This window comes from Micromonospora sp. NBRC 110009, from assembly GCF_030518795.1.
Classification (GTDB): domain Bacteria; phylum Actinomycetota; class Actinomycetes; order Mycobacteriales; family Micromonosporaceae; genus Micromonospora.
In genome coordinates, this window is the sequence record NZ_CP130427.1 from 5,594,192 (window position 1) to 5,709,534 (window position 115,343).

Genomic DNA, 115,343 nt, shown 5'->3' on the forward strand with positions numbered 1-115,343 from the left:
GCTCGATGCGGCCGTCGGACCGGCGCAGGACGACGACGGTCGCCGATGGACTGATCGGGTTGGCGACGTCGCAGGTGTCCCGGTGGTCGTCCGTCACCTGCTCGATGGCCTCGGCGAGCAGCGCCGACGGGCTGCGGCCCGGCACGAGTGACAAGAGGCTGAGGAGTCGGCCTCCCAGGCGGCTGGCGTACCAGGCCACGCCGTGCCGGCAGATCGATTCGGTGCCGGGGATGCCGGCGCCGTCGATCAGCACCGCCGCCGTCGGTGTGGCGCCGGTGAAGTCCTCGTTCGCGTGGCCGCTCCGTGCCGCGGCGCTCGTCATCGTCACCCGCATGTCCTGCCGCCCCCTCACCGATCCGCCGGCTCAGGCGAAGTCGCGGTGCTTCAACTTCGCCCTCCGCCCGTCCGGATGGTGCCAGACGATGCCCTCGTACCGGGGGTGCGCCAGCAGCCAGTCACGCAGGCCGTCCAGGTCGCGCGGCACGTCCAGCTTCTCCGCGTCGCCATGCCGTACGAGCTCGTGGCCCCGTACGCCCTCGGGGTTTCCGTTGATCTTCGGGCCGATCAGCTCGTAGGTGCCGGGGCGGTGCCGCTCGGGCGAGTCGGCGAGGGCCTCGGCGTGGTACCGCGCGTACGGCGACTGCTCGATCGGTTCCCAGCCCACGGTCTTGCCGGTGACGTCGTCCGTCATCACCGGCTGGTAGCCGGGCGGCCGCGTCCGGCCCGGCCGCACCTCGCGCCGGGCCCACCAGGTGCCGTCCTCGTCGAGCATCACGCAGGTGCCGTCGTACTTGCGCGTCGGCCTTCCCTCGCCGTCGAGGACCCACTGGCAGGCGGGGTGGGCCTCGGGCAGGACGCGCTTGCGGTCGTCCGGGTCGCGGCGGAACAGCGTGGGGATCTTGTGCACGCACGCATGGTCTCAGCAGTGCCAAACGGATATCGGCCCGCGCGCGCCGGGACCGCCACCGGTCAGGTGCTCACGCCAGCGGGAGCACCGGGTGCGACGTAGTGTCGGATCATGGATCTACCCGAGAACCTGATCGCGCTGCTGCGTGCGCCCAGCATCTGCTTCATCACGACACTCATGCCGGACGGGTCACCGCAGATCACCGAGACCTGGGTGGACACCGACGGCAAGCACATCATCATCAACACCGTTCAGGGCTTTCAAAAGGTACGCAACGTCGCACGCGATCCCAGGGTGGCGGTGGCGATCGCCGACCCGGAGAACCCGAGCCGCTACATCGCGGTCCGCGGCCGGGTCCTCGACCTGACCGAGCACGGCGCCACCGAGCACATCGACCAGTTGTCGCAGAAGTACCTCGGCCGCCCCTATCCGTGGTTCGGTGGCCGCGACCAGACCCGCGTGATCATGAAGATCGAGGCGGAGCGGATCAGTTCTCCGGGCTGACCGGCCGGGACCGCGGTCACCGGGACACGACGAGTGTCACGGGACCAGCTGATCCCGGCGGTGGCTCCGGCACCCAGTGGATGCCGGAGCCGTCAGCCGTTTCAGCGCCTGGCTTCCTGCTTGGCCATCTCGGGGCGCTCGCCCTTGCTGACCCTGCGCATCGCGTCACGTAGCTGTTGCTCGGTCATCTTGGAGTTGCCCTCGATGCCCGCGTTGTGCGCCTGCTGTCGCAACTCGTGCAGCTTTGCCCGGTCGCCCATGTCGACCTCCCGGTGATCCTGGTGGCGCGGGCGGCTCCACGCGCCACTCTGCTCGTCGCGTTCCCGGGTGAGTCGGGGGCAAACGACGCTCGGTCGACGATGCGGATGCCGTGGACGCTGCCCTCATTCGGGCCGGCCACCTCCTGCCTGAACGGATTGCTCGCCGTCTTGCATGGCAGTGCGAATCTCCTCGTTCGCCGACGTCGGATCGCAGCCGGTGGCTCGGAGCAGGTCGCTCGCGGCGGTGCGCAGCTGGGTCACCACCGCATCGCCGAAGTCGTTGACCCCCAGCGCTCGGGCTCGGCCGGCGTGGTGCACGGCGTCGCGGATCTTCTGGTGGGTGCGTTCGGTGGGGCGTCCGGCACGGTGTTCGCTGCGCAGGAGCCCGACCGCGTCGGCGAGGTGCTCGACGCCGGCGGAGAGGTCGGGGGGAATCCGCTCGTGATACTGCAGCGCCATCGCTGACCGGCGGGCCAGCCCTCGGCTGTGTTCGATGACTCGTTCCAGGTACACGGTCGCGTGGGCGAAGCGTTCCACGTCCTGGCGGCGCCGCCATCGGGCCGGCGCCAGGCTCACCACCTCTTCGGCGCCGCTGAGCGCCTGGTGCATCCGGTCGAGCTCAGGTCCCATGCTGCGCAGCGTGTCCAGCGTCCGGACCGCCCGCTGCTGATCATGCGTGGCCAGTGCCGCGGAGATCTCTCTCAACTGAGCGGCGAGGGATTGGTAGATGGGGGCCGCGTCGCGGTCGAGGATCCGCATCGGGTTGATCGGTAGGAGCAACGCGACCACCACGAGGCCGACGAGGCCGCCGACCGTCGCCTCGACGATCCGCGGCCACTCGAGGTCCTTCTGGGCCGGAGCCAGGGTCGCGAGCAGCACCGCCGTACCGCCGGCCTGCCCGACGGCTGCCCCGCTGCGCCCGAACAGCACGAGCGTGGCCAGGACGGCGCATCCGACGATGAAGCCGGTCTGCCAGAACCCCGTGCCCAGGAGGGTCAGCAGGAAGTCGGTGGTGGCGATACCCAGTCCGACCCCGAGGAGCAGTTCGGCGGTGCGGCGGGCCCGCTGGCCGAGCGCGGCGACGATCGTGCCCACTGCGGCGGAGGGCGCGAAGACCGGCGAGGGATTGCCCAGCACGTTGTGTCCGATCGACCAGGCCAGGGCCGCGGCAAGCCCAGCCTGCAGGGAGATCACCACCGCGACTTCCAGCTGATGCAGGCGCAGTCGACCCGCCCGGCCGCTGCGACCTCGAATCCTGGCCGCACCGGCCTTCACGTTCTCCGCCGCGCGATCACGCCGGGACCGGTTGCCGCCTGGCCGGTGCTCATCACCCCGCACTGAGCACTCGTATCACGCCCACGGCCAAGGATCCGGCCAATCAGGAAGAGGCGGTCCGATTCCACCCAACGGTGCCGATACCTGACCGGCGGGGACAGCGGGGCCGAACCCGGCTCAGAGCAGTGGTCGGAGGAGCCGGTGCGGGCGCTGGCGCAGCGCGACGCTGGCCGGGTCCTGGCGCGGCTGCGCCGGGACGCCCGGCCCGGGGTGGGCCTCGACGTCGCCGGGCGCCACGTCGGCGTGGCCGCAGGTCGGGCAGCGGCTGGCCGCGTCCAGTTCGGTGCCGCACGCGGCGTGCCGGAAGGTCCGCAGCGGCTCGCCGGTGGCGAAGTGCCGCTCGCCCCAGCGCATCAGCGGGTAGATCACGGACCAGAGCTCGCTGCCCCGCTCGGTGAGCAGGTATTCGTCCCGTGGTGGCGAGTCCTGGTAGCGGTGGCGCCGGAGGATGCCCGCCTCGACGAGGGTGTTCAGCCGGTCGGCGAGCACGGCCCGGGGGACGTCCAGGTGGCTGAGGAAGTCGCCGTAGCGGCGTACGCCGTAGAAGGCGTCGCGGACGACGAGCAGTGTCCATCGCTCACCGACCAGTTCCAGCGCCCTGGCCAGGGAGCAGTTCTGCCCCTCGTAGTTCTTGCCCAGTGCCATGGAATCGATCCTACACCCGCATGGTTCATTCAACGAACCGACTCTGGTAATGTCGGTTCAGCCACCGAACCGAGAGGTCCTCCCCATGTCGACACCCGCCGGCGTCACCGCGCCGTCCGTAGCCCCGGTCCCGGACGCGACGCGCTCCGGCTCCCGGGCCCTGTTCGCGGTGTGCGCCGCGACCCTGCTCGTCCTCATGAACTTCAGCGCCCCGGTGGCCGTACTGCCGCAGACCGCGCGGAGCCTCGGGGCCGGCCTCACCGCCCAGACCTGGCTGATCAACGCGATCACCCTCGGGCTCGCGGCCGCCCTGCTGGTGGCCGGCAGCCTCGGTGACGATTTCGGACGGCGTAGGATATTCCGGGCAGGGCTCGCGCTGCTCGCCGTCAGTATCCTCGGCGCCGCCGTCGCCCCCAACGCCGGCACCTTCGTCGCCGCCCGGGTGCTGCAGGGCGTGGCCAGCGCCGCGATCCTCGCCAACGGGCTCGGCCTGCTCGCGCACGCCTTCCACACCAACCACGGACGGTCCCATGCCACGGCCCGGTGGGCGTCGATGCTGGGCGCCGGCATCGCCCTCGGACCGCTTGCCTCGGCCGCGCTGACCGCGCTGGGCAGCTGGCGCTGGTCCCACCTGATTCTCGCGGCGCTGACCGCAGTCCTGGCGGCGGTCGGCGGCCGGCTGCTCGCCGAGTCCCGCGCCGCGCGGGCGGCCCGCATCGACGTACCCGGAGTGCTGACCCTCGGCGCGGGCCTGTCGCTGCTGCTCGTCGCCATCACCGCCGGACGCACCGGTTGGGTGCGGCCCGCGGTGCTGATCCCCCTGGCGCTCGGGGCGCTGCTGCTCGCCGCCTTCGTGGCGATCGAGGCTCGCGGGCGGGCACCGATGCTCGACCTCGCCCTCTTCCGCCGGTCGGACTTCCGGATCGCCACGATCGGCGCGTTCTTCACCGGCCTCGCCGCGTTCGGCCCGAGCACCGTCCTGCCCACCCTGGTGCAGCGGTTGATCGGCGTCAGCGCGCTGGGCGCCGCCGGCCTGGCCTTCCTCTGGGCCGGGGCCGCGTTCGTGGTCAGCAACCAGATGCGCCACCACGGCACGCGCCTCGCGCCCGCCCGGCAACTCGCCCTCGGCTTCGCCCTGACCGCCGTCGGCTACCTGACCATGCTCGGCTACCCCGATGCGCACTCCTGGGCACGCACCATCCCCGGGCTGCTCATCTCCGGGGCGGGCGCCGGCCTGCTCAACGCGGCCCTCGCCCGGCTCGCCGTCGCCAGCGTCCCGCCGGACCGGGTTGCGATGGGCTCCGGCGCCAACAACACCGCCCGCTACGTCGGCTCCGCCCTCGGCGTCGCCGCCAGCATCACCGTGGCGTCCAGCCTGCTGCCGGCCGGTCAGACCGCCGGTTTCTCGGCCCACGGCGCCGACGCGGTCCTGGTGCTCGGCGCGGGCGTGGCCGCGCTCGGCGGGGCGGCGGCCCTGATCCGCCGCCGGGTCACCGCCCCGGTCCCGGTCGCGGGCTGACCCGGGAACAGGCTGCGGGCCCCATCCTCTGACCGGAGCCGGGCAGGCGCTCTGCGCCCGCCCGGCTCCGGTTTCAGGGCTTGACGGCGAGGACGGGCCGGTCGGCGTCGAGCAGAATGCGCTGCGCGGCGCTGCCCAGGAACAGCTTGCCGACCGGCGAGCGGCGGCGCAGCCCGATCACGATCACCGAGGCGTCCACCTGGTCGGCGACCCGCACCACCTCCTCGGCGGTGTCCCCGGCATGCGCGTCCTGCCGGACCTCGACCTCCACACCGGCCGCCGTCGCCCGCTGAACGAGCGTCTCGACCGCGGCCTCGCCGGCGACGACGGTGCTGACCGGTGCCCCCTCACGGGGCGTGTTGAGGACCACCAGCCGTTCGCTGCGGCGTCCGGCCTCCTCGACGGCGGCCGCGAACGCCGCGTCTCCCTCGGCCGTCCGGATGTAGGCGACGAGAACGGTCACACGAGCTCCTTGGTGTCGTGGGAGGCGGTGGCGGGTTCGGACGTGGCCCGCCGGCGGGCGAGGGCGGCCCGGATCGGCGGCAACAGGGCCACGAGCAGGAACACCACGAACAGGGTTCCGGAGATCGGCCTGGTGACGAAGCCGGTCGCGTCGCCGTTGAAGATCAGCAGCGAGCGGCGCAGCGAGTCCTCCAACAGCGAGCCGAGGACGAAGGCCAGCACCAGCGGGCCGGGTTCGAACCCCAGCTTCTTCATCAGGTAGCCGAGGGCGCCGAAGACGATGACCAGCACGATGTCGAAGACATCGTTGTTCACGGTGTAGACGCCGACCAACGTGATCAGCACCGTGATGGGCGCGAGGATCGTGGCCCGGACCCGCAGGATCTTCACGAACAGTCCGACCAGCGGGATGCTCATGATCAGCAACAGGATGTTGCCGATGTACATCGAGTTGACCACGCCCCAGAACAGCTCCGGCTCCTGGCTGACCAGCTGCGGTCCGGGGCTCACGCCCTGGATCAGCAGCGCGCCGAAGATGACCGCCATCGTGGCGTTGGCCGGGATGCCGAGGGTCAGCAGCGGGATGAACGACGACGTGGCGGCGGCGTTGTTCGCCGTCTCCGGCGCAGCCACCCCTTCGACGGCGCCCCTGCCGAAGCGCTCGGGGCGCTTGGCGCGGCGCTTCTCCAGCGCGTAGGCGGCCAGCGAGGAGAGCGTGGCGCCGCCGCCGGGCAGGATGCCCAGCACGAAGCCCAGTACGGAGCCGCGGCCGATGGCCCCGGCCGACTGGCGCAGGTCGGCCCGCGACGGCCACACGTTCGCCACCGCGATCGGCGCCTGCACGGCCCGGTGGCGTTCCTCCAGGTTGTACAGGATCTCGCCGAGGCCGAAGAGCCCCATGGCGATGGGCACGAAGTCCAGGCCGTCGGCCAGCGACAGGTTGTCGAAGGTGAACCGCTCGGCGCCGGTGAAGCTGTCCCGGCCGACTGTGGCGAGCAGCAGGCCCAGACACGCGGCCGTCACCGCCTTGACGCGTCCGCCGCTGCTGACCGTGGCGACCAGGAGAATGCCGAGCAGGGCCAGAGCCGTGTACTCGGGTGGGCCGAAGTCGAGGGCGAAGCCCGCCACCACGGGGGCGACGAGCGTCAGCGCGATGATCGAGACGGTGCCGCCGATGAAGGACCCGACGGCGGCGATGCCGAGGGCGGTGCCGGCCCGGCCCTGGCGGGCCAGCGCGTAGCCGTCGAAGACCGTCACCACCGAGGACGCCTCGCCGGGGAGCCGGAGCAGGACCGAGGTGATCGTGCCGCCGTACTGGGCGCCGTAGAAGATGCCGGCGAGCATGATCACGGCGGTCACCGGCTCGATGCCGAAGGTGACCGGCAGCAGGATCGCGATGGTCGCCGCGGGACCGAGCCCGGGCAGGACGCCGATCAGCATGCCGATGACGACGCCGATCAGGCAGTAGAGCAGGTTGGTCGGTTCCAGTACGACACCGAAGCCGTCGAGCACCGGGGCGAAGTCCACGGACCCTCCTAGAACAGGTGCGGGATGGGGACCGAGAGGGCCGCCACGAACAGGAGATAGAAGGCGACCACCACTGCCACGCTCGTGACGATCGACGTGCGCCAGCCCTCCCGGCCGAGGAACCGCAGCCAGACGAAGGCGAGCAGGGCGGCCGGGATCTCGAAGCCGATGACCTCGATGACCGCGACGAAGACGACCATGGTGGCCAAGCCGCCGAGCACCAGCCAGCTGGCGGGGGAGAACCGCTCGGCGTCCGTGGTCCGTCGGGCCGTGGCGAGCAGGCCGAGGCCCAACAGGACGAGTGCGCCGCTGATCAGCAGCGGCCAGGTGCCGGACTCGGGGCTGCGGGCGGTGCCGAGCCCGAGCCCGGTGGAGCCGACCAGCGCGGCGACACCGAGCGCCACGACGGCGACCGCGGTCAGCGCGTTGCTCAGCGCCCCGGCGGCCGGCGGTCGTCCCTCGTGCTCGGCCTCTTCGACCTGGTGGATGGCCTCTTCGAGGCTGAGCTGCTCGCCGTCGGACTCGTTGCCCAGGGGGGTGGCCCCGGCGGCGGTGTCACCGCCGGGGCTTCCCGGATTGCGCGTCCCGTGGTGGGCGGAGGTCACTTCTTGCCGCCGAGCTGGATGTTGTACTTCTGCACGACAGCCCGGTACTTGTCCAGGTTCGCGGTCCACTGCTTGCGCAGCTCCTCACCGTCCACCTCGTTGGGCGTGAGCTGGTTGTCCGCGTTGAACTTCTGGTACGCCTCGGTCTGGAACGACTTCTGGAACGAGGCGCGGAGGGCGTCGAGGACCTCCTTCGGCGTACCCTTCGGGGCGAAGATCGCCCGCGACTGCTGCACGGGCACGTCGTGGCCGGCCTCCACCGCGGTCGGGGTGTCGGGCAGGTACGTCGGCCGCTTCTCGGCGAAGGTCACGATCGGGGTGAGCTTGCCGGCGGTGATCTGCTCGATGGCCTCGCCCAGCTGGATCGAGCCGACGTCCACCTGGCCGCCGAGCACCGCGCTGAGGGTGGGCGATCCGCCGTCGAAGGGAACCGCCTTGGCCGGGATGTTCGCCTGGCGGAACAGCAACTCCTGCGACAGCTGGCTGCCCGTGCCGACGCCGGTGGTGCCGAAGGTGATCTGCCGTCCGGCCTTGGCCAGGTCGTCGACGGTCTTGAAGCCGGACTTCGGTGCCGTGACCAGCACGTAGTCATCCTGGCTGATGCCGGTCACGATCTCGTAGTCGGCCATGTCGGGTGCCTGGCCCGCGGCGACGGCCAGCGGCGTGATGTACGCGAGGCTGCCGTTGTAGACCATGAGCGTGTGCCCGTCGGCCTTCTTGCCGGCCAGTTCCTTGGCCGCCAGGCCACCGTTGGCGCCGGGCTTGTTCTCGACGGTCACCGGGACACCGAGGTCGTCGGAGACCTTGTCGGCGAGCGCCCGGGCGATCAGGTCGGTGCTACCGCCCGGGTCCTGGCCGACGAGGATGGTGATCGGGGCCTTGCCGGGAAACGTGCCGTCGGCGGCGGATCCGCCGCCGACGTTGCCGCCGCAGGCGGCGAGCGAGAGCGCCAGAGCGATGCCGGCGCCCGCCGTCGCCCAGCGGCGCATGCGGTGGTGGAGGGTCATCTCGTTCTCCTCACGGAAAAGGCAATGTTGTGGCCGAGGACGGGGGAGCAGGATTCCGGCCGAGTGTGCTGTGAGTCGGGTCACTGACCCTGACGTCGCAGCGTAGGAAGCTCCCCTCATGCCTGTCCAAATCCAATCCAGCATTGATTGATACCTTCCCGGCATGACGTTCACCCTCGAGCAGCTTCGTGGCTTCGTGGCGGTCGCCGACGAGCTGCACTTCGGTCGCGCCGCCGCGCGGCTGCAGATGACCCAGCCCCCGTTGAGCCGGCAGATCCAGAAGCTGGAACGCGCGATCGGCGCACAACTGCTGGAGCGCGACAACCGGCGCGTCACCCTGACCGCCGCCGGTGAGGTGTTCCTCGGCGAGGCCCGCCGGCTGCTCACCCTCGCCGACTCCGCGCCGGAGCTCGCCCGCCGGGTGTCCTCCGGGGCCGCCGGCGTGGTGCGCATCGGCTTCACCGCTGCCTCGGCGTACGGAGTGCTCGGCACGTTGCTGAACGAACTGGCCCGGGCGCTGCCCGAGGTCGACGTCGAACTGGCCGAGATGGTGACCCGCGAGCAGGTCGCCGGCCTGCTCAACGAGGAGGTCGACCTGGGCCTGGCCCGCCCGCCCTTCGACGAGCAGGCGTTCGGCTCCCGGCTGCTGCACCGGGAGGCGCTGCTCGTCGCCGCCCCGCTGGGCCACCGGCTGCTGGCGTCGGGCCGACCCGCGGTCGCCGCGGACCTGTCGGCCGAACCGGTGATCATGCATTCGCCGGTCAAGGCCAAGTACTTCTACGACCTGGTCGCCGGCGTGGTCCCGATCGCCGCCGAGAACACCGTGCACGCGGTGAGTCAGGTGCTGACCATGCTCTGGCTGGTGGCGGCCGGCCGGGGCATCGCGTTCGTGCCCGAGTCGGCCGCCCGGCTGCCGATCGAGGGCGTCGGGTTCGTCCGGCTGGAGACGCCCGTGCCGCAGCCGGTCGAGCTGCATCTGCTCTGGGCGAGGAACTCGAAGAATCCCGCGCTGTGGCGGACCCTCGCGGCGCTGGAACAGCCCGACATCGACCATTGATACCGCCCAGGCATCGCTCGATGCGGAACCGCTCTTGGACATGCATCGTTCGTCGTTCCTACGGTGACACCGACCACCCGCCCGTACGGCTGGACGAACCACCCGCGGGCCTCGGACCCAAGGACACGATCTCCGTGACGCTGCTGCCCCCGGACGTTCTCGCTGACCGGCTGAAGTCTGGCCTGCTCTCCTTCCCCGTCACCCACTTCGACGCCGAACTGCAGTTCGACGAGGCCCGGTACCGGGAGCACCTGAGCTGGCAGGCCAGCTTCGACGTCGCCGGGCTCTTCGCCGCCGGCGGCACGGGGGAGGGCTTCTCGCTGACCTCGGCGGAGCTGGACCGCGTGGTCCGCGTCGCCGTCGACGAGGTCGCCGGCAAGGTGCCCGTGCTCGCGCCGGCCACCGGCGGCACCGCCGTCTCCATCGCCCAGGCGCGGGCGGCGCAGGCCGCTGGCGCCTCCGGGCTCCTGCTGTTCCCGCCCTACCTCACCGAGGCCGGTCAGAAGGGGCTCATCGAGCACATCAGCGCCGTCTGCCGCGCCGTCGACCTCGGCGTCATCGTGTACAGCCGGGCCAACGCCGTGCTCAACGACGTCACCGTGGCCGAGCTCGCCGACCGTAACCCCAACCTGATCGGCCTCAAGGACGGCGTCGGCGACATCGAGCAGATGACCCGCACCTACGCCCGGGTCGGCGACCGGCTGATCTACATCGGCGGGCTGCCCACCGCCGAGACGTTCGCGCTGCCGCTGCTGCAGCTCGGGGTGAACACCTACTCCTCGGCGCTGTACAACTTCCTGCCCGAGTTCGCGCTCCGGTTCTACGCGGCCGTCCGCGCCCAGGACCGGGCGTCGGTCTACCAGATGATCACCGACTTCCTGCTCCCGTACCTGGACATCCGGGACCGGGCCCGGGGGTATGCGGTCTCCATCGTCAAGGCCGGCCTGACCGCGGTCGGACGGGACGGCGGCCCGGTGCGGCCCCCGCTGTCGGACCTGACCGCGACCGAGCTCGCCGAGCTGACCGCCCTGATCGAGAAGATCTCCTGACCGAGCCCACCGAGACCGAGAGGACGGCGATGACCGGCCGCACCCCGACCGTGGCCCGTGTCGAGGCGGTGCCCGTAGCCGGGCACGACAGCATGCTGCTCAACCTCAGCGGCGCGCACGGCCCCTTCTTCACCCGCAACATCGCCATCGTCACCGACAGCGAGGGGCGGGTGGGCGTCGGTGAGGTGCCCGGCGGCGAGGCGATCCGGCGCACCATCTGCGACGCCGGCGAGCTGCTCACCGGGCAGCCGGTCGCCGAGTTCGGCCGGCTGCTGCGTACGGTGGCCGACACATTCGCCGACCGCGACGCGGGTGGGCGCGGCCTGCAGACCTTCGACCTGCGCACGACGGTCCACGCGGTGACGGCGCTGGAGTCGGCGCTGCTGGACCTGCTGGGTCAGCACCTCGGCGTGCCGGTGGCCGAACTCCTCGGCGACGGGAAGCAGCGCGACAGCGTCCCGATGCTCGGCTACCTCTTCTACATCGGCGACCGCCGCCGCACCGGCCTGCCCTACCTTGCCGAGGCCGACCCGGTCGACGACTGGGCGCGGCGGCGCCGGGAAGCGGCGCTGACCCCGGAGGCGATCGTCGCGTTGGCCGAGGCGGCGCAGGCCCGCTACGGGTTCACCGACTTCAAGCTCAAGGGCGGCGTGCTGGCCGGCGAGGAGGAGGTCGCGGCGGTCCGCGCGCTCGCCGAGCGGTTCCCCGACGCCCGCGTCACGCTCGACCCCAACGGCGGCTGGCTGCTCGCCGAGGCCGTCGAGCTCTGCCGCGACCTGCACGGGGTGCTCGCCTACGCCGAGGACCCGGTCGGCGCGGAGGGCGGCTACTCGGGCCGCGAGATGATGGCGGAGTTCCGGCGGGCCACCGGGCTGCCGACGGCCACCAACATGATCGCGACCGACTGGCGGCAACTGGCCCACGCGGTCCGCTCCGACGCCGTCGACATCCCGCTCGCCGACCCGCACTTCTGGACCATGCGCGGCTCGGTGCGGGTCGCCCAGCTCTGCCACGACTTCGGCCTCACCTGGGGTTCGCACTCGAACAACCACTTCGACATCTCATTGGCGATGTTCACCCACGTGGGCGCCGCCGCCCCCGGGGAGATCACCGCCCTGGACACGCACTGGATCTGGCAGGACGGGCAGGCCCTCACCCGTACGCCGATGCAGATCCGGGACGGGCGCATCGCCGTCCCCACCGCGCCCGGGCTGGGCGTCGAGCTCGACCGCGACGCCCTCGCGGCGGCGCACGAGCTGTACCGGGAGCACGGCCTCGGCGCCCGCGACGACGCCGTGGCGATGCAGTACCTCGTCCCCGGCTGGGTGTTCGACCCCAAGCGTCCCTGCCTGGTCCGCTGACCGCCGTCCTGGCGCCCCTGAAGGAGAGACATGACCACCGCCAGCGCCCCCGCCGTCCTCGACCGGATCGAGTCGGTGACCCTCTCGTCGGTCACCCTTCCGCTGCCCACCGGGATCAGCGACGCGAAGGTGCTCACCGGCCGGCAGCGGCCGATGACCGAGGTGGCGTTCCTCTTCGCCGAGATCCGCACCGAGGCCGGCTTCGAGGGTGTCGGCTTCAGCTACTCGAAGCGGGCCGGCGGGCCGGCGCAGTTCGCGCATGCCCGGGAGGTCGCCCCCGACCTGATCGGCGAGGATCCCAGCGATATCGGTCGGCTGTGGACCAAGCTCGTCTGGTCCGGCGCCTCCGTCGGGCGCAGCGGCGCGTCGACCCAGGCGCTCGCCGCGATCGACGTGGCGCTGTGGGACCTCAAGGCCAAGCGTGCCGGGCTGCCGCTGGCCAAACTGCTCGGCGCCTACCGTGACTCGGTGCGCTGCTACAACACCTCCGGTGGCTTCCTGCACGAGTCCATCGAGCAGGTGCTGGACAACGCCACCCGCACCCTCGAATCCGGCGTCGGCGGGATCAAGATCAAGGTGGGTCAGCCGGACTGGGCGGAGGACCTGCGCCGGGTCCGCGCCGTGCGCGAGCACATCGGGGACGCGGTGCCGCTCATGGTGGACGCGAACCAGCAGTGGGACCGGCCCACCGCGATGCGTGTCGGCCGGGCGCTGGAGGAGTTCGGCCTGGTGTGGATCGAGGAGCCGCTGGACGCGTACGACGCCGAGGGACACGCCCAGCTCGCCCGGTCGCTGGACACCGCGGTAGCGACGGGGGAGATGCTCACCAGCGTCGCGGAGCACTACGAGCTCATCCGCGCCGGCGCGGTGGACATCCTCCAGCCGGACGCCCCGCGCATCGGCGGCATCACCCAGTTCCTCAAGCTGGCCACGCTGGCCGACCACAGCAACCTGCAGCTGGCTCCCCACTTCGCGATGGAGATCCACGTGCACCTGGCCGCCGCCTACCCGCACGAGCCGTGGGTCGAGCACTTCGACTGGCTGTACCCGCTGTTCAACGAGCGCCTGGAGACGCGCGGCGGGCGGATGTACCTCTCAAACCGTCCCGGGCTGGGCATCACGCTGAGCGAGCAGGCCCGCGCCTGGACCGTGGGCCGGGCCCACGTGGGCGCCTCGCACTGAACCACCCCACCGCAGCATTGGAGGAACCCCTCATGGGCACAGTCGTCAGCATCGACCCCCGCACCGGCCGGGCGGTCGAGGAGGTGGCGCCGGAGACCACCACCGCGGAGGTGGACCGCCGCTGCGCCGCCGCCCTCGCCGCGGCCCCCGGCCTGGAGGCGCTCGGCCGGGCCGGGCGGGCCGCGCTGCTGCGTGGCCTCGCGGACGGCCTGGAGGACCGGCGGGCCGACATCGTCGCCGTCGCCGACCGGGAGACGGCGCTCGGACCGGCCCGGCTGACCGGCGAACTCACCCGCACCTGTTACCAGCTGCGGCTCTTCGCCGAGGTGCTCGAGGAGGGCAGCTACCTCGAGGCGGCGATCGACCACCCGGGCGAGACCCCGATGGGTCCCCGTCCCGACCTGCGCCGGATGCTCATCCCGATCGGCCCGGTCGCGGTGTTCGGGGCGAGCAACTTCCCGCTGGCCTTCTCCGTACCCGGCGGCGACACCGCCTCGGCGCTCGCGGCCGGCTGCCCGGTGGTCGTCAAGGCACACGGGTCCCACCCCGCGACGTCGCAGCTGGTCTTCGACATCCTCGTGTCCGCAGCGCACCAGGCGGGCGCCCCGGACGGCACGCTGAGCCTGATCCACGGCGTCCAGGCCGGCGCGGACCTCGTCGCCCACCCGGCGATCCGGGCCGTCGGCTTCACCGGCTCGGTCACCGGCGGGCGCGCGCTGCTGCAGATCATCGAGCAGCGCCGCGACCCCGTGCCGTTCTTCGGGGAGCTCAGCAGCCTCAACCCGGTCGTCGTGACGCCGCGGGCCGCCGCCGAGCGCGGGCCGGCGATCGGCACCGAGCTCGTCGGGTCGTTCACCCTCGGCGCCGGCCAGTTCTGCACCAAGCCCGGCCTGGTGTTCGTACCGGTCGGCTCCGACGGCGACGCCGTGGTCGCCGCCATGGCGGAGGCGGTTCGGGGCGCGGACGCCCCGGTCCTGCTCAACGAGGGCATCGCCGCCGCGTACGGCCACCTCGCCGGCGGCCTCGCCGAGGCACCCGGCGTCCAGGTGCTGGCCCGCGGCGCCGAGCCGGCGGGGGACGGCTTCCGGGCCGCGCCGCTGCTCCTGGCGACGTCAGCGGGCCGGCTGCCGCGGCAGGTCACCGAGGAGTGCTTCGGGCCCGTGTCGGTCGTGGCCCGCTACGACGGTGCCGCCGAGCTGTTCGCCGCGCTGGCGGCGATGCCCTCGTCGCTGACCGCGACCGTGCTGCGCGGCCGACGCGAGACGGAGCTGCCGCTGGCGGTCTCCGAGCAGCTGCGCCCACGCGCCGGCCGGCTGATCTACGACGCCTACCCCACGGGCGTGGCCGTCTCCTGGGCGCAGCACCACGGCGGGCCGTGGCCGTCGACCAACTCGCAGCACACGTCCGTCGGCACCACGGCGATCCGGCGGTTCCTGCGCCCGATCACCTGGCAGGGCGCGCCCGCCGACCTGCTCCCGCTCGAACTGACCGACGACTACCACGGCGTCCCGCGGCGGGTCGACGGGGTCCTCGAGTTGCCTCGATGACCACGTCGGCAGCCACCTTCCCGGTGCCGGCGGACGGCGCGTCCGACCCGCTCGGGTGAGCGGCGCGGCCGGGTGAGCGCGGTCATCGGCGGCATCGCCGCCCTGGTCGCGGTGATCGCCGTGGGCTGGGTCGTCGGCCGGACCGGCGTGCTGGGCGCCGAGGCCGGTGGGGTGCTGTCGCGGTTGTCGTACTTCGTGGCGACGCCCGCCCTGCTGCTGCTCACGCTTGCGGACGCCGACCCGACCGCGCTGCTGTCGGCCGCCCTTCTGGCGACCGCGGGCAGCGCGGTGCTCAGCGCGCTGCTGTACGCGACGCTGGCCCGGTGGCGTTGGCGGCTGTCGCCGGCCCGGCTGGCGGTCGGTGGCCTCGCCTCGTCCTACGTCAACGCCGGCAACCTGGGCATACCCATCGCCGCCTACGTCCTCGGCGACGCCTCCTTCGTGGCCCCGGTGCTGCTGTTCCAGGTGCTCGTCCTGGCCCCGGTCGGGCTGGCCGTGCTGGCCGGCTCGCACCCGGCCGGCGACGCGGCGCCCCGCTGGCGGCCGCTCACCCAGCCCCTGCGTACGCCGGTCGTGGTCGGCTGCGGCCTGGGTGTGCTGGTGGCGGCCACCGGCGTGGACCTGCCGTCGCTCGTGCGGTCGCCGATCGAGCTGACCGCCGCGCTCGCGGTGCCCGCGGCGCTGCTCGCCTACGGGATGAGCCTGCACGGCGCACCCCGCCCCGCGTCCGGCGACGGAGCGTCCCAGGTCTGGCTGGCCGTGGCGCTCAAGACCCTCGCCCAGCCGGCGCTGGCGTACGCGCTCGGCCGGTGGGTCGCCGGGCTGGCGGGGGTGGCGTTGCTGGCGGTCACCGTCACCTCGGCCCTGCCGACGGCGCAGAACGTCTTCGTCTACGCCTCGTCCTACGACCGCGGCACCCTGCTGGCCCGGGACACCGTGCTGCTCACCACGGTGCTGTCCGTCCCCCTGCTCGTCGGGATCGCCCTGCTGCTCGGCTGATCGTCATGCCACGGAGGTATCCCGCCATGCCGGGCCGGACTTGGACAGGCATCGTCAGCGGCTTCTAGCGTGACGATGTGATCATGTCGACCCCGCAGCGTCCCAACGGCACGGTGGACGCTTCGTGACCGCGGGACTCATGGGCCGGTTGCGGCAGGTGGTCGGGCCCGCCGGGCTGATCGACGACCCGGGCGAGATGGCCGGGTACGCGAGCGACTGGCGAAACGCCTACTCGGGAACACCCGCGGCCGTCGTGCGGCCGGGCGGCACGGAGGAGGTGGCCGCGGTCGTCGCGCTCTGCGCCGAGGCGGGTGTCGCGATGGTGCCGCAGGGCGGCAACACCGGGTTGTGCGGCGCAGCGGTCCCGGACCACACCGGCGGCCAGGTGGTGCTCTCGCTGACCCGGATGCGGCGGATCCGCGACGTCGACCTCGCCAACCAGACGATCACCGTGGAAGCCGGCGCGGTGCTGAAGTCGGTGCAGGCGGCCGCGGCGGCCGCCGGCCGGCTCTTCCCGCTCTCCCTCGGCGCGGAGGGAAGTTGCACCATCGGCGGCAACCTCGCGACCAACGCCGGCGGGACCGGAGTGCTCCGCTACGGCACGATGCGGGACCTGACCCTCGGGCTGGAGGTGGTGCTCCCCGACGGGCGGATCTGGAACGGGCTCCGGGGGCTGCGGAAGGACAACACCGGCTACGACCTCAAGCAGCTGTTCATCGGCGCGGAAGGCACCCTCGGGGTGATCACCGCCGCCGTCCTGAAGCTCTTCCCCGCCGTGCGGAACCGCGCGACGGCCTGGATCGCCCTGCCGGGCCCGCAGGCGGGGATCGACCTGATCGGCATCCTCCGCGAACAGGCCGGCGACCGGCTGACCGGCTTCGAGATCATGTCCCGGCAGAGCCTGGGGTTCGTGCTGCGCCACGCGTCCGGCGCCCGGGACCCCTTCGGCGAGCGGCATCCCTGGTACGCCCTGGTGGAGCTGAACGACACGCTGCCCGCCGCCGGCCTCGACGGCGTACTCGAGTCGGCGCTGGGCGACGCGATCGGGACGGGGGTGGTGTCGGACGCGGTCATCGCCTCCAGCCCGGCACAGGCCGCTGCCCTCTGGGCGCTGCGCGAAGGCATCTCGGAAGCGCAGAACCATGAAGGCCCCAGCCTCAAGCACGACGTCAGCGTGCCGGTCAGCCGCATCCCGACGTTCCTGGCCCGCACCGACCGGGCACTCCGGGAGCTGGTCCCGGGCATCCGGATCGTGACGTACGGCCACGTCGGCGACGGCAACCTGCACTACAACCTCAGCAAACCCGAGCGCAGCGGCGACGCCGAATTCCAGGCGCGCGCGGCTGACCTCGCTCGGGTCATCTACGACGCCACCAGCGCCTGCGACGGCAGCATCAGCGCCGAGCACGGGCTGGGGCAGTCGAAGCGGGGGATCGTCGCCGACTACAAGGGCCGCCACGAGCTGGACCTCATGCGCGGGCTCAAGCAGCTGTTCGACCCGCGGGGCCTGATGAACCCCGGAAAGCTGCTGCCGGATTAGGTGGCAGCCGCCGGGCCGCCCAGGGAGAGCCAGAAGAAGCCGTGACCGGCCACGCCGAGGTCGTACTCGCCGGACTCCCGCACCATCGGGGACTCGGCGCCGCCCATCAGCTCCCTCGGCCGACGGCCGGCGTGGGCGGACAGGCGTCTGCGGGTAGCGCGAGAAGTTGAACAGGCACAGCACCTCGTCGCCACGCTCGCCCCGGAGGAAGGCGAGCACCGCCGGGTTGGTCGACCGGACGATCCGGCAGCCGGGGCGGGCGAACGCCGTCCAGGCGTGGCGGGTCTCCAGCAGCTTCTCGACCACGTGCAGCAGGGAGGACCGGGCGCGGAGCTGGTTCTCCACGTTGACCGCCATGTAGCCGTAGATCGACTCGTGGATCAGCGGCGCCGGCAGGTTCTCCGGCTGTGCCACGGAGAATCCGCCGTTGCGGTCCGGTGCCCACTGCATCGGCGTGTTGACCGCCCGATTGCCCGACAGCGACAGGTTCTCGCCCATGCCGATCTCGTCGCCGTAGTACAGGACCGGCACACCGGGCATGGACAGCAACAACGCGAAGGCGAGTTCGAGCTGACCCCGATCGTCGTTGAGCAGGCTGGCCGTGCGCCGGCGGATGCCGGTCACGCCCCGCATGCGGGCCATCGGCGCGTAGGTGTGCAGCAGTTCCTGGCGCTCCCGCTCGTGCAGCAGACCCAGCGACAGCTCGTCCCCGTTGCGCAGGAACACCGCCCAGTGGCGGTCACCCGGCTGCTCGCGCATCTGCGACAGCACCCGGGACACCGGCCGGTGCGTCTCGCGGCGCATGGCCAGCAGCAGACTCGGCATGAGCGAGGCGTACATCACCAGGTGGCACTCGGGATGCTCGGCGATGCCGAAGTAGGAGCCGGCACCTTCCGGCCAGTCCTCACTCCACGCGATGAAGATCCGGTTCGGGTACGTGGAGTCCAGCCAGGACCGTAGCTCCCGCAGGTAGGTGTGCGTCTCGTCGAGCCCCTTGCTCGACGTGCCGGTGCGCTCGAACAGGTAGGGGACGGTGAGCAGACGCAGACCGTCGACCCCCTGCCGGAGCCAGAAGTCCATCACGTCCCGCATCGCCGCCCGCACCTCGGGCGCGTCATAGTTCAGGTCCGGCTCGTGCCGGCTGTAGCGGTGCAGGTAGTACTGTCGCCGCTTGCCGTCGTAGGTCCACCCCGCGCCACGGCTGCTGAGCGGATCGTCGGCCTCGGCGTACGCGTCGCCCGTGTCACGCCACACGTAGAAGTTCCCGTACGGGCCGTCCGGGTCGCTCCGGGAGGCCTGGAACCACGGATGCTCGTCGCTGGTGTGGTTGAGCACCAGGTCCAGCACCACCCGCAGGCCCTGCCGGTGGGCGAGGGTGAGCAGCTCCAGCAGGTGCGACGGCTGCCCGAGACCGGAGTCGATGGCCGCGAAGTCGGACGCCGCGCGCCCGTCCGCCGACGACGGCGCCGCCATGATGGGGTTCAGCAACAGGCAGTCCACCCCCAGCCGGCGCAGGTAGTCCAGCTTCTCGGTGATGCCGCGCAGGTCGCCGTGGCCGTCGCCGTCGGAGTCGTAGAAGAACCGCACGTTCACCTCGTAGAACGTGCTGCCGGCCGCCCAGTTCGGGTCGTCCGGCTGCTCCGGATCCGGTTCCTCCTCGACCTCGGTGCGGGTGATCCGGAGCCGTCCGGACAGGGCTTGGCGGGCCCGCGCGGCGACCCGCTCCGCCGGGTCCCGCTCCAGGGCCTCCAGCGTCTCGAACGTGGCCACCAGCTGCTCGCGCGTCCGGTGGTTGCCGTGCGCCCAGTTGCTCAGCTCGTCCACGGCGAGCAGCCGCGTCGACGCGAGCCCGCTGCGGGTGAGCGCCAGGAGGTCGTCCGGAATCAGCTCGGGCCGCCGGGGCGCGTTGCTGAGGATCAGGTCCCCGACGCCGGCGGCCCGCATCTGCGGGGTCTGCCGGCGTTCCCGGTCGACCATCCGCACCGCCGCGTACTCGAAGGCCTCCCGGACGCTGACGATCCCGTTGCCGTCCCGGTCGGCGGCGCCGGTCCGCAGCCCTTCGAGAAACGGGCCGGAGAACGCGGACGGCAGCCCGATCCGCCCCGAACGCCGGCGCGTGGCGGCCGCCGGTGTGACGTGCATCCGACAGACCACGGCGAGGTGACTGTCGGCCATCTTGCCGTTCGGTCGCCGCGCAACTCCCCCCTGACACACTCCGCTCATTGGCTTGAGTGATGGAGGATCCATGTTTTCCTCGTTCCGCGGCGCCGCGCTCGTATCCTCCATCGTTCTGCTGAATGCGACGATCCTGGTTCCCGCCCAGCCGGTGTTCGCGGCCGGCCCACCGGCGTTCGTGCAACAGGTGACCGGGCACGGCGTGGGCGTGACGCGGGCCGTCACCACTCCGAACCCGACGACGGCGGGCAATCGGCTGGTCGTCGAGGTCGGCGTGTGGAACTCGGGATCGGCCACGGTCAGCGCGGTGACCGACAACGCGGGTGACACCTTCGTCAAGATCCTCAGCTTCGCGGCGTCCGATCACACCGAGATGAGCGTCTGGACCGCCGTCGTCGCGACCGGTGGGACCAAGCCGACCATCACCGCACGGGCCACGTCCTCGGCTGACCTGGGGATCGCGGCGCTGGAGTACTCCGGCCTGTCCACGGCCTCGGTGGTCGACCAGGAAAGGCACGCTGCGGGTACCACCGGCTCCACCGCCGCGACCGTCAGCTCGGGCGCCACCGCCCCGACGACCGCCGGCGGTGAACTGGCACTCGGTCTCTACGCGGACTCCGGCTTCGGCGCCACCCTGACCCCCGGTAGCGGCTTCACCCAGCGCGCCAACCTTTCCCCGACCGGCGACATGGAGCTGCTCGTCGAGGACCAGATCGTGGCCGCGGGTGCGACGCCCAATGCGGGCGCCGGCACGGCGGCGCGCACGACCTGGCTGATGGCCACCGTCGTGCTGCGGGCCGGGTCGCCGTCGGCCCCGACCGCGCCGCAGGCCCCCACCGGGGTGGCCGCCACGGCCGGCGACGGCAGCGCCACCGTGACCTGGACCGCACCCGGCGACGGCGGCAGCCAGCTCACCAGCTACGCCATCACGCCGTACGCGGGCGGTGTCGCGCAGGCCCCGACCACCGTGGCCGGCTCGCCGCCGTCGACGACCGCGACCGTGAACGGGCTGACCAACGGCACGGAATACACCTTCACGGTGACCGCCACCAACGGGGTCGGGACCGGCCCGGCCTCGACCGCATCGGCCCCGGTCACGCCGGGCCCTCAGGCCGGTGGATCGTGGTCGGGCCTGCAGACCTGGCCCATCGTGGCGTTGAGCAACACCCTGCTCTACAACGGCAGCGTGGTGGCGTGGGACGGCTGGCAGCAGCCGCAGCCCACCGTCGTGTGGAACCCGGCGTCGCCGCAGGCGTTCAACACGTTCAACGCCCCGACCAGCGTCTTCTGCGACGGCGCCGCGAGCCTGCCGGACGGGCGGCTGCTGGTCGTCGGTGGCTACGGCGGGCTGACCACCGGGCAGCTCGGAATTGTCGACACCAACATCTTCGACCCGGCGACCAACACCTGGAGCCGCGTCGCGGACATGCACAAGCCACGGTGGTACCCGACCGTCACCGAACTGGCCGACGGTCGCTACGTCGCCGTCAGCGGCAACGACACCGACGCCTCGCACTGGGCGGACACGCCCGAGGTGTACGACCCGGCCACCAACACCTGGACCCTGCTGTCCGGGGTGTCCACCCCCCAGGTCCACGAGACCGAGTACCCGTTCTCGTACCTGCTGCCCAGCGGCAAGGTCTTCACCATCGGCCCCAACGAGGACAACTCCTTCCTGCTCGACGTGAACAACCAGACCTGGACCTCGGTCGGCGGCGCGAGCGGTGTCCACAACGGGTCCTCCGTGATGTACCGGCCGGGCAAGGTGCTCTACAGCGGCGGCGGCGTCGACGTCAACCGTCCCGGATCGGCCTTCAAGACGACAGCGGTCATCGACCTCAACGCGGCCACCCCGACCTGGCAGCAGACAGCGCCGATGAACAACGCCCGGGTGTACCACACACTCACCATGCTCCCGGACGGCAAGGTTCTCGCCGTCGGCGGCAACACCAACACCGACCAGGGCATCGTCACCACCGGGGTGCTGCCGGCCGAGATCTGGGACCCCACCACCCAGACCTGGACGGCGGCGGCCCCGATGGCCGCGGCCCGCAACTATCACTCGACCGCGCTGCTGATGCCCGACGCGCGGGTGCTGGTGGCGGGCGGTGGCCACCCGTTCGGCAGCAGCGGCACCGCCCAGTACTCGGCGCAGTACTACTCGCCCGCCTACCTCTCCAACGGTCCCCGGCCCACCATCACGTCGACCTCCGGAGGCGGCTCGTACGGCGGCACGATCTCGGTGTCCACCCCGGACGCGGCGTCCATCACCGCCGTCAACCTGGTGTCGCTCGGCGCGGATACCCACCAGATGGACATGAACCAGCACTTCGTGCCGCTCAGCTTCACCAAGGACGGCAGCGGACTTACCGTGCAGGCGCCCGCCGGGCCGGAACTGGCGCCCCCGGGCTACTACATGCTGTTCATCCTCAACGGCAACGGAGTGCCATCGGTCGCTTCGATGGTGCAGATCGGCGCCAAACCCGCCGCACCCGCCGCGCCGACCGCCGTGACGGCGACACCCGCGGACCGGAGCGCGAACGTGTCGTGGAAGGCGCCGCCGGGCAGCGGCAGCCCGATCACCAGCTACACGGTCACCCCGTACGTCGGCACGACCGCACAGCCGCCGACCACGGTCACGGGGAATCCACCGGCGACCAGCGCCACGATCCCCAACCTCACCAACGGGACCGCCTACACGTTCAAGGTCACCGCCACCAACGCGATCGGTACCTCGCCGCCGTCAGCAGCCTCGGCCGCGGTCACCCCCGGCATCGCGCCGCCACCGACCTTCGTCCAACACACCGGTACCCAGTCCGCGGGCACCGACAGCCTGTCGGCGACCCTGCCGGCGGTCCTCGGCTCCGGCAACCGCCTGATCGTCGAGGTCGGCACCTGGAGCGGGGCCGGCGCCGCCACCACCGGCGTCACCGACGCGGCCGGCGACCAGTTCGTCGAGGTGGCGCGCTGGAAGGCGTCCGACAACACCGAGCTGAGCGTGTGGACCGCGCCGGTCACCGCCGGCGCCGGTCAGTCCCCGGCGGTCACCGCGCAGGTGTCCGGGCCGGCCGACATCGGCGTCGACGTGCTGGAGTACGCGGGCCTGTCCGCCGTCGCGGACGCCAGCGTGGTCGACCAGCAGGCCACGGCGTCGGGCACCACCAGCGCCGCCGCCACGGTCCGGTCCGGAGCGACGCCACCCACGACGGGGGGCAACGAGTTGGCCGTCGGCTTCTATGCCGACTCCGGCTTCGGCAAGAGCCTCACCGGGGGCGCCGGCTGGACCGTGCGCGGCAACGTCTCACCCAACGGCAACATGGACCTGCTCACCGAGGACCAGGTGGTGGCCGCGGGCGCGACCCCGAACGCGGCGGTGGGTGCCGGCTCCAACACCACCTGGCTGCTCGGCACACTGGTGTTCAAGGCCGCCTCGACCGCACCGCCGACCGTCCCGTCGGCACCGACCGGCGTCGCCGCCGCTGCCGCCGACGGCGCCGCGAGGGTGACCTGGACCGCGCCCGGCAACGGCGGCAGCGCGATCAACTCCTACACCGTCACGCCGTACGTGGGCGCGACGGCCCAGGCCCCGACCACGGTCAGCGGGTCACCACCGGCGACCACCGCCACGATCGGCGGGCTGACCAACGGCACCGCGTACACCTTCACCGTGAGCGCCACCAACACCATTGGCGACGGGCCGCAGTCCGCGCCCTCGGCGCCCGTCACCCCGGGCGTCAGCCCGCCGACACCGACGTTCGTGCAGCAGGTGTCGGCGAACGGTGCCGGGCGGACGAGCCTCGCGGTGACCACACCGCAGACCACCACCGGCAACAACCGGCTCATCGTGCAGGTGGGCGTGTGGAGCGCGGGATCGGCCACCGTGAACACCGTCACCGACAACGCCGGCGACACGTTCACCAAAGTCACCTCCTTCACCGCCTCCGACCACACCCAGATGAGCGTGTGGACCGCCGTGGTGAGCAACGGTGGGACGAAGCCGACGATCACCGCGTCGGTGTCCGGCGCCGCCGACGTGGGCGTCGCCGTCCTGGAGTACGCCGGGCTGTCGACCGCTGCGGGCGCTGCCGCCGTGGATCAGCAGGCCACGGCGACGGGTACCACGAGCGGAGCGCAGGCCGTGCAGTCGGCCGCGACCAACCCGGTCACTGCCGACGGTGAACTCGCGCTCGGCTTCTACGCCGACTCCGGGTTCGGCACGCTGCTCGTGCCCGACCCCGCATATACCGCCCGCACGAACCTGTCACCCAACGGCAACATGGACCTACTGGTGGAGGACCTTCCGCTGAATGCCGGCGCTCGCCCGGCGGCGAGTGCCACCACCGGCGCGTCCACCGTGTGGCTGATGGCCACGGTGGTGTTCCACCATGCGTAGTCGGAGACAGCTGCGATACTTCGCCGTCATCGAAGCGTGCCTCGCCGTCGCGGCGGTCGTCGTCGGCCTGGCGCTCGGGCCGCCTCAGGGCTCATCCGCCGCACCTGTCCAGGCCAGCGTCACCCGCTGCGACCTGAGCACCCCGGGCGCGGCGCAGGTCACCTACACGGTGAGCAATGCCGACCGCGTCACCCACGGCTACCGGGTAGAACTGTCCGTCGCGACCGACACCGCGCCGCTGGGGTGGGGAATCAGCCTGGTCAACCGAGTCGAACCGGGAGCCACCGCGACCGCCCACGCGATGCTGCCGGTGATCGGCAGCCAGGCCGAGGCGCGGTGCACGGCCCGCGCCAGGACGAACGACGGGAGGTCCGGCCACCACGGGTAGTACCGTCGGCCGCACCGCTGTTACCTCCTGCGTTGGTTCGGAGAGTCGTGGCGGCCGGGAGCGAGTGGTCAGCCCGCCGACGGGTGGTGCGCGTCGACCGCCTGCCCCATGCGGGTGACGGCGTCGGTGAGGATCGCGGGTGAGGTGGCGAAGTTGAGCCGGACGAAGCCCGCCCCGCCGGTGCCGAAGACGTGCCCCGAGCTGAGGGCGACCCGCGCGCGGTCGAGGAACATCCGCGCGGGCCCGGCGACGTCGCTGGCCACGCCGGGCTCGCCGGCCGGCTGCTCGGTGGGGACGCCCAGCGCCGTGCAGTCCAGCCAGGCGAGGTAGGTGCCCTCGGGGCGGTGGTAGGTCACGGACGGGAGGTGCTTGGCCAGCAGCGTCTCCAGGAGCGTCCGGTTGGCGTCGAGGCCGTCGAGGAGCAGGTCGAGCCACCGCCCGCCGGCGCGGAACGCGGCGGTGTGCGCGAGGACGCCCAGGTGGCTGGGTCCGTGGCTGACCTCTTCGGGCATGCGGTTGAGGTCGGCGGCGGCCTGCGGCCCGGCGACCGCCAGCGCCGCCTTGAGTCCGGCGAGGTTCCACGCCTTCGAGGCGGAGGTCAGGGCGAACGCGTTCTCGGCGCCGGCCACCGTGAGGTACGGGGTGAAGCGCGCCCCGGGCAGCACCAGCGGGGCGTGGATCTCGTCGGAGATTACCCGTAGGCCGTGCCGGTCGGCCAGTGCGGCGACGGCCTCGAGTTCGTCGCGGCGGTGCACGACACCGGTCGGGTTGTGCGGGTTGCACAGCAGGAACGCCGGCCGGTGGCCGCAGGCCCGGGCCCGCCGGAAGGCCTCGTCGAGCGCTGCGGGGTCCATCCGCAGGTCAGGCCCGAGCGGGGCCTCGATCACCTGCCGTCCGGCGTGGCTGACGAAGGCGTAGAAGGGTGGGTAGACGGGGGAGCAGAGCACGACCGCGTCGCCGGGGTCGGTCACCAGCCGCAGTACCTCGACGATGCCCATCATCACGTCGGGTACGACGGTGGTGTGGTCGACGCGGAAGTCGGGCCAGCCCCAGCGCCCGGCGGCGAAGTCGCCGAGCGCCTCGGCGTACGCCGTCCCGTACGCGTAACCGGTGTCACCGAGGTCGATCGCGCGGCGGAGCGCGTCGGCCACCGGAGGTGCGAGGGGCACGTCCTGTTCCGCGACCCAGAGGGGGAGCACGTCGGGCGGGTGCATGCGCCACTTCACGCTGGTGCGCTGCCGGAGTTCGTTCAGCGTGAGCAGGGTGAGCGGGTTCTGGGCCGCGGAGCCGTCGGCGGAGGGGGCAGGGCTGGCCATGCCGCCCACCCTAGGCCGTAGGTCGAGTGGTCGTCGTCCTCGGCGCCGGAGTTTGCTCCTGACCGGGCCGTTGGCCGCCGTGTGCAACGATCGTCGGGCGTGCAGTCGACCGGCCCGCCGGCCGCCCCGCCGGCGTGCCGGTGGTCGGCCGGCGTGCGCGACGACAACCACCTCGTACCCCTAGGAGAGCACGATGTCCCTCTCTCCGGCTCGGGTCTTCGCCGCGCTCAACGCGGTGCGACCGCCCGAGCGCTCGGCTCCGGTCATGGGCAGGGCCGTCGTGGTCGGCGGCAGTGTCGCCGGTCTGCTGGCCGCCCGGGTGCTGTCTGACCACGCGGAGAGTGTCGTCATCATCGACCGGGACGAGGCGCAGGCGCCCGGCGAGCGGCCCGGCGTGCCGCAGGGCACGCAACTGCACGCGCTGCTGCCCGGCGGCTTTCTCCAGCTCGAGCAGCTGTTCCCGGGATTCCGTGAGCAGGCCCTGGCCCAAGGCGCGATCGAGGCGCCACCGGCGGCCCGGCGGAACTACCTTGATGGTCGCCTGAAGGTGGTCGTGCCCGACGACGCCGACAGCCTGGCGGGTAGCCGACCCCTGCTGGAAGCCCTGATCCGCCAGCAGGTGCTCCGACTGCCCAACGTCAAGACCGTCACCGCCCGCGCCACCGGTCTCGTGTTCGACGGCGCCGTGACCACCGGGGTCCGCTACGACGTCGGCGGTGCGCCCGGCGTCGAGAGCGCTGACTTCGTGGTGGACGCCATGGGGCGGTCGAGCAGGCTGTCCGACTGGCTGGAGCAGGCCGGCTGGGACCGCCCGGCCATGCGACGGATGACCGTCAACCTCAACTACGCGACCGCGCTGTTCCGCCGCCGCGAGACGAACCCGGAGTTCACGGTCGTCCTGGCGCTGCACACGCCGAGGCTGTCGTCGGACGTGGCCGGTGCCGCCTTCTTCGCGGTCGAGGACGGCCGGTGGATGGCCATGATGGCCGGCTACGGGGAGAACCGGCCGGGGCGTACCGCGGCGGACTTCGTGCGCCGGCTGCGGGACCAGTTCCCACCGGAGTTCGGCGCGGTCGCCGGGAACGAGATGCTCGGCGACGTCCGGACCTACCACCACGCCGACAGCCGGCGGCGGGACTTCCACGCGCTGAAGCGGTTCCCGGCCGGTCTGGTCAGCGTCGGTGACGCCGTCGCGTCGTTCAACCCCGTCTACGGGCAGGGCATGACGGCGGCGGCCCTGCACGCGGCCTGCCTGTCGGCGTACCTGCGGTCGGGCCCGGACCTGGGCGCCACCGCGCGTCGGTTCTTCGCCCTGCAGAAGGTGGTGGTCGACGCCGCCTGGTCGACGTCGACCTCCGCCGACCTGGCGCTGCCGCACGTCGAGGGGCCGTATCCGCGCGGGTACCGGTTCTCCAGCTGGGTCAGCGGTCAGATCGTCACGGCGACCGTCACGGACGTGGCCGTCGCCCGGCGGTTCAACGAGGTCGTGTCCATGCGGGAACACCCGAGGTCGCTGGCCGCGCCGGGCGTGATCCTGGGCGCCCTGCTCGCCAACCGCCGGAGTCGCCGGCCGGCCACCGCGCGCTGACGCGCCCAACGCGCACCGTGCCGCTTGGTCAGGCGCCGAACTGCCAGGTCAGGCCGTGTCGGCTGAGCCGGCTGATCAGCAGGACGGCCAGGATCGCAAGGTCGAGTACGCCGAGGAAGGCGCCGAGCCGACCGCCGAGGCGACCGAAGCGGCCACCGCGCGGGTCCCGGGCGGCACGCAGGCCCAGCACGATGGCGAGTGGACCGAAGAGGATGTTGAACACGAACATCCCGGCGCCGCCGAGCATCAGTGCGGCCGCGGCCCGTCCGTCCAACCGGGCCGCGGCGGGGGAGTCCGGCGCAGTGGCGGCGGGACCGACAGCCGTGCCGCAGTCGGCCGCGTCGGGTCGTTCCTGGGGCAACGCGGCCCGCCGGTCCTGCGGGAAGCCGGCCGAGCGGGGCGGCGTGGGGACGGACATGGTTGCTCCCTTCGGGGTTGAGGGGTCAGCCTTCGCGGGCGCGGCGGCGGGCCAGCAACCCGGTGCCGCGGGTCAGGAACAGGACCACCCCGGCTACCAGCGCGGCGGCGGCGATGCAGAGGAAGGGCTGGTCGGCGAAGGCGGCGGTGCCGAGGATCAGGACCGCGAGCCAGAGCGTGACGATCAGTCCGAGCATGCTGTCCTCCGTGCGGGAAGGGCCGGACGGCTTCGGTGAACATGTGTTCACCCAGCCCTCAGGGTACGACAGACGGGCGTCGGTGCACAGGTGTTTACTGGTGACATGGTCCATACCGGAGTCGGCAGCGCCGCCCCCAGCCGCGCCCAGCGCAAGGAACGCACCCGCCAGGCGCTGCTGGACGCCGCGGTGCGCCTCCTGGCCGACCAGGGCCTGAGCAGCCTCAGCCTGCGCGAGGTGAGCCGCGCGGCCGGCATCGTGCCGGCCGCCTTCTACCGTCACTTCGCCGACATGGGCCAGCTCGGAGTGGCACTGGCCGAGCAGTCGCTCGGCGGGATGCGCACCGCCGAGCGGATGGTCCGGGTCGGACTGACCGGCGGTGACGAGCTGATCGAGCAGTCCATGGCGGTGCTCGTCGACGAAGTCCGCCGCCACCCGGAGCGCTACCGCTTCCTCGCCCGGGAGCGGTTCGGCGGGGTGGCCGTGGTCCGCCGTGCCATCGAGGACCAGCTCCAGCGCGGGGCCGACGAACTCGCCGCCGACCTGATGCGCGCCGATCTCCACGCCACCGCCGGCTACCTACGCGACTGGCCGGAGGCGGACGTCCGGATGGCGACCACCCTCATCGCGGACCACATGTGGCAGACCGCCGCCGCGCTGCTCGACGTCGTCGAGCACCCGGTCGCGCTGGCGGCCCTGCGCGAGCGGGCAACCCAGCAGCTTCGGCTCATCGTCGTCGGCTGCCGGAACTGGCCCGGCTGACGATCACCTGCCGGCGGCTGATCGCCCGGCTACGGCGTGGTGAGCCCGAGGCTGATCGTCTTGGTGAGGGTGGCGTTGTCGTCGTCTCCGTCCAGCGACCACACCATGGCCCCGGCCAGGCCGGCGCGCCGGATGTACAGCGTCTTCTGCAGCACGACCGCCGGATCGTCGTACGTCCAGAAGGTCGTGCCGTCGAACAGCCAGGCGTGCCCGGCGCGGAGGTCGCGGTGGACGGTGAAGCCGTTGCCAGCCAGGGTCTTGAGCTTGCGGTAGTCCTCGGACCCGGCTTCGAAGGTGGCCGGGGCCGGCCCGGCCGCGGGCTGGAACAGGCCGTCGCCGCCCCCGGTGACGCCGGTCCAGCCGCGTCCGTAGTAGGGGATGCCCAGCACCAGCTTGTCGCGGGGCGCGCCGCGGGCGATCCAGCCGTCGATCGCCACCTCGGCGGAGAAGTCCGGGTTGTCCGGTGCCCCGGCCGGTACCCGCAGCGCCGACTGCTGGTTGGTCACCGCCTCCCAGGTGCCGTGGAAGTCGTACCCCTGCACCGTGGCGAAGTCCAGGTACCGGAAGATCTTGCGCCCCTCGTATCCGGCGTCCATGGTCGCCGGGGCGGCCGGCAGGAAGGTGGTCAGCGCGAACCGCCGGTGGGTCTCGCGGCCGTACGCGTCGAGCTGCCGGCGGAACTCGGCGAGCAGCTTGGTGAAGTTCTCCCGGTCCTCCGGGCGGATCACGTTGCCGGGCTCGCCCGGCCAGTTCGGCCACTCCCAGTCCAGGTCGATGCCGTCGAAGACGCCGGCGGCGGCGCCCGGGCCCCCGCTGCCGCCGTCGAGGATCGGGAGGTTCCCCTTGAGGTAGAGGTCGATGCAGGAGGAGACGAAGGCCCTGCGGGAGGCGTCGGTGCGGGCGGCGTTCGAGAAGTACGTGGACCAGCTCCAGCCGCCCAGCGAGATCAGCACCCGCAGATCGGGGTGCTTGGCCTTGAGCTTGGCCAGTTGGCCGAAATTGCCGTTGAGCGGCTCGCCCCACGCGTCGGCGACCCCGTCGACGCTCTCCTCGGCCGGGACCGGACGCTGGTAGTCGGCCCAGGCGTCACCCTCGCCCGGCCCACCGTCCACATAGCAGCGCCCGTCCTCGCTCACGTTGCCGAAGGCGTAGTTGACGTGGGTGAGGCGACCCGCCGCCCCGGAGGTGTCGAGTTTCTTGACCGGGAAGGCCCGGCCGTAGATGCCCCACTGGGTGAAGTAGCCGACCCGGTGGTAGCCGCCGCGGCCGGTCGGGCTGCCCGCGGCGTTCGCGACGGTCGGCGGGGCGACGGTGACCAGCATCGCCGTCAGGGCGACAAGGGCGGTGCGGCGGCGGGGACGGAAGGGTCGCATCGGCACTCCCACGGACGGGCGGGATTAGTAAAGAGACCTTTCTGATCGATGACGCTAGGCCGCGCAGGTTCCGCGGGTCAAGAGCGGATCGGGAGCGTATGCCGATCGTGGCCGAGCAGCGGCGCGCCGCCGCTCCGTCTGCGGGGATATTTTGTTAGGTAGCTTGCCTTACCAAATGAAGGTCGCTAATTTGACTGCTAGCGACGAAGGTCGATGCGCGGTGAGCGTCCGGCTTCCTGCGGCATCGCCAGGCTCCGGAGGCAGTCATGACCATCGGCGGCGTACGTCTGCTCACCACCACCGCGATCCTCGCCCTCGCCGGCGCCTGGGCCGCGCCCACCGCTCCCGTCGCCGCCCAGGCGGCCCCCGTCTCGTTCACGTCCGTCGTTCCGGCGCCGGTCGTCACCGCGCCGGCGAGCGGCGTCACCTACCAGATCACCGCGACGACGACGATCTACACGGAGCCCGGCTCGTCCGCGGCCGCGGCGATCGCCGGGCAGTTCGCCGCCGTACTTCGTCGCTCAACCGGCTATGCCCTGCCGGTCGTCGACGCGCCCGGCACCACCCCGGCGGACGGCATCGCCCTGTTGTTGTCCGGGGCGCCGACGGCCGTCGGCGACGAGGGCTACCAGCTGGACGTCACCGCCGCCTCGATCGCGGTGCGCGCCGCCCAACCGGCGGGACTGTTCGCCGGCGTCCAGACCGTGCGTCAACTGCTGCCACCCGCCGTGGAGAGCGCGACGGTCCAGCCCGGGCCCTGGGAGGTCGCGGCCGGTCGCATCGTCGACTATCCGCGGTTCACGCATCGGGGCGCGATGCTCGACGTCGCACGGCACTTCCTGCCGGTCCCGGTCGTCGAGCGGTACATCGACGAGATCGCGCTCTACAAGGTCAACCGCCTGCACCTGCACCTCTCCGACGACCAGGGCTGGCGGATCGCCATCAACAGCTGGCCCAACCTCGCCGTGTACGGCGGGAGCACCCAGGTGGGCGGCGGCACCGGCGGGTACTACACCCAGGACGAATACCGGCAGATCGTCGCCTACGCCGCGGCCCGGTACGTCATGATCATCCCGGAGATCGACATGCCGGGCCACACCAACGCGGCACTCGCCTCGTACGCGGACCTCAACTGCGACGGCGTGGCCCCGAAGCTCTACACCGGCACCAAGGTCGGGTTCAGCTCGCTCTGCGTCAGCAAGGAGATCACCTACACCTTCCTCGACCAGGTCCTGGGCGAGATCGCCGGGCTGACCCCCGGGCCCTATCTGCACATCGGCGGCGACGAGGCCAGCTCCACCACCGCCACCGACTACAACACCTTCATGAACCGCGTTCAGCAGATCGTCGCGGCCCGGGGGAAGACCGTGGTGGGCTGGCACGACGTCGTCAATGCCCCGGTCCTGCCGTCGACCGTCGCGCAGTACTGGGGAACCACCACCACCAACGCCGCGGTGGCCACCGCCGCCCAGCACGGCACCAAGATCGTCATGTCTCCGGCCAACCGCGCCTACCTGGACATGAAGTACAACTCCCGCACGAGACTGGGCCAGCGCTGGGCCGGCTTCATCGACGTGCAGGACGCGTACGGCTGGGACCCGGGCAACTACCTCTCGGGCGTCGGCGAGACGTCGGTGCTCGGGGTCGAGGCGCCGCTGTGGACGGAGACGATCCAGTCGCTGGCCGACGTCGAGTACATGGCTTTCCCGCGTCTGCCGGCGATCGCCGAGCTGGGGTGGTCACCGGCGAGCACCCATGACTGGACGTCGTTCAACCAGCGGCTCGGTGCTCAGGGCCCGCGCTGGCGGGTCATGGGGATCAACTACTACCACTCCGCCCAGGTGGCCTGGCCCACCGGTTCCTGACCGCCGCGCAGCACGCGGCCCACCGCCTTGATCACATCGAGGAGGCCAACCATGTCATCGCGCCTCATCATCGACCGAACGCAGCGTCGGCACCTGTTGACCCGTCGACTGATCACGATGCTGTTCGCGACCCTGACGCTCGTGGCGAGCGTCGGACTCGTACACGTGCCGCGCGCGAGCGCCGCCACCGTCGGCTCGACCGAGCTGACGACGGGCTGGGCGTTGAGATCGGCCAACCAGGTTGCCGATCCGGGTGCGACCATCTCCCAGGTCGGCTACAACACCGCCGGCTGGAACCCGGTCTCGCTCCCGTCGACCGTGCTGGCCGGCCTGGTCGCGAACAACGTCTACCAGAACATCTACGTCGGCACGAACCTGCAGTCCGTGCCCGACCTGACCGGCCAGAACTGGTGGTTCCGGGGCCAGTTCACCGCCTCGGCCACCACCGCCGACCAGGCGTACTGGCTGCGCTTCAAGGGGATCAGCTACCGCGCCCAGATCTGGCTCAACGGCGTCCAGCTCGACGCCAACGCGGTCGGCACCATGGTGGTGCACGAGTACAACGTGACGAACCTGATCCGGCCCGGTGCGCTCAACGCGCTGGCGATCCTCGTCACCCCGCCCGCCCACGACTGCAAGGACCTCTCCTTCTGCACCGTGGACTGGAACCCGGAGGCTCCGGACATGAACGCCGGCCTCTGGGGCAGGACCCTGCTGGACACGACGGGGCCGGTCGCCCTTCGCGACCCGTACGTGAAGACCGTGCTGCCGCTGCCGGCAACCAACGCGGCCGACCTCACCGTCTACGTCGACGCCGTCAACGCCACGAGCGCCCCGGTCACCGCGACGGTCAGCGCCACCATCACCAAGGCCGGCTATCCCACCGTCTCCGTCAGCCAGCCGGTCACCCTGGCCGCCAACGAGCGCCGCGAAGTCACCTTCGACCCAGCCGGCTACCCGCAGCTGCACGTCAGCAGCCCGGCCCTGTGGTGGCCCTACCAGTACGGCAGCCCGGAGCTCTACCAGCTCGCCACCTCGGCGACCGTGGCCGGCGCCACCTCGGACACCAAGTCGATCAACTTCGGCGTCCGCCAGTTCACCGACTACCGGACCACGGTCAACGGCACGTCGTTCGTCGGCTACCAGGTCAACGGGCAGAACATCTTCTTCCGCGGCGGCGGCTACATGTGGGATCTGCTCCAGCGTTGGGACACGAAGACCAACGCCACCCACGTCCAGTACGTCAAGGACATGGGCCTCAACACCATCCGGCTGGAAGGGACCCTGGGCAACGAGGAGCTCTACGACCTGGCAGACAAGGCCGGCGTCATGATCATGCCCGGCTTCGTCTGCTGCAGCGCGTGGGAGAACGACAACACCTGGACCGCCGAACAGGAGCAGGTCGCCAACGCCTCGCTGGAGAGCCAGCTCCGCGCGCTGCGCGCCCACGCCAGCCCGTTCATGTGGAACTACGGCAGCGACCAGCCGCCGACCGCCGCTCACCTGGCCACGTACAAGAACACCGCGGCAAAGCTGCACTGGCAGAACCCGACCGTCGACAACGTGGCGACCTGGTCGAACGCCAACGCCGGGATGAAGATGGACGGCCCGTACAAGTGGGAACCGCCGCTGCTGTGGTGGGACAGCCCGGCCCAGTCGGGTAGCGCCTTCGGCACCACCGGCGAGGAGGGCACGGAGGCCCCGCCGCCGCTGGAGAGCCTGCAGAAGTTCATCCCCGCCGCAAACCTGTGGCCGATCGGGGCCACGTGGAACTACCACGCGGGCAAGCCGCGCAGCGTGTTCGACAACATCCAGGTCTACACCGACGGCGTGAACAAGCGCTACGGCGCCACCACCAGCGCCGAGGACTACTCCCGCAAGTCGGAGTTGCAGAACTACGAGAACACCCGCTCGTTCTTCGAGGCCTGGAACTCCCACGAGTACACCCAGTCGTTCGGGGTCATCTTCTGGATGCTCAACAACGCCTGGCCTTCGGTGCACTGGAACCTGTATGACTACTACCTCAAGCCCGGCGGCGGCTACTTCGGCAGCAAGAAGGCCAACGAGCCGCTGCACATCGCCTACGACTACAAGACCCGGAACGTGTACGCCGTCAACTCGACCCTGACCGGGCGGAGCGGGTTGACCGCCACGGCGACCGTGTACAACATCCCGAACCTGGGCCAGGCGTACACGACGACCGTGCCGGTCACCGCGGCCGCCAACGCCGCCACGCAGGTCCTCACCCTCCCGGCACTGACCGGCCTGTCTGCGACCTACTTCATCCGGCTGCAGCTCAAGGACTCGGCCGGCGCCGTGCTCAGCAACAACCTCTACTGGTACTCCAGCCAGCCCGACGCGCTGGGCAACAAGAAGAACTGGTACATGACGGCGGTCAAGACGTACGCCAACCTGACCGGGCTCAACAGCCTGCCGGCCAATCCCAACGTCGCGGCCAGCGTGACCCGGACCGTCGCGGGCGGGCAGGAGACCGCCACCGTCCGGCTGACCAACAACAGCCCGACGAACATCGCCTTCTTCCTGCGCCCGGAGATCACGGCCGGCAACGGGGGCAACGAGGTACTGCCGGTCACCTACACCGACAACTACGTCTCCCTGTGGCCGGGGGAGTCGACCACCATCACGGCCACCTACCAGACCAGCGACCTCGGGGGGCAGGCGCCGTACCTGCGCACCCGCGGCTACAACATCCCGACCACATCGATCCCGGTGCCGTAGCGCCGAGGGCCGGCGGGGGCGGCGCCAGCCGCCCCCGCTCCCGTCCTGCCTACAGCTTCGTGTCGGCCGGCATGTGGCGCAGCTCGATCGGCCGGCCGGCGTGCTGGGCCAGGGCGTGCGCGGCGAGCTGCACCGGGAGAATGTCGAGCACACAACCACCGAGCCCGCCGAGTCGCGGCAGCCGCACCACCAGCAGAGCACCCGACGCCGGCACGTCGGCGTCGGAGTCGGTCACCAGGACGACGTCCGCCCCGTACCGAGCGAGGTCGAGGGCGAGCGGGACCTCGCGGGCCGCGCCGAAGAGCACGACCGACCGCCCGGGGCCCGCCGTTTCCAGCGGACCGTGCAGGTATTCACGCGTGGTGAAGCTCGCGGTCGGCAGGTGCGCGGCCTCCCGCAGGAGCAGGGCGGCGGCGCCGGCCGTCGCCAGCCTTGTCCCGGCCGCCACCACGTCGACGCAGGCGGCGCCGGCGAGCGCGACCACCAGCGGCTCGGCATCGCGGCGGAGCACCTGCGTCGCCAGGTCCGGCAGCAGTCTCCAGTCGGTACGGGGCTGACCGCTCATCCGCTCGGCGAGCAGGCCGAGCGCCTGGAGCGTCGCGGTGTAGCTGAGCGTGGTCACCGCGGTGTCCTCGGCGCAGCCGAGGGCGAGGACGGTGTCGGCTGCCGCGCCCAACGGACCGTCCGGATGGTTGGTCAGGGCGAGCCGGGCGGCCGGCGCGGCGGCCAGCGCCTCGACGGTCTCGCGGCTGCGACCGGACTGGCTGATGCCGAGGAACGCGGCGGCCAGTCCGTGCGGCACGCCGTCGTGCAGGTCGGCGGCGCTCACCGCGGTCGCGGGCAGGCCGTCCGCGCGGAGGGCGGCGGCGAAGCCGGCCGCGGCGTGGGCGCTGGCCCCCATGCCGAACGCCACCAGGCTGCCCCATCGGGCCACCGCGGCGGCCTGGGCGCCCACCGGGCCGGCCAGCGCCGTCCGGACCGCCTCGGCCGATCGGCGCAGGTTGTCCGGCTGCGCGAGCACCCCGTCCAGGTAGGGCAGGGTCATCCCTTGACCGCCCCGGTGGCGAGGCCGCTGATCAGGTAACGCTGGAACAGCACGGCCAGCACCACCGGCGGGAGGGCGGCCAGCACACCGCCGGCGGCGATGAGCCCGAAGTCCACGGCGTTTCGACCGGTGAACTCGGCGATCGCCACGGGAACCGTCTTGGCCTGCGCGGTGGACGTGAAGATCAGCGCGTAGAGGAACTCGTCCCAGCACAGCAGGAACGCGTACAGGCCGGTGGCCAGGATGCCCGGCTTGGACAACGGCAGCATGACCCGCACGAGGGCGCCCAGCCGGCCGCACCCGTCGACCCGGGCCGCCTCCTCCAGTTCCACCGGCAGCGAGGCGAAGAACGTGCTCATGTTCCACAGCGTGAACGGCGTGGCGAGCGAGCAGTAGACGATGATCAGCCCGGTGCGGGTGTCGAGCAATCCGAAGCGCGACATGAGCAGGTACAGCGGGATGATCAGGGTGATCGGCGGCAGCATGTAGGTGACCAGGAACGACAACAGCGTCACCCGCCGCAGCGGAAATCTCAGCCGCGCCAGGGCGTAGCCGCCGAGCACCCCGACGGCGAGCGAAATGACCACGGTCCCGGCGGCTACCAGGAAGCTGTTGACCATCGCGGCGCGGAACGCCGCGCCGGCGCTCGCGCCGCCGCCGGCGAAGATCTCGCGATAACGGTCGAGCGTCACATGTTCGGGCAGCCAGCGTATCGGCCGGGCGACCAGGTCGGTCTGGCCCACCAACGACGAATAGAGCAGCCACCCGAACGGCGCGAGGATCACCACGCAGGTGGCGAGGGCGGCCAGGTGGATGAAGATCCGGTACCGCAGACTGGCTCTCATGGCGACCTCAGCTCGCTCTGCCGCAGCAGCCGAAGGTAGATCAGCGCCAGCAGGAGGACGGCCACGACGGTCAGGTAGGCCAGCGACGCTCCCGTGCTGAACCGCTGGGCGGAGAACGCCTGCAGGTAGGTGAAGAAGGTGATGGTCTGCGTGCCACTGGCGGGACCGCCACCGGTCATCACGTAGACGATGTCGAAGACCTTGAACGCCTCGATGGTGCGCAACACCAGCACCAGCGCGATGTTGGGCACCAGCAGGGGCAACGTGATGCGGAAGAACGAGCGGACGGGTCCCGCCCCGTCCACCCGCGCTGCCTCGTAGAGCCCCGGCGGGATCGTCTGCAGCCCGGCGAGCAGGAAGAACGCCACGAGCGAGGTGTTCTTCCAGACGTCGGCCACGATCACCATGTTCAGCGCGAGGAACGGGTCGTTGCCCAGCCACGACCGGTAGCCGTCCTGCAGGTGCAGTTCGGTCAGCAGTGCGTTGGCCATCCCGTACTGGGCGTTGAGGATCCAGCGCCACATGGCGCCGTTGACGATGGTCGGCAGCGCCCACGGCAGGATCACGATCGCCCGGAACAGCCAGCGCAGGCGGAGCGGCGCGGCGAGCAGTTGCGCGAGGCCCAGGCCGAGGACGAGCTCGAGCATCGTGGAGATCACCGTGAAGTAGGCGGTGTGTCCCACCGCCGCCCACAGGCGGGGGTCGGCGAGGACCTCGGTGTAGTTGCGTAGGCCGACGAACGGGTACCGGCCGGGGAACGGGCTGTCGACGTCGTAGAACGAGATGACGAGCGCGCGCCCGGCCGGGTACAGCACCACGCCGAAGACGACGAGCGCCGCGGGCAACAGCAGGACCAACGCCAGTCGCAGCTGCCCGCCGCCCGCGCGGCGGGCGAGCGGCCACCGGCGCGACGGTCGGGCGTCGCGGCCGGTCGGTGGCGCCGGCGCCGCACGCGCGGGGGGCGCCGCCGTCACGACAGCAAGGTACGCGCCTGCTCGGCGGCGTCGTCAAGGGCCTTCTTCGGCGGTTTCCGGTTCAGCAGCGCGTTCTGCAGCTCGGCCTGCAGGATCTGGCTGATCTCGTTGTAGCGGGGCACCTGCGGGCGGGCGATGAGGTCGGCAAGTTGCTTCTTGGCCACCGGCACCACCTTCGGCAGGGCGGACGCCACCGCCGGGTCGTCGTACGACTTCGTCCAGCACGGCAGCGAGCTCTTGGCGTACTTGTTCTGCACTTCGGCGCTGGTGATGTAGCTGATGTAGGTCCACGCGGCCTTCCGGTTCTTGCTGCCCGCGCTGACCGACAGGGCCATCGAGCCGTTGACACCGGGGGCGCTCGCGGACCCGGACGGTGTCGGCGCCACGCCGACCTTGCCAGCGATCTTCGACTGCCCCGGGTCGTTGGCGGCGTTGAACATGTAGGTCCAGTTGAGCGCCATGGCCGCCTGGCCGTCGGAGAAGATCTTGCGGACGTCCTCCTCCAGCGACTCCACCGAGTTGGGGTTGGTGAGCTTGGAGTCCAGGGTCCGCTTCATGAACTCCAGCGCCTGCAGGCCACCACCGGTGTTGAAGGCGATCGACTTTCCGTCGTCGGACAGGAACTTGCCGCCGAAGGCGCCGACCAGCTGGGTGTAGTCGCACACCAGCGCCTCGGCCTGCTTCCAGCTCCAGATCAGCGGATGCTCGGCCACCTTCCTGGCCCTGAGGGTCTCCGCGGCGGTGAGCACGCCGTCCCAGGTGGACAGGCTGGCCGGGTCGACGCCCGCCCTGGTCAGCATGTCGGTGTTGTAGAAGAGGTACTTCGTGTCGAGGATCCACGGCACGCCGTAGTAGCGGTCCCGATAGGCGGCCGTGGCGAGCGCGCCGCCGAGCATGTCGTTCTTCCAGTTCGCCGGGAACTGGTCGGTCACATCGGTCACGATGCGCTTGCTGCCGAACTCCGCCGGCCAGATCACGTCGATGAGCACCACATCGAAGGTGCTGGCCGGGGCGGCCGCCACGATCTTGTCGTGCAACGCCTCGTAGGCGACGAAGGACGGCTCGACGGTGATCTTCGGATACTTCTGCTGGAACTCGGCGGTCATCGCGCGGATGTCGTCTTCGGAATAGCCGGCCTGCTTCATGAACAGGGCGGTGATGTGGCCCTCGCCGGTGCCGGCCGCGCCGCTGTTCGCGCCGGTGTCGTTGCCTCCGCCGACGTCGCAGGCCGCGAGGAAGAGGCCCGCGCCGGCGACCGCTGACAACTGGAGAAGTCTTCGCCTGGACAGCTCACTCATGTGCTCGGACATGATCGCCCTCCTGGGCATTAGGTAGGCTGCTTAACAAAAACTTGTACTCGGTTCGCGATCACCGGTCAAGACCGGCGCGCAGCGTTCCGGACCCGCAGGCGAAGGAGTGAATCCGCCTTGGTCTCCGTCGATCCGTCCGGTCGGGCGGTGCTGGCCGCGCTGCTCGACAGCGTGCCCATGACCCGACCGGAGCTCGCCCGCCACACCAGCCTGTCGCGACCGACCATCTCCGAGGTCGTCCGCCGGCTCATCGACAGCGGTCTGATCGTCGACGCCGGCGTACGCCGTGGCCGGCCCGGCCGGATTCCCACCTACTACCGACTGTCCCCGGCAGCCGGCTACGTCGTGGCGGTCGACGTCGGCGGCGACAACCTTCGAGTCGCGGCGGCCGACATGAGCGGAGCCCTCTGCTATGAGCAGCGACAGGCCACGAGGGCCACCGGCGCGAGCCGGGTCGCCGCGCAGGTCGGCCGGATGATCACCGCTGCGACGAGGGCGGTGGGTGAGCAGTTCGGTCCGCTCCGTCGGGTCGGCGTGTCGGCCCCGGGGGTCGTGCACGCCGACGGCCGCACCATGTCGGTTGCCCGCAACCTCGGGGAGGAAGGGCTGTTCGACCTGCTCACGCCCCTCGAGTCCCGGATCGACGCACCCATCGTGCTGGAGAACAACGTCAACCTCGCGGCGCTCGGCGAGAGTTGGCGGGGACACGCCCGCGACGTCGCGACCTTCGCGTTTCTGGCCGTCGGCGCCGGCATCGGGATGGGGCTGGTGCACCACGGCGAACTCGTCCGCGGGGCGCACGGTGCGGCCGGCGAGGTGGCCTATCTGCCGCTGCCCGGATCCGTGCCGTCGGAGCAGCGGCGCGGGCGGGGCAGGGAGCAACTGGCCGACGAGGCCGGAGCGTACGGCGTCCTCGCGGCGCTCGACGCCCATCCGTCCTGGCCGGGCCGGCGGCCGATGTCGGTGGAGGAACTGTTCGCCCAGGCTGCCACCGGGGTTCCGGCGGCACGAGACCTGGTGGAGGCGGAGGCCCGGCAACTCGGCCTGACCATCGCCAGCGCGTGTGCCGTCTTCGACCCGGAACTCGTGGTCCTGGGCGGGGGAGTGGGGCGAAATCCCCTGTTGCTGCCGACGGTCCGCGAGACGGTCAACGCGTATGTGCCGTTTCCGCCGCGGATCGAGACCAGCGCCCTCGGTGAGGCGGCGTCGCTCACGGGGGCACTGTTCGTTGCGCTGGAGGCCGCCCGGGCCGAACTCCTGGGAACGGTCGGCGGCCCCGACGGCGGCTGATCCGAGGCGTGCGACGGCGACCTCCGGCCGCCGAAGGAGTGGGTCCCTCCGTCAACCGTCGATCCGGGTGATGTTGCGCATCTTGTTGGACGCGTCCAGCGCGGCCACCTTGTATGCCTCGGCCAGCGTGGGGTAGTTGAACACCGCGTCGATCAGGTAGTCGACCGTGCCGCCGCAGCCCATCACCGCCTGTCCGACGTGGACGATCTCGGTGGCGGCGGTCCCGAAGACGTGTACGCCGAGCAGCCGGCCGTCGTCCGGCGACACGAGCAGCTTCAGCATCCCGTAGGAGTCACCGACGATCTGGCCGCGGGCCAGCTCGCGGTAGCGCGCGATGCCCACCTCGAACGGCGTCGAGCTGTCGGTCAGCTCCTCCTCGGTCTTCCCGACGAAGCTGATCTCCGGGATCGTGTAGATGCCGATCGGTTGCAACTCGTGCATCGCGCGCACGGGCTCGCCGCAGGCGTGCTGCGCGGCCAGCCGGCCCTGCTCCATCGAGGTCGACGCCAGTGCCGGGAAGCCGATCACGTCACCGACCGCGTAGATGTTGTCCACCGCGGTGCGGTAGTTCGCGTCGACCTGGATCCGGCCGCGCTTGTCCGCCGCCAGCCCGGCCGCGTCCAGCGCCAGGTCGTCGGTCTGGCCCTGGCGGCCGGCCGAGTACATGACCGTGTCCGCGACGATCTTCTTGCCGCTCTTCAGGACGCAGAGCGCCGCGGTCTGGTGCTTCTCCACGGCGGCCACCTCCTCACCGAAGCGGAACGTGACGGACAGGTCCCGCAGGTGATACTTGAGCGACTCGACGACCTCCTCGTCGCAGAACTCCAGCATCCGGTCCCGGCGTTCCACCACGGTCACCTTGGTGCCGAGCGCGGCGAACATGGAGGCGTACTCCATCCCGATCACGCCGGCACCGACCACGACCATGCTGCGGGGCACCGCCTGGAGGTTGATGACCCCGTCGGAGTCCACGATCGTCCGGTCGTCGAAGTCGACGCTGTCCGGGCGGGCCGGGCGCGTGCCGGCGGCGATGATGACCTTGTCGAAGGTGACCTTGGATTCGCGCCCGGAGCCGCCGTCGACCCAGACCGCGTGGGCGTCCGCGAACCGTCCGGTGCCGGTGATCATCGCGACCCGGTTGCGGGCCAGTTGATTGCGGATGACGTCTGTCTGCCGGCTGATCACGTGCTGGGTCCGGGCGGCCAGGTCGCTGACGGTGATCTCGTCCTTCACCCGGTAGCTGCTGCCGTACAGGTCCCGCTGGCTCAGGCCGGTCAGGTAGAGCACGGCCTCGCGCAGCGTCTTGGACGGCACCGTACCGGTGTTGATGCAGACGCCACCGATCATGTCGCGTCGGTCCACGATGCCGACCCGCTTGCCGAGCTTGGCCGCGGCGATCGCGGCCTTCTGACCGCTGGGACCGGAGCCCAGCACCAGCACGTCGTAGTCATACACAACCATTAGCGTGGCAAGATGTCGCCGCCGGCGCCAGGTGCGCCGGCTGTCCTGATCGGGGCAGCCGCCGCGATCCCGCGAAGGCGGCACCCGCCAGGTGCCCAAGCAGTACGGTGACAACCGGGAGCCGGCGCGGCCTCCGCGGCGTGATCGCCGGGGCTGACACGTCGGCCGCGATACGGATTCCCCCTGGTTCGACGTCGGAGACGCGCCTGATGCCGTGACTCAGCCCAGGGAGGCCGCGATGGCGACGGATGTCCGGAACAAGAACGCGAGCGGGACGAGCATCGAGAACGTCGACATGAAGCTCGAGGTGGTGGTCGTACCCGTCGCGGATGTCGACCGCGCGAAGGAGTTCTACGGGCGCCTCGGCTGGCGACTCGACCAGACGCCGCCCGGCATCATCCAGTTCACCCCCCAGGGCTCCGGCTGCTCGGTCCAGTTCGGCTCGGGCCTCACCTCGGCCGCGCCCGGTTCGGCGAAGGAGTACCTGGTCGTCTCCGACCTCGAGGCGGCCCGGAACGCGCTGGTCGCCGCCGGTGTCGAGGTGGGCGAGATCTTCCACGCCGGCCCGAATGGCCCGGTCAGCGGTCTGGATCCCGAGCGCCGCAGCTACGTCTCCCGCGCCTCGTTCACCGATCCCGACGGCAACACCTGGCTTCTGCAGGAGATCACGACCCGGCTGCCCGGGCGCGTCGCGGCTGCCGCGACGTCGTTCGGGTCCGCGAGCGACCTGGCGAGCGCGATGCAGCGCGCGGCGGCCGCCCACGGGGAACACGAGAAGCGGATCGGAAGGACGGACCCGGACTGGCCCGACTGGTACGCGCGGTACATGGTGAGCGAGCAGTCAGGCACCGAACCGCCCACCTGAGGCCGTCGTCCCGCTCGCCTGCTCAGCTGGTCGCCGGGCGGGCGCCGACGATGCGCAGGGCCATCTCGGCGTACCGGGTGGCGATGTGCTCGGGGCTCCAGCCGCCGTCGTTCCGGTACCACCGGCCGAGGTCGATGCCGAGCGACATCAGGGCCGCACCCGCCATGCGCGGATCCGGGGTGTCGAAGACCCCGGCGGCGACGCCCCGCTCGATGAGCTGGCGGATGGCCTGCTCGATCTGGTGGCGGACGGCGCGGATCTCGGCGAGGTGCTCGGGGCTCAGCGCGGCCAGCTCGTAGTTGACCACCCGGGTCCGGGTGTGGTCGCGGGCGTGGGAGGCGACGAAGTCGTGGACCGCCCGCCGGAGCGCCGTGGTCGCGTCGTCGGACGACTCCATCGCGTCCCGCACCAGCCGCAGCACGTGGTCGTGCCCGGCGCGGGAGATCAGGTAGAGGAGTTCTTCCTTCGACCTGTGGTGCACGTAGAGCGCGGCCGGGCTCAGCCCGGCCGCGGTGGCGATGTCGCGTGTGGTCGTGCCGTGGAAGCCTCGCTCGGCGAACGCGCTGATGGCCGCCTCGAGCAGCCGGGCGCGGGTGGCGTCGGCGCGGGACTGCTCGGCGGTGTCGGTCAACGCGTTCATCCTCTCCTGGTATGCGTGGCCGGGCATTGATATCACGGCGCCGGCACTGGACCTGTTGACGGCGGCTGGTGCGCTGCCGCACACTCCATCGAATGTATCCTAAGCAAGCGCTTAGTAACCTCGGTGGGGACGGCTCCGCCGGCGCGCAGACGCCCACCCGGTTCACCGGACGGACGGCGATCGTCACCGGTGCCAGTCGAGGCATCGGGCTGGCCATCGCCGAGCGGTTGGTCGCCGACGGTGCCAAGGTCGTGATCACCGCCCGCAAGCAGGAGGCGCTCGACCAGGCGATCGCCCAGCTCGGCCCGGAGCAGGCGATCGGCGTCGCCGGCCACGCCGACGAAGCCGACCACCAGGCCGAGGTGGTCAGGCGGGCGGTGGACACCTTCGGCAGCGCCGACCTGCTGGTCAACAACACCGGCATCAATCCGGCGTACGGCCCGATGGTCGAGCTGGACCCGGCCGTGGCCCGCAAGATCTTCGAGGTGAACTGCCTCGCCGCCCTCTCCTGGGTGCAGCAGGTCCACCGGGTCTGGATGAAGGAGCACGGCGGCGCCGTGGTCAACGTCTCCTCGATCGCCAGCCTCCGGCCCGCCTCCGGCATCGGCTTCTACGGCGCCAGCAAGGCCATGCTCACCCACCTCACGCAGCAGCTCGCCCTCGAGCTCGGCCCGGACATCAGGGTGAACGCGGTCGCCCCCGGGGTCGTGAAGACGAGGTTCGCCACCGCCCTCTACGAGGGCCGGGAGGAGCAGGTCGCCGCGGCGTACCCGCTGAAGCGGCTGGGCGTCCCCGCCGACATCGGCGGCGTGGTCGCGTTCCTGCTCTCCGACGACGCCGCCTGGATGACCGGTCAGCTGCTCGTCGTCGACGGCGGCGTCACCCTGACCGGAGGTGTCTGATGCCGGTGCGGGACAAGGGCGTGGTGGTCACCGGCGCCGGCCACGGCATCGGCCGCGCGCTGGCCACCCGACTCGCGGCCGGGGGAGCGCGGGTCGTCGTCAACGACCTCGACGCCGAGGCGGCCGTCCGGGTGGCCGGGGAGCTCGGTGGCCACGCCGCTCCCGGCGACGCCGCCACCGAGAAGGGGGTCGCCGCGCTGGTCGACGCCGCCCGACGGCACCTCGGCGGCATCGACATCTGGTTCGGCAACGCCGGCGTCGAGCGTGGCCGCGGGCTGCGGGCCAGCGAGGAGGACTGGGCCGCCAGCCACGAGGTGAACGTCCTGGCGCACGTGCGGGCCGCTCGCCTGCTGGTGCCCGGATGGGTCGAGCGCGGCTCGGGCCGGTTCGTCCTGACGGCGTCCGCGGCCGGGCTGCTCACCACGATCGGAAGTCCCGCGTACGCGGTCAGCAAGCACGCCTGCGTGGCGTTCGCGGAGTGGCTGTCGGCGACCTACCGGCACCGGGGCGTCGTGGTACAGGCGATCTGCCCCCAGGGTGTCCGCACCCGGATGTTCGAGCGGGCGGGACCGCTGCAGGGGTTGCTCAGCCACGACGGGGCGCTCTCGCCCGAGCAGGTCGCCGAGGCCACGTGGGAGGCCCTGCACGGCGACCGGTTCCTGATCCTGCCGCATCCCCGGGTGGCCGACTACTACGCGCATCGGGCCGCCGACCCCGACCGGTGGCTGACCGGCATGAACAAGCTGCAGCGGCAACTCGAGGAGCAGGGGGCACTGCGATGAGGGCATGGCGGGTGGCCGAACTCGGCGAACCCCACGACGTGCTGCGGCTCGTCGAGGTGACCGACCCGCGGCCGGGGCCCGGGCAGCTCGTGGTGAAGGTGCTGGCCTGTCCGGCCAACTTCCCCGACGTCCTGATGTGCCGCGGCGAGTACCAGGTCAGGCCGCAGCTCCCGTTCACCCCCGGGGTCGAGCTGTGCGGCGAGGTCGTCGCGCTCGGCGCAGGCGTCGACGGGTTCACCGTCGGCGACCGCGTCCTCGGCGGCACGGCGCTGCCGTTCGGCGGGTTCGCCGAACTGGCGCTCCTGGAGGCGGCGACCACGTTCCCCGCGCCGCCGGAACTCGACCACGCCGAGGCGGCCGCGCTCTACATCGGATACCAGACCGGCTGGTTCGGCCTGCACCGCCGGGCCGGGCTGCGCGCGGGGGAGACGCTGCTGGTGCACGCCGCGGCCGGCGGCGTCGGCAGCGCCGCCGTCCAGCTGGGCAAGGCGGCCGGCGCCCGGGTCATCGGCGTGGTGGGCGGCCCGGAGAAGGCGGCGGTGGCCCGCGCACTGGGCGCCGACGTGGTCGTGAATCGCCGCGAGGCGGACTTCGTCGAGGTGGTCCGGGCCGAGACCGGCGGCCGGGGAGCCGACGTCGTCTACGACCCCGTCGGGGGCGACACCTACCAGCGCTCCACCAAGTGCATCGCCTTCGAGGGCCGGATCCTCGTGGTCGGCTTCGCCGGGGGCCGGATCCAGTCCGCCGCGCTCAACCACGCCCTGGTGAAGAACTACTCCATAGTGGGCCTGCACTGGGGTCTCTACCACCGCCACGACCCGGCCGCCGTCGCCGAGTGCCATCGCGCCCTGACCGCGCTGGCCGCCCAGGGCGCCGTACGGCCCCTGGTCAGCGACCGGCTCGCGCTCGACGAGGTGGCCGAGGGGATCCAGGGGCTCGCCGACGGCGTCACCGTCGGCCGGGTGGTGTACGTCTCGTGACCCCCACGGCGAGCCAGTTGGAAGCGGTGGTCTTCGACTACGGCGGCGTGCTCACCGGCCCGGTCCGGGCCTCGATCGCCGCGTGGCTGCGCGCCGACCGCATCGAGCCGGCGTCGTTCTCGCGCACCCTCAAGGCGTGGCTGTCCCGCGACGCCCCGGACGGCACCCCCATCCACCGTCTGGAGACCGGGGCGCTGAGCGTCGAGGAGTTCGACGCGTTGCTCGCCGCCGAACTCACCACCCTCGACGGGCGTGCGGTCGACCCGGTGGGCGTGCTGGGCCGGCTGTTCGCCGGGCTGCGCCCGGACCCGGCGATGTTCGCCCTCGCCGGGCAGCTGCGCGACCTGGGTGTACGCGTCGGGCTGCTCTCCAACAGCTGGGGCAACAGTTATCCGCCCGAGATCCGCGCACTCTTCGATCCCGTCGTGATCTCCGGCGAGGTCGGCCTGCGCAAGCCGCTCGCCGCCAGCTACGCGTTCACCCTCGACCAGCTCGGCCTGCCGGCCGACCGGGTGCTGTTCGTCGACGACGCCGAGCCGAACGTGCTCGGCGCCCGCGCGGCAGGCATGCACGCGCTCTGGCACACCGACGCCGAGAGCACCCGGGCGGCGCTCGCCGAGTTCCTTCCCGCCCTGGCCCCGCCCGACCCCCCGTCGCATCCCGTAGCCGTGGAGGAGCTGACCTCATGACCACCACCCGCACCGCCGTCGTCACCGGAGCGGCCCGCGGCCTCGGCGCCGGCCAGGTGCGGTACGTGGCCGGCGTCCTGGTGCCGTGACCACCGCCGCACCGCATGACCCACCGGGCCTCGACCTGACCCGGCTCGCCGAGTGGTTCGCCGGCACCCTGCCCGACGCGGCCGGCCCGCTGACCGCCCGGCTGATCGCGGGCGGAAAGTCCAACCTCACCTACGAGGTCAGCGACGGGCGGACCACCTGGGTCGTCCGGCGGCCACCGCTGGGGCACGTGCTGGCGACCGCGCACGACATGGCCCGGGAGTACCGGGTCATGTCGGCGCTGCGGGACACCGAGGTGCCGGTGCCGACGACCTACGCCCACTGCGCCGACCCGGACGTGCTGGGCGCCCCGTTCTACGTCATGGAGCGGGTCGCCGGCACGGCGTACCGGCACGCGGCCGAACTCGAGCGGCTCGGCCCGCAACGCACCCGGGTCATCTCGACCGGGCTGGTCGACACCCTCGCCGCCCTGCACGCGGTCGACCCGGTGGCCGTCGGGCTGGCGGACTTCGGCCGGCCCGAGGGCTTCCTGGCCCGCCAGGTGGGTCGGTGGAAGAAGCAGCTCGACGCGTCGTACTGCCGGGACCTGCCGGCCGCCGACGAGCTGCACGCCCGCCTGGTGTCCGGCGTCCCGCCCGAGTCGGCGCCGGGCATCGTGCACGGCGACTACCGACTCGACAACGTGCTCACCGACGACCGCGACCGCCTCGCCGCCGTCATCGACTGGGAGATGGCCACCCTCGGCGACCCGCTGACCGACCTGGCGCTGCTGGTGCTCTACCAGCGGCTCGGCCGGCTGGTCGGCGTGGCGGTGGCCGACGCCTCGTCCGCGCCCGGCTTCCTGACCGAGGACGAGATCCTCCAGCGGTACGCCACGCGCAGCACCCGCGACCTCCCGCCACTCGGCTTCCACCTCGGCCTGGCGGCCTTCAAGCTGGCCGCGATCCTCGAGGGCATCCACTACCGCCACCTGCGCGGCCAGACCGTCGGCGCCGGCTTCGAGCGCCTCGGCGAGGTGACCGACCTGCTGCTCGACGCGGGCCTGACCTACCTCAAGGAGCACTGATGGACTTCACCCTGGACCCGCGGACCGAGGGGCTGCGCGACAACCTCCTCGACTTCATGGACAGCCACATCCACCCGGCCGAGCAGACCTTCCACGAGCAGCTCGGGCAACTCGGTCACCGCTGGGCCTGGGACTCCGTGCCGGTGCTCGCGCAGCTGCGCGCCGCCGCCCGCCAGCGGGGGCTGTGGAACCTCTTCCTGCCCGGCGAGCACGGCGCCGGCCTGACCAACCTCCAGTACGCGCCGCTCGCGGAGATCACCGGGCGGAGCCACCTGGCGCCCGCCGCCCTCAACTGCGCCGCCCCGGACACCGGCAACATGGAGGTGCTGGCGATGTTCGGCACCGGGCGGCAGCGGAAGCAGTGGCTGGAGCCGCTGCTGAACGCCGAGATCCGGTCGTCGTTCGCCATGACCGAGCCGGACGTGGCCTCCTCGGACGCCACGAACATCGCCACCCGCATCGACCGGGACGGCGACGAGTACGTGATCAGCGGCCGCAAGTGGTGGATCACCGGCGCGATGAACCCGAACGCCCGGATCCTCATCGTGATGGGCAAGACCGACCCGAACGCCGAGCGGCACCGTCAGCAGTCCATGGTGCTGGTCCCGCGGGACACCCCGGGGCTGGAGATCAAGCGCGGCATGGCGGTGCTCGGGTATGACGACCACGACCACGGTGGGCATGCCGAACTGGAGTTCCACGACGTCCGCGTGCCGGTGGAGAACCTGATCGGCGCCGAAGGCGACGGCTTCGCGATCGCCCAGGCCCGGCTCGGTCCGGGTCGCATCCACCACTGCATGCGCTCGATCGGTGTCGCCGAGCAGGCCGTCGAGCTGATGTGTGCCCGCGCCGAGCAGCGGAGCGCGTTCGGCAGGCCGCTCGCCGAGCAGGGGGTGGTCCGGGACTGGATCGCCGAGTCCCGGGTGCGGATCGAGCAGCTGCGCCTGCTGGTGCTCAAGACGGCCTGGTTGATGGACACCGTCGGCAACAAGGGCGCGCACACCGAGATCCAGGCGATCAAGATCGCCACGCCCGCGACCGTGCAGTGGATCCTGGACAAGGCCATCCAGGTGCACGGCGCGGCCGGCCTATCCCAGGACTTCCCGCTGGCGAGCGCCTACGCCCGGATCCGGACCCTGCGCTTCGCCGACGGACCCGACGAGGTGCACAAGAACGCCCTGGCCCGGCACGAGCTGCGCCGCCAGGCCACCGCGCGGGGGCGCCGCCCCGCCTGACCACGGCGCTGCATCACCGCCGCCCGGCACAACCGACCGGGGACCCAACCGCAGGAGAAGCCTCGGCCGAGACTTCACGCCGAAGAGGGACGCGGGCACCCGAAGCCCGGCGTCCGCGTTCAGGCCGACTGCGCGCGGAGTTCGCCGATGCGCCGGTCTCCCTGGCCCTCTACATGGGCGCGCAGCTCGTCCGCGCCGCCGCGGACCTGCACTGGCTGCCGGCCGGGGCGCTGCACCGCCGCTTCCTCGGCTGGGTGCGGTGAGAGGCGGCTCAGCGGGCGTCAGGTCGTCATGCGTGCCGCGAGCCGACGGGCGGTCACGGTGAGGCGGCTGCGGCCGGGCCTGGCGGCCAGCGCGGCCAGGCCCGGCAGGCCGGCCGAGTGGCCGCCGTCGGGAGCGGCGCCGGCGGCGAGGTCGACCAGATCGGGCAGGCCCGCGCGGGGTCCGGCGGGCAGGAGGATCGGCAGCGCCGCCGACGTCACCTGCCAGACCGCGTCGCGGGCACCGGCCTTCAGCGCCTCGGCCAGGGGCTGGACGACCCGCTGCAGCACGATCCGGTTCGTGGCGGCGAGGGTACCGACCTCCGTCCCGACGCCGCTGCTGTCCCAGTCCGGGCGTGCGGCGAGGGTGATGAGCGCGTCGCCGGCCGCCAGCCGCACGGTCTGCCGGTGATTGGCGAGCGCGTACGCCAACGTCACGGACATGGCCGGGCCGGCCGGGCCGTCGGCCGCCGCCAGGCCGGTTAGGAAGCCCGTGCCGGCGTTGCCCTGATCCACCCGGGCGGCGACGTGCGGCTGGAGTTGCGCGGCGATCGCCTCACGGTGCGACGGCGCGACCATCGGCCACAGGTCCAGGGTTCGGACCTGCGAGGTGCGCCTGGCCCGCGCGGACGCGCTGCGCGGATCGGCGAGCTCGGCCGGTAGGCCCGCCGGGTCCAGCATCGCGATCCGCCGGCCGCCGGCCTCCTCGACCCAGGTCTTCGGTTCCGCTCCGGCGGCCAGCCAATCGGCGAATCGGCGGCCCGCCGGCGAGACCAGGCGGGTGGCGGCCGTCCGGACGGCGGCGTCGACCTGGCGAGGCAGGCGCAGGATGGCCTGTGTCAGGTCGGCTTCGCCGGGCTGCCAGCCGTCGCGTTCCGCCTCCTGCAGGAGGCGGAGCACCCGGGCCGGGTCGACGTGCCCGGCGACCGTGGCCGGCGTGGCCAGCAGCGCCACCGGCGGGGCACTGACCAGCCGCGCGGTGAGTTCGGCGAGACGGCGTTCCACGAAGACCGTCATCGGATGCGGTTCCGGGCGGTACGACGTGTGGTACCAACCCCGGTCGGGCGGCGCGTCCCGTTCGATGGCGGCGGAGACCAGGGCCGGCCAGAGCCCGGGCCATTGCGGAATCAACGGCCCCAGCACCCGAGCGGCCTCGGTCCGGTCGCCGCAGGCCGCCCGCACCAGCCCGTCGAGCACCAGCTCGTGCCGGATCGGGTCGTCGTCGCCGCGGCGCAGCACGATCGCCAGCTCCCCGGCGAGCGCGCCGAGGTCCAGCGGCGACGGCATCTCGGCCGGTGGCTCCGCGACCAGGGTAGGGGCGGGCGCGGGGGCGGGGGGCGCGGTGCCGAGCAGCGCGGCGAGTCGTTGCGCGACGACACCGTCCAGCGCGGGCACCTCAGCCCGCAACCGCTCGCGAGCTGCCTCCGACAGGGTCGACAGTCGCGCCTGGATCAGGTCGACGGTGCGTTCGCCGAGCTCGGGCACCGGATGGTGCAGCCCGACGACCAACCCGTCCAGCAGGTCCTCCAGCGGAAGCCTGCGCAGCCAGGCGAGGTGTGCCCGGACCAGCTTCTTCTCCTGGCGCGACAGCATGCTCCGGGTGATCTCCGCCAGGGTGACCTGATCCAGCTCGGACACCCAGTGCAGCGCCTGCAGCGACGTGTACGCGAAGTCGGCGACCGTCGACATCGATGCCGTCAGCAGGCCGGTCAGCTCCTGCCGGTGCCGGGCCAGCTCGTCGGTGCTCGGCGCCAGCTGGTTGAGCAGGTCGAAGTACGGCTGCAGCAGCCCCTTGCGCCCGCCGGCGCGCAGGCGGCGTAGGCAACCCCGGATGAGCATCTCGCGGTCGACCCGCCCGCTGGCCGTCAACTCCAACAGCGCCGGCGGCCAGTCCCGGCGGGCCACGCCGGTGACGAAGGCGGCGGCGACCCGGTCGTCGTCGAAGAGGTACGGCAGCACCTGGTCGAACCACGGGTCGGCGGCCAGGAAGGAGGCGAGCGACGGACGCCACATCTCCACGTAGCGCGCGACGGCGCCGGGCGTGTCCGGTGGCCCGGCGCCCACGGCCCGCATGAGCGCCTCGGTGAACGGCCACGGGGTGAACCGGCTGCGAGATCCGGCGCGCCGCGCCATGCCGCGGGCCAGGGCGGCTCCCCAGGTCGCGCCGCGCACGCGGAGCAGACCGGGCGCCAGCTCGGGCGTCACCCGCAGCGACGGGCCGAGCCGCCACGGCCGGTGCAAGCGTCTGACCGCCTCTGTCGCCGTCGGCGTGCACGCCACGACGGCCATCGCCAGCGCCTCCTGGCGGCGCTCGGTCAGCTGGGCGGCCAGCCGGGATGCCTGCCACTCGAGGTGCCGCTTGTCGCTCTCCCACCGGCGTTCGCGCTTGCGCAACCGCTGGCGGGCGACGTACGCCCGGATGCCCTCGAGGTCACGGGGCGGCGGGCCGTCCTCGGCGGACATGACGAACGCGAAGGATCCCGCGGTGGGCAGTTCGGGCTCCGGCTCGGGCTCCGGTGGTGGCGGGACGACCGGCTCCGCGACGGCGCGGGTGGGGGTGTGCCCATCCAGCGCAGGCAGCAGCGCCGCCCGTGCGTCGGCGTCCAGACCGGCCAGCAGGTCGGCGAGCGCGTCGAGGTCGGCGTCGTCGATCCGTGCGCACATGTCGCGCCAGAGGTCACCCACGCTGCTGTCCCGTCTGCCCGAGGAGCATCGCCGCCACGACGTGCTTGCACGGCCCGCGTCGGCCCTGGTGCTCGACCCACCAGGCGCAGGTGCAGGCGTACTCCCCGTCGCGCCGATGGACGAGGTACGTCGACTCGCCGGAGGTCACCTCGACGCCCGCGGCGGTCGCCACCACCCCGCCCGTCGTCGTCAGCATCGTTGCCGCGGCGAGGCGTGGGTGCAGCGCGGCGACCAGGTCGGCCCGGTACGGCAGCGGGCGATGGAACGACGACGCCTCGGCGACGTCGTACCCGACCTGGCCGGCGGTGGCCAGCGCGGCGAGGGCGGACGTGGCCCGCCCGGCGTCCCAGCCGGTTCGTGCGGCGACCGACGCGCGATCGATCACCGGGTCGACGGCCAGCAGGGCATCCAGGGCGTCGGCGTCCGCGACGGCGGACCCGGACCCTAGGTCGGCCAGCAGTTGACCGTCGCCGGCGAAGCCGTGGCTCGCGGCGGTCGACAGCAGCAACGTGAACCGCGCCGTGCCGAAATCCAGCACCCAGCCGCTCACCTCGGCCGGCGCGCCGCTGACCGGCGGCGCGTAGAGGGTCACCGTCCGCGCCAGGGCCAGGAGCGGCCGCAGCACCGACAGCCGGAAGCCGTCGGCCACGCAGACGGCGCCGGACGACGGTCGAGTGGTGGACCGCCACCCCGACCCGGCCGGCACCAGCCAGCGCGCCTGCCGGCCGGTGCGCGCCGACGTCTCGGCCAGCAGCGCGACGGCACGCCCGGCGTGGATCTCCAGCCGCGGATCCATCGGCAGCGCGTGTGCCGCCACCTCGGCCAGCCCGCGCAACCAGCGCGTCGGCAGCGGCACCCGCTTCTCGACGACCTTCCCGTCGAGCGTCGACACGGCGAGCTCGTCCTCGCCCACCGACAGGCGCAGCGGGTCCGCGCCGCCGACCCGGGTGAGCGACTCGTACAGCTCAGGGTTGATGTCCACGTTGGTGGTGCCGCGGCCGACCGGCACACCGTCGAGCTCGGCGGAGGTCAGGTCCAGCCGCCCGTACAGGCCACCGCACGTCGACAGCGCCTCGAACCGCAGCCGTTCGCCGTCGGCGGTGGCCACCGGGTCACGTCCCGCCGTCCCGGTGCGGACCGGCCGGAAGTCCGCGCCCGCGATGTCGGCCAGCGCGAGCAGGCCCCCGGCGACCACCCGTGGCGTACGCACGAAGCCGGCGAAGAAGGTCCGTTCGTCAACCCGGTCCGGGGTCGACGTGGCGAGGGTCAGGTTGCCGTGGGCCAGGCCGGACGGGTGGCGGTAGATCCGGGTGTCCACGGCGGAGGCCGTCGCGCTCACATCGCTGATCCTTCCGGGAGTACCGTCCGGCGGTCCAGCGAATCGTGCCACGTGCTGTTTCCACCGCGCTGTCCCGCGGCCGGGGCGAACGGCGGTGGGCGGCCCCGGGGATTCCGGGACTGACGATTCCGGCCGCGTGGATACGCCGGCGGCACGCGCCCTTCCTCGCAGTCAGCCGACGGCGGTCGGGGACGGCGGCGCGCTGCCGCCCTGCGGCGCCTCGGCGGTCATCTGCCGGACGATCTCGGCCCGGTCGCCGGCGGACGGCAGCCCCCACCCCGCGCGGTACCCGTACACCTCGTCCAGCGGGGTGGAGGCGGTGCGGCCGTCAAGGACCTCGACCGCGCCGGTGTCGATCAGCCCGGGATGCTCGACGCCGCACGCCTCGGCGACCTTGACCAGGTCCCGCCGCAGCGTCCGGATGTAGTTGGCGGCCCGCACCGCCTTGCGCGCCGGATCGAGGCCGCGGGCCAGCCATGCATTCTGGGTCGCGACGCCGGTCGGGCAGGTGTCGGTGTGACACTTCTGGGCCTGGACGCAGCCGATCGCCAGCATCGCCTCCCGCCCGACGTTCACCAGGTCGGCGCCGAGGGCGAACGCCACCACCGCGTTGTCCGGCAGCCCGAGCTTGCCGGCGCCGACGAAGACCACCTGCTCGTGCAGGTCCCGCTCGGCGAAGACCCGGTAGACCCGCGAGAAGCCCTGCTGGAACGGCAGCGACACCGAATCGGTGAAGATCAGCGGCGCGGCGCCCGTTCCGCCCTCGCCGCCGTCGACCGTCACGAAGTCGACGCCGCGGCCGGTGTCGCGCATCAGCGTGGCCAGCTCCTCCCAGAAGCCGAGGTCGCCGACGGCGGACTTGATGCCGACCGGCAGGCCGGTCTCGGCGGCGAGCAGCTCCACCCAGTCCAGGAGGCTGTCGCAGTCGGAGAACTCGGCGTGCCGCGACGGGCTGACGCAGTCGCGCCCCGCCGGGATTCCCCGGGTGGCGGCGATCTCGGCGGAGACCTTCGCCGCCGGCAGCAGGCCGCCGAGGCTCGGCTTCGCGCCCTGGCTCAGCTTGATCTCCAGCGCCTTGACCGGTGCGCCCGCCACGAGGTCCTTCAGCCGGTCGAGGCTGAACCTGCCGCGCTCGTCCCGGCAGCCGAAGTACGCGGTGCCGAGCTGGAAGACCAGATCACCGCCCTTGCGGTGGTACGGCGACAGCCCGCCCTCGCCCGTGTTGTGCAGGCAGCCGGCCAGCGCTGCCCCCCGGTTGAGCGCCTCGACCGCGTTGCCCGACAGCGAGCCGAAGCTCATGCCGGAGATGTTGACCACCGACTCCGGGCGGAACGCGCGCGCCCGCCGCCGGGCCGCGCCGAGCACCTTTGCGCAGGGCAGCGCGACGTCCTGTCCGGCGGTCGGGGACGACGGCGGCACCGCGCGGCCGAACGTGCGGTGCTTGATGATGGGGTAGCCAGGGGTGTACTCGATGTCGTTGTCGGTCCCGAACCCGAAGTAGTTGTTCTCCTGCTTCGCCGACGCGTACACCCAGCGCCGCTGGTCGCGGGTGAACGGCCGCTCCTCGTTGTTGCCGGCCACGATGTACTGGCGCAGCTCGGGCCCGACGGACTCGAGCAGGTACCGGGCGCGGCCGAGGACCGGGAAGTTGCGCAGCAGCGCGTGGTCGCGCTGAAGCAGGTCGCGTGCGGCGAGGGCCGCGACAGCGGCGACAGCGGCGGGTACGGCTCTCCTGGCCCAGCTCATGCCGCCACTCTTTCCGGGATCGCCGGCGGTCAAACGGTCCAGCGCGGGGAGTCGGCGAGTTCCGCGATCACCTCGGCGTGACAGCGCTCCGGCATACACCAGCAACCGAGCCTGCGCCCGCGCAGTTCGGGCAGGAGGGCCAGCAGGTCGGGGCGGCCGAGCAGGTACGCCCGGTACTTCCCGAGGACCTCCTCCCGGCTGCCGTCCGGCCCAGGGCGGTACGGGCTCGACAGCGGGGGGCCGCCGCCCTGGGCCTGTTCATCGTCGCCGTGCTGCCGAGCAGTCGCGCGTGGTCACGGCGGTGACGGCTGTTGCCCGAGCTCGGGCGGCCGGTCGACCAGGGCGGCCAGCTTCTTCGGCGCGAGGACGCAGTAACTCTCCGTCAGCAGCTCGGCGACCTCCGCCCAGTCGACGCCGTCGTCGAGCACCATGCCGACCACGTCGGCGCCCCAGCCCGGCTTGAAGAACGGGTGGCCGCTGCCGATCAACCCGGCGATCTCGTCGCCGGGCGACCGGAACGTCAGCACGCACATCGGCTGGTCCGTCGCGGCGGCCCGGGCGTAGGCCGCCTGGTGGTCGGGGTCGACCGTGAGCACGTGCGCGAACGTGCGGTTGCGGATCCGCCAGCGCGTGCCCACCCACGCCGGCTCCTCGTAGCTCTCGGGCAGCCCGAGGCAGACGGGCCGGAGCCGGTCGAGGATCTCGGGTGGGACGTCTCCGGGACCAGTCACGCACCGGACGCTACCCGGCCACTCCGACAGCTCCGCCCGGCCGAACGCCGGCCCGCCGGCCCGTCCAGCACGGCATGTCGGCGCGACCGCCGTCAAGGATCTGCTCGAATGTCGGTTCGGACGACGCCGCTTCGTCGTACCGGGGGAGTAAGACGGACTGAGACCGATGAGTTCCGGCATGCGGGACGGTCTTACCCGAGACATCGTCGAACAGAACGGAAGGATGAGGGCATGAGCGGCGTACGAGTACTGGTCGGCACCCGCAAGGGCGCATTCACGCTGACGTCCGACGGCCGGCGCGGCGACTGGACGGTCGAGGGACCGCACTTCGGCGGATGGGAGATCTTCCACCTCACCGGGTCACCGGCCGACCCGGACCGGCTCTACGCGTCCCAGTCCGGCGGCTGGTTCGGGCAGCTGATCCAGCGCTCCGACGACGGCGGCCGGACCTGGTCCACCGTGGGCAACGACTTCGCCTACTCCGGCGAGGCCGGCGAGCACCTGTGGTACGACGGCACCCCGCGCCCGTGGGAGTTCAAGCGCATCTGGCACCTCGAGCCGTCCCGCAACGACCCCGACACCGTGTACGCGGGTGCCGAGGACGCCGCCCTCTACGTCACCACCGACGGCGGCCAGAAATGGACCGAGCTGACCGCCCTGCGTACCCACCCGACGGGCCCGACGTGGCAGCCCGGCGCCGGTGGCCTGTGCCTGCACACGATCATCCTGGACCCGGTTCACCAGGGCCGGATCTACGTCGCCATCTCGGCGGCGGGCGCGTTCCGCAGCGACGACGCCGGCGCCAGTTGGCTGCCGATCAACAAGGGACTGCGCTCCGGGGAGATTCCCGACCAGGACGCCGAGGTCGGGCACTGCGTGCACCACATCACCCAGCACCCGTCCCGGCCGGACACGCTGTTCATGCAGAAGCACTGGGACGTCATGCGCAGCGACGACGCCGGTGCGAACTGGCGCGAGGTCAGCGGCAACCTGCCGTCGGATTTCGGGTTCCCGATCGCCGTGCACGCGCACGAGCCGGAGACCATCTACGTGGTGCCGATCAAGAGCGACTCCGAGCACTACCCGCCGGAGGGCAGGCTGCGCGTCTACCGCAGCCGCACTGGCGGCGAGGGCTGGGAGCCGTTGACCAAGGGCCTGCCGCAGTCCGACTGCTACGTCAACGTGTACCGCGACGCCATGGCGGTCGACACGCTCGACCCGTGCGGGATCTACTTCGGCACCACCGGCGGACAGGTCTATCACTCGGCCGACGGGGGCGACAGCTGGACGCCGATCGTGCGGGACCTGCCGGCCGTGCTCTCCGTGGAAGCCCAGGTGCTGCCGTGATCCGGGTGGTTCTCCCGGCCCACCTGAAGAACCTGGCTCACGTCACCGGCGAGGTACGGCTCGAGGTGGCCGGTACGGTCACCCAGCGCCTGGTCTTGGACACGCTCGAGGCGAGGTACCCGATGCTGCTGGGCACGATCCGCGATCGTCGTAGCGGCAAGCGTCGTGCGTTCATCCGCTTCTACGCCTGCGAGGAGGACCTCTCCAACGACTCGCCCGACGCAGCGCTGCCCGAGCGCGTGACTGTCGGCGAGGAACCGTTCATCATCCTCGGAGCGATGGCCGGGGGATAGGCGTTCACCGTAGCGGCATGAGCCGGCGTAGGCTCCGTCCACTCCGGGCAGCTGTGGCGGCAGTCGCTGTTGCCCGCACCGTCGTAGCCTGCTCGCCGCTGCCGAACAGCGGGGGCGGCGCCAAGTCCGGCGAGGTGTTGTCATGACGTTCACCACAAGGCCGACCCTGCAGGGCACCTTCGGGATGGTGTCCTCGACGCACTGGCTTGCGAGCCAGGCGGCCATGGGAATCCTCGAGCGCGGCGGGAACGCCTTCGACGCCGCGGTCACCGCAGGGTTCGTCCTGCACGTCGTCGAACCACACCTCAACGGGCCGGGTGGCGAGGTGCCCGCCATCGTGGCGACGGCCCGGGACCGGACCCCGAAGGTGCTCTGCGGGCAGGGACCGGCGCCCGCTGGCGCCACCATCGCGCACTTCCGGTCCCTCGGGATGGAACTCATCCCCGGATCCGGCCCGCTCGCGGCGGCCGTGCCGGGCGCCGTGGACGCCTGGCTCCTGCTGCTGCGGGACCACGGCACGTTCCTCCTCGAGGACGTGCTGGAGCCGGCGATCGGGTACGCCGGCGCAGGCCACCCGCTGGTCGGCAGGGTCGGCGACACGGTGGCGGCCGTACAGTCGTTGTTCGAGGAACACTGGCACACCTCTGCGCAGCTGTGGCTGCGCAACGGCAAGCCGCCGGCGGCGGGCGAGGTGTTCACCAACCCGGCCTACGCGCGGACCCTGCGGAGCCTGGTCGACGCCGGCCGATCAGCCGGCTCCGACCGAGAGGCGCAGATCGAGGCCGCTCGCCGTGCCTGGAGTGAAGGTTTCGTCGCCGAGGCGATCGACCGGTTCAGCCGGGAACCGTTCCACGACTCCAGCGGACGACCCCATGCCGGCCTGGTCACCGGCGCGGACCTGGCTGCCTACTCGGCGACGTGGGAGGAACCGGTCACCCTCGACTGGAACGGTTACTCGGTGGCGAAGACCGGTTTCTGGGGCCAGGGCCCGGTGCTGCTGGAGACCCTGTCCGTCCTCGACGCGCTCGACGACCGCCAGGTGTACGACCCGGCAACCGCGGTCGGCATCCACGCTCAGGCCGAAGCGCTCAAACTCGCATTCGCCGACCGTGAGGCCTGGTACGGCGATGGTGACGTGCCCGCGAAGGCGCTCCTCTCCCGGGAGTACGCGCGGGACCGGGCGGCCCTGATCGGCGGACGAGCGTCGGCGGAGCTGCGACCGGGGCGCCCGGATGGGACGGAGCCCCGTCTCCCGGCTCACGTCCGACGCAGTGCCGGACGTCGTGTCGACCTGGCGGACCCCACGACGGGGGAGCCGACGGTGAAGGCGGACGGGGTGACCCGCGGCGACACCTGTCATGTCGATGTGGTCGACCGCTGGGGCAACATGATCTCCGCCACGCCGAGCGGCGGCTGGCTGCAGAGTTCTCCCACCATCCCGGAACTCGGCTTCCCCCTCGGCAGCCGCCTTCAGATGTTCTGGCTGGAGGACGGTCTCGCCTCGTCGCTCGCTCCCGGACGCCGGCCGCGCACCACGTTGAGTCCGACCATGGTCCACCGCGACGGGGAGCCCGTGATGGCGTGCGGCACACCCGGAGGCGACCAGCAGGACCAGTGGCAGTTGCTGTTCCTGCTTCGCCATCTCGTCGGAGGTCAGTCCCTGCAGGAGGCCATCGACGCGCCCGCCTGGCACACCGTCAGCCTGCCGGCGTCGTTCTACCCGCGCGACGTCGAGCCCGGCGTCCTGGTGATGGAGGACCGGCTGGATGAGGATGTGCTGGCGGCATTGCGGGGGTACGGGCACGAGGTGCGACTGTCCGGCTCGTGGAGCCTCGGCCGCCTCTGTGCGGTGACCCGCGACCCGGTGACGGGCGTGCTCGAGGCAGGGGCGAACCCGCGTGGCATGCAGGGCTATGCCTGCGGGCGCTGACTGCTAGTGCGGTGTCCATTGACGTACACCGGGTGTCGGCGGCGAGTCGGCGAGTTCCGCGATCACCTCGGCGTGGCAGCGCTCCGGCACGCACCAGCAGCCGAGCCTGCGGCCGCGCAGTTCGGGGAGGAGGGCGAGAAGGTCGGGGCGGCCGAGCAGGTACGCGCGGTACTTCTCGAGGACCTCGTCCCGCGTGCCGTCAGGGCCGGGGCGGAACGGGCTGGACAACGGGGAGTTCGGGAGACGCCAGCCGCCGCGATTCATGGCGCGCCCGACGTAGATCACATCGGCGTACGCCGGGTCGTCGCGGTGGCCCTTCAGGTTGACGACGGTGGTTGCCTGCATGGCCCGGCTCCTCAGGTGCGACGGCGGACGCCACCGCCCACCACACGTGAGGCTACGCGCCGGCGCGCCCGACCTGGCCGCGGCGATTCCGCGGCCGGAAAGTCACGTTGAGTCACCTGTCGCGGGCTGGCGGTGAGGTGCGAGGTGCCCGCGGGCCGTCGATCAGCGGCTGAGCCGCTGGTAGCGGCGGACGGCCAGCGGCCCGAGCAGCGCGATGAGCAACACCGGCCAACCGACCGCCATGGGCAGCGGATGCTGCGCCGCCCACGACTCGCCGCCGATGCCCGGGTTGCCGAACAGCTCACGCGCCGCAGCCACGGTGGCGGAGAGCGGATTCCACGCGGCTACCGCGCCCAGCCACGTCGGCAGCAGGTCCGGGGCGACGAAGACGTTGGAGAGGGCGGTGAGCGGGAAGGCGAGCGGGAACACGATCACCGCGACCGTGTCCGGGTTCGGCACGAGGAGACCGAGCAGGATGCCCACCCAGGTGAGCGCCAGCCGCAGCAGCAGGATCAGACCCACCGCCGCCATGGCGTCGCCCACCCCGTTGCGCCACCGCCAGCCGACGAGCAGGCCGCAGACCACCAGGGTGGTCAGCTCCAGTACGCCCCGGGCGAGATCGGCCCCGGCCCGCCCGGTGAGGAGCGCGGACCGGGCCATCGGCATCGAGCGGAACCGGTCGACCACGCCGCGGCTGGCGTCGAGGGCGACCGCCGACGCGGTGGCGCCGAGGCCGTAGAGCATCGTCATCACGAACACGCCGGGCAGCAGGAACTCCCGGTAGTTGCCGTTGCCGGGCACCGCCATGCCGCTGCCGAAGACGTAGCCGAAGACGAGCACGAACATGATCGGCAGGCTGAAGTAGAGGATGATCTCGTGGGGCGACCGGACCACGTGCCGCATGTTCCGTCCGGCCATCACCCAACCGTCGGCCAGCGCCCAGCCGAGCCGGGCCAGCGGACCGGCGGGCGACCGCACCTCGGTGACTTCTGCGGCATCCCGCCGCGAGCCGACTGCCGTGGTCACGCCGCCACCTCCGCCCGGTCGCGCGGATCGGCCGACCGGTGCCCGGTGAGCCGCAGGAACGCCTCGTCCAGCGTCGGTCGGCGCAAGGCGACATCTTCGACCGCGACACCGTCGTCCTGCAGCGCCCGCATCACCTCGGCGAGCGCGCCGATCCGGTCCACGACGGGCGCACTGAGCTGGCGGATCTCCGCATCCAGAGTGACCGGCCCGCCGGTGATCCGTTCGACGATGCCGGCGGCGGCCGGCAACTGCGCGGCGTGCCGGACGACCAGCTCGATCCGGTCCGCACCGATCCGGGCCTTCAGCTCGGCCGAGGTGCCCTCGGCCACCACCCGGCCGGCGTCCACCATCGAGATCCGGTCGGCGAGCTGGTCCGCCTCCTCCAGGTACTGCGTGGTGAGCAGCACCGTGGTGCCGTCGGCGACGAGCGAGCGGACCCCTTCCCACAGGCCATTACGGCTGCGCGGGTCCAGCCCGGTGGTCGGCTCGTCCAGGAACAGCACCCGCGGCGTGGTGATCAGGCTGGCGGCGAGGTCGAGCCGGCGGCGCATCCCGCCGGAGTACGCCCCGACCGAGCGGTCCGCCACGTCGGCGAGCCCGAACTGGTCGAGCAGCTCGTCGGCCCGCAGCCGGGCCACCGGCGACGGCAGGTGCCGAAGCCGCCCGAACAGGATCAGGTTCTGCCGGCCACTGAGGATCTCGTCGACCGCCGCGTACTGCCCGGTGAGCCCGATCAGGGCGCGGACCCGTTCGGGGTGCCGGGCCACGTTGTGTCCGGCCACCCGCGCGTGGCCGGCGTCGAAGCGAAGCAGGGTGGCCAGGATCCGCACCGCGGTGGTCTTGCCCGCGCCGTTCGGGCCGAGCAGCCCGCACACGGTGCCGGCGGGCACGGTCAGGTCGAACCCGTCGAGGGCCACGGTCCGGCCGTACGACTTGCGCAGTCCCTCGGCCACGACGGCCGATGTTTCGTAGGTCATGCCGGCAGCCTCGCCGGGCGCGCTGACCGGCCACGCACCGTCCGCTGACGGCTCGGACCGTGCCGCCGTCAGCGGCCGTCCAGCAGCGCGAGCGCCTGCTCCCGGTCCAGCCCCGCGCCCAGGACGAAGGCCCGCTCGAACCTCGCGTCCCCGATCTCGGCCCGGGCGGCCGCCGCCACCGGCGCGGCCTGCGCGGCCGGGGCGGCGCCGGTGCCGCGCAGCAGCGCCGACGCCGCCCCGAGCAGCAGCGCGGCCCGCTCGGCCTCGCCCCGGCGCAGCGCCGGCCTGACCAGGCCCTCCACCGCGGCGCCCACGGTCGGCACGTCCCACACCCCGAGCGTCGCGCCCAGCACTTCCCGGTAGCGGGCGCGGGCCGTCGGCGCGTCCCCGACCGTGTCGGCGATCTGCCCGAGCGCGACCAGGGCCGCCAGCCGCACCACCTCGGCGCCGAACCAGCCGGCCGGGCACTCCGCCACCGCCTGCTCGCAGAGCTGCCGGGCCCGGTCGAGGTCGCCGCACCGCCGGGCGATCTCGCCGAGCCCGTAGTGAGCCGCGGCGACCAGCTCCGCCGCCCCGGCCGGCTTTGCGGCCTCCACCACCTGCTGATAGTCGGTGCCCGCCCCGTCCAGGTCACCGACCCCGAGCCGCCCGTCCGCCCGGGTACGCAGCAGCTCGGCCATGTCGAGCGCCGAGCCGAGCTCGTCCGCCAACCGCAGGGCCTCCGCCATCGGCCCGGCGGCCGCGGCCGGGTCCCCGACCCGGTAGGCCACCTCGGCGAGGGTGCTGAGTACCAGGATCATGCCCCACCGTTCGCCGATCGTCCGGAAACCGTCGTACGCGGCGGTCAGCTCGGCGCGGGCCTCGTCGTACCGGCCGTCGAGCAGCCGCACCATGGCCGTGCCGAGCGACCCCAGCGCCTGGCTCCACGGGTCGGCGCCGAGCAGCACGGCCCGGGTCTGCCCGGCGTACAGCATCGAGATCCGCTCCCGCGGCGGGGGACCGGCGGCCGTTCCGGACAGGTAGAGCAGGAACGGGTACACAGGCGGCCGGCCCAGCTCCCACAGGATGTCGCTGGCCGCGCCGACCTGCGGCGGGTGTGCACCGCCGGCGCCGCTCACCGCGGCGACCAGCAGGCACAGCGCGTACTCCTCGGCGAGCCCGGGCGGTGGGCCGCCGAGCCGGTCGACGAGCCGGCCGGCCAGTGCGGCCCCCTCGCCCCGCAGGCCGCGCAGCCACCAGTAGAACGACAGCGCGGCGACCAGCCGCAGCGCCATGCCGGTGTCGCCGCCCGCCACCGACCGGCGCAGCGCGGCGAGCAGGTCGTCGCGGTCGGCGTCCAGCCGCCGCAGCCAGTCCAGTTGCGTCGCGCCGCGCAGTCCGACGTCGCCGGCGCGGGCGAGGTCGAGGAAATACGCGGCATGCGCCCGACGCAGCCGGTCGGCCTCGCCGGCCTCGGCGAGCTGTTCGGCCGCGAACGCGCGTACCGTCTCCAGCATCCGGAAACGCCCGTCGGCGGCGTCCACCAGCGACTTCTCCACCAGGCCGGTCAGCACGTCGAGCGCGTCCGCGCCGAGCGGCCCGCAGATCCGCTCGATGGCCGCCAGGTCCGCGCTCCCGGCGAAGACACTCAGCCGCCGCGCCAGCCGTCGCTCCGGCTCGTCCAGCAGGTCCCAGCTCCAGCGCACCACCGCCCGCAGGGTCTGGTGCCGCGGCTCGGCCACCCGGCTGCCCCGGTTCAGCAGCCGGAACCGGTCGTCCAGCCGGGCCGCCACCTCCGCCACCGGCAGCGCCCGCAACCGCGCCGCGGCCAGCTCGATGGCCAGGGGCAAGCCGTCGAGGTTACGACAGATCCGCAGCACCGCCGCCACGGTTCCGGCGTCCACCGTGAACCCCGGCGCCACGTCGGTGGCGCGGTCCGCGAACAGCCGCACGGCGGCGTACTCCCGGGCCAGTTCCGGTGCGGCGCACTCGGACGGCACGGGCAGACCGACCACCGGGCAGAGCATCTCCCCGGTCAGGCCGAGCGGTTCCCGGCTGGTCGCCAGGACGCGCACCATCGGGGCGGCGCGGAGCAGCCGGGCGGTGAGCCGGGCCGCGTCGGCCACCACGTGCTCGCAGTTGTCGAGCAGGAGCAGCAGCCGACGGTCGCCGAGGGCCGCGACCAGCCGGTCGGTGACATCGCGGGGACCCCCGCCCGGCACGCGCAGCGCGGCGTCGCGCAGATCGAGCGCGGCCAGCACCGCCGGGGCAACGTCCGCCCCCGCGGGCAACGCGGCCAGCTCGACCAGGCAGACCTCGCCGCCGTGCCGTGCGGCCGCCTCGAGGGCCAACCGGGTCTTCCCGACCCCACCCGGGCCTTGCAGTGTGACCAGCCGGGCCTCGCCGAGCAGCCCGCCGAGGCGGCGCAGTTCCTCCTCCCGGCCCACGAAGCTGCTCAGCTGGCCGGGGAGCGGCGGCAACCGGGACGGGGCCGCCTCGGCGCGGGACTCGACCTCGTCGCGCAGTAGGGCCGCGTGCAACGCGACCAGCTCGGCGGACGGGTCGGTGCCCAGTTCCTCGGCGAGCAGGCGGCGCAGCTCCGCGAAGGCGGCGAGGGCCTCCGACCGGCGGCCATCGGCGTGCAGCGCCCGCATCAGTTGGCCGTGCAGCCGCTCCCGCAACGGGTCGGCGGCCACCAGCTCCCGCAGCTCCGTCACCAGCGCCCGGGCGGAGGACGATCCGGGCGCGGCCCCCAACCGGAGCTCCGCCTCGATCCGATCCTCCGTCGCGCCCAGCCGGCGATCCCGCAGCCGCGCCGCCTGGGCCGCGGCGAACGGCGCATCCGTCACATCCGCCAGCGGTTCCCCGCGCCACAACGCGAGGGCCTCGCGCAGCAGGTCGGCGGCGCGACGCGGGTCGCCGGCCCCGAGCGCGGCCCGTCCGGCGTCGGCCAGCCGGATGAACTGGTGCGCGTCGACGTCCTCCGGGTCGACCGCGAGCCGGTAGCCCGCCGGGTGGAACTCGACCGGGTCGACAGGTCCAGCCGACAGCACCTGGCGCAGCCGGGACACCTGCGACTGCAGCGCGTTCGCCACGCCGGCCGGCGGTTTGGCGCCGTACAGGTCGTCGGTCAGGCGCTGTCGCGGCACCACCCGCCCGGCGTCGAGCAGCAACAGCACCAGCAGCGCACGCAGCCGCGGCCCGCCGACGGTGAGCCGGCGACCGTCGGCGGGGTACACCTCGGTCGCGCCCAGGATGCCGAACCGCACGGCGTCGATTGTCGCTCAGGCCCTCCCGTCGCGGTGGTGCGCGGGCTGCTGATCCAGCTCGGCTGACCGGCGGCGCGAACCAGCGGCAGCGGCTCGACTGATCCAGGCCCGGCCAGCTTCCAGGTCGGCCAGACTGCATGGGTGACAGGCCCGCGGACGATCAGGTGGACGCCGTGGCGGTTCGTGACCGTGTTCGGCGTCGTCAGCCTGCTGTCGGACGTGGTGTACGAAGGTGCCCGGTCCGTCATCGGCCCCTACCTGGCCACCTTCGGCGCGTCCGCGGCCCTGGTCGGGCTGGTCACCGGCGCCGGGGAAGCTACCGCCCTGGCCGGGCGTCTGGTCACCGGACCCCTCGCCGACCGTACCCGGGCCTACTGGCCCCTCGTCCTGGTCGGCTACGCCTTGACTGTGATCGCCGTGCCCGCGCTCGGGCTGACCACCGCGCTGTGGCTGGCCGCGGCACTGTTCGTCGCGGAGCGGGCCGGCAAGGCGATCCGCGGCCCGGCGCGGGACGTCATGATCTCCCACGCCGCCGCGGCCGTGGGCCGTGGCAAGGGCTTCGCCGTCCATGAGGCGCTCGACCAGACCGGCGCCGTCGTCGGGCCGTTGCTGGTCGCCGCCGTACTGGCCGCCACCGCCCACGACTATCGGCCCGCATTCCTCGCCTTGGCCGTACCCGCCGTGGCGGGGATCCTCGTGCTGCTGTGGCTGCGCGCCGGCGTGCCCGACCCACGTCGCTTCGAACCGGGGCCGCGACCCGGCGCCCCGCCCGCCCCACCGGGCCGGCAGCTACCCCGCGTCTTCTGGACCTATCTGGCGTTCACCGTGCTGAGCACGGCGGGCTACGCCACCTTCGGGGTACTCAGCTTCCACCTCGCCACCCGCCATGTCGTGCCGGTGCCGGTGGTGCCGGTCGTGTACGCCGCCGCGATGGGCATCGCCGCGCTCGCCGCGCTGGCCTCCGGGTGGCTGTATGACCGGGTCGGCGTCTGGGTGCTGGTCGCCGTACCCGTGCTGACCGCCCTGATCCCGTTGGCTGCCTTCACCACCACCTCGGCGACCGCGATCGCCGGTGTCCTGGCCTGGGGCGCCGTGCTCGGCCTCCAGGAATCCACCATGCGTGCGACCATCGCCGACATGGTCCCCGCCGCCCGGCGGGGCACCGCATACGGAATCTTCGCCGCCGGGTTGGGCGGGGCGACCCTGGTCGGCGGGCTGCTCACCGGCGCCCTCTACGACTACTCGATCACTGCCGTGATCGTCACCGTGGCCGGCATCCAGGCCGCCGCCCTGGCCCTGTTCCTCGCCATCGTCCGACCGGTTGCCCGAGCCCGGGTTCCGCGAACCGGCGGCTGACGTCCGCCGGTGGCCGGGCCCCGTCGACGGAACGCCGATCTCGCTCCAGGTGAGCAGCCGACTACGCGCCGACCTTCTACGCTCGAGGCAGCCCCGGGAGGTGGCGGTGGTCGACGACCGGGGTGCCGCGGAACCCGGAGTGGCCCACCCTGAGGAGGCGCGTGCATGACGGAAACCGCCATCCCTGACGAACGCCGCACCACCCCGCGACAGTCCACTCCGGCCCCGACCGAGCCGGTGCTGCCGGAGCTGCGGGAGATGTGGTGGGAGACGGGCGTGCGGGCGCGGGCGCAGGCCGGACTGTTCGCCGTCTTCGCCGAGCTGCCTCGGCTGGTGTGGGTGGCGCTGCGGATCAGTTGGCGGGCCGACCGGATCCGCACCGGCGTGGTGGGCGCCGCGACGGTCGGTGCCGGTGCGCTGGCCGCGTTCGGGCTGCTCGCCACCCAGCAGGTGCTGGTCGAGTTGTTCGCCGGCGGGCCGACCGCCGACAAGCTGGTCGCGGCGCTACCCGCGCTCGCGGCCCTGGCCGGGGCGACCGCGCTGCGTGCCGGCATGGGCATCGTCACCGGGTATGCCCAGAACGGGCTGACGCCGCGGGTGAGCCGGGAGGTGGAGCGGGGCCTGTTCGAGGTGAGCACCGCGGTCCGGCTCGAGGCGTTTGACGCCGACGCGTTCGCCGACGACATGGAACGCGCCTCCCGAGGCACCGACTCGGCCATCTCACTGGTCCAGGCGTCGATGAACCTCTTCGCCGGCCTGGCCGGGCTGGTCGCCGTGGCGGTCGCCGTCCTGGTCATCCACCCGCTGCTGCTGCTGGCGTTGCTGGTGGCGACCCTGCCGAAGGCGTGGGCGTCGCTGCGGGCGGGGCACCTGCAGTACCAGACCTACACGGCCGGTTCGGTGCGCCGGCGTCGGCTGTGGTTGCTGCACCGGCTGATGGCCGAGCGGGTCTCGGCGCCGGAGCTGCGCTCGTACGGGCTGCGCCGGTTCCTGCTGGACCAGTACGACCGGGTCATGGGCGTGGAGACCGACATCCAACTCGCCCTCGCCCGCCGGGTCACCACGACCACCGCCGTCGGGTCGATGATCGGGGGAGTGGCCAGCGGGGCGGTGTACGTGCTGCTCGGGCTGCTGCTCGTCCACGCGCAGATCCCGCTCGCCGCCGCGGCGACCTGCGTCATCGCGCTGCAGTCCGCGCAACGCTCGCTGGGCATCCTCACCTTCCAGATCGACCAGGTCTACACCGAGGGGCAGCACTTCGGCGACTACACCGGCTTCATGACCCGGGCCGCCGCCTACCTGCCCGACCAGGCCACCGGCGGCACACGCCGGGGCGCCCCCGACGCGCTGCGCGAGCTCAGCGTCCGCGACGTCAGCCTGCGCTACCCCGACCGCGACACCGCGGCCGTCGACGGCGTGACGCTGACCATCCACGCGGGGCAGACGGTGGCCTTCGTCGGGGAGAACGGCTCCGGCAAGAGCACCCTCGCCGCGATGATCGCCGCCCTGCGCGCCCCGACCGAGGGCGTCATCTGCTGGAACGGGCGACCGCTGTCCGAATGGGACGTCGACGGGTTGCGGTCCCGGATCGCCGTGGTGACCCAGGAGTACCACAAGTGGCCGTTCACCGCGGCCACGAACATCGCCATCGGTGATGTCGCCGGCGAGGCCCGGCAGGACCGCATCCGGGCCGCCGCCGCCCGGGCCGTGGCGCACGACATGATCGAGAACCTTCCGTACGGCTACGAGACGCTGCTCGACCGCACCTTCGCCCACGGCCAGGATCTCTCCGGAGGGCAGTGGCAGCGGATCACGGCCGCCCGCGGATTCCTCCGCGACGCCGAGCTGCTGATCATGGATGAGCCGTCCTCCGCCCTCGACCCGCGGGCGGAGGACGCCCTGTTCCAGGCGATCCGGGACCGGCAGGGACGGTCCACCACCGTCCTGATCACGCACCGGCTGGCCAACGTCCGCCACGCCGACCGGATCTTCGTCCTGCACGAGGGTGCCCTGGTCGAGGCCGGCAGTCATGACGAGCTGATGGCCGCCGGCGGTCGCTACGCCGACCTGTTCACCCTTCAGGCCGCCGGTTACGACGCCACCGCCCCGGGCGGCGCGCCACCCCGCCAGCGCCCACCAACCACGTCCTGAGGACGCGGTCGAGCTGCGCTCACCGACCCTGCTCGGAAGCGGGTGTGAGGCGCGGCCGGGTGCGGCGGCGCTGCTCGCGGTGCCCGTGGTCGACCTCGTGCTGCTGGTCGCCACGATGATCGATCTGTGGGCCGGGGGCACCGCCACGTTCGCCCACCGCCTCGCCGCCGCGTACCTCGGATTTTCCGTGGCCTTCGGCCACAGCCCGGTGCGCTGGACCGACGAACGGTTCGCGTTCCGGTTCGCCGGCGGACCGCCGCCCCGCCGAGCCCCGCGCTACGGGACGGCGCGGGCCCGGCACGAGTGGCGGGAGTGGGGCAAGGGGATGCTCGGCTGGGCCGTCGCCTGTGCCGTGCTGGTCGCTGGGATCGCTCTGGTCGGTGACGCCGACCGCACCCGGGAACTCTGGGCCTGGATCGGTCGACTCAGCCTGGCCATGGGGCGTGGCTGGTGTTCTGGCCCGTCACCTACACGGTGTTTCCCAACGGCCGCCGCGCGGCCCGGGCGGCGTGGGGATCGCCGAGCGCACCTGACCGCCCGGTCGTTCAGGCTGTCCTCAGCAACCGGGTGCCAGGGTGCCGCGCATGCAGCTGGACAGACAGTACGACTCGACGCCGCGGATGTGGCAGATGCTCAACAAGGTCCCCGAGGTCACCGTCTACTTCTGGGTCATCAAGGTCCTGTCGACGACCGTGGGCGAGACCGCGGCGGACTTCCTCAACGTCAGCGTTCACCTCGGGCTGACCGGCACCACCCTCGTCATGGCCGTCGCGCTCGTCGCCGTACTCGGGTGGCAGTTCCGGGCCGACCGGTACGAGGCGTGGAGCTACTGGCTCGCGGTGGTGCTGGTCAGCATCGTCGGCACGTTGATCACGGACAACCTCTCCGACAACCTCGGCGTGCCGCTCGAGGCGAGCACCGCGGTGTTCGCGGTGCTCCTCGCGGCCACCTTCGCGATCTGGTACCGCAGCGAGGGCACCCTGTCGATCCACTCCATCGTGACGACACGGCGGGAGGCGTTCTACTGGACGGCGATCCTGTTCACCTTCGCGCTGGGCACCGCTGCCGGAGACCTGCTGTCAGAGCGGCTCGATCTGGGGTACCTGCTCTCGGGCCTGATCTTCGCGGCGATGATCGCCGTCGTGGCCTCGGCGTACGCTTGGTCGTGGCTGAACCCGGTCGTGGCGTTCTGGATCGCCTACGTGCTGACCCGTCCGCTCGGCGCCTCGCTCGGCGACTACCTGACGCAGAGCCGTGACGACGGCGGGCTGGGCCTCGGCCCGGTGATCACCAGCGGGCTGTTCCTCGCGACGATCCTGGTCCTGGTCGGCTACCTGAGCGTGACGAAACGGGACGCGCCGCCGCCCGTTGACACGCCGTACCGGACGGCGGCTACGCAGCGGTAGGCCGCTGCCTGTCCCGCGCCCGGGTTGACGTCCCTGAGGTGGGGCGATGATCGAAGAAGGACGTCAACCCGGCTGTGGGGAGAGGAGTGAGCAGGTGCGCGTGCTGGTCGTCGAGGACGAGTCAGCTCTGGCCGAGGTGATCCGGAACGGTCTGGCCGAGGAGGGCTTCGCGGTCGACGTCCAGCACACCGGGCCGGACGGGCTGTGGGCGGCCACCGAGAACCCATACGACGTCGTCGTGCTCGACATCATGCTGCCCGGCCTCAGCGGCTACGAGGTGTGCCGGCAGCTGCGGTCCCGCGGGGTGTGGACCCCGGTGCTGATGTTGACCGCCAAGGAGGGCGAGCACGACCAGGCCGACGCGCTCGACCTCGGCGCCGACGACTACCTGACCAAGCCGTTCTCGTTCGTGGTGCTGGTGGCCCGGCTGCGCGCCCTGGTACGCCGGGGCGCCCCGGCCCGCCCGGTGGTCATGACCGCCGGCGACCTGACCGTGGATCCGGCCCGACGACAGGTCACCCGCGCCGGACAGCCGGTCCGGGTGACCGCCCGGGAGTTCGCGATGCTGGAGTTCCTGATGCGTCACCGCGGCGACGTGGTGTCCAAGACCCAGATCCTGGAGAACGTGTGGGACGCCCACTTCGACGGGGATCCCAACATCGTCGAGGTGTACATCAGCTACCTGCGCCGTAAGATCGATCAACCGTACGGGCGCGCGGCGGTCCAGACCGAACGCGGCATGGGCTACCGGTTGGCCGCCGACGGTGGCTGACCCCCCTTCAGGGCTCTCTCAGCTACGGGCTGCCTACGCTGCGGTCATGGCGGGCCGACGCGGACCTGAGGGCGGGCCGGTGCGGTGGCTGCGTCGGCGGCTCGGCGTGCGGCTGCGTTCGGCGCTGGCCGCCGCGCTCGTGGTGGCGTTCGCCTTCGCCGTCGGCGCCGCGGCCTTCGTCTTCACCGCCCGCGCGGACCTTGCGGGCAACGTTGACGCCGCCGCGCGGCAACGCGCCGACGAGGTGGCGGCCGCCGTGGCCGGCGGCAACCAGGATGCGCTCGCCCAGACCCTGAAACCCAGCCCCGGCGAGCAGACCCTGGTGCAGGTCCTCGACCCGTCCGGGCGAGTGGTGAGCGCCTCGGCGGCGCTCGCCGGCGTGGCGCCGCTTTCTCCGCTGCGACCGGCTCCCGGTCAGGTGCTGCACGAGCAGCGGCTGCTGCCGTTCGCCGACGAGGACCCCTACCGGGTGGTCGCCGAAGGGATCGCCACCACAGCCGGCACCCGTACTGTCCTCGTGGCGCAGTCGCTGCGGCCGGTCAACGAGAGCACCGAGGCGGTCGCCGCGATCCTCGCCGCCGGGTTGCCGGTGATGCTGCTGGTGGTCGGCGCGGCGGTCTTCCTGTTCGTCGGAGGCGCGCTCCGCCCGGTGGAGGCGATCCGTCGCCGGGTCGCCGGGATCACCGCGCGCGACCTGCACGCCCGGGTCCCGGTACCACCGGCGCACGACGAGGTCGCCGCGCTCGCGGAGACGATGAACAGCATGCTCGACCGGCTGGAGACGGCGGCCGCGAGCCAGCGACAGTTCGTCGCCGACGCCAGCCACGAGCTGCGCAGCCCGCTGGCGACCCTGCAGGCCGGTCTAGACCGCCTGGCGCTGACCGATTCGCCCGGGGCGCACGCCGAGCTGGTCGGGCTGCTGCGCAGCGAGACGGAACGCCTCGGCCGCCTCGTCTCCGACCTGCTGCTGCTCGCCCGGATCGACGAGCACGCCCACGTACCGCGCGACGACGACGTCGACCTGGACGACCTCGCCTACACCGAGCGGTACCGTATCGCCACCCGCCGACCGGACCTGACCGTCCGCACTCAGGTCGCCCCCGTACGCGTCGGCGGCGACGCCCACGACCTGGGTCGGGCGCTGCGCAACCTGACCGACAACGCCGCGCGGCACGCCCGCTCGGAGATCGTCCTGCGGGTGGCCGCCAGCGACACCTGGGGGCTGATCGACGTCACCGACGACGGCCCCGGCGTCCCCGAGGCGGAGCGGGAACGAATCTTCGACCGGTTCATCCGACTGGACGACAGCCGGGCGCGGACCGACGGCGGCAGCGGGCTGGGCCTCGCGATCACCAAGGAGATCGTCGCGGCGCACGGCGGCACCGTGGACGTCCTGCCCGGCCCGACCATGACGGTGCGGATCCGCCTGCCCCTGCGCCACTGATCCTCGCTCTTCAGGCTCCTTTCAGGCGGCGACCGGCAGGCTGCGGGTAGCCGGCCGAGCGGGGGAGCCGGGTCGATCACGGAGCAGCACGGGCAGATGAACTACCACCTCTTCCAGCTGATCAACGCCGCCGCCGGCACCACTGACCCGGTCGACGACGTCTTCGAGTGGTGTGCGGTCTGGCTGCTCTACGTGCTCGGCGTCCTGGCGGCCGTACCCGTGCTGCGCGGCCTGCTCCGGGAGCGGGTGGCCGTCGTCCGCGTGGCGGCGGTCCTCGTGCTGGCCTTCGTCGTCGGCCAGGGCGTCGCTGCGATCAGCCCGGAGGTACGGCCGTTCCAGACCCATCCGGTCCACCAGTTGATCCCGCACGCCGCCGGACCGTCACTGCCCAGTGACCACGCCACCGCGGCGTTCGCGCTGGCGTTCGCGGTCGGCGCGTTTCTGTCCAGGCGGTGGGGGGTAGGGCTGGCGGTACTGGCCGTGCTCCTCGGCTTCGCCCGCGTCTGGACGGGCGTGCACTATCCCGCGGACATCCTCGCGGGCGCGGTCATCGCGGGCGCTGCCGTCGGCGCCGTCGAAGCCGGCGGGCGGGCGTACGACCGCTGGGCGGACCGCCGTCGGTCGGATGCCGCCACCGGCCACTAGAAGCCGCCCGTCCACGTCCCGGAAGGTGTCCTCGTGTCCATGCCCCAGGCACTGCTCGCCGCGGGTCCCAGTCCGCTCGACCCGCAGTGGCTGATCTCCACCTTCGGGCTGATCGGCATCCTCGCCATCGTCTTCGCCGAGTCCGGCCTGCTGATCGGCTTCTTCCTCCCCGGCGACTCGCTGCTGTTCACCACTGGACTGCTCGTCTCCGCGGGCCAGTACCTGCACCAGCCGCTCTGGCTGCTCTGCCTGCTGGTGGCGATGGCCGCCGTCGCCGGCGACCAGGTCGGCTACCTGTTCGGCAAACGGGTCGGTCCGAGCCTGTTCCGCCGGCCGAACTCCCGGCTGTTCAAGCAGGAGAACGTGAACCGGGCCAACGACTTCTTCGCCCGCTATGGCGCCCGGTCGATCGTGCTGGCCCGGTTCGTGCCGATCGTGCGGACCTTCACCCCGATCATCGCCGGCGTCTCCCGCATGCGCTACCGCACCTTCCTGATCTTCAACCTGGTCGGCGGAACGCTGTGGGGCGTCGGAGTCACCGTGCTCGGTTATTTCCTTGGCCAGATCGCGTTCGTCAAGGCCAACATCGAGTACATCCTCATCGCCATCGTGCTGGTGTCGGTGCTGCCGATCGGCATCCAACTGCTCCGTTCCCGCCGGGCTCGACGCACCGCGGGGGCGGTCGGCGACCCGGTCGAGACGGCGCACGCGCCTCGGCGGTGAGGTGCGTGACCGCCGGCCGGCCCCACGGGCAGCGGGAGGTTGGCGGGCAAGCGGCGTGACATCGACGCCGTCGTCACCGGCCGGGCCGTCCCCGTCGATCCTGCCGAGGTCGCGGTGGCCGGCCGGCCACCGGCGTGACGGGCCAGGCGTGACCGGACGCCTTGCGTAGGGCGTCGCCCGTGTCGGGCAGGCGCCCGGCACCGTGGGCCCGGGGCTGCTGGTGGTCGGTCAGCCGAAACCCGACGCCGCGCACCGCGACGATGGTGACTCCGGTGCCGAGCTCGTCGAGCTTGCGCCGCAGGCGCTTCACCAGGGACTGCACGTCCGCCTTGCGGTGCAGCCCTTCGTCGCGCCACACCGACCGGTGCAGCTCGGTGTAGCTCCAGACCCGTGCCGGCTCGGTGGTCAGGCAGACCAGCAGGTCGTGCTCGAGGCGGGTGAGCGGGACTTCGCGATCCCGACATCGGGCGGTGGACTTCGCCGAGTCGATCAGCAGCGTGTCGTCGGGTGGCGGCGTGGAGTCGGGCGGATGCGTGGCCTCGGACGGCGGCGTGGCGGAGACGTCGGCGGGCGGCCTCGGGGGCGCGATTAGCCTGCGCAACTCGTCCAGGTCGGCGACCACGAGCAGCGGCGCGACGCCGTCGAGCAGCTCAGCGAGACGAATCCGGTCCGCCGGCGACGGGGTCACCGCGATCAACAGCGGGAACGGGCCCTCGGTCGGGTCGGAGCCGCCGGTGTTCTCGTCGTCCTCGGCCATCGCACCCCACCCCGACGGACCATGGGCAGAAATTGCCCGACCTGCGCCTCACCCTGACAGTAATTGGCAATCCCGCCGCCGGACGGCGAGCTGTTGGTGACAAGTTGCTCACGTAGAGTGCTTGATCGTTCTTTCCTCTCGATCATAGTGTCCACTCAGGCAGCCGGCGTGACCCGCACGGCTCCTGGGGGGCTGGGGGGTTCGGTCAATCCGATGTAGGTCCAACGGGAGATGGATCTCTCGTGCCCTTCGCCATGACTCGAATACTCGCGGGTCGTTCTGGAGGAGGCAGCACCGATGCTGAGACGTCCACACAGGAGACGCCTGGCCAGCAGGCTGGCCAGCGCGGGTACGGCGATCGCCCTCGTGGCGGCAGGCCTGGCCCTCACCGGTAACGGTGCACAGGCTGCGCAGTCCGGCCCATCGACGTCGGACAAGATCCGCCCGGAGCTCACGAGGCAGCTCGAGGGCAAGAGCGAGGGCGACTTCTGGATCCACTTCAAGGATCGGGCCGACCTGAGCAAGGCCAGCGCGATCAAGGACTGGGCCCAGCGGGGCACCGCCGTCGCCGACGCGCTGAAGAAGACCGCCGCCGACAGCCAGGCCAAGATCCGCGGAGAACTCGACAGCTCCGGCACGAAATACCAGACCTTCTGGGCGACCAACGCCATCAAGGTCAGCAGCGGATCCCTGACGATGGCCCAGAACTTCGCCGCCCACGCCGAGGTCGACGGCTTGTACGCCCCGACGGAATACAAGGTGCCCGAGGTCACCAAGGGCACCGACGGGAAGACGCCGAACGCCCTCGAGTGGGGCATCGCGAACATCAACGCTGACGACGTGTGGTCCCAGTACGGCGTCAAGGGCGCGGGCATCACGGTGGCGAACATCGACACCGGCGTCCAGTTCGACCACCCGGCGCTGGTCAACTCCTACCGCGGCAACAACGGCGACGGCACCTTCGACCACAACTACAACTGGTTCAACGCCGCCGGAACCTGCGCCGCCGCGCCCTGTGACAACAACGGCCACGGTACGCACACGATGGGCACCATGGCCGGCTCCGACGGCGCGAACCAGATCGGCGTCGCCCCCGACGTCAAGTGGATCGCCGCGAACGGCTGCTGCCCCAGTGACGCCGCGCTGATCTCCTCCGGTCAGTGGATGCTCCAGCCCACGGACCTCAACGGCCAGAACCCGGATGCGAGCAAGCGGCCCAACATCATCAACAACTCGTGGGGGACCACGCTGCCCTCCAACGATCCGTTCATGGAGGACGTGACCAACGCGTGGACCGCGTCGGGCATTTTCGGCTCCTGGTCCAACGGCAACAACGGCCCGGCGTGCCAGACCAGCGGCTCACCGGGCAGCCGGACCAGCAACTACTCGGTCGGCGCGTACGACATCAACAACAACATCGCCAGCTTCTCCTCCCGCGGTTCCGGGCAGGACGGCCAGATCAAGCCCAACATCTCCGCACCGGGCGTGAACGTCCGGTCGAGCGTTCCGGGCAGCGGCTACGCCAGCTTCAACGGCACGTCCATGGCCTCACCGCACCTCGCGGGCACGGTCGCGCTGCTGTGGTCGGCGGCGCCGGCGCTGGTCGGTGACGTCAACGCGACCCGGGCACTGCTGGACAACACGGCGATCGACAAGGAAGACCTCCAGTGCGGTGGCACCGCGGACGACAACAACGTCTACGGTGAGGGCCGGCTGGACGCGCTCGCGCTGCTCAATGCCGCCCCGATCGGCGACACCGGCACCCTGGCCGGCACGATCACCGACGCGACCACCGGCGCCCCGATCGGCGGTGCCACGGTGGCGCTGACCGGCGCGGCGACTCGCCAGCTGACCACCGGGAGCGACGGCAAGTACTCGTCGCTGCTGCCGGTCGGCGCCTACCAGGTCGCCGTGTCGGCCTTCGGCTACGCAGCCAGGACGGTGCCCGCAACCGTCACCAAGGACACGACCACGACGACCAACGTCGCGCTGACGGCGGTGCCGAGCGTCACCGTCAGCGGGTCGGTCACCGACGGCTCCGGACACGGCTGGCCGCTCTACGCCAGGGTGAGCGTCGAGGGACCGTCGGGCGTGTCCGACTACACCACGCCCGCCAACGGTCAGTACAGCTTCAAGCTCCCCACCGGGGCGACGTACAGCGTGAAGGTCGAGCCGCAGTACCCGGGCTACCAGACGGTGACCAAGGAGGTCGTGGTCGGCTCGAGCAACGTCACCCACGACGTCGCCGTGCCGGTGGCCGACAACGGCTGCACGACGGCGCCCGGATACCGGTACGGCTCGGACGGCGTGTACGAGACCTTCGACGGCGGCACCGTGCCGGCCGGCTGGTCCGTGGTGGACCACCTCGGAACCGGTCAGGTCTGGGAGTTCACCGACACCGGTAATCGCGGGAACCTCACCGGCGGCACCGGCAGGTTCGCGGTCATCGACAGCGACAACTACGGCAGCGGTGGGCGGCAGGACACCTCGCTCGTCAGCCCGGTCGTCGACCTGACCGACGTCGCGGCGCCGGTGATCCGGTTCAACCAGGACTACAACTGGCTGGGCTCCGACCGCGCGGATGTCGACCTCAGCCTTGACGGCGGCACCACCTGGACCAACGTGCTCCGGCAGGCGGCGGACGTCCGCGGGCCGCGGGTGACCGAGGTCCCGATCCCGCAGGCCGCGGGCAAGGCAGAGGCCCGGGTCCGATTCCACTACTACGACGCCCAGTGGGAATGGTGGTGGCAGGTCGACAACGTGCTGATCGGCAGCCAGGTCAGCTGCCAGCCGATCGACGGTGGCCTGGTCCTCGGTCACGTACGTGACAAGAACGACGACAGCTACCTCAACGGTGCCACCGTCACCAGCGACGACCGGCCGGCCGAGAAGGCCACCAGCGCCGCGACTCCGGACGACACCGACCTGCCGGACGGCTTCTTCTGGATGTTCTCGTCGCTGACCGGGACGCACACGTTCACCGCGACGGCCGGCAACTACCTCAGCCAGAGCAAGGACCTCGACGTCCAGAAGGACGCGGCGACGGCCGCGACCTTCCAACTCGCCGCCGGCCGGCTGTCGATCCAGCCCACCGAGGTGAGCGGCACCGTGCAGATGCCCAGCGGCAAGGTGAGCAAGACGTTCACCGTGACCAACACCGGCGGCGCCCCGGTCGACGTCCAGTTCGGTGAGCGGGACGGCGGCTTCGAGCTGCTGCGGGCCGACGGGTCCCGGATGGGCACGCAGGAGGTGCTCGCCTCCAGCGGCGCACCGGAGCAGCGGCTCAACGTGCCGACGTCGTTCGCCGCGCAGGCGACCGGCAAGGCGGCCACGGCAAGCACCGCCGCGGTCGGCCCGCAGGCCGAGCCCTGGACGGACATCGCGGACTACCCGGCGACCGTCATGGACAACCGGGTGGTGAACCTCGACGGCAAGGTGTACTCGATCGCCGGCGGCAACGGATCGGCGTCCTCGGCGAAGAACTACGTCTACGACCCGATCGCCCAGAGCTGGGCGCCGATCGCCGACCTCCCGGGTGCGCGTAACGCCATGACGGTGGGCGTCGCCGATGGGAAGATCATCGCGACCGGCGGCTGGGGCGCCTCCGGCCCCGACGCCACCACCTGGTCGTACGACCCGGCGGCCAACACCTGGACCAGGAAGGCCGACAACCCGGCGCCGCGCTCCGCGGCCGGACAGGCGGTCGTCGACGGCAAGCTCTACGCCGTCGGCGGTTGCACTACCTCGGCCTGTACTCCGACGTCGAACTCCGTCGTCCGGTACGACCCGGGCAGCGACACCTGGGAGACGTTGGCCAACTACCCGAAGTCGGTGGCCTTCGCCTCCTGCGGCGGGATCGACGGCATCGTCTACTGCGTCGGTGGCAACGACGGGTCCGCGGCGCAGAAGGCCGGCTACGCCTTCGACCCGGGCGCCGATGCCTGGACCGCCATCGCCGACGCCCCGGTCGACAGCTGGGCCAGCTCGTTCGCCGTCGCGAACGGCAAGCTCCTGGTCGTCGGCGGTGTGCAGGGCGGAGCCGTCACCAACGCCGGCTTCGCCTACGACCCGGCCACCAGCTCGTGGTCGAACCTGCCGAACGCCAACACCGCGCGGTACCGCGGTGGCGCGGCGTGCGGCTTCTACAAGGTCGGTGGCTCGTCCGGCGGCTTCACCGCCACGCCGGACAGTGAGGCGCTGCCCGGGCTCGAGGAATGTGCCGAGGGTCCGGCGGACGTCAGCTGGATGACGATCGACAAGACGGCCGCCACGCTGGCGCCGGGTGAGAAGGTCACGGTCACCGTCGGGATGACGGCGAACGTCGACCAGCCCGGTACGTACTCCGGCTCGATCACGATCAAGGAGAACACGCCGTACACGGTGCAGCCCGTGGCGGTGACGATGATCGCGCAACCCCCGAAGAGCTGGGGCAAGTTGATGGGTACGGTCACCGGGACGAGTTGCCAGGGTGCGACCGCACCGCTGCCCGGTGCGACGGTCCAGCTCTCCTCGAAGGCGCTGACGTGGACATTCGCCACCGACGCTCAGGGCAGGTACGCCTACTGGCTGGACCGCAAACATAACCCGCTGACCATCGTCGTCGCCAAGGACGGCTGGCAGCCCCAGACCCGTCAGACGTCGATCACCATCGCCCCGAAGGTGGAGGACTTCAACCTGTCTCCAGTCCGCTGTTGACAACTGACCGCTAGCTGACAGCTCCGGCCCGCCTGGTTTCCGACCAGGCGGGCCGGCCTGTCTCCGGAGGTTGCCAGCCGTGGCGCGGGTGATGGGATGGTCAGGCCAAGGCGAGGCGGATGCCGACCCCGCGGACTGCGTGGATCGTCGCCGGGGCGTCCAGCCGGGCGAGCTTGCGTCGGATTCGCCGCACCACCGAGTGCACGTCGGAGCCCCGGCCGAGGTGCTCGTTGCCCCAGACCTCGAGATGCAGCCGCTGGTAGGTCCAGACCTGTCCGGGCGTGGCGACCAGGCACAGCAGGAGGTCGTGCTCCAGCGGGGTCAAGCCGATCTCCCGGCCCTGCCAGCGGAGTACCCGTCGGTCGGAGTCGACGCTCAGGTCAGGCGGTGCCGCACCGGCCGCCGACACCTCTCCGTTGCGTGCTTCCCGGTCGAGTGGGGGCGCGGTTGCGGCGCCGGGCTTCCGGACCAGGTCGAGGAACCGGCGTGCCTGTCGGGCGCTGGAGACGATCAGGAACGCCTCGGTCCCGCCGAGCAGTTGCGCGAGTTGCCGGCGTTCCGCCGCCGAGGAGGCGATGCCGATGACCAAGGACGGGATCGCTGTCATCTTCCGCCCCTCTCGGTTCGCCCCCGTTTTGGGCGGGCCCGCCCCTGCGGCGCCGATCAGTCGGTCTGCTGGCTTTCGCCGTTGTTCGGCAGCCTGGGCAAAACCTGCCACACCTGCGTGTTTGCCTGGCGGAAGCGCTTTCCTGCTGGGATCCTATATTTGGCTCCGGTCAATTGGTATAGCAGTTAACGTCAATGTAACGGGCGGCATCGCAGTTTTCTGGAGCACATTCTCCGCAGATACCGACCCTGCGGTCGAACCGGGCGCGACCACCGCCGACGAGACCGACGGCCGCCGCGCAGCCGCTCCCACCGTTCACCCCGATGAGTGGGGCCGTTGACCGGCCGTTCGCCCGGGGACCTCTCGACAAGGCACCCGTCCGGACCGCTAATGGAGAACGCCTCTGCACGGTCTCACTGGTGGGAGGTGCCCCCTTCCACCGCCAGCCGGCACGCCCCTTCCGCCGGGGCGGCCGGGTGCGCCTGTCACCTGACGGAGTCCACCGTGGACGACACCGCTGTGCTCACGGAAGCCATCGCCGCGGCCTATGTCGGTGCCGCCGCCTTCCGGATCGGCCCGCCCGGACGCGTCGGGGTGGAACTGGAATACCTGGTGCGGGACCCCACGCACCCACTCGACCGGCCGTCGATCGCGCGCCTGCTCGCCGCCGTCGCCCACCTCGGCGACCCGCTGCCCGGCGGTGGACGGATCACGGTCGAACCGGGCGGCCAGGTCGAACTGGCCTCCTCGGTCGGAGCCACCATGCAGGACTGCATCGACGCGACGGGGACCGACCTGGCGCTCCTGCGGGCCGCGTTTGCCGCAGCGGGTCTCCGGCTCGAGGGCACCGGCCTCGACACCAGCCGGACACCGCGGCTCGTTACCCGGCATCCCCGCTACGTCGCGCTCGCGGCCTACCACGACCGGGTCGGGCCGAAGGGACGCGCCATCATGTGCAATTCCGCCTCGGTCCAGGTGTGCCTCGACGCCGGCGACGACTCCGACGGTTGGACCGGCTACCGCCGCCGCTGGTGGCTCGCCGACGCTCTCGGCCCCGTGCTGCTGGCGGCATTCGCCAACTCCCCGCACCGCGGCCGGTCCGGTGCCCGCTGGGTGTCCCGACGACAGGCGCTGCGCTTCGGCACCGACGCGAGCCGGACCCGAACGCCCCGGCACACCGCCGAGCCGCGAACCGCGTGGACGCGGTACGCCCTTGCCGCCCGCGTCGCCGTGATGGCGGAACCCGAGCCGCTGCCGTGGCTCGTTCCGACCGGCCTGACGATGCGGGACTGGCTGCGCGGGCACGGGCCACGCCCGGCCACCCTCGGCGACCTGGAGCGGCACCTCGGTACCCTCGTACCGCCGGTGCGACCCCGGGGATACCTGGAGTTCCGCATGATCGACCAACAGCCGGGTGATGGCTGGGTCGTGCCGGTAGCCGTGGTGAGCGCGCTGCTGGACGACCCGGTCGCCGCCGAGGCGGCCGCGGCGGCGACCGAGCACCTGCGGTCACCCGTACGGCGGCACGGCGACTGGCTGGCCGCGGCCCGGGACGGCCTGGCGGAGCCCACGCTCGCCCGCGCCGCGCTCGCCTGCTTCACCGCCGCCGCCGACGCCCTGGCCCGGCAGGGCGCGTCGGTCGAGGTCCGGCGCGCCGTCGCCGACTTCGCCGAGACCTACGTCGCCCGCGGTCGATGCCCCGCCGACGACCCGCGGGCCGAGCAGTCCGCGCTGGCGCGGTCCTGACCTCCCGGCCTGTCGCTGCGGCCAGCCCAGCGGCGGGATCGTCGGCTAGCCTGCATCCGGGGGCTGCCCGGCCTGCCGACGGGACGACGCACCCGAGGGGAGAATCACGATGAGGAAGATCGTCGCAGGCCTGTTCATCTCGCTCGACGGCGTCGTCGAGGCACCGGACCAGTGGCACTTCCCTTACTACAACGACGAGATGGGCGCCGCCGTGGACGCCACGCTCGGCGCCGCCGACACCCTGCTGCTCGGTCGCCGGACCTACGACAGCTTCGCCGGGGCCTGGCCGGACCGCGAGGCGGCCGGCGGGGAGGACGCCCCGTTCGCGAAGAAGCTCGGGGACGCCCGCAAGATCGTGCTGTCCCACCGGCCGCTCCAGTTCACCTGGCGCAACTCCGAACAGCTGCCGGGCGAGTTCGTCGCGGCCGTGACGGCGCTGAAGGGCGAGCCCGGCGGCACCATCGGCATGAGCGGCTCGGTCTCCGTGGTCCGTCAGCTCCTGGCCGCAGGGCTGCTCGACGAGCTGCACCTGCTGGTGCATCCGATCGCCGTCCGCAGCGGCATGCGGCTGTTCGAAGAAGGGGAGGAGGCGATCCCGCTCCGCCTCGTCTCGACGCAGACCTTCACCACCGGCGTGCTCAACCTCGTCTACGCCCCAGCCCCGGCACCCGGCCAGGTCGGCTACGACGAGGTCAAGGGGCACCTGGCCCAGCCCACGCCGTAGCCGGCCGACCGGCGCGCACCGGACCGGCCCGACTGCGCGAGAAGCCTCGCCGCGGGCGGTTAGGGTCGGAAACCATGCGGACCAAGCAGGAGCTGAGCGAGGCCGTCCGGCGGGACCGGCGGGCCGCGCTGGTCGTCAACGCCCACTCCCGCCGCGGCCGCCGGCTCTACCGGACCGTCCACTCCCGCCTGGTCGCGGCCGGCTTCACCCTGCTCGGCGCGTACCCGGTGGACCGGCCCGGCGAACTCGACCGGGTGCTGGCCGAGGCGGCCGACCTCGGGCCGGACCTGCTGGTCGTCGGCGGCGGCGACGGCACCATCGGCACCGCGGCGCGCCTGCTCGCCCACCGGGACATCGCGCTGGGCCTGCTGCCGCTGGGGACCACCAACAACTTCGCCCGCTCCGTCAACGTCCCGCTCGACCTCGACGCGGCGGTCGAGGTGCTCACCGCCGGCAAGGTGATCGACGTCGACCTCGGCCTGGTCGGCGACATGCGCTTCACCAACCACGTCGGCATCGGCTTCTCCGCCGACATCATGCGCAAGGCGCCGCGCCGGCTGAAGCGGGTCACCGGCCGGCTCGCGTACCCGATGACCGCGCTCGGGCTGCTCGCCCGGCACCGGCCGCTGCGGGTCACCGTCCGCGCGCAGGCGCGCGAGCACGAGTTCGTCACCCACCAGGTGTACGTGGCCAACGGCGGCTTCCACGCCGGCCGGCCGATCACCGCGGACGCGAACGCCGACGACCGGCTGCTGGTCGCGTACCCGGTCGGCGGCCCGACCCGGCGCGGGCTGCTGCGCGCGACGGCGGGCAACGCGGCGGCCGGGCACCGCCGCACCCTGCGCGACGAGCCGTTCCTCGCGGTGCACCAGGTCTGGGTGGAGACCGACCGGCCGGCCCTGATCGAGGTCGACGGCGAACCGTACGGGGAGACGCCGGTGCGCATCGGACTGGACCCGAACGCGCTGCGGGTGATGGCGCCCGCCGACAGCCCGGACCGGTGAGCGGCGTCGGTCAGCCGGCCCGCTGCGTGCCGAGCGCCTGGGCGAGACCGGACCGGCTGCGCAGGCCGAGCTTGACGTACGCCCGCTGGAGATGGTTCTCCACGGTCCGCACCGACAGCACCAGTTCGGCGGCGATCGTCGCGTTGTCCCTGCCCGCCGCGGCCAGCTCGCAGATCTGCCGCTCGCGCGGGGTGAGCTCGTCACGGCTGTCCGACCGGGGGTTCAGCGGCGGCCAGTAGCCGCCACACTGCTCCCGCAGCAGGTCCGCCCGCCGGGCGAGCAGGTTCGCCCGGCGGTGCTCGCCGCGGCGCTCGCACGCCGCCTCGGCGGCGATCACCGTCTCCAACGCCAGGGTCAGGTATCCGCTGGCCTCCAGCGAGGTGCTGACCCGCTCCAGCCCGGCCGGGTCGTCGGCGGCGAGCGCGCGGGCGTGCGCGGCCCACAGGTCGAAGAGCGGACTGTCGCAGCCGGCGGCCGCCTCGGTCAGCCGGTCGGCGGTCTCGGCCGACGGCGCCAGGCGGGACAACAGGTGCAGGCACTCCACGGTGATGGTCGTCGCCTGCGCGGCCCGCCGGTGCAGCTCGTGCAGCCGGCCGACGGCGGTGGCGAGCTGCCCGTCGACGGCGGCCAGCCACGCCGCGGTCAGCTCGGCGTCGGTGGCCACCAGCCCACCGGCGGCGCCGCGGTCGGCCTCCTCGTCGCCGCGCAGGTGCTCCAGCAGCCGCTTGCCCTCGGCCGGCTCACCCAGCTGCGCCGCCACGTACGCGTTCGCCGACAACACGTAGTCGCGGATCGGGAAGAGGGCACGCTCGCCGACGAGGGTGCGCGCCTCGTGCAACCAGCGGATCGACCGGCGCAGCTGCCCCGCATGGTAGGCGCACTTGCCCCGGGCGAACGCGAGCAGGCCGACCGCGTCGGCGGCCCGCCGGCCCAGCGCGTCCCGGTAGTACCGCTTCGCCAGCCGGCTCGCCTCGGCCAGCCGGCCCGACATCAGCAGGGACTGCACGTGGCAGGCCTGCGCCGCGGCGCGCATCGTCGGCCAGGTCTCCGGGATGTCCACCTCGCCGCTGTCGAACATCCGGGCCGCCCGGCCCGGCTGCCCGTCGAACAGCAGCAGGTAGGGCTGGAGTGCCGCGACCGCGGTCGCCAGCAGCGGATCCCGGGGCCGGTCGGCCGCCAACCGGGCCATCGAGTCCCGGGCACCGTCGAGATCCCCGCCGAACACGGCGATTCCCACCTCCGCCGCCAGCAGGCCGGGATGCGCCTCGGCGGGCAGGTCGCGGCGCCCCGCGTCGAGCACCGCCCGGGCCTCCTCGGGACGGCGCTCACCCCAGAACGCGTGCAGCGCCCGCAGCGCGGTCGCCTCGGCGCGGTCCCGCGGATCGGTCAGCTCCGCCGCCGCCCGCCTCAGGTGGGCGTCCGCCTCGTCACCGCGCCCCTGGGCGAGCAGTGCCCGCGCCACCTGCCAGTCGCCCCGGGCGGAGCCGATCTGCCGGCCGAGCCGCTCCGCCAGCACCGGATCGTGCCGGCGCAGCGCGTACTCGGAGGCGGTCAGCAGGTCCGCCGCGGCGACCGGCAGGTCCGCCTCGCAGCGCCACGCCACCACCCGGGCCAGGTCGTCGGCGCCGCCCCCGCCCAGCTCCGCCAACGCGTCGGCCAGGTTGCGGCGCAGCCGCCGGGCGCGCAGCTCGCCGGTGTGGTTGCGGACCGCCTCCGCGTACAGCGGGTGCCCGGTCTGCACCAGCACCGCCGAGTCGTGCCGCAGCAGCCGGATCAACCCGCGTTCCTCGAGCTGCTCGGCGGTACGCGGCTCGACCACCCGGTCCAGCACCGCCAGCGGCACCGGCTCGGCGTGCGCGACGTACCGCATCGCCTCCACCTCGTCGGGAGCCAGCGTGCCGAGGGTCTGCTGGATCAGGTCGGCCAGATGCGTCGGGCACAGCGACTCCGCGGGCCAGGTCCACATCCCGTCGCGCCGGACCAGCCCGCCGTCGCGCAGCCCGCACCGGAGCGCCTCCCGCAGGAACAGCGGGTTGCCCTGGCTGATCCGCCACAGCGCGTCCAGGGTCAGGCCGTCCACCGGCCCGCCGAGGGCCGCCCGGATGACGTCGGTCGTCTCCTCGGCGTCCAACGGCGGCACGTGGATCCGGTCGACCGACCGTGACCGCCGCAGCGCGGCCACCGGCGCGGCGTCCAGGCAGTCGCTGCGCACGCTCGCCACGACCTGGACCGCGCCGCCCGCCACCAGCCGCTCCAGCAGCGCCGCGGACGCGTCGTCCAGCCAGTTCAGGTCGTCCACCCCGACCACCACGGCACGTCCCGCCGCGACCTCCCGCAGCCGCCGCTCGACGTCCCGGAACACGTCGGCCACGTTGGCGTCGGCCGCCTGCGGAAAGCGGTTGGCGAGCACGCCGAAGGGCACCGCCTGCCAGCCGGGCGTGGCGGTCACCCGCAGGGTCACCCGTTGTCGCCGCAGCGCCTGGTCGAGCACCTCGTCGAGCAGCCGGCTCTTGCCCACCCCCGGGTCACCGGTGAGCAGCACGCCCGCCCCGGACGCCGCGGTGAGCGCCTCCACCGCCCGGTCGCGCTCCCGCGTCCGGCCGATGAACGGCCACCCGGCCTCCACGGCACACCCTGGCGCAGACAATGGACCCCTTCACCCCCCGGCCGGGCCTTCCGTCGCCCGGTCGCCGTCGCCGTCCTCGACCCGCTCGACCGGCCGGATCGGTGCGCGAAGCGGTCTGAGTGACTCGGCACCCACCCTCACACACCGTGCCCGTCGCCGCCGTCGCCTTTTGGACACGCCTGACCACCTGACGCTCCGGGCGGCCAGGTCGGTTGTCGCCGCCGCGACACCTCCGCCGCGTACTGAGGTACCGGCTACTCATGTGCCCGGCACCCGGCAGCACGGAGGCTGATTCCGCAAGCGACCGCCGGGCAGTCCGGCCGGTCGTCCCGAGAGGAGATCCGCATGTCCATCACCGACATCGTCAACAGCTGGAAGGACGAGTACGCCCGCGCCGCGGCGCCGGAGGCCGCCGAGGCCCACCCGGCCGGCGTGGTCGAGCTGGACCGCGACCAGCTGGAGACCGTCGCCGGCGGTGCCGCCGCGACCACCGGTCACACCACGGCCTGCTGCCACTGCGTCTGCTGAGCCGCAGGACGACCCCGACGGGTCCGCCAGGGGTCCGGGCCACGGCCCGGACCCCACCGTCCCGCCCGACCAAGCTGGAGCGCCGCATGTCGACTTCCCCGCACCCCGCCGCCGCACCGACCGCCGCCCTCGCGGAGCGCCTCACCGCCGCGTCGACCATCACGGAACGGCTGGCCGCGGCCCTGCCCGAGCAGCCGCACCCCGGTGACCGGGCCCGGTGGCGGCTGTCCCGCTGGCGTACCGGCGGCGCCTTCACCGACGACGCCGACTGGCACCGCCGGCTGGCCACGGACGGTCTCGACGAGCAGACCTTACTCGCGCTCCTGGACGAGTCCCCGGCCCGGCTCGCCGCCCGCCTCGGCCGCACGCCGGAGTGGATCGACCGCCTGCTCGACTGCTACCGCACGACACCGACCGAGGAGATCGAGCCCGGGCTGCTGCCCGGACGGCCGCTGGACCCGGCACTCGTCCTGGTCACCCCGCTGGTCGCCGCGGCCCGGGCCCGGGTCGCCCGGCACGCCCGGCAGCTCGCCGACGAGGCGCCCGACCTGATCCCGCCCGACGCCGACCGGCTCGGCCTGACCGGACTGCTCGACGAACTGGTCGTGCTGCTCAGCCGCGCCGTCGTCCTCGAACTGAACATCGACCGGCTCCGCGCCGCCGCACCCGGCGACACCGCGCGGGAGCGCTACGCCGCCTTCTTCCAGCGGCACCGGGCGCCCGACGCCGCCCTCACCCTGCTGGCCGACTACCCGGTCCTGGCCCGCCAGGCGTACGAGCTGACCCGCGGTTGGGCCGACCGCACCGTCGAGTTCCTGACCCGGCTCCGCCGCGACGCCGACCTGCTCGGTGCCACGTTCCACGGCGGCGTCCGCCCCGGACGCCTCACCGACGTACGGGAGACCGGCGACCCGCACCGTGACGGCCGCCGGGTGCTGCTCGCGGCGTTCGACAGCGGCCTGCGACTGGTCTACAAACCCCGGCCGGTCGCCGTCGAGGCCCGCTTCCAAGCCCTGCTGAGCTGGCTCAACCAGCGCGGCGCCGACCTGCACACCTTCACCGTCCTGCCGAGTGGCGACCACGGCTGGGCGCAGTACGTGGCCGCCGTCGCACCCGACACACCCGGCGGCCACCGCCGTTTCGCCCACCGGTTCGGCGCGCTGCTGGCCCTGCTCCAGGCCCTCGGCGCCACCGACTGCCACCGGGAGAACCTGATCGGCCACGGCGAACACCCCGTGCTGGTCGACCTCGAGACCGTGTTCACCCCGGCCGTCACCCGCGCGGCGACGACCCGCGACGGCGGCGACGCGATCGCCGACTCGGTGCTCGCGGTCGGGTTGCTGCCCCGGGCCGACGACGCGGCCGCCCCCGCCGGGCAGACCTGCACCTGCTCGGTGTGGCAGGGCGAAGGGACCGACGAGATGCGGGTGTGCCCGCCCGACCACCGCCACGACCCGCACCATGCCGACCCGCTGGCGGCCGGCGCGGCGGCCGAGGTCGCGGCGTACCTGCCGCAGGTGCTGGACGGCTTCGACAGCATGTACCACCTGCTCACCGACATCCGGGACGAGTTGCTCGCACCGGGCGGCCCGCTCACCGCGTTCGCCGCCGACGAGATCCGCGTCGTGCTCCGTCCGACCCGGACCTACCTGCGGCTGCGCGACGCCGGCCTGCACACCGACGCGGTGCAGGACGGCCTGGACACCGAACGACTGCACGACTGGCTCTGGTCCGGCACCGCCGACCTGCCGCTGCTGGCCGCCACCGTCGCCGCGGAACGCGCCGACCTCGCCCGCCGGGACGTCCCCATGTTCACCACCACGGTGGACTCCCGCGACCTGTGGACCAGCCACGGACAGCGCCTGCCGGGGCTGCTGGCCCGGTCCGGCCTCGACGAGGCGCGGTGCCGGCTCGCCCGGCTCGGTCGGGCCGACCTGGCCCGGCAGCGCTGGCTGGTCCAGGCCGCCTTCGCCGCCCAGGCCGATCCGGCGGACGCCCCGCACGCCCGGGTGCGCTGGCGGCTGGCGGATCAGCCGCCCGCGCCGGTGCCACCGCCGGGGGCGTACCTGGCTGCCGCGGTCGCGGTGGCCGACACCGTGGCCGGCCTGGCCGGCCCGGGCGCCGAACCGACCTGGTTCGCCCTCACGCCGGCGACCGCCGACCCGGACCGTCTGGCGCCGGCACCCCTCGGCCCTCACCTCTACGACGGCGTCGCCGGGGTGACCCTGTTCCTGGCCCACGTCGGCCGGCTCACCGGCGAGCACCGGTTCACCGACCTCGCCGAGCGGGCCGCCACCCGGCTCGCCACCCGGATCCTCGACCGGCGCATCGCCGATCACCGGGTCGGCGCATACACCGGCTGGGGCGGCCTGCTCCACACGTTCGCGCACCTCGGCGCCCTCTGGCAGACCCGCCGGTTCACCCCCGTCGTCGACGCGGCGCTGGAACGCGTCACCACCCTGGCCGGCGTCGACCAGACCCCGGACCTGGTCGACGGGTACGCGGGCGCCGTCCTCGCCGTGGCCCGCGCCGGCCTGGACCCCGACCGGGCCCGACCCGCGGTGCGGGCCGCCGCGCAGCGGCTGATCGCCGCCGCCGACCGCTACGCCCACCCGTCCGGAACCGCGTCCCGTGCCCCGCTCGGCGGGCTGTCCCACGGGGCGGCCGGGATCGCCGCCGCGCTGGCCCACGCCGGGCGGCTGACCGGCGACCGCCGGTACACCGACGCCGCCGCCCGCGCCCTCGCCTACGACCGCAGCCTGTTCCGTCCCGCTCAGGGCAACTGGGCCGACCTGCGCCGGCCGGGGGAGTGCGGGACGACCTGGTGCCACGGCGCCCCCGGGATCGGCCTGTCCCGCCTGCTGCTGCGCGACGCCCTCGGCCCGGACGACGTCCTCGACGGCGAGATCGGCACCGCGGTCCGCGCCACGCTCGCCGCCGGCTTCGGCCGCAACCACTCGCTGTGCCACGGCGACCTGGGCAACCTCGACCTGCTGCTGGCCGCCGCCCCGAGACACGCGGTGGCCCCGGCCACCGCGGTGCTCCGCGACGGCCTCGCCGGCGGTTGGCGCTGCGCGAACCCGGCCGGGCTCGCCTCGCCCGAGCTGATGACCGGCCTCTCCGGGATCGGGCTGGCCCTGCTGCGGCTCGCCGCGCCCGACCGGGTGCCGTCGGTGCTCCTGCTGGCCCCGCCCGCGACCGCTCCGCAGCCCGAGGAGCAGCGATGGGCCGCCTGACCGTTGGCGCGCTGCGCCGCCGCGTGCCGCTGGTGCTGCAGATGGCCGACGCGGACTGCGGCGCCGCGTGCCTGACGATGGTCGCCCGGTGGCACGGCGTCCGCGCCACCCTGGCCGGCGTACGGGAGCGGCTCGACATCGGCCGCGACGGGGTCACCGCGCGGGCGCTGCTGGCCGCCGGGCCGCGCTTCGGGCTGGCCGGCCGCGCCTTCCGGGCCGGCGCGGCCCAGGTCGGCGCCCTGCCCCTGCCCGCGGTGGCGCACTGGGAGAACGCCCACTTCGTCGTGGTGGAACACGTCGGCGAACGGGGCGTCCGGGTGCTGGACCCGGCCCTCGGGCGCCGGCTGCTCACCCCGGCCGAGTTCGCCGCCGGCTTCACCGGGACGGTGCTGACCTTCACCCGCGACCCGCAGGTGCAGCCCGAACCGCCGGCCGTCCGCCCCGGGCCGTTGGCCCGGCTGCGCCGGGCCCGCCCGCTGCTGCGCCCGTTCCTGCCCCGGCTGGGCGCCGCGTTCACCGTCTCCCTCGTCCTCCAGGCGTTGGGGCTGGCCCTGCCGATGGCCACCACGGTCGCCTTCGACCAGATCATGCCGGCCCGCGAGACCGCCCTCATGCCGTACCTGGCGCTGGCCATCGCGGCGCTGGTTCTCACCCAGTTCGGCGTCGCCTACCTGCGGTCCCGGCTCCTGGTCACCCTCCAGGCCAAGGTGGACGCCGCGCTGATGACCCGGCTCTTCGGGCACCTGCTGCGGCTGCCGTACGCGTTCTTCCAACAACGGGCCAGCGGCGACCTCATGCAGCGGCTGTCCAGCAGCATCCTGCTGCGCGAACTGGTCACCACCCAGGTGCTGACCGCGGTGATCGACGGCGTGCTGGTGATCGCCTACTTCGCGGTGCTGCTCGCCACCGACCTGGCCTTCGCCGGCCTGGCGGGGGCGATCGGGATCGCCCAGGTGGTGGCGGTGGCCGTCGTCAACGGCCGCCTGCTGCGGCTCGGTCAGCGCCACCTCACCGTGCAGGCCGACGCGGAGAGCGCGCTGATGGAGGCGCTGTCCGGCATCGCCACCGTGAAGTCCATGGGCGCCGAGCGGCAGGTCTTCGACGGCTGGCTGCGCCGCTACACCACCGCGCTGGACGCCGATGTGGCGCAGAACCGGCTCGCCGCCACCGTCGCCAACATCACCGCGAGCGTCCAGCTCGCCGGCCCGCTCGCCCTGCTCTGGCTCGGCACCGGCCGCCTCTTCGACGGCGCCGGACTGGGGCAGACCCTGGGCCTGCAGGCCCTCGCCCTGTCCGCGCTCACCCCGCTGGCCTCCCTGGTCGCCAGCGCCCAGGTGCTCCAGTCCGTCGTGTCGCACCTGCAACGCCTGCGCGACGTGTTCGCCGCGCAACCCGAGCCGGCCGGCGACCCCGACCTGCCCGCGCCCCGGCTCACCGGCCGGATCAGCGTCCGCGACGTGAGTTTCCGCTACGACGGGACCGCCCCGCCCGTGCTGCGTGACGTCTCCTTCGAGGTCAGGCCGGGGGAGAAGGTGGCCGTCGTGGGTCCCTCCGGCAGCGGCAAGAGCACCCTCGCCATGCTGCTGACCGGCCTCTACCGGCCGACCACCGGGGAGATCCTCTTCGACGGGGTGCCGCTGTCCCGGATCGACCCCACCGCGCTGCGCCGCCAGTTCGGCGTGGTGCTGCAGGAGAGCTACCTGTTCCGCGACTCGATCCGGCGCAACGTCAGCCTCGTCCACCCGGGCGTCGGCATGCCGGCGATCCGCGCCGCCGCCGAGGTCGCCGCGATCGACCAGGACATCGCGGCGATGCCGATGGGCTACGACACCCAGGTCGCCGAGCGCGGCCAGGCCCTCTCCGGGGGGCAGCGGCAACGGCTCGCCATCGCGCGGGCCGTGGCCGGGCAACCGGCCGTGCTGCTGCTCGACGAGGCGACCAGCCACCTCGACGTGGCCACCGAACGCCGCGTCGACCGGGCGATCTCCGCCCTGCGCTGCACCCGGATCGTGGTGGCGCACCGGCTGAGCACCGTCCGCAACGCCGACCAGATCCTCGTGGTCGCCGAGGGGCGCATCGTGGAGCGGGGCCGCCACGAGGACCTGCTGCGGGCCGACGGCGTCTACGCCGACCTGGTCCGCTGCCAACTGACCGACGACGACACAGCCGTGCCGGGAGGCGAACCGTGGCTACCCGTACCGTGACCACCGCTGCGCAGGATCAGCCGGCCGGGAAGCCACCGCCCGACGCCGGGGCGTTCCCGGCCCGCCGCGTCCTCGTGGCGGCCTGCGGCTCGGCGGACGTCCTCACCCTGCCGCAGTCGATCATGGTGATGCGGCACGCGCTGGGCCTCGACGTGCGGGTCGTGCTCACCCCCGCCGCCGCCCGCTTCGTGCCCGCCCGCTCGTTCACCCTCCTCACCGGACACCCCGCCCTGGTGGACGAGGACGCCACGACGGAGGTGCCGCACCTGGCCCTGACCGCCTGGGCGGACCTGGTGCTGGTCATGCCCGCCACCGCCAACACCCTGGCGAAGGCGGCCCTGGGCATCGCGGACAACCTGGTCGGCACCTGCCTCCTCGCCGCGGCCGCGCCCGTCGTGCTGGTGCCGTCGATGAACGCGGCGATGTGGCAGCGCTCGGCGGTGCAGCGCAACGTGGCGCGGCTGCGCGACGACGGATACGTGGTGGTGCCTCCGGTGCCGGTGCTGGCCCTCAGCACCGGCACCCTGGCCGGCCGCGGCATGCCGCCCGTCGAGGTGGTGCTGGAACGGGCCGCCGAGCACCTGCGCCGGGCGGGAGGATCCCGTGGCTGAGCCGCGAAGCCTGACCGGGCCGCGGATCGCCGCCGTGGTCACCGCGCTCGGCACCGTCCTCCTGGTGGTGGCGATCATCCCGTTCGTCCGCGCGTACGCCGACTCGCCCGCCCGCCGGCCCGCCGCCGAGATCGGCGTCGCGCTCGACCGCGCCGACTGCGACCCGGAGCTGACCGACCCGGTGCGGGGCGCCGGCGTGCACGTCGGCCCCGGCACCGCCGAACCGTACGCCACCCGGATCCGCTACGACCTGGTCCCGCCCTCCTCCGGGCCGCACTTCGTGGTGCCCGCCCCGGCCGTGCGCCGGTTCTACACCACCCGCGACCGCCCGGCGATCGAGATCCTGGTGCACAACCTCGAACACGGCTACACCATCCTCTGGTACGTCGAGCCGCTGGTCCGCGACCAGATCGAGGCACTGCGGGCGCTGGCCCGCAAACTCGGCGAGGACCGGTACGGAGGCAGGTTCGTGGTGGCGCCGTGGGACCCGGGGTACGGCGAGTTCCCGGCCGGCCGTCCGCTGGCCCTGTCGCACTGGGGCGCCGCCGCCGGGTACCGGCAGTTCTGCGCCGCGGTGAGCGGCGCCGCGGTGGAACGGTTCGTCCGGGCGCACCCGCCGGGCGATTCCCCGGAACCGACCGGGATGTGACCCGGGCGCCGGCCGACGGAGGGCTCAGTCCCGGCGGTCCTCGTCGGGGACGGGAATCTCCAGGTTCTGCTCGACCGCGTCGGCGGGATTCGTGCCGTCGCGCACCGCGCCGGCCAGGTCGGTCCGATCGCTCGGTGGCGCCAGCGCGCCCTGTTCGGCGAGGTCGGCCTCGGACGCCTCGGGCACGGCGTCCGTCACCGTGTCCGGCGGGCCGACCACCGTCTCGTCCTGCTGCTGCTCCTGCGCGTCGGCTTCCGGCGGTCGACGCAGCGGATCGGCCTGCTCGTCCCAGCTGGCGGTCATCGCAGCCCCCCGGTGATCTACGCGAGCGCCTTGCGTACCCGCCCTCGCCGCGGTCATGCGTACGCCGGATCCGTCGGCGGCTCGCTGACACGCCCGGCCTCGCGCGCCGGCCCCGGTGGATGGCGTGGCGGCCGGCTCGGCTCCGTCGTCAGCGGGTGCGCTCCACGAACGGCGCGGTCTGGTCGGTGACCTCCGCGAACTCCCCTGGGAGCTGGGAGACGGCCTGCTCGTACCCGGCGGGCGAGAGGGCCTCGCGGAGGACGTCGAACACGGCGGTCACGCCGTCCTTCGCCTGGTCCACGTCGACGTCGGCGCGACCGCTGACCCGTTCGACGAAGACGTCGAGCCCGAACCGCTCCGCGGTCTCGCCGGGTCCGAAGGCGTACGCCCGCAGGCCCTCGGGAAGCTGGTCGGCCAGGTCACGCGCCTCGCCACCGTCGATCCGTTCCGCCAGGGTGGTCAGCGTGGCCCGGGCGACGGCCGTCGCCTCCTCCGTCGACATCCCCGTGCGCTTGGCCACCAGGCCGATGAACTTGTTGTCGTCCACCTTCAGGGCCCTTCTCTCGGCTGGATGCCGCGATTTCCCCGCCACCACCACACCAAACAGCGCCGGCCGACGGCGGCGGAGCAGGAGATGCAGCGCGACCAGGGGCACCACGCCGATCGGATACCAGAGCAGGTCGATCCGGTCGAACTGCACACCGAGCGCCAGCCGGGCCAGCAGGCTGCGCGCCGACAGCGCCGCCGGCACGCCGGTGAGCTGGAAGGTCTCCATCGCCCAGCAGAAGGCGATGGCCGCCACCCCGGCCGGCACCGGGGCCAGCCGCGGCCGGACGAACAGCACCCCCGCGTACACCATCGAGGCGTAGAGGGCGGTGCCGGAGTACTGCTCGAGGCCGCCGTCGGCGAGGGCGCGGACGGTCAGCGCCACCGTCAGGGCGACGGCCGCCGCGAGCAGCGCCACCAGGCGCAACCGGATCGACACCAGCCGGATGGTACGACGACGGCGGCCCCCGGGATGCCCCGTGGGCCGCCGTCGCGACCGGCTCAGCGGTAGATGTGCACCGGCGTGCCGACGCCGATGGTCGACCAGAGCCGGTTCATGGCCGGGATCGGCACCCGCACGCAGCCGTGGCTGGCCGGGTACGTGGGCACCGACGTCGCGCCGTGCACGGCGTAGCCGCGGTAGAAGTAGTTCGGCCGCCACAGCAGGCCGAGGTCGCTCTGCCGCCAGCCGTCGATGCGCCGCAGGACCTTGTAGTTGCCCGTGGGGGTCGGGGTGCTGGCCTTGCCGCTGGACGCATCCAGGATCCGTACGACTGACCCCCCGCGCGCCAGGTACAGCACCTGCCGGGTCAGGTTGGCCTCCACCGAGTACCCGCTGTGCGAGTACTTCGGCTTCGGCACGACCGGGTGGGCCAGGGCGGTCCAGGTGCGCGGCCCGACGATGCCGTCCCGGCTGAGGCTGTTGACCTTCTGGAACGCGACGACCGCGTGGTAGGTCGACGGCCCGAAGATGCCGTCGACGCCGCCGACGTCGTAGTGCAGCGCGGTGAGCCGGCGTTGCAGGGTGGTCACCGCCGCGCCCCGGGACCCCTGACGCAGGGTCGGTTGGCTGCTGGTGACGGCGACCGTGACGGTGGCGACGGTGCCGCCGCCGGTGGTGCCGCCGGCCGCCGCCGGGGTGGCCGGCACGGTCAGGCCGGCGGTGATGAGGAGGGCCATCCCGAGCGCGGCGCGACCGGGGCGGCGGGTGGTGGGTGGTGAGACGGGAAGCATGCTTCCTCCCTTCGGAACTCCTGTTCCGACGGTAGTTCGCCACGGCGTCGTTCGGCTGCCCCGTCCGCTGTCGGTTGTGGAGCATTGTCCGGTGGCGGCGGTGGTCCCGGGAGGCGGCGCCGCCGGGTCAGGCGACCCGGGGGGTCGGCAGGAGCGCCACCCGGTGCGCCGAGATGTCGCCGGTGCGCTCCACCGACGGCGCCGGCTCCTCGGCCGGGCCCTCGACGGCGGCCGGCTCCGGCGCGGCGTCGTCCGCGTCCGGCGGGGTCGGGGTGGCGGCCCGCCGCACGTCGGTGAGCAGCGCCAGGAGGCGGTCGACATCGTCGGTCGGCATCCGGAAGGAGCCGCGGCAGATGGTGCCGCTCCACAGCGACAGCACCACCGCGCCGCGGTCCGGGTGGTAGCTGACCCGCAACGTCCGGTCCTCGCCCCGCAGGTCGGCGAACAGGTCACCGAAGCTGGGCATCGGTCGCACCTCTCCCATCCACCCAGCATGCCGTTCCGCCGCCTCGACGGGAAGGCCTCGGCGAGCCGGACCCACCCGCCGGGAGTAGCGTGCTCGGCGGAACGAGCAGCGCAAGGAGGTCACAGTGCAGACGACGACGGTGGACGTCCCGACCGGCGACGGCGTGGCGGACGCGTACCTCGTCCGGCCCGACGGGGACGGTCCCTTCCCGGCCGTCCTGGTCTTCATGGACGCGTTCGGGCTGCGGCCCCGGATGGCGGAGATGGCCGAGACCATCGCCGCCCGCGGCTATCTGGTGCTGGTGCCGAACCTCTTCCACCGGTTCGGCCGGGCGCCGCTGGTCGACCTCTCCGGGTTGGGTGACGAGTCGCAGCGCGGTGCGCTGTTCCAGCAGCTCTCCCCGATGATCGGGGCGCTCACCCGGGACGTGGTGGCCCGGGACACCGCCGCCTACCTGGGCTTCCTGGCCGGCCAGCCGGACGTCGCGGCCGGACCGGTCGCCATCACCGGCTACTGCATGGGCGGCACGAACGCGCTGCGCGCCATCGAGGCGCACCCGGACCGGATCGCGGCGGCGGCCGCGTTCCACGCCGGACGGGTGGTCTCCGAGGCGCCGGACAGCCCGCACCTGGCCGTCGGCGCGGTCACCGGTGAGCTGTACTTCGGGCACGCCGACCAGGACCCGTCGATGACCGCCGAGCAGATCGCCACGCTGGAGAAGACCCTGGACGCCGCCGGCGTGCGCTACCGCTCCGAGGTCTACCCCGGAGCCCGGCACGGCTACACCCAGTCGGACACCCCGATGTACGACGAACAGGCCACCGAGCGGCACTGGGCCGCCCTGTTCGACCTGCTCGACCGCACCTTCGGCCGCTGACGGGGGCGGCGGATCCCGGTCGGCCGGGTGGGCCATGCCCGCCCCTTCGGGCTACCTGATTGCGCCACAACCGGACGATTCACCCTCGCCGCGCCGGGTAATCGCCGCCATGCCCGAGGACAGCTCCGCCGCCGACGCACCCCGCTCACCCGTGGCCCGGCTCGCCACCCTGGGCGGCCGGGCCGTGGACCGGGTGCGTAACAAGGGCGGACAGGCCGGCCGGGTGCGGCTGCGGCAGTTGGGCATCACGATGATCATCGCGACGCAGTCCGGACTGGCCGCCGCGCTCGCCGCCCTGCTCGCGCAGCGGGTGCTCGGGCCCGGCTCGCACGTCTTCGCGCCCGCCGCCGCGGTGGGCACCATCGCCACCGCCATCGGCCAGCGGGCCCGCCGCACCTTCGAACTGCTGGTCGGCGTCGGCGTGGGCATCCTGGTGGGCGATCTGCTGCGCTTCCTGCTCGGTACCGGGACGTGGCAGACCGGGCTGGTGGTCGCGCTGGCCATCGCGACCGCGCTGCTGGTCGCCGGCCGCGGCGGCGCCCTGGTCGGCCAGGCCGGCGGTACGGCGGTGCTGATCGCCACCCTGGCGCCGGTGAAACCCGGCCTGGAGGTGCCGCGCATCTTCGACGCCCTGGTCGGCGGCCTGGTCGGTCTGTTCGTGGTGGCACTGCTGCTCCCGGTGAACCCGTTGCGGGTGCTGGACCAGGCGGTCGAGCCGGTCATCGGCACCCTCACCGGGCAGCTGGACGCCGTCGCCCGGGCCCTCGCCGCCCGGGACGCCGACGCCGCGTTACGCGCGCTGAACGACCTGCGCGCGCTGGACGCGGATGTCGCCCGGCTCAACGAGGCGGTCAGCGGGGCCGACGAGGTGGTGACCATCGCCCCGGCGCGGTGGCGCCGGCGGGCCCAGTTCCACCGGTACGCCCACGCGATCGAGCACCTGGAGCGGCTGATCCTGTACGCGCGGTCGGTGGCCCGGCGTTCCGCCACCGCCCTGCAGTACGGCGAGCCCATCCCGCCGGAGCTGTCCACCGCCGTCGCCCGGCTCAGTGAGGCCGTGCGGGAACTCGGTCGCGAGTGCCGCGCCAGCGAGGACATGGCGGGCACCCGCCGGCTGATCCGGGAGAGCGCCGAGCTGGCCGGCCGGGCCTGGGCACAGGGCGTTCGCTCGTTCGGCGACTCGATGATCACCGACCTGCGTACGGCGGACAGCGAGCTGTTGCGCGCCACCGGATGCGAGCCGGAGGACGCCAACACGATCGTGCGCAAGGCCGCCGGGGCGGGCGAGGCGCAGCTGCGTCCCCCCGCGCGGGCGCGCATGATGCGGCCCCGGCGCCACACCCCGCAGGCCCGGCGCCGGAGCCGGATCAGGCGCCGGACCGACGGCCGGCATCGCGGCCAGCGGCGGGAGGACCGACAGCCTCGCCGCGAGCGGCCAGGAGCGGGCTGATGCGCAGCAGATGCCCCGTTTGCGACGGCAAGCGGTGTCCGTCCTGGTCGTGCCGTTGGTTCCGGGGCCGGCCGAGGCCAGACCACCGCGACCGGGCCGGGCGGCGGGACAGCCGGTCCACCGGCGGGCACGGGCGCCGCGCCGGGTCGCCGGGGCGGGCCGCAGCCCGATGAGCGCGGGCGGCCCGGCCGTGCCGCCGCCGACCGTCCGGCGGCTGCTGGTGGTGCTCGCCGTGGCGTCCGGCGTCCTGGACGTGGTTTGCGTGACCCGGCTCGGCGGGTTCTTCGCCAGCGTGATCACCGGCAACCTGGTGCAGGTCGGTCGGGCCCTCGCCGCCGGGGAGATCCGCGCCGTGCTCGGTGGAGCCGTCGCGGTGGGCGGGTACGCGGCCGGAGTCGCCGGCGGCAGTCTCGCTTTGCGCCGGGCCGCGCAGGGATGGCGGCGGCGGACGGCGGCGGTGGCAACCGCCGAGGTGGCGCTGCTGGTCGTGGTGACGGCGGGCTGGCTGGCCACCGACGCGCGGCCGGGCTACCCGGCCGGGCTGGCCCTGCTGGGCGCCGCCGCGGCGGCCAGCGGCACGCAGAGCGCGCTCACCCTCGGCGCGGGAATGCCCGGCGCCTCGACCACGTACCTCACCGGTTCGTTGACCGACGTGGTGCGCCACGCGCTGCTGGACCCGCACCGGGTCGCCGCAATCCGGGGCGGGCTGAGCCGGCTGATCGGGCTGCTGGCCGGCGCGGCGTGCGGCGCCGTGCTGCTGCGGGTCGCGCCGGGCTGGGCGCCGGCGCCGGCCGCGGTGCTGGTGGCGGCCGTCCTGGCCGTGGTGCTGCGCGCCGCGCGATGAGGGCGGCTGCCGTCCCACGCGGACACCGGGCCCCGAAGCGACTGCCGGACCGGACCGCGAGGGGCCGGGCCGGTGACGGCGGCTGGTTTCGCCATATCCCGGCCGCCCCGGTCGGCCCGACCTAACGTCGGCAGCGACGAGCGGTCGGGCGGCGGGAAGGCCAGCGGCATGGGGCGCGACAGCGCGCGGCACCCTCCGGCGTGGGCGCGACCACCCGTGCCCGCGCGCCCGGACCGCGCGGTGACGCCGTTCGAGATCTTTTTCGACCTGGTGTTCGTCTTCGCGCTCACCCGGATCATGGCGTTGATCGGGCGGCCGCCCACCCCGGTGGCCATGGCGCAGGGGCTGCTCCTGCTGGTGCTGCTCTGGTTCGCCTGGTCGTCGTTCGCCTGGTTGGGCAATCAGACGCCCGCCGACGTCGGGGTGGTCCGCGCCGGGTTCCTGGTCGCCATGGCGGCGCTGTTCGTGGCCGCGCTGGTCATGCCCCAGGCCTGGTCGCCCGGGCCGGGCCTGGACGGCCCGCTGGTGGTGGCGCTGGCGTACGTGCTGCTCCGGGTGGTCCACCTGGTGCTGACCCACTGGGCGGCGGGCACCGTTCCCGGGCTGCGGGCGCGGATCCGGTTCTTCGCCGCGGTCAGCGCCGTCGGCTGGGGCCCGCTCCTGCTCGGTGCGCTGCTGAGCGGAGCGGCGCACACCGCGCTCTGGGTGGTCGCGTTCGTGATCGAGATCGGCGGGCAACGGCTCTCGTACGTCTGGCGCGGCCCCTGGCCGCTGCGCGGGGCGAGCCACTTCACCGAGCGACACGGGCTCGTTCTCATCATCGCCCTCGGCGAGTCGCTGGTCGCCGCCGGAGTCGGCGTCGGGTCGGCGGTGATCGCGCCACGGGTCCTCGGCGTCGCCCTGCTCGGCCTGGCCGTGACCGTCTGCCTGTGGTGGCTCTACTTCGAGCACGCCTCGCCCGCCGCCACCCGCATCCTCGCCGAGGCGACCGGAGGCCGGCGTGACCGGATCGCGGCGGACGCCTACAGCCAGACCCACCTGCTGCTGATCGCCGGGGTCATCTACCTGGCCCTCGGGGTGGAGCAGGTGCTCGACCACGTGGCCCGTCCCCACGAGGCCGGTGACGAGACGCTGAGCTGGTCGGCCGCCGTCGCGCTGTACGGCGGGACCGCGCTCTACCTGGCCGGCCGCCTGCTCTTCCGCCGCCTCTCCGGGCAGGTGGTCCGGCCGGAACAGTTGGCCGTCGTCGTGGCGGTGCTGCTCCCGCTGCCGCTCGGGCCGGTGCTGCCGCCGGCCGTGGCGCTGGCCGTGCTCGCGGCCATCCTGATCGCCGCCGTGCTCGCCGAGCGGCCGGCGCGGGTGCGCTCCGGCAACGGCGACCGGGCCACCGCCGACGGGGAGGAGCCGGGCTGACCGGGCCCGGCCCGGGCGCGACGGGGTGCTGGCCGGGCAGGCCACGAACCGGGAACTGGCCCCTCCGCTGGCGACCCGCGCTGGCTACGGTCGGGCCATGAGCCTGGACCCGGACCAGCTGCCCCGCCGGTTCGCCGCGCTGACCACCACCCACGTCGCCGACGCCTGCCTGCGGGCCGGCGTGCCGGTGCGCTGCGCCCCGGCCGAGCTGCGGCCGGTGGTCGCCGGCGGCCGGATGGCCGGACGCGTGCTGCCCACTCGGCACGTCGGCAGTGTCGACATCTTCCTCGAGGCGATCGACCGGGCCGCGCCGGGGGACGTGCTGGTGGTGGACAACGCCGGGCGCACGGACGAGGCGTGCGTCGGCGACCTGGTGGTGCTGGAGGCACGGGCCGCCGGGCTGGCCGGCCTGGTGGTGTGGGGCCTGCACCGCGACACCGTGGACATCCGGGCGGTCGGCCTGCCGGTGTTCAGCCTCGGCGCGACCCCCACCGGCCCGCAGCGCCTCGACCCGCGGCCCGCCGACGCGGTGACCTCGGCGCAGGTGGGGCGGTGGACGGTCGGGCCCGAGGACGTCGCCCTGGCCGACGAGGACGGGGTGCTGTTCCTGCCGGGGGAGCGGGTCGGGGAGCTGTTCGACCTGGCGGAGTCCATCCGCGACACCGAGCGGCGGCAGGCCGACCGGATCCGGTCCGGGGAGCCGCTGCGCGCCCAGGTCGGGTTCGGCGCCTACCTGGCCGGTCGGGCGGAGAACCCGGCGCTGACCTTCCGGGAGCACCTGCGGGCGGTGGGCGGCGCGATCGAGGAGTGAGGGTCAGCCGGCGTCGCGTGCCGGCGGATGTCGTCGAGGGTCAGCATCGGGGCGGGCTCCTCCCTGAAGGGCTCAGGCCCCCCGGGCGTACAGGGCCAGGCGCACCCGGTTGGGGCTGTTGGTCTTGGTCATCAGGCTGGTGATGTGGGTCTTGACGGTGGTCACGCCGATGTGGAGCCGGTCGGCGATTTCCGTGTTGGACAGCCCTTCCGCCACCAGGTCCAGCACGTCCCGTTCGCGAGCGGTCAGCCCCTGCACCGGCCGGGGCGTGTCGGCGCGGGCGTGCACCGCCCGCTGGACCAGCCGCCGCAGCACCTCCTGGCTGAACGGGCTGTCGCCGCCCGCGGCCCGGCGGATGCCGTCCAGCAGGTCGGCGGGGGGTGCGTCCTTGAGCAGGAACCCGCACGCGCCGGCGGTGAGGGCCGGGTAGAGGTGGTCGTCGTCGCCGAAGGTGGTCAGCACCAGGACCCGGGTGGCCGGCCGGTCGGCCAGGATGCGGCTGGTGGCGGTGATCCCGTCGACGCCGGGCATGCGCAGGTCCATGACGACGACGTCGGGGATGAGCCGGGTGGCGAGGGAGATCGCGTCGCGGCCGTTGTCGGCCTCGCCCACGACCTCCAGGTCCGGCTGGGCGTCGCAGAGCATGCGCAGGCCCGCACGGATCAGGTGCTGGTCGTCGACCAGCAGCACGCGGATCATGCCGGCTCCGGCTCGCTCGGGGCCACCGCACGGGGCGCCGGCGCAGCGGCGGGAGGTGCCGGCGCCGGGAGTGTGCTGCGGACCCGCCAACCCGTGCCGCTCGGGCCCGCCTCGAGCCGACCGCCGAGCACCGCGACGCGCTCCCGCATGCCGGTGAGGCCGTGGCCGCCCCCGGACGGCACCGCCGCCGGCACCCGACCGCGCCCGTCGTCCGACACCTCCCAGTGGACGGCCCCGTCGACCACCGACACCGTCAGGCGTGCCCGCGCGGACGTGCCGGCGTGCTTGGCCACGTTGGTCAACGCCTCCTGGGTCAGCCGCAGCACCGCCAACCCCCGCACCGCGTCCAGCGCACCGACCGCCGGGTCCACGTCCGCCTCCACCGTCACCCCCGCCTGGCGGGCCCGGTCGACCGCGGCGTCGAGCGCCGCCGGCACCGCGGCCGGCTCGATCGCGGTCAACGCCGCGTCACCGCGCACCCCGTCGGGGTCGCGCAGCACCGCGACCAGCCGGCGCAGCTCGGCCAGGGCCGCGCTTCCCGTGCCGTGCACGTCGTCGAACACCTCGGTGACCCGTGGGTCCAGGTCGGTCAGCACGTGCCGGGCCACGCCGACCCGCAGCACCATCGACGCCACGTGGTGCGCGACCACGTCGTGCAGCTCGCGGGCGATGGCCCCGCGTTCGTCGGCTCGGGCGGCCCGCTCCTCCGACTCGCGCCGGCGCTGCTGCTCCGCCGCCCGCTGCTCGGCCTGCCGGCCCAGCTCCCGGGTGGTCCGGATGAGCAGGCCGAGCAGCAACGGCACGCCGACCTCGACAATCAGCCCGAACAGGCCGGACGCGAACCGCCGGGGCGGATCGCCGATCGAGTCGGTCAGGTCGATCGCGGCCAGCACGGCCCCGGCCAGCCAGATGGTGCGCGAGCGGCGGGCCGACATGGTCAGCTCGAGCAGCGCCCAACTCGCGCCCACCTGGTTGATCGTGGTGTCCTCAACCAGGCCGAAGGCGACCGCCAGCAGCGCGGCCTGGCCGACCAGGTTGGCCAGCGGCCGGCGGTGCAGGGCAAGCGCGACGGCGAACGCGACCACGGCGAGGGTCCACTGCGCGGCCGTCGGCGTGCCGTGGATGCCGACGACCAGGTAACCGACCCCGCTCAGGTCGAGCAGCAGCATCCGCGCGAGCGTGTCGCGCGCGTCGAACAGGCGTCCCACCCAGCCCACGGCTTCAGCCTAGGTGGTGCGGCACGGGCGCAGGGGTCACGGTCGCCCCGGCCCACCGGCCCCGGACGGCGAGGTAACTGGCCAGCCCGAGTGGTCCGAGCAGGATGGTCAGCACCAGCACGGGCGCCATGACCAGCGCGGGCAGCTCCCGTTCCCGGCTGTCCAGCCACGCCCACCGGCCGACGAACAGGTCGAACCCGACCAGGTGCGCCCACGCGGCCGCCGCGCCGTCGTCCGTGCCGAGCAGGTCGCGTACGCCGTCGAGGGTCGGCGAGGTCACGGCGGGCAGCACGTCGCCGAGCGCCGGGAGGACGAGCGCTGCGTAGCCGGCCAGGACCGGTGCGACGATCAGCGGCGAGGCGATGATCCGGGCGGTCCAGGACCAGCGCGGCAGCAGGATCATCAGGGCCAAGAACGGCGCGGCCATCGCGAAGGTCAGCGTGAACAGCATCCCGGTCATGCGGCCAGCACCAGCTCCGGGCGGCGGCGCCGGGCCACCACCACGCCGACGCCCGCCGCGGTCGCCACCACCAGGCTCGCCGCGACCGTGAGGGTGAGCGCGTCCGGGCGCAGCAGCGGCTGGCCGCGCAGCGCCTGCCAGGTAACCAGGACGGTCAGGGCCCCGTACGCGGCGCCCGCCACGACCAGCAGCCGCACCCGGGTCCGCTCGTCCAGCCGGGTGCCCCACCGCGTCAGCAGGATCGCCAGGATCGGCAGCGCCTGCAGGGCGTGCAGCCCCACGAAGTGCCCGATCCGCAGGTCTCCGCCGGTGGTGCTCCAACCGACCAGCGGCAGACCGGGCCCGCCGTCCGGCACGCCCACGCTGTGCGCCCCGGCGACCCCCTCGATCCCCGTCTCCGCGCCGGCCACCATCGGCACCGCGGCCAGCATGCCCAGCAGGGTCAGGCCGAGCCCCAGCCCGACCGCGTACCGGCCGGTGCGGTCGGCGATCGGCTGGCGCAGCACCACGACCCCGATGACGACGTGCGCCACGAACAGCACCATGATGGCGGCGCCCATGGTCTGCCACAGCGCGGTGTTCATCGGGGTCGTCTCGTTGTAGTGGCTGGTCGTGCCGCGCAGCACCTGTCCGACGATCACCACCATCTCCACCACCGACATGGCGACGATGACCGTGCCAGCCCGCTCCGCGGTCCGGCTGCGGCGCGGCAGCAGGGAGAGCATCCAGGCGAGGGTGGTCCCGTAGAGCACGAAGGACACCGAGAACTTCAACGGCTTGAGCCAGATCGGCACGCCGGTGAGGATGCGCGGGTCGGCGAGGACCCCGACCGCGGAGACGACGGCGAGCAGCGCCATCGCCGAGACGAAGAGCATCAGGGGGCGGTGCCAGTGTGCCGCCCGGCGCAGAACAGTAGTCATGCCTGTAGATGCTCGCGACGCCGGGGCCGCAGCGCGCCCGACCGCGGGCCCCGGTTGCGGCCGACGGTCGGAGCGCCGCCTCCTACCGAGGGAGGAGGCGAACCGCAGATTGCCCGGCGGCGGCCGGCCGCGGGCGACCGGTCAGCCGGCGGGCAGGTGCTGCACGATCTGGACCGGGTTGCCGTCCGGGTCGGCCGTCCAGGCGATCAGCAGCCGGTCCAGCCAGACGTGCGGGGCCGCCAGGGCCGGCGCGCCCGAGGCGGTCACCTTCTCGTACGCGGCGGCGGTGTCGTCGGTCCAGAGGATGACCGCCGCCCGCTGCCCGGAGGGCACCGGGTCCAGGCCGTGGTCGTCCCGGGTGGACGCCACCGACGCGATGCCGATCCGACAGCCGTCCAGCACCAGGTCGACGTGGATCGGCTCGCCCTCGGTGGGCACCCGGAAGACCTCGGTGAAGCCGAGCCCGGCGTAGAAGGCGGCCGCCCGGCTCACGTCCTCGCTGAACAGGATCACCTGCGGGGAACGGAAGATCGACACGGGGCGGACCGTATCAGGTCAGTCCGGCAGGCGGGGCATCTCCAAACCCGGGTCCCGGCCAAGCAGCACCGCCCGGGTCAGCGCCGCCGCGCCGAACCGGTCCCGCACCTGGTCCACCGCCGCGTCCAGCTCGGCGCCCGGATCGCGGGTGAACGGCAGCGTCAGCTGCACGTGCCCGTCGTCCAGGTTGCCCACCGACACCCCGACCAGGGTGACGCCCCGGACCTCGATCTCCGGCAGCGCCGCCCGCAGCAGCGTCCGCGCCGCGTCCCGCAGCGGGCCGGTCTGCGCGGTCGCCTTGCCGAGGGTGTGCGAGCGGGTCGCCCGGGTGTAGTCGCCGAAGCGCAGCCGCAGGGTCACCGTACGGCCGGTGCGGCGGGCCGCCCGCATCCGCCCGGTCACCCGGTCGACCAGACCGGCCAGCACGGCGTCGAGCTCGGCGGGGGAGTGCGGGCCGTTGCCGAGGGCGTGCTGGGCGCCCATCGAGGAGCGCCGCCGCCCGACCTGCACCGCGCGCGGATCCCGGTTGTGCGCCAGGGCGTGCAGGTGGCGGCCCGCTCCGGCGCCGAGCAGCGACACCAGCGTCGGTTCGTCGAGTCGGGCCACCTGGCCCACGGTCCGGATGCCCCGCTCGCGCAGCCGCGCCGCGGTCACCGGGCCGACGCCCCACAGCCGCTCGACCGGCAGCGGGTGCAGGAACGCCAGCTCGCGGTCGGGCGCTACGACCAGCAGGCCGTCGGGCTTGGCCACCCCGCTGGCCACCTTGGCGAGGAACTTCGTCCGCGCCACGCCCACGGTGATCGGCAGGCCGACCCGGTCGCGTACCTCCCGGCGCAGCGCTGCTGCGATGTCGGCGGGCGGGCCGACGAGGCGGCGCAACCCGCCCACGTCGAGGAACGCCTCGTCGATGGAGAGTCCTTCGACCAGCGGGGTGGTCCCTCGGAAGATGTCGAAGACCGCCCGGCTCGCCGCCGTGTACGCGGCCATCCTCGGCGGCACCACCACCGCGTCGGGGCAGAGCCGGCGGGCCTGCCGGCCGCCCATCGCGCTGTGCACCCCGCGCGCCTTCGCCTCGTAGCTGGCGGCGAGGACCACGCCGCCGCCGACGATGACCGGCCGGCCGCGCAGCCGGGGATCGTCGCGCTGCTCGACCGAGGCGTAGAACGCGTCCAGGTCGGCGTGCAGGATCGTGGCGTCGCTCGACACCTCCACATCTTCGCACAGGTGTTCGGAAATGCCGCCGTGACCTCGCCGAACGGCCGTCAGGGCACGGTGACCGCAAGCTTGCCCAGGGCGCCGCTGAAGTCGGCGAGCGCCTGCGGCACCTCGGCCAGCTCGTACCGGTGCGAGATCGGCACCCGCACCCGCCCGGCCACCACGTCGCCGGCGAGCCGGTCGAGGGCCTCCGCGGTCGGGCTGCCCATGATCGAGGTGGCGGCCGGGTGCTGGTCCGGGCCGAAGCCGATGGTGGACGCGAGCCGCCCGTCCGCGGCGAGCAGGCCGGCGAGCTGCCCGCCGTCGCCGGCCAGGTGCAGCACCGCCGAGACACCGTCCGGGGCGACCGCCCGGACCTGGGCGGCCAGGTCGCCGGTGTAGTCCACCACCTCGTCGGCGCCGAGCTCCCGGACGACGTCGGCGGCCGGGCCGGGGCGGGCGGTGGCGATGACCCGGGCCCCGGCCGCCCGGGCGTACTGGACGGCGAACGCGCCGACGCCGCCGGTGGCGCCGGCGACCAGCACGGTGTCGCCCGGTCCGGGGGCGACGGCCGCCAGCGCGTCGAGGGCGGTGGCGCCGGCGAGCCCGAGCGCGCCCGCGGCCGACGGGTCGAGACCCTCGGGCAGCCGGGTGATGCCGTACTGGTCGCCGGCGGTCAGGTACTGGGCCCACGCCCCGTCGCCCAGGTACGACCGCATTACCACGCCGAACACCGGGTCCCCCACCCGGAAGCGGCTCGTGGTTCCGCCGATCGCCTCGACCTCGCCGGCGAAGTCCTTGCCGAGCACGACCGGGAACCGATATTCCATCGCGCCGCGCATCATCCCGGCGGCGGCCTTCTTGTCGAAGCCGTTGATCGAAGAGGCCCGCACCCGGACCAGCACCTCGCCCGGCCCGGGGCTGGGCCGGGCCAGGTCGTCGCGGAGCGTCGGGGCGGCCCCCTCGGCGTCCAGCGTGATCGCCTCCATCGGTGCTTCCCTTCCCGTCGCCGTCGCGGCGGTCAGACGCCGCGGGCGCGGGGCCGGCCGGTGGACCGGTGCAGCGAGCTGGGCGCGTTGACGCTCGCCTCGTCGCTCACGCTCACCCCGAGCCGCTCCACCAGCTCACCACCGAGCCAGCCGGTCACCCCGGCCAGGACGATGCCGGCGAAGCTGCAGATCAGCGCCAACGCGTTCGGGTCCCAGTTGTCGGCGCTGCGGCGCAGCAGCCAGCTCACCGCGAAGAGCACCAGGACCACCACGTTGCCCAGGCCGTGCGCCGCGCCGACCCGCTTGGCGCGGGTGCCGGCGGGGATCGCCCGCCAGTCGATCAGGCCGAACACGCCGGCGACCAGGCCGCCGATGATGCCGGCGCCCATGGTGTACGCGGCGGAGATCTGGAAGCCCGTCCGGTCGGTGATCAGGTACAGGATGTCGAAGATCACCGAGGTGGCGAGCAGCCCCAACGGGAACACGATCAGGATGGGGTGGATCCCGTGTCCCATCGCCTTCGCACGACTCTCCATGCCTATCCTCCTGTCTACGGCCCCAGGCCGGGGCCGGATTCCCCGCCGCGGCCCGGCTACACCTGGCCCGGTCAGCGCCGCCGGGAGATGGCCTGCCGCGGGGCGCGCCGGACCACCACCAGCCGGTCGCCGCGCGTGCTCACCGAGGTCCGCCCGCCGCGCCGCCGCCGCACCGTCAGGTCGACCGTGGCGCCGCCCACCCGCACGCCCTCCAGCCGCAGGTCCGGCAGCCACTCGGGCAGGTGCGGGTCGATGAAGATGGTGCGCAGCGGCGCGGCCGGCCGCAGCGCCAGCAGCGCCTGGACCAGCGCGATGATGGCGCTGGCCGACCAGGCCTGCGGGGAGCAGGAGTTCGGGTAGACCCCCGGGTGCGGGTGAGCCGGGTCGCGCGGCAGGCCGCTGAGCACCTCGGGCAGCCGGTGGTCCTCGAAGAGCGCCGCCGCGGCGAACATCCCCTCGGCGAGCCGGTGCAGCTGCGCCCAGCAGCCGTACCGGGCGAGCCCGAGGCCGATGGTGCCCGCCTCCACCGGCCACACGCTGCCCCGGTGGTAGCTGAACGGGTTGTACGCCGGATGGTCGGCCGAGAGCGTGCGCACCCCCCAGCCGCTGAACATGTCCGGCGCGAGCAGCCGGTCGGCCACCCGCGCGGCGGCCGCGACGGGCACGATGCCGGTGGTCAGCAGGTGCCCGTCGTTGGAGTTGGTCGAGCGGACCGGCTGCTTGTCCGGCCCGAGCGCCATCGCGTAGCAGCCCCGCTCCGGCAGCCAGTACGCGCGGTGGAAGCGCCGCCGCAGCGCCCGGGCCCGGGCCAGCAGGGCGGCGCCCCGGGCCGGGTGGCCGGTCAGGGTGAACACCGCGGCGGCGTGCCGCAGGGCGGCGTACCAGTAGGCCTGCAGCTCGCTGGTGGCGATCGGGTTGGGCACCACCTGCCCGCGTTCGTCGACGATCGCGGTGTCGGAGTCCTTCCAGCCCTGGTTCTTCAGCCCCGCCCGGGACCGGCAGTGGTACTCCAGGAAGCCGTCGCCGTCGGGGTCGCCGTACCGCTCGATCCAGGCCAGCGCCCGCCGGGCCGTGGGCAGCAGCTCGCGCACGGTGTCCAGGTCACCGGTCCAGGCCAGGTACTGCCCGAGGAAGACCAGGAAGTCCGGCGCGGTGGACCAGTCGCCGTAGTACCGGCTGAACGGGTTCAGCCCGAGCACCGAGACGGGCCCCTGCCGGGCCTCGTGCAGCGGCTTGCCCGGTTCCTCGTCCCGCCAGTCGTCCAGCCGCTGCCCGAGGTGGCGGGCGTTGAGCCGCAGGCTGTCGGCGAGCATGGTGGGGCCGGCCAGCAGCGCCTGCCAGGAGGCGGTCATCGTGTCCCGGCCGAAGATCTCCTGGTAGATGGGGAGCCCGGCGATCGGCGCGGCCGGGCCGGCCGGCTCGCCGAGCGGCAGCACCGCCAGGTCGTGTGTGGCGCACCGCCACGCCGCCGTCACGTCGAAGTTGCTGCTGCTCAAGTCGGCCAGCTCCCCGACCAGCCGGGCCCGCGCCCGAGCGGCGGAGTCGTCCGGCTCGGCGAACGTCGCCGGGGCAGCGGGCAGCCGGGACCCGTCGAAGATCGGCTCGACCAGCAGGTCGATCGAGGCGCTACCGCGCGGCGGCACCGCCAGGTCGACCGTGATCGTCCCGTCGTCGTACGCCACCGGGGTGTCGGCGCGGATCCGGACCGCGACCGCCCGGTCGAGGTCGTCGCGCAGGTAGGTCAGGCGCAGTTCGCCCGCCGTCGGGTCCCACCCGGCGCCGACCTCGCCGACCTGCAGCCGGTGGCCCGCCTCCGCCTCGCTGGTGTCGGCGAAGTCCGCCTCGACGCGGATCCCGAGCGCGAACCGCAGCGGCTGCTGGGAGTAGCTGACCACGGTGAGCCGGGTGCGCAGCCCCGGACCGACGAACCGCTCGGTCAGCAGGTACGCCGCGCGCGACGGCAGCTCCTCCCCGGCGCCCAGCTCCGCGTAGGAGAGCTGGGCGTGACCCCGGACGTTCCCGGTGGCGAAGGGCACCGGCTCCCGGCCGTCGACGGTGATCCGTTCCCGGCTGAGCACCCGGGTGTTGCCGGCGAAGAAGCCCTGCGGGTCGGTGCCGCCGATCCGGCCCCGCACGTCGGTGACCAGCGTGCTCCACCCGCTCGCCACGTAGAGCAGGTCGGGCCGGACGCGCAGGTTGCGGACCCTGGTCATCGGGCGGCCTGTACCCGGTGCCGCTCCCGGTACACCCGAGGCGGGGTGCCCCGGTCCGGCCTCGCCCGTCAGTCCGCGGCCCGCCCCCGGACGATCAACTCGACGACCATGGCGATCGCCACCGCCTCCACCGCCAGCAGGGTCAGCAGGATGAGCAACTGGGTGGCCCCGGCCTGCAGTGGTCCCGCCCCGCCGAGCAGCACCCCGACGAACGCGCCCGGCAGGGTGACCAGCCCGACCGTCCGGGTCTGGTCCAGCGCCGGGACGAGCGCCTGCCCCGCGGCCGGCCGGCAGATCTCCAGCGCCGCGTCGCGGGGGAGCAGCCCCAGGGCGAGCCCCGCCTCGTACTCGCCGTGCCGGGTGCGCAGCTCGTCCAGGGTCCGCCGGCCGGCCAGGCTCGTCGCGGTCATCGCCCCACCGATCAGGATGCCCGCCGTGGGCAGCACCACCAGCGGTGTCGCGGGCAGGGCCCGGCTGGCCAGGAGTACGGCGAGACTCGGCGCCACCCCGACGGCGATGGCGAGCGGGGCGACCCGGCGCGGGCCGGCCGGCCCGATCCGCCGGTGCGCGGTGACGCTGGCGACCACGTACATGAGCAGGATGAAGAGCGCCGTGCTCCACCACGCGGCCAGCACCGCGACGATGATCAGCGAGACGCCGCCGAGCTGGACGGTGGCCCGGGCCGCCGCGGTCAGGATGGTCCGGCCCGGGCCGAGACCGCTGAACCGGATCACCGCCGCGCCCGCCAGGGTGAGGACGGTGAGGGCGACGAGCAGTGTCGGGCCGATCGGTACGGTGCCGCCGCTCACCCGATGATCATATTCCGAGGGGCCGGCCGGCGCTGGGTTCCGCCGGCCGGCCTCGCACCGGACGATCACTTGGCGTAGACCTCCAACTCGTAGAGCGAGAAGCCGTACGAGGTGGCCCGCTTCACCCCGTACATCCGTATGTAGCGGGCGGTGACCGGGGCGAAGGTCACGTTGTCGACGCCGCCGTTGCCGGCGGTGGTGCTGAACGCCGTCTGCCAGTTGGTGCCGTCGCCGGAGACCTCGATCCGGTACGCGCTGCCGTAGGCGGCCTCCCAGCGCAGCACGACCCGGCCGACCGGGCGGGCGGCGCCCAGGTCCACCCGGATCCACTGGTTGTCGTTGTAGCTGCTGCCCCACCGGCTGCCGAGGCTGCCGTCGACCGCCTTGTCCGGGGTGTAGCTGGTGAGGAACTGGGTGCTGGACGCGGTCGCGGGCCGCCCCTGGGCGAGGCTGGTGACGTCGTCGCCCCGGCGCGCCGGGAACGAGACGACCTGCTGGTAGGTGGGCCGGTTCTGCCAGGCGATCAGCGGGTGGGAGATGCCGCCGAGCCCGGACTGGACGATGGCGTCGGCGCACCACTGGTCACCCGACCCGCAGGACGAGTCCCCGGGGTAGACGGTGCCGGCCGGCAGGGCGGCCGCCTGGCGCAGGGCGCCCAGCAGGGCCTGCCGGCAGGCGGCCAGGTCGCCGTTGCCGCAGTAGGTGCGACCGAGCCCGCCGGCCACCGGGTCGCCGAGGACGGCACGGATGTCCTTGTCAACGTAGCCCCACCAGCCGTACTGGAACGAGGAGCCCTTGTGCGGCTGGCCCTGCGCGGCCCAGACGGCGGTGCCGTCGCGCCCGCCGTTCTGGCCGCCGGACGGGGCCTCGTTCACCTCGATGGCGTCCACCAGGGCGGCGTAGAGGTCGCCGCCGAGGCCCGACCGGAACTCGGCGGCGGCGAGCAACGGCCACCAGGCGTCGAAGATCCGGATGGCGTCGGCGTGCTGGTAGACCTTCGAGCCCGGGGCGGTCTCCACCCGGCGTGCCCCGGACTGCTGCCAGGCCTGCAGCTTGGCGACCGCGTCAGCCAGCGCCGGGTCGGTGACCGGCTGGCTGGTGACGACCCGGAGCAGGTCACCGAGGACCTGCTGGCCGCGCAGGTCGACGACGGCCGCGTCGGCCATGATCCGCACCACGGCGGCCCGGTCCAGCTTGCCGCCGGCGATGGCCGCGCGCACCGGCCCGTCGAGGAGTTGACCCCGGTGCACCGCGCCGAAGCTGAAGTTGCCGTCGGCGGCGCCGTAGTCGTACGCCTGCTTGTTGTTCCAGCTCACGTAGTAGTCCTGGTCGACCGACTGGGGATGGGCGCCGGTCGGGGTGTAGGTGGCGGTGTTCGTGTCGGGGTCCCAGCCCTGCCACTCGTAGGCCGCGTCGGCCTTGGTGGGCAGGTTCGGGTCGGCCCCGGACGGGCGGACCGGGTTGGCCCCGGAGTTGTAGTAGGCCGCCTCGGTCGAGTTCACGTAGAACCAGTTGAAGGCGTACCCGACGTCGGCCGCGGACTGCCGGAACGCCGCGGCCGAGCCCATCGCCGCCGGGTCGTTGTACGCCTGGAACCCGATCGCGGAGTCGGCCTCGTGCCGGTACGTCGAGCGCAGCTTGGTGAAGGCGACCGGCTGCCCGTTCACCATCCCCCGGTGGGACACCAGCCCGTACTTGGTGCGCAGGGCGCGCAGGGTGTACGAGCCGGACGGGGTGGCGTCGGCCAGGGTGGGTGACCAGGAGTTGGTGTGCTCCAGCACCTCCATGGCCAGGCACTGCCCGTGGTACAGGTAGCGGCCGGACTGCAGGGTCGGGGTGCTGCCGTCGGTGGTGCACAGCGGCACCGCGTACGTGTCGGTGAGGTCCTGCGCGGCGGAGGTGGCGCTCCAGGCGTAGTCCTGACCGCGGCCGAGCAGCACGTAGAGGTTCAGGCCGGCGAACGCGGCGCCGCGGGCGCTGATGCCGGGACCCTGCAGCTCCTGGAGCATGAGCAGTTGCGGGGCGAAGTAGCCGGTCTGCGGGCCGAACACGGCGACCGGGTTGCCGCTGACCGTGTGCCGGCCGGAGATCACCACGGCGTTGGACATGCCGTGCGATTTCAGCCCGGCCAGCCCGCTGAGCAGGCCGTCGGTGCTGGGGCTGCCGCCGCCGGTGCGCGCCGTGGTGCCGGCGGAGCCGGTCCGGTCGTAGACGAGCGGTTCGGCGGTGACGGTGCCCGCGTCGGGCAGGGCCACACTGGGCGCGTTGTCGGGTGCGCCGCCGTACGGGAAGCTCTGCCCGTCGTGCAGGGTCAGCACGGTCTCGGGGTCGTTCTGCTGCCGGAACGCCCGCCACACCTGGTCGCCGGTGGTGGCGCCGAACCGGGCGCGGGCCGCGACCCGGACCAGCGCGGACTGGATCTCCGCGCCGCCGCCTCCGCCGAAGAGGCCACCGACGACGCCGGCGGTGGCGATCAGGTCGGTCATGGTGAAGTGCTTCGGGCTGCCGTTGGCGGTGAGGTTGTACTCGCCGGGGCAGTTGTCGGCGGCGACGCACTGGTCGATGTAGGCGTTGACGCCGGCGATGTAGTCGCCGACGTCGGTGTAGAGCTGCTGGCCGCGGGTGCCGCGCTGGCGCAGGGAGTCGACCTGGGCCTGCAGGTCGGCCTCGCTGTAGGGGGAGTTGGCCCAGATGCTCTGTTCCAGGTCGCGGTTGCCGGGGGTGCCGCCGGCGAACGGGGTGAGCGTGCCGCGTCCGGCATGCCGGAGCAGGTCCATCACCCAGAGCCGGTCCTGGGCCCCGGCGAAGCCGGCCCCGAACATGGTGCCGGAGCGGGTGCTGCCGGTGATGTGCGGTACGCCGGTGGCGGAGTCGCGCACGATGGTGACGTCGGAGCGGGGTTGAACGCGGCTCTCCACCTGCGCGTCGGGTACCCCGAACGAGGCGTCGTGGTAGAACCGGGCGATCTGCTCGTCGGTCAGCCCGGCGTAGCTGTAGACCAGGTTGGCGTACTCGTCGAGCTGGTCGCCGGAATGGCTGGGCCGGGTGCCGAGGGCCTTGTGCGCCAGGATCGCGACGAGGGTGGCGTTGCCGTTCTCGCCCGGGGGCAGGATGTCGGCGCACTGGCCGAGGCAGTAGTCGTTGGGGGCGAAGGTGGTGGCGGCGAGCGCCGGTGACGGTGGGACGACCGTCAGGGCGCTCGCCGCGGTGAGGGCCGCGGTCAGCGCGGCGAGCCGGGTACGGGTGGTGGGACGGGGCATGGCGGATCCTCCGGGGGTGCGGAGTCGGGCCGGGGTCACGCCCGGCTGCCGCTGTGCCGACGTCTCGCCCTCCGCGCCCGGGCGTCACACCCGGAGGTGAGAGTCACTCATATCTACCTCCGGGTAATGATTGATGAAGTTCCATGCATTGGGATAGGTGCCGTTCACCACGCGCGAATGCCGACGTTTCCCTCGATCACGGCAGCGCCAGCACCGCCTGGTGACCCAGGTGGTCCGACGCCCAGCGGCCGCCGGGGGTCTGCCGCTGCGTGCCGAAGACCTCGCTGGCCACCGGCACCACGGCGCCGCGGACCAGCACCATGTCGATCCGGTGCTCGACGTCGTCGGCCGGCTCGGTCAGGTCGTCGCCCAAGCCGGCGGTGTAGCCGGGATCGCCCGGGTGCAGGATCGGCCAGGTGTCGACCATCCCGCCGGCGACCAGCGCGAAATAGGCCAGCCGGTTGTTCGGGTCGGGCAGCTCGGGCCCGCTGTTGAGATCACCGACGAGGATCAGCCGCCCGGGCACCTGCAGCGGCCCGCGCAGCAGTTCCTGCGCCTGCAGCAGGCGTACGCCGGGGTGGAAGGCCTCCAGGTGGGTGTTGACGAAGCGGAACGTCCGGGTGCCCAGCACGGCGTCCACCGCCGTCCAGCCACGGGTGCTGGTGGCGGTGCCGCCGGTGGCGGCGAGCGGGAAGACCAGGTTGTTGACGAAGTTGCCGGACGAGCTGGCGGTCACCTTCACCCGACCGCCGTGCCGCACCAGGATGACGTCCCGCATGGTCAGCCGGACGTCCCGCAGGAACGGCGCCCCGGCCGGGGCCTCCAGGTCCGCCTCCTGCTGCACCACGGCGACGTCGTACGGGTGACCGGACTCGGCCAGCTCCGCCATGAGCAGGGCCAGGTAGTCGTACCGGACCTCGGTGGCCGGCGCCGGGTCGCCGAGCGGCCCGGTGCGCCACAGCGCCACCTCCTGCAGGCCGACCAGGTCGGGCTCGCGCTCGCGGATCTCGTCGGCGATCAGCGCCGCCCGGGCCGGGAAGTCGACCAGGTCCACATGGCTCAGCAGGGCCGCGTTGGCCGCCAGGAACGCCGGCAGGGTGGGCGCGGCGATCGACGGGGTGAGATCCCCGCCCAGGTAGAGGTTGCGGGTCAGCACGGCGACCTTGGGTCCGGCCTCCGCGTGTGCGGGCGGGGCGACGAGCCCCAGGCCGGCCACCGCGACGGCGGCCGCGGTGGCCAGCCTGGCCAGGCGTCGGAGGTGTGCGCGAGGGCTGCCGTCCATGAGTGTGGTCCTCTCCGGCGGGATCCGTGGATCCGCGTACGCTAACGCCGGTCAGACCACCGTGGACACCGCCGTTCGGGCGACCCCCGCCCGGCGGTCAGCCCTGGGGCTGGGAGATGTTCACCAGCCAGCCGATGCCGAACCGGTCGACACACATGCCGAACTCGTCGCCCCACATCTGCTTCTCCAGCGGCACCGCGACCGTGCCGCCCTCGGCGAGCTGCTGCCAGTAGCCGCGCAGCTCGTCGCCGTCGTCGCCGCTGAGGCTGATCGAGATGTTGGTGCCGGGCTGGTATTCCAGCTCCGGCGGGGTGTCGGAGGCCATCAGCGTGAAGCCGCGGTCGGTCTCCAACTGCGAGTGCATGACCTTGTCGGCCACCGCCGGATCCGGGTTGCCGAACTCGCCGAAGGTGCTCAGCGTCAGGTTGCCGCCGAACACCTTCTGGTAGAACTCCATCGCCTGCCGCGCGTTGTCGCGGAAGCTGAGGTACGGGTTGAGCCGAGACGCCATTGTGCGACCCTCCTTCGTCCTTGACGAGGGCCATCGTCGCAGCCGGGTACGACAGCGACAACGACGCGTGACGGGCGAGTCGCGTCGAGTCGCGTCGGGTCGCCCGGGACA

Annotated in this window: 95 protein-coding genes and 2 pseudogenes (1 of these 97 cut by a window edge); 48 read left to right on the plus strand and 49 right to left on the minus strand. The window is 73.1% G+C overall.

What is annotated here, in order from left to right:
* Positions 1-334, minus strand: the 5' portion of a protein-coding gene (locus tag Q2K19_RS26420) for a protein phosphatase 2C domain-containing protein (RefSeq protein ID WP_302764715.1). 461 nt of this gene lie to the left of the window's left edge; the window shows 334 of its 795 coding nt (coding positions 1-334); the start codon lies at positions 332-334; its stop codon lies off the left edge, out of view.
* A 30-nt stretch (positions 335-364) separates the two neighbouring features.
* The gene (locus Q2K19_RS26425; protein ID WP_302764718.1) at positions 365-907 is read right to left on the minus strand and encodes an RNA ligase 1 family protein; all 543 of its coding nucleotides are present in this window, start codon (positions 905-907) and stop codon (positions 365-367) included.
* Positions 908-1,018: 111 nt separating this feature from the next.
* On the opposite strand from Q2K19_RS26425, the gene Q2K19_RS26430 reads away from it, so the two are divergent.
* Positions 1,019-1,411 (plus strand): PPOX class F420-dependent oxidoreductase, encoded by a 393-nt coding sequence (locus Q2K19_RS26430; RefSeq protein ID WP_302764720.1) that lies wholly within the window; start codon positions 1,019-1,021, stop codon positions 1,409-1,411.
* A 101-nt stretch (positions 1,412-1,512) separates the two neighbouring features.
* Here the strand turns inward: Q2K19_RS26430 and Q2K19_RS26435 are convergent, their stop codons facing one another.
* The 3 genes from Q2K19_RS26435 to Q2K19_RS26445 all read right to left on the minus strand — a co-directional run bounded on the left by Q2K19_RS26435 (position 1,513) and on the right by Q2K19_RS26445 (position 3,651).
* On the minus strand, positions 1,513-1,671 hold the full coding sequence (locus Q2K19_RS26435; protein ID WP_302764722.1) for a hypothetical protein: 159 nt from the start codon (positions 1,669-1,671) through the stop codon (positions 1,513-1,515).
* A 123-nt stretch (positions 1,672-1,794) separates the two neighbouring features.
* A complete protein-coding gene (locus tag Q2K19_RS26440) occupies positions 1,795-2,868 on the minus strand; it encodes an FUSC family protein (RefSeq protein ID WP_302764724.1) in 1,074 nt (357 codons plus the stop codon).
* 255 nt (positions 2,869-3,123) lie between these two features.
* Positions 3,124-3,651, minus strand: a complete 528-nt coding sequence (locus Q2K19_RS26445; protein WP_302764725.1) for a winged helix-turn-helix transcriptional regulator — start codon at positions 3,649-3,651, stop codon at positions 3,124-3,126.
* A gap of 85 nt (positions 3,652-3,736) precedes the next feature.
* On the opposite strand from Q2K19_RS26445, the gene Q2K19_RS26450 reads away from it, so the two are divergent.
* Positions 3,737-5,170 (plus strand): MFS transporter, encoded by a 1,434-nt coding sequence (locus Q2K19_RS26450; protein WP_302764726.1) that lies wholly within the window; start codon positions 3,737-3,739, stop codon positions 5,168-5,170.
* 73 nt (positions 5,171-5,243) lie between these two features.
* On the opposite strand, the gene Q2K19_RS26455 is transcribed toward Q2K19_RS26450, so the two are convergent.
* The 4 genes from Q2K19_RS26455 to Q2K19_RS26470 are packed head-to-tail and all read right to left on the minus strand — an operon-like array spanning position 5,244 to position 8,771.
* Complete coding sequence (locus Q2K19_RS26455) at positions 5,244-5,633, minus strand: universal stress protein (protein WP_302764728.1); 390 nt, start codon at positions 5,631-5,633, stop codon at positions 5,244-5,246.
* Entirely contained in the window at positions 5,630-7,159 is a 1,530-nt protein-coding gene (locus Q2K19_RS26460) for a tripartite tricarboxylate transporter permease (RefSeq protein ID WP_302764729.1), read from the minus strand. Before Q2K19_RS26460 ends, Q2K19_RS26455 begins: the two co-directional genes overlap by 4 nt.
* An 8-nt stretch (positions 7,160-7,167) precedes the next feature.
* The gene (locus tag Q2K19_RS26465; RefSeq protein WP_302764730.1) at positions 7,168-7,764 is read right to left on the minus strand and encodes a tripartite tricarboxylate transporter TctB family protein; all 597 of its coding nucleotides are present in this window, start codon (positions 7,762-7,764) and stop codon (positions 7,168-7,170) included.
* Positions 7,761-8,771: a Bug family tripartite tricarboxylate transporter substrate binding protein gene (locus tag Q2K19_RS26470; RefSeq protein ID WP_302764731.1), complete on the minus strand. Its 1,011-nt coding sequence runs from the start codon at positions 8,769-8,771 to the stop codon at positions 7,761-7,763. The genes Q2K19_RS26465 and Q2K19_RS26470 overlap by 4 nt, the downstream gene beginning before the upstream one ends.
* A gap of 163 nt (positions 8,772-8,934) precedes the next feature.
* Here Q2K19_RS26470 and Q2K19_RS26475 point away from each other — a divergent pair, with 163 nt between their 5' ends.
* The 7 genes from Q2K19_RS26475 to Q2K19_RS33415 all read left to right on the plus strand — a co-directional run bounded on the left by Q2K19_RS26475 (position 8,935) and on the right by Q2K19_RS33415 (position 17,506).
* Positions 8,935-9,828 carry a LysR substrate-binding domain-containing protein gene (locus Q2K19_RS26475; RefSeq protein ID WP_302764733.1) on the plus strand — a complete coding sequence of 298 codons (894 nt, stop codon included), beginning with the start codon at positions 8,935-8,937 and terminating at the stop codon, positions 9,826-9,828.
* Positions 9,829-9,962: 134 nt separating this feature from the next.
* Positions 9,963-10,877: a 5-dehydro-4-deoxyglucarate dehydratase gene (gene kdgD, locus Q2K19_RS26480; protein WP_302764736.1), complete on the plus strand. Its 915-nt coding sequence runs from the start codon at positions 9,963-9,965 to the stop codon at positions 10,875-10,877.
* A gap of 29 nt (positions 10,878-10,906) precedes the next feature.
* Entirely contained in the window at positions 10,907-12,238 is a 1,332-nt protein-coding gene (locus Q2K19_RS26485; protein WP_302764738.1) for an enolase C-terminal domain-like protein, read from the plus strand.
* A 30-nt stretch (positions 12,239-12,268) separates the two neighbouring features.
* Entirely contained in the window at positions 12,269-13,420 is a 1,152-nt protein-coding gene (locus Q2K19_RS26490; protein ID WP_302764740.1) for an L-talarate/galactarate dehydratase, read from the plus strand.
* Between the two features lie 32 nt (positions 13,421-13,452).
* The gene (locus Q2K19_RS26495) at positions 13,453-14,967 is read left to right on the plus strand and encodes an aldehyde dehydrogenase (NADP(+)) (protein ID WP_302764742.1); all 1,515 of its coding nucleotides are present in this window, start codon (positions 13,453-13,455) and stop codon (positions 14,965-14,967) included.
* 72 nt (positions 14,968-15,039) lie between these two features.
* Complete coding sequence (locus Q2K19_RS26500) at positions 15,040-15,966, plus strand: AEC family transporter (protein ID WP_302764743.1); 927 nt, start codon at positions 15,040-15,042, stop codon at positions 15,964-15,966.
* A gap of 196 nt (positions 15,967-16,162) precedes the next feature.
* Positions 16,163-17,506, plus strand: a complete 1,344-nt coding sequence (locus Q2K19_RS33415) for an FAD-binding oxidoreductase (RefSeq protein WP_368046162.1) — start codon at positions 16,163-16,165, stop codon at positions 17,504-17,506.
* A 330-nt stretch (positions 17,507-17,836) separates the two neighbouring features.
* On the opposite strand, the pseudogene Q2K19_RS33420 reads toward Q2K19_RS33415, so the two are convergent.
* Positions 17,837-19,792: pseudogene (locus Q2K19_RS33420) on the minus strand (alpha-amylase family glycosyl hydrolase); the annotation flags it as partial.
* Positions 19,793-19,988: 196 nt separating this feature from the next.
* Between Q2K19_RS33420 and Q2K19_RS26510 the strand changes: the two are divergent.
* Together Q2K19_RS26510 and Q2K19_RS26515 are read left to right on the plus strand one after the other, a co-directional pair.
* Positions 19,989-24,074: a fibronectin type III domain-containing protein gene (locus Q2K19_RS26510; protein WP_302764749.1), complete on the plus strand. Its 4,086-nt coding sequence runs from the start codon at positions 19,989-19,991 to the stop codon at positions 24,072-24,074.
* Positions 24,067-24,462, plus strand: coding sequence for a hypothetical protein (locus Q2K19_RS26515; protein ID WP_302764750.1), 396 nt, complete (start codon positions 24,067-24,069; stop codon positions 24,460-24,462). Before Q2K19_RS26510 ends, Q2K19_RS26515 begins: the two co-directional genes overlap by 8 nt.
* A 68-nt stretch (positions 24,463-24,530) precedes the next feature.
* On the opposite strand, the gene Q2K19_RS26520 is transcribed toward Q2K19_RS26515, so the two are convergent.
* Positions 24,531-25,778, minus strand: a complete 1,248-nt coding sequence (locus tag Q2K19_RS26520) for a MalY/PatB family protein (protein WP_302764752.1) — start codon at positions 25,776-25,778, stop codon at positions 24,531-24,533.
* Between the two features lie 193 nt (positions 25,779-25,971).
* On the opposite strand from Q2K19_RS26520, the gene Q2K19_RS26525 reads away from it, so the two are divergent.
* Positions 25,972-27,366: an FAD-dependent oxidoreductase gene (locus Q2K19_RS26525; protein WP_302764755.1), complete on the plus strand. Its 1,395-nt coding sequence runs from the start codon at positions 25,972-25,974 to the stop codon at positions 27,364-27,366.
* 28 nt (positions 27,367-27,394) lie between these two features.
* Here Q2K19_RS26525 and Q2K19_RS26530 read toward each other — a convergent pair whose 3' ends face one another.
* Both Q2K19_RS26530 and Q2K19_RS26535 read right to left on the minus strand, forming a co-directional pair.
* A complete protein-coding gene (locus Q2K19_RS26530; RefSeq protein WP_302764758.1) occupies positions 27,395-27,784 on the minus strand; it encodes a hypothetical protein in 390 nt (129 codons plus the stop codon).
* A 25-nt stretch (positions 27,785-27,809) separates the two neighbouring features.
* Entirely contained in the window at positions 27,810-27,980 is a 171-nt protein-coding gene (locus Q2K19_RS26535; RefSeq protein WP_302764761.1) for a hypothetical protein, read from the minus strand.
* 105 nt (positions 27,981-28,085) lie between these two features.
* On the opposite strand from Q2K19_RS26535, the gene Q2K19_RS26540 reads away from it, so the two are divergent.
* Positions 28,086-28,742, plus strand: coding sequence for a TetR family transcriptional regulator (locus tag Q2K19_RS26540; RefSeq protein WP_302764764.1), 657 nt, complete (start codon positions 28,086-28,088; stop codon positions 28,740-28,742).
* A 29-nt stretch (positions 28,743-28,771) separates the two neighbouring features.
* Here the strand turns inward: Q2K19_RS26540 and Q2K19_RS26545 are convergent, their stop codons facing one another.
* Complete coding sequence (locus Q2K19_RS26545; RefSeq protein ID WP_302764766.1) at positions 28,772-30,115, minus strand: glycoside hydrolase family 18 protein; 1,344 nt, start codon at positions 30,113-30,115, stop codon at positions 28,772-28,774.
* Between the two features lie 266 nt (positions 30,116-30,381).
* Here Q2K19_RS26545 and Q2K19_RS26550 point away from each other — a divergent pair, with 266 nt between their 5' ends.
* Together Q2K19_RS26550 and Q2K19_RS26555 are read left to right on the plus strand one after the other, a co-directional pair.
* Positions 30,382-31,980, plus strand: coding sequence for a family 20 glycosylhydrolase (locus Q2K19_RS26550; protein ID WP_302764768.1), 1,599 nt, complete (start codon positions 30,382-30,384; stop codon positions 31,978-31,980).
* Between the two features lie 51 nt (positions 31,981-32,031).
* Positions 32,032-34,719, plus strand: a complete 2,688-nt coding sequence (locus tag Q2K19_RS26555; protein WP_302764770.1) for a glycoside hydrolase family 2 protein — start codon at positions 32,032-32,034, stop codon at positions 34,717-34,719.
* A 49-nt stretch (positions 34,720-34,768) separates the two neighbouring features.
* Here the strand turns inward: Q2K19_RS26555 and Q2K19_RS26560 are convergent, their stop codons facing one another.
* From Q2K19_RS26560 to Q2K19_RS26575, 4 genes are read right to left on the minus strand one after another with little or no spacing between them, the layout of a single operon-like run.
* Positions 34,769-35,764 (minus strand): SIS domain-containing protein, encoded by a 996-nt coding sequence (locus tag Q2K19_RS26560; RefSeq protein WP_302764771.1) that lies wholly within the window; start codon positions 35,762-35,764, stop codon positions 34,769-34,771.
* Positions 35,761-36,609, minus strand: coding sequence for a carbohydrate ABC transporter permease (locus Q2K19_RS26565; protein WP_302764776.1), 849 nt, complete (start codon positions 36,607-36,609; stop codon positions 35,761-35,763). Before Q2K19_RS26565 ends, Q2K19_RS26560 begins: the two co-directional genes overlap by 4 nt.
* Positions 36,606-37,583 carry a carbohydrate ABC transporter permease gene (locus Q2K19_RS26570; protein ID WP_302764781.1) on the minus strand — a complete coding sequence of 326 codons (978 nt, stop codon included), beginning with the start codon at positions 37,581-37,583 and terminating at the stop codon, positions 36,606-36,608. The genes Q2K19_RS26565 and Q2K19_RS26570 overlap by 4 nt, the downstream gene beginning before the upstream one ends.
* On the minus strand, positions 37,580-38,893 hold the full coding sequence (locus Q2K19_RS26575; protein ID WP_302764782.1) for an extracellular solute-binding protein: 1,314 nt from the start codon (positions 38,891-38,893) through the stop codon (positions 37,580-37,582). The genes Q2K19_RS26570 and Q2K19_RS26575 overlap by 4 nt, the downstream gene beginning before the upstream one ends.
* Positions 38,894-39,010: 117 nt before the next feature.
* Here Q2K19_RS26575 and Q2K19_RS26580 point away from each other — a divergent pair, with 117 nt between their 5' ends.
* A complete protein-coding gene (locus Q2K19_RS26580) occupies positions 39,011-40,183 on the plus strand; it encodes an ROK family transcriptional regulator (protein WP_302764784.1) in 1,173 nt (390 codons plus the stop codon).
* 51 nt (positions 40,184-40,234) lie between these two features.
* On the opposite strand, the gene sthA is transcribed toward Q2K19_RS26580, so the two are convergent.
* Positions 40,235-41,638, minus strand: coding sequence for a Si-specific NAD(P)(+) transhydrogenase (sthA, locus tag Q2K19_RS26585; protein ID WP_302764785.1), 1,404 nt, complete (start codon positions 41,636-41,638; stop codon positions 40,235-40,237).
* 244 nt (positions 41,639-41,882) lie between these two features.
* On the opposite strand from sthA, the gene Q2K19_RS26590 reads away from it, so the two are divergent.
* A complete protein-coding gene (locus Q2K19_RS26590) occupies positions 41,883-42,509 on the plus strand; it encodes a VOC family protein (protein WP_302764787.1) in 627 nt (208 codons plus the stop codon).
* Positions 42,510-42,531: 22 nt separating this feature from the next.
* On the opposite strand, the gene Q2K19_RS26595 is transcribed toward Q2K19_RS26590, so the two are convergent.
* Positions 42,532-43,149, minus strand: coding sequence for a TetR family transcriptional regulator (locus Q2K19_RS26595; RefSeq protein ID WP_302764790.1), 618 nt, complete (start codon positions 43,147-43,149; stop codon positions 42,532-42,534).
* A 92-nt stretch (positions 43,150-43,241) separates the two neighbouring features.
* On the opposite strand from Q2K19_RS26595, the gene Q2K19_RS26600 reads away from it, so the two are divergent.
* The 6 genes from Q2K19_RS26600 to Q2K19_RS26625 all read left to right on the plus strand — a co-directional run bounded on the left by Q2K19_RS26600 (position 43,242) and on the right by Q2K19_RS26625 (position 48,851).
* The gene (locus Q2K19_RS26600; protein ID WP_302764791.1) at positions 43,242-44,051 is read left to right on the plus strand and encodes an SDR family oxidoreductase; all 810 of its coding nucleotides are present in this window, start codon (positions 43,242-43,244) and stop codon (positions 44,049-44,051) included.
* Positions 44,051-44,833, plus strand: a complete 783-nt coding sequence (locus Q2K19_RS26605) for an SDR family NAD(P)-dependent oxidoreductase (protein ID WP_302764793.1) — start codon at positions 44,051-44,053, stop codon at positions 44,831-44,833. The genes Q2K19_RS26600 and Q2K19_RS26605 overlap by 1 nt, the downstream gene beginning before the upstream one ends.
* Positions 44,830-45,813 carry an NADPH:quinone oxidoreductase family protein gene (locus Q2K19_RS26610; RefSeq protein ID WP_302764796.1) on the plus strand — a complete coding sequence of 328 codons (984 nt, stop codon included), beginning with the start codon at positions 44,830-44,832 and terminating at the stop codon, positions 45,811-45,813. The genes Q2K19_RS26605 and Q2K19_RS26610 overlap by 4 nt, the downstream gene beginning before the upstream one ends.
* Positions 45,810-46,502: an HAD family hydrolase gene (locus Q2K19_RS26615; RefSeq protein ID WP_302764797.1), complete on the plus strand. Its 693-nt coding sequence runs from the start codon at positions 45,810-45,812 to the stop codon at positions 46,500-46,502. Before Q2K19_RS26610 ends, Q2K19_RS26615 begins: the two co-directional genes overlap by 4 nt.
* Before the next feature lie 85 nt (positions 46,503-46,587).
* Positions 46,588-47,616, plus strand: coding sequence for a phosphotransferase family protein (locus tag Q2K19_RS26620; RefSeq protein WP_302764799.1), 1,029 nt, complete (start codon positions 46,588-46,590; stop codon positions 47,614-47,616).
* Positions 47,616-48,851 carry an acyl-CoA dehydrogenase family protein gene (locus Q2K19_RS26625; RefSeq protein ID WP_302764800.1) on the plus strand — a complete coding sequence of 412 codons (1,236 nt, stop codon included), beginning with the start codon at positions 47,616-47,618 and terminating at the stop codon, positions 48,849-48,851. The genes Q2K19_RS26620 and Q2K19_RS26625 overlap by 1 nt, the downstream gene beginning before the upstream one ends.
* A gap of 281 nt (positions 48,852-49,132) precedes the next feature.
* On the opposite strand, the gene Q2K19_RS26630 is transcribed toward Q2K19_RS26625, so the two are convergent.
* From Q2K19_RS26630 to Q2K19_RS26645, 5 genes are all read right to left on the minus strand, one after another.
* Positions 49,133-51,796, minus strand: a complete 2,664-nt coding sequence (locus Q2K19_RS26630) for a DUF6493 family protein (protein ID WP_302764801.1) — start codon at positions 51,794-51,796, stop codon at positions 49,133-49,135.
* Positions 51,789-53,135 (minus strand): SWIM zinc finger family protein, encoded by a 1,347-nt coding sequence (locus Q2K19_RS26635; RefSeq protein WP_302764803.1) that lies wholly within the window; start codon positions 53,133-53,135, stop codon positions 51,789-51,791. Before Q2K19_RS26635 ends, Q2K19_RS26630 begins: the two co-directional genes overlap by 8 nt.
* Before the next feature lie 171 nt (positions 53,136-53,306).
* Positions 53,307-54,881: an FMN-binding glutamate synthase family protein gene (locus tag Q2K19_RS26640; RefSeq protein WP_302764805.1), complete on the minus strand. Its 1,575-nt coding sequence runs from the start codon at positions 54,879-54,881 to the stop codon at positions 53,307-53,309.
* 29 nt (positions 54,882-54,910) lie between these two features.
* Positions 54,911-55,114 carry a DUF4326 domain-containing protein gene (locus tag Q2K19_RS33425; RefSeq protein WP_368046163.1) on the minus strand — a complete coding sequence of 68 codons (204 nt, stop codon included), beginning with the start codon at positions 55,112-55,114 and terminating at the stop codon, positions 54,911-54,913.
* 60 nt (positions 55,115-55,174) lie between these two features.
* Positions 55,175-55,612, minus strand: a complete 438-nt coding sequence (locus Q2K19_RS26645) for an MmcQ/YjbR family DNA-binding protein (protein WP_302764806.1) — start codon at positions 55,610-55,612, stop codon at positions 55,175-55,177.
* Positions 55,613-55,843: 231 nt separating this feature from the next.
* On the opposite strand from Q2K19_RS26645, the gene Q2K19_RS26650 reads away from it, so the two are divergent.
* From Q2K19_RS26650 to Q2K19_RS26660, 3 genes are all read left to right on the plus strand, one after another.
* Positions 55,844-56,959: a WD40/YVTN/BNR-like repeat-containing protein gene (locus tag Q2K19_RS26650; protein WP_302764808.1), complete on the plus strand. Its 1,116-nt coding sequence runs from the start codon at positions 55,844-55,846 to the stop codon at positions 56,957-56,959.
* A complete protein-coding gene (locus tag Q2K19_RS26655; RefSeq protein WP_302764809.1) occupies positions 56,956-57,252 on the plus strand; it encodes a MoaD/ThiS family protein in 297 nt (98 codons plus the stop codon). The genes Q2K19_RS26650 and Q2K19_RS26655 overlap by 4 nt, the downstream gene beginning before the upstream one ends.
* Before the next feature lie 142 nt (positions 57,253-57,394).
* A complete protein-coding gene (locus Q2K19_RS26660; protein ID WP_302764810.1) occupies positions 57,395-59,182 on the plus strand; it encodes a gamma-glutamyltransferase family protein in 1,788 nt (595 codons plus the stop codon).
* Positions 59,183-59,185: 3 nt separating this feature from the next.
* Here Q2K19_RS26660 and Q2K19_RS26665 read toward each other — a convergent pair whose 3' ends face one another.
* The 4 genes from Q2K19_RS26665 to Q2K19_RS26680 form a co-directional block, all read right to left on the minus strand.
* A complete protein-coding gene (locus Q2K19_RS26665; protein ID WP_302764812.1) occupies positions 59,186-59,527 on the minus strand; it encodes a DUF4326 domain-containing protein in 342 nt (113 codons plus the stop codon).
* Positions 59,528-59,689: 162 nt separating this feature from the next.
* On the minus strand, positions 59,690-60,445 hold the full coding sequence (locus Q2K19_RS26670; protein WP_302772756.1) for an ABC transporter permease: 756 nt from the start codon (positions 60,443-60,445) through the stop codon (positions 59,690-59,692).
* Between the two features lie 104 nt (positions 60,446-60,549).
* Positions 60,550-61,530: an ATP-binding cassette domain-containing protein gene (locus Q2K19_RS26675; RefSeq protein ID WP_302764814.1), complete on the minus strand. Its 981-nt coding sequence runs from the start codon at positions 61,528-61,530 to the stop codon at positions 60,550-60,552.
* A gap of 68 nt (positions 61,531-61,598) precedes the next feature.
* Entirely contained in the window at positions 61,599-64,778 is a 3,180-nt protein-coding gene (locus tag Q2K19_RS26680; protein WP_302764816.1) for a BTAD domain-containing putative transcriptional regulator, read from the minus strand.
* A 141-nt stretch (positions 64,779-64,919) separates the two neighbouring features.
* Here Q2K19_RS26680 and Q2K19_RS26685 point away from each other — a divergent pair, with 141 nt between their 5' ends.
* From Q2K19_RS26685 to Q2K19_RS26720, 8 genes and pseudogenes are all read left to right on the plus strand, one after another.
* Positions 64,920-66,134: an MFS transporter gene (locus Q2K19_RS26685; RefSeq protein WP_302764818.1), complete on the plus strand. Its 1,215-nt coding sequence runs from the start codon at positions 64,920-64,922 to the stop codon at positions 66,132-66,134.
* A 165-nt stretch (positions 66,135-66,299) separates the two neighbouring features.
* Complete coding sequence (locus Q2K19_RS26690) at positions 66,300-68,285, plus strand: ATP-binding cassette domain-containing protein (RefSeq protein ID WP_302764820.1); 1,986 nt, start codon at positions 66,300-66,302, stop codon at positions 68,283-68,285.
* Positions 68,286-68,337: 52 nt separating this feature from the next.
* Positions 68,338-68,768, plus strand: a pseudogene (locus Q2K19_RS26695) (hypothetical protein); the annotation flags it as partial.
* A gap of 101 nt (positions 68,769-68,869) precedes the next feature.
* The gene (locus Q2K19_RS26700) at positions 68,870-69,691 is read left to right on the plus strand and encodes a COG4705 family protein (RefSeq protein WP_302764822.1); all 822 of its coding nucleotides are present in this window, start codon (positions 68,870-68,872) and stop codon (positions 69,689-69,691) included.
* Between the two features lie 94 nt (positions 69,692-69,785).
* Positions 69,786-70,463, plus strand: coding sequence for a response regulator transcription factor (locus Q2K19_RS26705; RefSeq protein ID WP_302764824.1), 678 nt, complete (start codon positions 69,786-69,788; stop codon positions 70,461-70,463).
* Positions 70,464-70,509: 46 nt separating this feature from the next.
* The gene (locus Q2K19_RS26710) at positions 70,510-71,907 is read left to right on the plus strand and encodes a sensor histidine kinase (RefSeq protein WP_302764826.1); all 1,398 of its coding nucleotides are present in this window, start codon (positions 70,510-70,512) and stop codon (positions 71,905-71,907) included.
* Positions 71,908-72,003: 96 nt separating this feature from the next.
* Positions 72,004-72,552: a phosphatase PAP2 family protein gene (locus tag Q2K19_RS26715; protein ID WP_302764828.1), complete on the plus strand. Its 549-nt coding sequence runs from the start codon at positions 72,004-72,006 to the stop codon at positions 72,550-72,552.
* A 39-nt stretch (positions 72,553-72,591) separates the two neighbouring features.
* Positions 72,592-73,275 (plus strand): DedA family protein, encoded by a 684-nt coding sequence (locus tag Q2K19_RS26720; RefSeq protein WP_302772757.1) that lies wholly within the window; start codon positions 72,592-72,594, stop codon positions 73,273-73,275.
* A 73-nt stretch (positions 73,276-73,348) separates the two neighbouring features.
* Here the strand turns inward: Q2K19_RS26720 and Q2K19_RS26725 are convergent, their stop codons facing one another.
* Positions 73,349-74,032: a winged helix-turn-helix domain-containing protein gene (locus tag Q2K19_RS26725; RefSeq protein WP_302764830.1), complete on the minus strand. Its 684-nt coding sequence runs from the start codon at positions 74,030-74,032 to the stop codon at positions 73,349-73,351.
* 297 nt (positions 74,033-74,329) lie between these two features.
* Between Q2K19_RS26725 and Q2K19_RS26730 the strand changes: the two genes are divergently transcribed.
* On the plus strand, positions 74,330-78,727 hold the full coding sequence (locus Q2K19_RS26730) for a S8 family serine peptidase (protein ID WP_302764831.1): 4,398 nt from the start codon (positions 74,330-74,332) through the stop codon (positions 78,725-78,727).
* 100 nt (positions 78,728-78,827) lie between these two features.
* Here Q2K19_RS26730 and Q2K19_RS26735 read toward each other — a convergent pair whose 3' ends face one another.
* Complete coding sequence (locus tag Q2K19_RS26735; protein WP_302764833.1) at positions 78,828-79,334, minus strand: winged helix family transcriptional regulator; 507 nt, start codon at positions 79,332-79,334, stop codon at positions 78,828-78,830.
* Between the two features lie 504 nt (positions 79,335-79,838).
* Between Q2K19_RS26735 and Q2K19_RS26740 the strand changes: the two genes are divergently transcribed.
* The 3 genes from Q2K19_RS26740 to Q2K19_RS26750 all read left to right on the plus strand — a co-directional run bounded on the left by Q2K19_RS26740 (position 79,839) and on the right by Q2K19_RS26750 (position 82,808).
* A complete protein-coding gene (locus tag Q2K19_RS26740) occupies positions 79,839-81,080 on the plus strand; it encodes a glutamate-cysteine ligase family protein (RefSeq protein WP_302764835.1) in 1,242 nt (413 codons plus the stop codon).
* Between the two features lie 109 nt (positions 81,081-81,189).
* Positions 81,190-81,804, plus strand: coding sequence for a dihydrofolate reductase family protein (locus Q2K19_RS26745; RefSeq protein WP_302764836.1), 615 nt, complete (start codon positions 81,190-81,192; stop codon positions 81,802-81,804).
* Between the two features lie 74 nt (positions 81,805-81,878).
* The gene (locus Q2K19_RS26750; protein WP_302764838.1) at positions 81,879-82,808 is read left to right on the plus strand and encodes a diacylglycerol/lipid kinase family protein; all 930 of its coding nucleotides are present in this window, start codon (positions 81,879-81,881) and stop codon (positions 82,806-82,808) included.
* Positions 82,809-82,818: 10 nt separating this feature from the next.
* Here the strand turns inward: Q2K19_RS26750 and Q2K19_RS26755 are convergent, their stop codons facing one another.
* Positions 82,819-85,434 (minus strand): LuxR C-terminal-related transcriptional regulator, encoded by a 2,616-nt coding sequence (locus Q2K19_RS26755; RefSeq protein WP_302764839.1) that lies wholly within the window; start codon positions 85,432-85,434, stop codon positions 82,819-82,821.
* A 345-nt stretch (positions 85,435-85,779) separates the two neighbouring features.
* Here Q2K19_RS26755 and Q2K19_RS26760 point away from each other — a divergent pair, with 345 nt between their 5' ends.
* The 5 genes from Q2K19_RS26760 (at position 85,780) to Q2K19_RS26780 (ending at position 92,662) form a co-directional block, all read left to right on the plus strand.
* Positions 85,780-85,962 carry a mersacidin/lichenicidin family type 2 lantibiotic gene (locus Q2K19_RS26760; protein ID WP_302764840.1) on the plus strand — a complete coding sequence of 61 codons (183 nt, stop codon included), beginning with the start codon at positions 85,780-85,782 and terminating at the stop codon, positions 85,960-85,962.
* Positions 85,963-86,048: 86 nt separating this feature from the next.
* The gene (locus Q2K19_RS26765) at positions 86,049-89,198 is read left to right on the plus strand and encodes a type 2 lanthipeptide synthetase LanM family protein (protein ID WP_302764841.1); all 3,150 of its coding nucleotides are present in this window, start codon (positions 86,049-86,051) and stop codon (positions 89,196-89,198) included.
* Positions 89,186-91,402, plus strand: a complete 2,217-nt coding sequence (locus Q2K19_RS26770; RefSeq protein ID WP_302764843.1) for a peptidase domain-containing ABC transporter — start codon at positions 89,186-89,188, stop codon at positions 91,400-91,402. The genes Q2K19_RS26765 and Q2K19_RS26770 overlap by 13 nt, the downstream gene beginning before the upstream one ends.
* A complete protein-coding gene (locus Q2K19_RS26775) occupies positions 91,384-92,013 on the plus strand; it encodes a flavoprotein (protein ID WP_302764844.1) in 630 nt (209 codons plus the stop codon). The genes Q2K19_RS26770 and Q2K19_RS26775 overlap by 19 nt, the downstream gene beginning before the upstream one ends.
* On the plus strand, positions 92,006-92,662 hold the full coding sequence (locus tag Q2K19_RS26780; protein WP_302764846.1) for a DUF3105 domain-containing protein: 657 nt from the start codon (positions 92,006-92,008) through the stop codon (positions 92,660-92,662). The genes Q2K19_RS26775 and Q2K19_RS26780 overlap by 8 nt, the downstream gene beginning before the upstream one ends.
* 24 nt (positions 92,663-92,686) lie before the next feature.
* On the opposite strand, the gene Q2K19_RS26785 is transcribed toward Q2K19_RS26780, so the two are convergent.
* The 4 genes from Q2K19_RS26785 to Q2K19_RS26800 all read right to left on the minus strand — a co-directional run bounded on the left by Q2K19_RS26785 (position 92,687) and on the right by Q2K19_RS26800 (position 95,210).
* Positions 92,687-92,965 carry a hypothetical protein gene (locus Q2K19_RS26785; protein ID WP_302764848.1) on the minus strand — a complete coding sequence of 93 codons (279 nt, stop codon included), beginning with the start codon at positions 92,963-92,965 and terminating at the stop codon, positions 92,687-92,689.
* A 148-nt stretch (positions 92,966-93,113) separates the two neighbouring features.
* The gene (locus Q2K19_RS26790) at positions 93,114-93,950 is read right to left on the minus strand and encodes a DUF2809 domain-containing protein (protein ID WP_302764850.1); all 837 of its coding nucleotides are present in this window, start codon (positions 93,948-93,950) and stop codon (positions 93,114-93,116) included.
* A 62-nt stretch (positions 93,951-94,012) separates the two neighbouring features.
* Positions 94,013-94,744 carry a L,D-transpeptidase family protein gene (locus Q2K19_RS26795; RefSeq protein WP_302764852.1) on the minus strand — a complete coding sequence of 244 codons (732 nt, stop codon included), beginning with the start codon at positions 94,742-94,744 and terminating at the stop codon, positions 94,013-94,015.
* A gap of 127 nt (positions 94,745-94,871) precedes the next feature.
* Positions 94,872-95,210: a hypothetical protein gene (locus Q2K19_RS26800; RefSeq protein WP_302764854.1), complete on the minus strand. Its 339-nt coding sequence runs from the start codon at positions 95,208-95,210 to the stop codon at positions 94,872-94,874.
* 124 nt (positions 95,211-95,334) lie between these two features.
* On the opposite strand from Q2K19_RS26800, the gene Q2K19_RS26805 reads away from it, so the two are divergent.
* The 5 genes from Q2K19_RS26805 to Q2K19_RS26825 all read left to right on the plus strand — a co-directional run bounded on the left by Q2K19_RS26805 (position 95,335) and on the right by Q2K19_RS26825 (position 100,605).
* A complete protein-coding gene (locus Q2K19_RS26805) occupies positions 95,335-96,087 on the plus strand; it encodes a dienelactone hydrolase family protein (RefSeq protein ID WP_302764856.1) in 753 nt (250 codons plus the stop codon).
* A gap of 109 nt (positions 96,088-96,196) precedes the next feature.
* A complete protein-coding gene (locus tag Q2K19_RS26810) occupies positions 96,197-97,537 on the plus strand; it encodes an FUSC family protein (RefSeq protein ID WP_302764858.1) in 1,341 nt (446 codons plus the stop codon).
* Between the two features lie 169 nt (positions 97,538-97,706).
* Positions 97,707-98,381 (plus strand): YoaK family protein, encoded by a 675-nt coding sequence (locus Q2K19_RS26815; RefSeq protein WP_302764859.1) that lies wholly within the window; start codon positions 97,707-97,709, stop codon positions 98,379-98,381.
* A 240-nt stretch (positions 98,382-98,621) separates the two neighbouring features.
* Positions 98,622-99,794: a low temperature requirement protein A gene (locus Q2K19_RS26820; RefSeq protein WP_302764861.1), complete on the plus strand. Its 1,173-nt coding sequence runs from the start codon at positions 98,622-98,624 to the stop codon at positions 99,792-99,794.
* 97 nt (positions 99,795-99,891) lie between these two features.
* Positions 99,892-100,605: an RraA family protein gene (locus Q2K19_RS26825; RefSeq protein ID WP_302764862.1), complete on the plus strand. Its 714-nt coding sequence runs from the start codon at positions 99,892-99,894 to the stop codon at positions 100,603-100,605.
* A gap of 72 nt (positions 100,606-100,677) precedes the next feature.
* Here Q2K19_RS26825 and Q2K19_RS26830 read toward each other — a convergent pair whose 3' ends face one another.
* The 13 genes from Q2K19_RS26830 to Q2K19_RS26890 form a co-directional block, all read right to left on the minus strand.
* Positions 100,678-101,304 carry a response regulator gene (locus Q2K19_RS26830; protein WP_302764863.1) on the minus strand — a complete coding sequence of 209 codons (627 nt, stop codon included), beginning with the start codon at positions 101,302-101,304 and terminating at the stop codon, positions 100,678-100,680.
* The gene (locus tag Q2K19_RS26835) at positions 101,301-102,521 is read right to left on the minus strand and encodes a sensor histidine kinase (protein WP_302764864.1); all 1,221 of its coding nucleotides are present in this window, start codon (positions 102,519-102,521) and stop codon (positions 101,301-101,303) included. The genes Q2K19_RS26830 and Q2K19_RS26835 overlap by 4 nt, the downstream gene beginning before the upstream one ends.
* A 4-nt stretch (positions 102,522-102,525) precedes the next feature.
* Positions 102,526-102,981 (minus strand): ABA4-like family protein, encoded by a 456-nt coding sequence (locus Q2K19_RS26840; protein WP_302764865.1) that lies wholly within the window; start codon positions 102,979-102,981, stop codon positions 102,526-102,528.
* Entirely contained in the window at positions 102,978-103,901 is a 924-nt protein-coding gene (locus tag Q2K19_RS26845; RefSeq protein ID WP_302764866.1) for a hypothetical protein, read from the minus strand. The genes Q2K19_RS26840 and Q2K19_RS26845 overlap by 4 nt, the downstream gene beginning before the upstream one ends.
* A gap of 141 nt (positions 103,902-104,042) precedes the next feature.
* The gene (locus tag Q2K19_RS26850; protein ID WP_302764867.1) at positions 104,043-104,438 is read right to left on the minus strand and encodes a VOC family protein; all 396 of its coding nucleotides are present in this window, start codon (positions 104,436-104,438) and stop codon (positions 104,043-104,045) included.
* Between the two features lie 18 nt (positions 104,439-104,456).
* Positions 104,457-105,644, minus strand: a complete 1,188-nt coding sequence (gene dinB, locus Q2K19_RS26855; RefSeq protein WP_302764868.1) for a DNA polymerase IV — start codon at positions 105,642-105,644, stop codon at positions 104,457-104,459.
* 56 nt (positions 105,645-105,700) lie between these two features.
* Complete coding sequence (locus Q2K19_RS26860; RefSeq protein WP_302764869.1) at positions 105,701-106,621, minus strand: NADP-dependent oxidoreductase; 921 nt, start codon at positions 106,619-106,621, stop codon at positions 105,701-105,703.
* A 32-nt stretch (positions 106,622-106,653) separates the two neighbouring features.
* Positions 106,654-107,157, minus strand: coding sequence for a DUF2231 domain-containing protein (locus Q2K19_RS26865; RefSeq protein WP_302764870.1), 504 nt, complete (start codon positions 107,155-107,157; stop codon positions 106,654-106,656).
* 71 nt (positions 107,158-107,228) lie between these two features.
* A complete protein-coding gene (locus tag Q2K19_RS26870) occupies positions 107,229-109,370 on the minus strand; it encodes an amylo-alpha-1,6-glucosidase (protein ID WP_302764871.1) in 2,142 nt (713 codons plus the stop codon).
* A gap of 68 nt (positions 109,371-109,438) precedes the next feature.
* On the minus strand, positions 109,439-110,179 hold the full coding sequence (locus Q2K19_RS26875; protein WP_302764872.1) for an ABC transporter permease: 741 nt from the start codon (positions 110,177-110,179) through the stop codon (positions 109,439-109,441).
* Positions 110,180-110,244: 65 nt separating this feature from the next.
* Entirely contained in the window at positions 110,245-113,439 is a 3,195-nt protein-coding gene (locus Q2K19_RS26880) for a penicillin acylase family protein (RefSeq protein WP_302764874.1), read from the minus strand.
* Positions 113,440-113,635: 196 nt separating this feature from the next.
* The gene (locus Q2K19_RS26885) at positions 113,636-114,721 is read right to left on the minus strand and encodes an endonuclease/exonuclease/phosphatase family protein (RefSeq protein WP_302764876.1); all 1,086 of its coding nucleotides are present in this window, start codon (positions 114,719-114,721) and stop codon (positions 113,636-113,638) included.
* Positions 114,722-114,818: 97 nt separating this feature from the next.
* Positions 114,819-115,232, minus strand: a complete 414-nt coding sequence (locus Q2K19_RS26890; RefSeq protein WP_302764878.1) for a VOC family protein — start codon at positions 115,230-115,232, stop codon at positions 114,819-114,821.
* Positions 115,233-115,343: the final 111 nt, after the last annotated feature.

Bases quoted from the DNA above. Each gene is read 5' to 3' on its own strand.
- Q2K19_RS26430 (WP_302764720.1), top strand. From the start codon at position 1,019: ATGGATCTACCCGAGAACCTGATCGCGCTGCTGCGTGCGCCCAGCATC.
- Q2K19_RS26435 (WP_302764722.1), bottom strand. From the start codon at position 1,671: ATGGGCGACCGGGCAAAGCTGCACGAGTTGCGACAGCAGGCGCACAAC.
- Q2K19_RS26445 (WP_302764725.1), bottom strand. From the start codon at position 3,651: ATGGCACTGGGCAAGAACTACGAGGGGCAGAACTGCTCCCTGGCCAGG.
- Q2K19_RS26450 (WP_302764726.1), top strand. From the start codon at position 3,737: ATGTCGACACCCGCCGGCGTCACCGCGCCGTCCGTAGCCCCGGTCCCG.
- Q2K19_RS26470 (WP_302764731.1), bottom strand. From the start codon at position 8,771: ATGACCCTCCACCACCGCATGCGCCGCTGGGCGACGGCGGGCGCCGGC.
- Q2K19_RS26475 (WP_302764733.1), top strand. From the start codon at position 8,935: ATGACGTTCACCCTCGAGCAGCTTCGTGGCTTCGTGGCGGTCGCCGAC.
- Q2K19_RS26485 (WP_302764738.1), top strand. From the start codon at position 10,907: ATGACCGGCCGCACCCCGACCGTGGCCCGTGTCGAGGCGGTGCCCGTA.
- Q2K19_RS26490 (WP_302764740.1), top strand. From the start codon at position 12,269: ATGACCACCGCCAGCGCCCCCGCCGTCCTCGACCGGATCGAGTCGGTG.
- Q2K19_RS26495 (WP_302764742.1), top strand. From the start codon at position 13,453: ATGGGCACAGTCGTCAGCATCGACCCCCGCACCGGCCGGGCGGTCGAG.
- Q2K19_RS33415 (WP_368046162.1), top strand. From the start codon at position 16,163: ATGGCCGGGTACGCGAGCGACTGGCGAAACGCCTACTCGGGAACACCC.
- Q2K19_RS26515 (WP_302764750.1), top strand. From the start codon at position 24,067: ATGCGTAGTCGGAGACAGCTGCGATACTTCGCCGTCATCGAAGCGTGC.
- Q2K19_RS26520 (WP_302764752.1), bottom strand. From the start codon at position 25,778: ATGGCCAGCCCTGCCCCCTCCGCCGACGGCTCCGCGGCCCAGAACCCG.
- Q2K19_RS26525 (WP_302764755.1), top strand. From the start codon at position 25,972: ATGTCCCTCTCTCCGGCTCGGGTCTTCGCCGCGCTCAACGCGGTGCGA.
- Q2K19_RS26530 (WP_302764758.1), bottom strand. From the start codon at position 27,784: ATGTCCGTCCCCACGCCGCCCCGCTCGGCCGGCTTCCCGCAGGACCGG.
- Q2K19_RS26535 (WP_302764761.1), bottom strand. From the start codon at position 27,980: ATGCTCGGACTGATCGTCACGCTCTGGCTCGCGGTCCTGATCCTCGGC.
- Q2K19_RS26540 (WP_302764764.1), top strand. From the start codon at position 28,086: ATGGTCCATACCGGAGTCGGCAGCGCCGCCCCCAGCCGCGCCCAGCGC.
- Q2K19_RS26545 (WP_302764766.1), bottom strand. From the start codon at position 30,115: ATGCGACCCTTCCGTCCCCGCCGCCGCACCGCCCTTGTCGCCCTGACG.
- Q2K19_RS26550 (WP_302764768.1), top strand. From the start codon at position 30,382: ATGACCATCGGCGGCGTACGTCTGCTCACCACCACCGCGATCCTCGCC.
- Q2K19_RS26555 (WP_302764770.1), top strand. From the start codon at position 32,032: ATGTCATCGCGCCTCATCATCGACCGAACGCAGCGTCGGCACCTGTTG.
- Q2K19_RS26560 (WP_302764771.1), bottom strand. From the start codon at position 35,764: ATGACCCTGCCCTACCTGGACGGGGTGCTCGCGCAGCCGGACAACCTG.
- Q2K19_RS26565 (WP_302764776.1), bottom strand. From the start codon at position 36,609: ATGAGAGCCAGTCTGCGGTACCGGATCTTCATCCACCTGGCCGCCCTC.
- Q2K19_RS26575 (WP_302764782.1), bottom strand. From the start codon at position 38,893: ATGTCCGAGCACATGAGTGAGCTGTCCAGGCGAAGACTTCTCCAGTTG.
- Q2K19_RS26590 (WP_302764787.1), top strand. From the start codon at position 41,883: ATGGCGACGGATGTCCGGAACAAGAACGCGAGCGGGACGAGCATCGAG.
- Q2K19_RS26595 (WP_302764790.1), bottom strand. From the start codon at position 43,149: ATGAACGCGTTGACCGACACCGCCGAGCAGTCCCGCGCCGACGCCACC.
- Q2K19_RS26600 (WP_302764791.1), top strand. From the start codon at position 43,242: ATGTATCCTAAGCAAGCGCTTAGTAACCTCGGTGGGGACGGCTCCGCC.
- Q2K19_RS26605 (WP_302764793.1), top strand. From the start codon at position 44,051: ATGCCGGTGCGGGACAAGGGCGTGGTGGTCACCGGCGCCGGCCACGGC.
- Q2K19_RS26610 (WP_302764796.1), top strand. From the start codon at position 44,830: ATGAGGGCATGGCGGGTGGCCGAACTCGGCGAACCCCACGACGTGCTG.
- Q2K19_RS26625 (WP_302764800.1), top strand. From the start codon at position 47,616: ATGGACTTCACCCTGGACCCGCGGACCGAGGGGCTGCGCGACAACCTC.
- Q2K19_RS26640 (WP_302764805.1), bottom strand. From the start codon at position 54,881: ATGAGCTGGGCCAGGAGAGCCGTACCCGCCGCTGTCGCCGCTGTCGCG.
- Q2K19_RS26650 (WP_302764808.1), top strand. From the start codon at position 55,844: ATGAGCGGCGTACGAGTACTGGTCGGCACCCGCAAGGGCGCATTCACG.
- Q2K19_RS26660 (WP_302764810.1), top strand. From the start codon at position 57,395: ATGACGTTCACCACAAGGCCGACCCTGCAGGGCACCTTCGGGATGGTG.
- Q2K19_RS26665 (WP_302764812.1), bottom strand. From the start codon at position 59,527: ATGCAGGCAACCACCGTCGTCAACCTGAAGGGCCACCGCGACGACCCG.
- Q2K19_RS26670 (WP_302772756.1), bottom strand. From the start codon at position 60,445: ATGGCCGGACGGAACATGCGGCACGTGGTCCGGTCGCCCCACGAGATC.
- Q2K19_RS26675 (WP_302764814.1), bottom strand. From the start codon at position 61,530: ATGACCTACGAAACATCGGCCGTCGTGGCCGAGGGACTGCGCAAGTCG.
- Q2K19_RS26690 (WP_302764820.1), top strand. From the start codon at position 66,300: ATGACGGAAACCGCCATCCCTGACGAACGCCGCACCACCCCGCGACAG.
- Q2K19_RS26700 (WP_302764822.1), top strand. From the start codon at position 68,870: ATGCAGCTGGACAGACAGTACGACTCGACGCCGCGGATGTGGCAGATG.
- Q2K19_RS26710 (WP_302764826.1), top strand. From the start codon at position 70,510: ATGGCGGGCCGACGCGGACCTGAGGGCGGGCCGGTGCGGTGGCTGCGT.
- Q2K19_RS26715 (WP_302764828.1), top strand. From the start codon at position 72,004: ATGAACTACCACCTCTTCCAGCTGATCAACGCCGCCGCCGGCACCACT.
- Q2K19_RS26720 (WP_302772757.1), top strand. From the start codon at position 72,592: ATGCCCCAGGCACTGCTCGCCGCGGGTCCCAGTCCGCTCGACCCGCAG.
- Q2K19_RS26725 (WP_302764830.1), bottom strand. From the start codon at position 74,032: ATGGCCGAGGACGACGAGAACACCGGCGGCTCCGACCCGACCGAGGGC.
- Q2K19_RS26730 (WP_302764831.1), top strand. From the start codon at position 74,330: ATGCTGAGACGTCCACACAGGAGACGCCTGGCCAGCAGGCTGGCCAGC.
- Q2K19_RS26735 (WP_302764833.1), bottom strand. From the start codon at position 79,334: ATGACAGCGATCCCGTCCTTGGTCATCGGCATCGCCTCCTCGGCGGCG.
- Q2K19_RS26745 (WP_302764836.1), top strand. From the start codon at position 81,190: ATGAGGAAGATCGTCGCAGGCCTGTTCATCTCGCTCGACGGCGTCGTC.
- Q2K19_RS26750 (WP_302764838.1), top strand. From the start codon at position 81,879: ATGCGGACCAAGCAGGAGCTGAGCGAGGCCGTCCGGCGGGACCGGCGG.
- Q2K19_RS26760 (WP_302764840.1), top strand. From the start codon at position 85,780: ATGTCCATCACCGACATCGTCAACAGCTGGAAGGACGAGTACGCCCGC.
- Q2K19_RS26765 (WP_302764841.1), top strand. From the start codon at position 86,049: ATGTCGACTTCCCCGCACCCCGCCGCCGCACCGACCGCCGCCCTCGCG.
- Q2K19_RS26770 (WP_302764843.1), top strand. From the start codon at position 89,186: ATGGGCCGCCTGACCGTTGGCGCGCTGCGCCGCCGCGTGCCGCTGGTG.
- Q2K19_RS26785 (WP_302764848.1), bottom strand. From the start codon at position 92,965: ATGACCGCCAGCTGGGACGAGCAGGCCGATCCGCTGCGTCGACCGCCG.
- Q2K19_RS26795 (WP_302764852.1), bottom strand. From the start codon at position 94,744: ATGCTTCCCGTCTCACCACCCACCACCCGCCGCCCCGGTCGCGCCGCG.
- Q2K19_RS26800 (WP_302764854.1), bottom strand. From the start codon at position 95,210: ATGCCCAGCTTCGGTGACCTGTTCGCCGACCTGCGGGGCGAGGACCGG.
- Q2K19_RS26810 (WP_302764858.1), top strand. From the start codon at position 96,197: ATGCCCGAGGACAGCTCCGCCGCCGACGCACCCCGCTCACCCGTGGCC.
- Q2K19_RS26815 (WP_302764859.1), top strand. From the start codon at position 97,707: ATGAGCGCGGGCGGCCCGGCCGTGCCGCCGCCGACCGTCCGGCGGCTG.
- Q2K19_RS26825 (WP_302764862.1), top strand. From the start codon at position 99,892: ATGAGCCTGGACCCGGACCAGCTGCCCCGCCGGTTCGCCGCGCTGACC.
- Q2K19_RS26830 (WP_302764863.1), bottom strand. From the start codon at position 101,304: ATGATCCGCGTGCTGCTGGTCGACGACCAGCACCTGATCCGTGCGGGC.
- Q2K19_RS26840 (WP_302764865.1), bottom strand. From the start codon at position 102,981: ATGACCGGGATGCTGTTCACGCTGACCTTCGCGATGGCCGCGCCGTTC.
- Q2K19_RS26845 (WP_302764866.1), bottom strand. From the start codon at position 103,901: ATGACTACTGTTCTGCGCCGGGCGGCACACTGGCACCGCCCCCTGATG.
- Q2K19_RS26860 (WP_302764869.1), bottom strand. From the start codon at position 106,621: ATGGAGGCGATCACGCTGGACGCCGAGGGGGCCGCCCCGACGCTCCGC.
- Q2K19_RS26865 (WP_302764870.1), bottom strand. From the start codon at position 107,157: ATGGAGAGTCGTGCGAAGGCGATGGGACACGGGATCCACCCCATCCTG.
- Q2K19_RS26870 (WP_302764871.1), bottom strand. From the start codon at position 109,370: ATGACCAGGGTCCGCAACCTGCGCGTCCGGCCCGACCTGCTCTACGTG.
- Q2K19_RS26880 (WP_302764874.1), bottom strand. From the start codon at position 113,439: ATGCCCCGTCCCACCACCCGTACCCGGCTCGCCGCGCTGACCGCGGCC.
- Q2K19_RS26885 (WP_302764876.1), bottom strand. From the start codon at position 114,721: ATGGACGGCAGCCCTCGCGCACACCTCCGACGCCTGGCCAGGCTGGCC.
- Q2K19_RS26890 (WP_302764878.1), bottom strand. From the start codon at position 115,232: ATGGCGTCTCGGCTCAACCCGTACCTCAGCTTCCGCGACAACGCGCGG.